This window comes from Blautia sp. MCC269 (assembly GCF_018785655.1).
Classification (GTDB): domain Bacteria; phylum Bacillota; class Clostridia; order Lachnospirales; family Lachnospiraceae; genus Blautia_A.
Genome location: NZ_WQQE01000022.1, coordinates 1 through 100,293, shown reverse-complemented (window position 1 = coordinate 100,293; position 100,293 = coordinate 1). Strand labels below are relative to the sequence as shown.

90 protein-coding genes and 6 pseudogenes are annotated in these 100,293 nt (G+C 41.1%); 2 read left to right on the top strand and 94 right to left on the bottom strand.

What is annotated here, in order from left to right:
- A partial coding sequence (locus tag GPK88_RS08290) for a hypothetical protein (protein WP_215707680.1) occupies positions 1 to 257 on the top strand: 257 nt, incomplete at its 5' end.
- Positions 258 to 264: 7 nt separating this feature from the next.
- Here GPK88_RS08290 and GPK88_RS08285 read toward each other — a convergent pair.
- From GPK88_RS08285 to GPK88_RS08255, 7 genes and pseudogenes are all read right to left on the bottom strand, one after another.
- A pseudogene (locus tag GPK88_RS08285) lies at positions 265 to 1,221 on the bottom strand (HD-GYP domain-containing protein); the annotation flags it as partial.
- A gap of 261 nt (positions 1,222 to 1,482) precedes the next feature.
- Positions 1,483 to 1,722 (bottom strand): FeoC-like transcriptional regulator, encoded by a 240-nt coding sequence (locus GPK88_RS08280; RefSeq protein WP_051592819.1) that lies wholly within the window; start codon positions 1,720 to 1,722, stop codon positions 1,483 to 1,485.
- Positions 1,723 to 1,737: 15 nt separating this feature from the next.
- A complete protein-coding gene (gene feoB / locus GPK88_RS08275; RefSeq protein ID WP_027090209.1) occupies positions 1,738 to 3,762 on the bottom strand; it encodes a ferrous iron transport protein B in 2,025 nt (674 codons plus the stop codon).
- Positions 3,763 to 3,764: 2 nt separating this feature from the next.
- Entirely contained in the window at positions 3,765 to 3,989 is a 225-nt protein-coding gene (locus GPK88_RS08270) for a FeoA family protein (RefSeq protein WP_027090208.1), read from the bottom strand.
- Between the two features lie 27 nt (positions 3,990 to 4,016).
- On the bottom strand, positions 4,017 to 4,346 hold the full coding sequence (locus tag GPK88_RS18855; RefSeq protein ID WP_240474551.1) for a manganese efflux pump: 330 nt from the start codon (positions 4,344 to 4,346) through the stop codon (positions 4,017 to 4,019).
- Positions 4,347 to 4,568: 222 nt separating this feature from the next.
- Positions 4,569 to 6,302: an ABC transporter ATP-binding protein gene (locus GPK88_RS08260; RefSeq protein ID WP_027090207.1), complete on the bottom strand. Its 1,734-nt coding sequence runs from the start codon at positions 6,300 to 6,302 to the stop codon at positions 4,569 to 4,571.
- Positions 6,303 to 8,054, bottom strand: a complete 1,752-nt coding sequence (locus GPK88_RS08255) for an ABC transporter ATP-binding protein (protein ID WP_027090206.1) — start codon at positions 8,052 to 8,054, stop codon at positions 6,303 to 6,305.
- Between the two features lie 245 nt (positions 8,055 to 8,299).
- On the opposite strand from GPK88_RS08255, the gene GPK88_RS08250 reads away from it, so the two are divergent.
- Positions 8,300 to 9,274: an AraC family transcriptional regulator gene (locus GPK88_RS08250; protein ID WP_027090205.1), complete on the top strand. Its 975-nt coding sequence runs from the start codon at positions 8,300 to 8,302 to the stop codon at positions 9,272 to 9,274.
- Between the two features lie 97 nt (positions 9,275 to 9,371).
- Here GPK88_RS08250 and GPK88_RS08245 read toward each other — a convergent pair whose 3' ends face one another.
- The 87 genes and pseudogenes from GPK88_RS08245 to GPK88_RS18830 form a co-directional block, all read right to left on the bottom strand.
- Positions 9,372 to 10,391, bottom strand: a complete 1,020-nt coding sequence (locus tag GPK88_RS08245) for a U32 family peptidase (protein WP_215707679.1) — start codon at positions 10,389 to 10,391, stop codon at positions 9,372 to 9,374.
- A gap of 37 nt (positions 10,392 to 10,428) precedes the next feature.
- The gene (locus GPK88_RS08240) at positions 10,429 to 10,668 is read right to left on the bottom strand and encodes a hypothetical protein (RefSeq protein ID WP_215707678.1); all 240 of its coding nucleotides are present in this window, start codon (positions 10,666 to 10,668) and stop codon (positions 10,429 to 10,431) included.
- Entirely contained in the window at positions 10,661 to 11,395 is a 735-nt protein-coding gene (locus GPK88_RS08235; protein WP_055156941.1) for a LytR/AlgR family response regulator transcription factor, read from the bottom strand. Before GPK88_RS08235 ends, GPK88_RS08240 begins: the two co-directional genes overlap by 8 nt.
- 86 nt (positions 11,396 to 11,481) lie before the next feature.
- Complete coding sequence (locus GPK88_RS08230) at positions 11,482 to 11,721, bottom strand: helix-turn-helix domain-containing protein (protein ID WP_055152358.1); 240 nt, start codon at positions 11,719 to 11,721, stop codon at positions 11,482 to 11,484.
- Between the two features lie 191 nt (positions 11,722 to 11,912).
- Entirely contained in the window at positions 11,913 to 14,672 is a 2,760-nt protein-coding gene (locus tag GPK88_RS08225) for a YodL domain-containing protein (protein WP_173698701.1), read from the bottom strand.
- Positions 14,673 to 14,752: 80 nt separating this feature from the next.
- Positions 14,753 to 15,628, bottom strand: a complete 876-nt coding sequence (locus GPK88_RS08220; RefSeq protein WP_252197717.1) for a helicase — start codon at positions 15,626 to 15,628, stop codon at positions 14,753 to 14,755.
- A gap of 120 nt (positions 15,629 to 15,748) precedes the next feature.
- The gene (gene ltrA, locus GPK88_RS08215) at positions 15,749 to 17,422 is read right to left on the bottom strand and encodes a group II intron reverse transcriptase/maturase (RefSeq protein WP_215707676.1); all 1,674 of its coding nucleotides are present in this window, start codon (positions 17,420 to 17,422) and stop codon (positions 15,749 to 15,751) included.
- Complete coding sequence (locus GPK88_RS08210; protein ID WP_215707682.1) at positions 17,394 to 17,648, bottom strand: hypothetical protein; 255 nt, start codon at positions 17,646 to 17,648, stop codon at positions 17,394 to 17,396. Before GPK88_RS08210 ends, ltrA (GPK88_RS08215) begins: the two co-directional genes overlap by 29 nt.
- 645 nt (positions 17,649 to 18,293) lie before the next feature.
- A complete protein-coding gene (gene ltrA / locus GPK88_RS08205) occupies positions 18,294 to 20,207 on the bottom strand; it encodes a group II intron reverse transcriptase/maturase (protein WP_017144707.1) in 1,914 nt (637 codons plus the stop codon).
- A gap of 722 nt (positions 20,208 to 20,929) precedes the next feature.
- Positions 20,930 to 21,310, bottom strand: a pseudogene (locus GPK88_RS08200) (hypothetical protein); the annotation flags it as partial.
- A 92-nt stretch (positions 21,311 to 21,402) separates the two neighbouring features.
- Positions 21,403 to 23,181 (bottom strand): reverse transcriptase/maturase family protein, encoded by a 1,779-nt coding sequence (locus GPK88_RS08195; protein ID WP_004841037.1) that lies wholly within the window; start codon positions 23,179 to 23,181, stop codon positions 21,403 to 21,405.
- 511 nt (positions 23,182 to 23,692) lie between these two features.
- Positions 23,693 to 23,959 (bottom strand): annotated as a pseudogene (locus GPK88_RS08190) (hypothetical protein); the annotation flags it as partial.
- Position 23,960: 1 nt separating this feature from the next.
- A complete protein-coding gene (locus GPK88_RS08185) occupies positions 23,961 to 24,149 on the bottom strand; it encodes a transposon-encoded TnpW family protein (protein WP_004452856.1) in 189 nt (62 codons plus the stop codon).
- A gap of 123 nt (positions 24,150 to 24,272) precedes the next feature.
- Positions 24,273 to 25,538: a plasmid recombination protein gene (locus GPK88_RS08180; protein ID WP_215707675.1), complete on the bottom strand. Its 1,266-nt coding sequence runs from the start codon at positions 25,536 to 25,538 to the stop codon at positions 24,273 to 24,275.
- Positions 25,539 to 25,718: 180 nt separating this feature from the next.
- Positions 25,719 to 26,738, bottom strand: coding sequence for an AAA family ATPase (locus tag GPK88_RS08175; RefSeq protein ID WP_215707674.1), 1,020 nt, complete (start codon positions 26,736 to 26,738; stop codon positions 25,719 to 25,721).
- Entirely contained in the window at positions 26,719 to 26,910 is a 192-nt protein-coding gene (locus GPK88_RS08170; RefSeq protein ID WP_161276680.1) for a hypothetical protein, read from the bottom strand. Before GPK88_RS08170 ends, GPK88_RS08175 begins: the two co-directional genes overlap by 20 nt.
- Before the next feature lie 277 nt (positions 26,911 to 27,187).
- Positions 27,188 to 27,598, bottom strand: a complete 411-nt coding sequence (locus tag GPK88_RS19365) for a helix-turn-helix domain-containing protein (RefSeq protein ID WP_161276679.1) — start codon at positions 27,596 to 27,598, stop codon at positions 27,188 to 27,190.
- Positions 27,599 to 27,752: 154 nt separating this feature from the next.
- Positions 27,753 to 28,055 carry a hypothetical protein gene (locus GPK88_RS08160; RefSeq protein ID WP_161276678.1) on the bottom strand — a complete coding sequence of 101 codons (303 nt, stop codon included), beginning with the start codon at positions 28,053 to 28,055 and terminating at the stop codon, positions 27,753 to 27,755.
- Positions 28,056 to 28,064: 9 nt separating this feature from the next.
- Entirely contained in the window at positions 28,065 to 28,271 is a 207-nt protein-coding gene (gene relB / locus GPK88_RS08155; protein ID WP_015533646.1) for a type II toxin-antitoxin system RelB family anti-toxin, read from the bottom strand.
- Entirely contained in the window at positions 28,268 to 28,597 is a 330-nt protein-coding gene (locus GPK88_RS08150; RefSeq protein ID WP_161276677.1) for a DUF6442 family protein, read from the bottom strand. Before GPK88_RS08150 ends, relB begins: the two co-directional genes overlap by 4 nt.
- 254 nt (positions 28,598 to 28,851) lie before the next feature.
- Positions 28,852 to 29,229: a TnpV protein gene (locus tag GPK88_RS08145; RefSeq protein WP_161276676.1), complete on the bottom strand. Its 378-nt coding sequence runs from the start codon at positions 29,227 to 29,229 to the stop codon at positions 28,852 to 28,854.
- Entirely contained in the window at positions 29,154 to 31,274 is a 2,121-nt protein-coding gene (locus GPK88_RS08140) for a recombinase family protein (RefSeq protein ID WP_215707673.1), read from the bottom strand. The genes GPK88_RS08145 and GPK88_RS08140 overlap by 76 nt, the downstream gene beginning before the upstream one ends.
- Positions 31,275 to 31,446: 172 nt before the next feature.
- On the bottom strand, positions 31,447 to 37,464 hold the full coding sequence (locus GPK88_RS08135) for a helicase-like domain-containing protein (protein WP_215707672.1): 6,018 nt from the start codon (positions 37,462 to 37,464) through the stop codon (positions 31,447 to 31,449).
- 68 nt (positions 37,465 to 37,532) lie between these two features.
- Positions 37,533 to 38,621: a DUF5688 family protein gene (locus GPK88_RS08130; RefSeq protein ID WP_144167203.1), complete on the bottom strand. Its 1,089-nt coding sequence runs from the start codon at positions 38,619 to 38,621 to the stop codon at positions 37,533 to 37,535.
- A gap of 6 nt (positions 38,622 to 38,627) precedes the next feature.
- The gene (locus tag GPK88_RS08125; RefSeq protein WP_215707671.1) at positions 38,628 to 38,768 is read right to left on the bottom strand and encodes a hypothetical protein; all 141 of its coding nucleotides are present in this window, start codon (positions 38,766 to 38,768) and stop codon (positions 38,628 to 38,630) included.
- Between the two features lie 81 nt (positions 38,769 to 38,849).
- The gene (locus tag GPK88_RS08120) at positions 38,850 to 45,143 is read right to left on the bottom strand and encodes a SpaA isopeptide-forming pilin-related protein (RefSeq protein WP_215707670.1); all 6,294 of its coding nucleotides are present in this window, start codon (positions 45,141 to 45,143) and stop codon (positions 38,850 to 38,852) included.
- Positions 45,144 to 45,212: 69 nt separating this feature from the next.
- Entirely contained in the window at positions 45,213 to 45,860 is a 648-nt protein-coding gene (locus GPK88_RS08115; RefSeq protein WP_252197713.1) for a DNA topoisomerase, read from the bottom strand.
- A 65-nt stretch (positions 45,861 to 45,925) separates the two neighbouring features.
- Positions 45,926 to 46,390 (bottom strand): TnpW family protein, encoded by a 465-nt coding sequence (locus GPK88_RS18845; protein ID WP_008394497.1) that lies wholly within the window; start codon positions 46,388 to 46,390, stop codon positions 45,926 to 45,928.
- Entirely contained in the window at positions 46,372 to 47,748 is a 1,377-nt protein-coding gene (locus GPK88_RS08100) for a virulence-associated E family protein (RefSeq protein ID WP_044930255.1), read from the bottom strand. The genes GPK88_RS18845 and GPK88_RS08100 overlap by 19 nt, the downstream gene beginning before the upstream one ends.
- Positions 47,660 to 48,298, bottom strand: a complete 639-nt coding sequence (locus tag GPK88_RS08095; protein ID WP_003864559.1) for a CHC2 zinc finger domain-containing protein — start codon at positions 48,296 to 48,298, stop codon at positions 47,660 to 47,662. Before GPK88_RS08095 ends, GPK88_RS08100 begins: the two co-directional genes overlap by 89 nt.
- A gap of 197 nt (positions 48,299 to 48,495) precedes the next feature.
- The gene (locus GPK88_RS08090; protein ID WP_008394496.1) at positions 48,496 to 48,966 is read right to left on the bottom strand and encodes a hypothetical protein; all 471 of its coding nucleotides are present in this window, start codon (positions 48,964 to 48,966) and stop codon (positions 48,496 to 48,498) included.
- A 273-nt stretch (positions 48,967 to 49,239) separates the two neighbouring features.
- A complete protein-coding gene (locus tag GPK88_RS08085; RefSeq protein ID WP_008394495.1) occupies positions 49,240 to 49,749 on the bottom strand; it encodes a DUF5104 domain-containing protein in 510 nt (169 codons plus the stop codon).
- Between the two features lie 167 nt (positions 49,750 to 49,916).
- Complete coding sequence (locus GPK88_RS08080) at positions 49,917 to 51,452, bottom strand: plasmid recombination protein (protein WP_215707669.1); 1,536 nt, start codon at positions 51,450 to 51,452, stop codon at positions 49,917 to 49,919.
- A gap of 84 nt (positions 51,453 to 51,536) precedes the next feature.
- On the bottom strand, positions 51,537 to 52,286 hold the full coding sequence (locus GPK88_RS08075) for a hypothetical protein (RefSeq protein ID WP_215707668.1): 750 nt from the start codon (positions 52,284 to 52,286) through the stop codon (positions 51,537 to 51,539).
- A gap of 440 nt (positions 52,287 to 52,726) precedes the next feature.
- Complete coding sequence (locus GPK88_RS08070; RefSeq protein WP_215707667.1) at positions 52,727 to 53,203, bottom strand: hypothetical protein; 477 nt, start codon at positions 53,201 to 53,203, stop codon at positions 52,727 to 52,729.
- Between the two features lie 302 nt (positions 53,204 to 53,505).
- Positions 53,506 to 54,075, bottom strand: a complete 570-nt coding sequence (locus tag GPK88_RS08065) for a DUF6560 family protein (RefSeq protein WP_035393633.1) — start codon at positions 54,073 to 54,075, stop codon at positions 53,506 to 53,508.
- 264 nt (positions 54,076 to 54,339) lie between these two features.
- On the bottom strand, positions 54,340 to 54,630 hold the full coding sequence (locus GPK88_RS08060; protein WP_005930793.1) for a hypothetical protein: 291 nt from the start codon (positions 54,628 to 54,630) through the stop codon (positions 54,340 to 54,342).
- A complete protein-coding gene (locus GPK88_RS08055) occupies positions 54,608 to 54,856 on the bottom strand; it encodes a hypothetical protein (protein ID WP_005930789.1) in 249 nt (82 codons plus the stop codon). Before GPK88_RS08055 ends, GPK88_RS08060 begins: the two co-directional genes overlap by 23 nt.
- A 109-nt stretch (positions 54,857 to 54,965) precedes the next feature.
- The gene (locus GPK88_RS08050; protein WP_005930786.1) at positions 54,966 to 55,349 is read right to left on the bottom strand and encodes a TnpV protein; all 384 of its coding nucleotides are present in this window, start codon (positions 55,347 to 55,349) and stop codon (positions 54,966 to 54,968) included.
- Positions 55,346 to 57,268, bottom strand: coding sequence for a recombinase family protein (locus GPK88_RS08045; RefSeq protein WP_005930780.1), 1,923 nt, complete (start codon positions 57,266 to 57,268; stop codon positions 55,346 to 55,348). Before GPK88_RS08045 ends, GPK88_RS08050 begins: the two co-directional genes overlap by 4 nt.
- Complete coding sequence (locus GPK88_RS08040) at positions 57,265 to 58,728, bottom strand: DNA topoisomerase (RefSeq protein ID WP_215707666.1); 1,464 nt, start codon at positions 58,726 to 58,728, stop codon at positions 57,265 to 57,267. Before GPK88_RS08040 ends, GPK88_RS08045 begins: the two co-directional genes overlap by 4 nt.
- Positions 58,729 to 58,734: 6 nt before the next feature.
- On the bottom strand, positions 58,735 to 60,141 hold the full coding sequence (locus GPK88_RS08035) for a CD1107 family mobile element protein (protein WP_252197712.1): 1,407 nt from the start codon (positions 60,139 to 60,141) through the stop codon (positions 58,735 to 58,737).
- The gene (locus GPK88_RS08030; RefSeq protein ID WP_005344193.1) at positions 60,113 to 60,415 is read right to left on the bottom strand and encodes a DUF4315 family protein; all 303 of its coding nucleotides are present in this window, start codon (positions 60,413 to 60,415) and stop codon (positions 60,113 to 60,115) included. The genes GPK88_RS08035 and GPK88_RS08030 overlap by 29 nt, the downstream gene beginning before the upstream one ends.
- Before the next feature lie 42 nt (positions 60,416 to 60,457).
- Positions 60,458 to 63,259 (bottom strand): CD1108 family mobile element protein, encoded by a 2,802-nt coding sequence (locus GPK88_RS19585; protein ID WP_215707681.1) that lies wholly within the window; start codon positions 63,257 to 63,259, stop codon positions 60,458 to 60,460.
- A gap of 18 nt (positions 63,260 to 63,277) precedes the next feature.
- Positions 63,278 to 63,388 (bottom strand): hypothetical protein, encoded by a 111-nt coding sequence (locus GPK88_RS08020; protein WP_008688066.1) that lies wholly within the window; start codon positions 63,386 to 63,388, stop codon positions 63,278 to 63,280.
- A gap of 16 nt (positions 63,389 to 63,404) precedes the next feature.
- Positions 63,405 to 65,861 carry a VirB4-like conjugal transfer ATPase, CD1110 family gene (locus tag GPK88_RS08015; RefSeq protein ID WP_215707665.1) on the bottom strand — a complete coding sequence of 819 codons (2,457 nt, stop codon included), beginning with the start codon at positions 65,859 to 65,861 and terminating at the stop codon, positions 63,405 to 63,407.
- Positions 65,743 to 66,207 (bottom strand): PrgI family protein, encoded by a 465-nt coding sequence (locus GPK88_RS08010; RefSeq protein ID WP_055268321.1) that lies wholly within the window; start codon positions 66,205 to 66,207, stop codon positions 65,743 to 65,745. Before GPK88_RS08010 ends, GPK88_RS08015 begins: the two co-directional genes overlap by 119 nt.
- 23 nt (positions 66,208 to 66,230) lie before the next feature.
- Complete coding sequence (locus tag GPK88_RS08005; RefSeq protein WP_195303090.1) at positions 66,231 to 67,100, bottom strand: VirB6/TrbL-like conjugal transfer protein, CD1112 family; 870 nt, start codon at positions 67,098 to 67,100, stop codon at positions 66,231 to 66,233.
- Positions 67,101 to 67,112: 12 nt separating this feature from the next.
- Entirely contained in the window at positions 67,113 to 67,184 is a 72-nt protein-coding gene (locus GPK88_RS18840) for a hypothetical protein (protein WP_255626455.1), read from the bottom strand.
- Between the two features lie 84 nt (positions 67,185 to 67,268).
- Positions 67,269 to 68,966 carry a recombinase family protein gene (locus GPK88_RS07995; protein WP_015521926.1) on the bottom strand — a complete coding sequence of 566 codons (1,698 nt, stop codon included), beginning with the start codon at positions 68,964 to 68,966 and terminating at the stop codon, positions 67,269 to 67,271.
- A 26-nt stretch (positions 68,967 to 68,992) separates the two neighbouring features.
- Complete coding sequence (locus tag GPK88_RS07990; RefSeq protein ID WP_015521925.1) at positions 68,993 to 69,175, bottom strand: hypothetical protein; 183 nt, start codon at positions 69,173 to 69,175, stop codon at positions 68,993 to 68,995.
- A 303-nt stretch (positions 69,176 to 69,478) separates the two neighbouring features.
- Positions 69,479 to 69,595, bottom strand: coding sequence for a putative holin-like toxin (locus GPK88_RS18835; RefSeq protein ID WP_015543458.1), 117 nt, complete (start codon positions 69,593 to 69,595; stop codon positions 69,479 to 69,481).
- Between the two features lie 264 nt (positions 69,596 to 69,859).
- Positions 69,860 to 71,767 carry an AAA family ATPase gene (locus GPK88_RS07985; RefSeq protein WP_173772485.1) on the bottom strand — a complete coding sequence of 636 codons (1,908 nt, stop codon included), beginning with the start codon at positions 71,765 to 71,767 and terminating at the stop codon, positions 69,860 to 69,862.
- A 38-nt stretch (positions 71,768 to 71,805) separates the two neighbouring features.
- Positions 71,806 to 73,533, bottom strand: a complete 1,728-nt coding sequence (mobQ, locus tag GPK88_RS07980) for a MobQ family relaxase (protein ID WP_003864580.1) — start codon at positions 73,531 to 73,533, stop codon at positions 71,806 to 71,808.
- Positions 73,533 to 73,898, bottom strand: a complete 366-nt coding sequence (locus tag GPK88_RS07975) for a DUF3847 domain-containing protein (protein WP_015543456.1) — start codon at positions 73,896 to 73,898, stop codon at positions 73,533 to 73,535. Before GPK88_RS07975 ends, mobQ begins: the two co-directional genes overlap by 1 nt.
- Before the next feature lie 200 nt (positions 73,899 to 74,098).
- The gene (locus GPK88_RS07970; RefSeq protein WP_003864582.1) at positions 74,099 to 74,329 is read right to left on the bottom strand and encodes a hypothetical protein; all 231 of its coding nucleotides are present in this window, start codon (positions 74,327 to 74,329) and stop codon (positions 74,099 to 74,101) included.
- Positions 74,317 to 74,883: a DUF3990 domain-containing protein gene (locus GPK88_RS07965; protein WP_020944841.1), complete on the bottom strand. Its 567-nt coding sequence runs from the start codon at positions 74,881 to 74,883 to the stop codon at positions 74,317 to 74,319. Before GPK88_RS07965 ends, GPK88_RS07970 begins: the two co-directional genes overlap by 13 nt.
- The gene (locus GPK88_RS07960; protein WP_003864584.1) at positions 74,876 to 75,100 is read right to left on the bottom strand and encodes a DUF3791 domain-containing protein; all 225 of its coding nucleotides are present in this window, start codon (positions 75,098 to 75,100) and stop codon (positions 74,876 to 74,878) included. Before GPK88_RS07960 ends, GPK88_RS07965 begins: the two co-directional genes overlap by 8 nt.
- A gap of 322 nt (positions 75,101 to 75,422) precedes the next feature.
- A complete protein-coding gene (locus GPK88_RS07955; RefSeq protein ID WP_003864585.1) occupies positions 75,423 to 76,934 on the bottom strand; it encodes a hypothetical protein in 1,512 nt (503 codons plus the stop codon).
- A gap of 112 nt (positions 76,935 to 77,046) precedes the next feature.
- Positions 77,047 to 77,229 carry a DUF6440 family protein gene (locus tag GPK88_RS07950; protein ID WP_003864586.1) on the bottom strand — a complete coding sequence of 61 codons (183 nt, stop codon included), beginning with the start codon at positions 77,227 to 77,229 and terminating at the stop codon, positions 77,047 to 77,049.
- Between the two features lie 33 nt (positions 77,230 to 77,262).
- A complete protein-coding gene (locus GPK88_RS07945; RefSeq protein ID WP_040466130.1) occupies positions 77,263 to 77,577 on the bottom strand; it encodes an L-2-amino-thiazoline-4-carboxylic acid hydrolase in 315 nt (104 codons plus the stop codon).
- Positions 77,578 to 77,671: 94 nt separating this feature from the next.
- Complete coding sequence (locus GPK88_RS07940; protein ID WP_003864588.1) at positions 77,672 to 78,097, bottom strand: N-acetyltransferase; 426 nt, start codon at positions 78,095 to 78,097, stop codon at positions 77,672 to 77,674.
- A 57-nt stretch (positions 78,098 to 78,154) separates the two neighbouring features.
- Positions 78,155 to 78,676: a GNAT family N-acetyltransferase gene (locus GPK88_RS07935; RefSeq protein ID WP_003864592.1), complete on the bottom strand. Its 522-nt coding sequence runs from the start codon at positions 78,674 to 78,676 to the stop codon at positions 78,155 to 78,157.
- 346 nt (positions 78,677 to 79,022) lie between these two features.
- Positions 79,023 to 79,199, bottom strand: coding sequence for a helix-turn-helix domain-containing protein (locus GPK88_RS07930; protein WP_330382896.1), 177 nt, complete (start codon positions 79,197 to 79,199; stop codon positions 79,023 to 79,025).
- 176 nt (positions 79,200 to 79,375) lie between these two features.
- A complete protein-coding gene (locus tag GPK88_RS07925) occupies positions 79,376 to 79,786 on the bottom strand; it encodes a single-stranded DNA-binding protein (RefSeq protein WP_003864594.1) in 411 nt (136 codons plus the stop codon).
- A 23-nt stretch (positions 79,787 to 79,809) separates the two neighbouring features.
- Positions 79,810 to 80,109, bottom strand: coding sequence for a hypothetical protein (locus GPK88_RS07920; protein WP_015543455.1), 300 nt, complete (start codon positions 80,107 to 80,109; stop codon positions 79,810 to 79,812).
- 696 nt (positions 80,110 to 80,805) lie between these two features.
- Positions 80,806 to 81,660: a substrate-binding domain-containing protein gene (locus tag GPK88_RS07915; protein WP_015543454.1), complete on the bottom strand. Its 855-nt coding sequence runs from the start codon at positions 81,658 to 81,660 to the stop codon at positions 80,806 to 80,808.
- A 1-nt stretch (position 81,661) separates the two neighbouring features.
- A pseudogene (locus tag GPK88_RS07910) lies at positions 81,662 to 83,380 on the bottom strand (Na/Pi cotransporter family protein).
- A gap of 172 nt (positions 83,381 to 83,552) precedes the next feature.
- Entirely contained in the window at positions 83,553 to 84,335 is a 783-nt protein-coding gene (locus tag GPK88_RS07905; RefSeq protein WP_003864600.1) for an EAL domain-containing protein, read from the bottom strand.
- A 258-nt stretch (positions 84,336 to 84,593) separates the two neighbouring features.
- On the bottom strand, positions 84,594 to 84,875 hold the full coding sequence (locus GPK88_RS07900; RefSeq protein ID WP_003864601.1) for a hypothetical protein: 282 nt from the start codon (positions 84,873 to 84,875) through the stop codon (positions 84,594 to 84,596).
- Between the two features lie 14 nt (positions 84,876 to 84,889).
- Positions 84,890 to 85,270: a TnpV protein gene (locus GPK88_RS07895; protein WP_003864602.1), complete on the bottom strand. Its 381-nt coding sequence runs from the start codon at positions 85,268 to 85,270 to the stop codon at positions 84,890 to 84,892.
- 40 nt (positions 85,271 to 85,310) lie between these two features.
- Positions 85,311 to 85,472 (bottom strand): Maff2 family mobile element protein, encoded by a 162-nt coding sequence (locus GPK88_RS07890; RefSeq protein ID WP_055298248.1) that lies wholly within the window; start codon positions 85,470 to 85,472, stop codon positions 85,311 to 85,313.
- Between the two features lie 240 nt (positions 85,473 to 85,712).
- Positions 85,713 to 86,403 (bottom strand): annotated as a pseudogene (locus GPK88_RS07885) (VirD4-like conjugal transfer protein, CD1115 family); the annotation flags it as partial.
- Between the two features lie 148 nt (positions 86,404 to 86,551).
- Positions 86,552 to 89,260, bottom strand: coding sequence for a DEAD/DEAH box helicase family protein (locus GPK88_RS07880; protein WP_044963264.1), 2,709 nt, complete (start codon positions 89,258 to 89,260; stop codon positions 86,552 to 86,554).
- A 258-nt stretch (positions 89,261 to 89,518) separates the two neighbouring features.
- Complete coding sequence (locus tag GPK88_RS07875) at positions 89,519 to 90,634, bottom strand: hypothetical protein (protein ID WP_021738879.1); 1,116 nt, start codon at positions 90,632 to 90,634, stop codon at positions 89,519 to 89,521.
- 264 nt (positions 90,635 to 90,898) lie between these two features.
- On the bottom strand, positions 90,899 to 91,426 hold the full coding sequence (locus tag GPK88_RS07870) for a DUF3592 domain-containing protein (RefSeq protein ID WP_021738880.1): 528 nt from the start codon (positions 91,424 to 91,426) through the stop codon (positions 90,899 to 90,901).
- A gap of 54 nt (positions 91,427 to 91,480) precedes the next feature.
- Positions 91,481 to 91,858, bottom strand: a complete 378-nt coding sequence (locus GPK88_RS07865) for a translation elongation factor Tu domain protein (RefSeq protein WP_021738881.1) — start codon at positions 91,856 to 91,858, stop codon at positions 91,481 to 91,483.
- A gap of 88 nt (positions 91,859 to 91,946) precedes the next feature.
- Entirely contained in the window at positions 91,947 to 92,114 is a 168-nt protein-coding gene (locus tag GPK88_RS07860; protein ID WP_081695227.1) for a transposon-encoded TnpW family protein, read from the bottom strand.
- A 288-nt stretch (positions 92,115 to 92,402) separates the two neighbouring features.
- Complete coding sequence (locus GPK88_RS07855) at positions 92,403 to 93,842, bottom strand: virulence-associated E family protein (RefSeq protein ID WP_227097757.1); 1,440 nt, start codon at positions 93,840 to 93,842, stop codon at positions 92,403 to 92,405.
- Positions 93,757 to 94,410: a CHC2 zinc finger domain-containing protein gene (locus GPK88_RS07850; protein WP_021738884.1), complete on the bottom strand. Its 654-nt coding sequence runs from the start codon at positions 94,408 to 94,410 to the stop codon at positions 93,757 to 93,759. Before GPK88_RS07850 ends, GPK88_RS07855 begins: the two co-directional genes overlap by 86 nt.
- A gap of 106 nt (positions 94,411 to 94,516) precedes the next feature.
- Positions 94,517 to 95,950 carry a hypothetical protein gene (locus GPK88_RS07845; protein ID WP_021738885.1) on the bottom strand — a complete coding sequence of 478 codons (1,434 nt, stop codon included), beginning with the start codon at positions 95,948 to 95,950 and terminating at the stop codon, positions 94,517 to 94,519.
- A gap of 412 nt (positions 95,951 to 96,362) precedes the next feature.
- Positions 96,363 to 96,665, bottom strand: coding sequence for a hypothetical protein (locus GPK88_RS07840; RefSeq protein WP_021738887.1), 303 nt, complete (start codon positions 96,663 to 96,665; stop codon positions 96,363 to 96,365).
- A gap of 37 nt (positions 96,666 to 96,702) precedes the next feature.
- Entirely contained in the window at positions 96,703 to 96,981 is a 279-nt protein-coding gene (locus GPK88_RS07835) for a hypothetical protein (RefSeq protein WP_044963260.1), read from the bottom strand.
- Positions 96,982 to 96,996: 15 nt separating this feature from the next.
- On the bottom strand, positions 96,997 to 97,176 hold the full coding sequence (locus GPK88_RS07830; RefSeq protein WP_021738889.1) for a hypothetical protein: 180 nt from the start codon (positions 97,174 to 97,176) through the stop codon (positions 96,997 to 96,999).
- Positions 97,177 to 97,185: 9 nt separating this feature from the next.
- Entirely contained in the window at positions 97,186 to 97,569 is a 384-nt protein-coding gene (locus tag GPK88_RS07825) for a TnpV protein (RefSeq protein WP_021738890.1), read from the bottom strand.
- Positions 97,566 to 99,449: a recombinase family protein gene (locus tag GPK88_RS07820; RefSeq protein WP_021738891.1), complete on the bottom strand. Its 1,884-nt coding sequence runs from the start codon at positions 99,447 to 99,449 to the stop codon at positions 97,566 to 97,568. Before GPK88_RS07820 ends, GPK88_RS07825 begins: the two co-directional genes overlap by 4 nt.
- A gap of 399 nt (positions 99,450 to 99,848) precedes the next feature.
- A pseudogene (locus GPK88_RS18830) lies at positions 99,849 to 100,215 on the bottom strand (type IV secretory system conjugative DNA transfer family protein); the annotation flags it as partial.
- Between the last annotated feature and the right edge of the window lie 78 nt (positions 100,216 to 100,293).

Sequence of the window (100,293 nt, the reverse complement as noted above, 5' to 3'; positions counted from 1 at the left end):
AAAGCCCTCCTAATGATATTTATTTTATCATAGAAGAACCTTCTAAACATTATTTTACAGAAAAAGTTTCATACTCTCGTGCCTCTTCCTTTCCATCTAATCTATTCTTGCGCTACCCTATCACACTCGCACCCAAAAGTAGTCCACGCATACTTATTTCAATCAAAAAAGAAAAAGAGCATATGAATTTGATTGATTCCATACACTCTATATTTATAATCTTCATACTTATTTTGCCATTTCAAAAAAACCGATAATTCCTATTCATACATCTTTCTTCATAGGCGACCACAGCGTATGTAATTTCAGTTTGTACATCTGACTGTCATTTTCCACTGTTGCTTTTATCTGCACAGAAATTTCTTTATTTTTCACAGATGTCTGACGCAACAAAACACGAATATATTGAACATCTTCTTCAATTACTCCAAATTCTTTAAACAGATCAAATTCCGGATTCTTTCTCTGACATAATATCTTCTGTTTTCCGTTTAGTATAGTTAACTGACCTGAAATCGTATTGTAATCAATCGAATTCAATCCACTGTTTGATTTGAAGAAATCTATCTTTTCCTGCATGACCTTGACAACACTCTGTGAATAGTTTTGATTCGGCAGGGATTTATCATTGAGTATTTCATTCGAAAGTCTCTGTATTTCATGAGAATATTTATTATCGTCCATCTCTTTATTAAGCATTTTTGAAAGCTGAATACTCAGTTCTTTCAGACACTTAAGAAGGATGGGATTAAATTGTCCACATTGTCCGTCCAGGATCATTTGAATCGCTGTATCATGATCAAAAGCTTTCTTATAGCATCTTTCACTTGTAAGTGCATCATAAACATTAACAATCGATACCACCTGTGCGGAGATTGGTATTTCTTCACCTTTCAATCCATCCGGATAGCCCTTTCCATCCCATCTTTCATGATGCCACCTGCAGATTTCCCATGCGGTATGTACCAGTGGATGATCTTGCGGAAAATCCATGTCCTTAATTATAGCCGCGCCAAGCTCACTATGGGTTTTCATAATCTTAAATTCTTCATCGGGAAGTCTGCCTGGTTTATTCAATATTTCTTCCGGAATACGAATCTTACCAATATCATGAAGGGAAGAAGCAGTTGTAATCAAAGCAATATCTGTCTCTGTCAAAGGATAAGCATCTGTTACTTTTACCAGTTGTCTCAGCATCATCTCCGTTGCTGTTTTAATATTTTTCTTGATATTTCTTTAGTTTAAGGAAAGATTCGTCACTGATACAGTATTCAATACGGAAGACCTCCGCCAGATGAAGATTATATCTTTTGTAAGACTCCCTCCTTCTTTCAGAACATTGATTGCTATACATACACTCGGCTTAGATACTTCTATATACCGAACCGCATCTATAAAGCAAATCATTCCCTTTATCTTTTGAGGGATTAAAATTGTTTCAAGATAACCCTCACCTGGCGCATAAAGTTCAATTCTTCCTCTTTATCCTCTCTTTACCACTTCCCAAGTGTCAACAGTTATCGCAGGCTGATCGCAGCCGTGACACCCTTTGCAATTTTGAGTACAGTTTGATTGACTGGTTACTTTGTGTATATAGCCTTGATTTTCCAGATATTCAAGCTCTACCCGCACACTGTCCATATCTTTATGCAAAAGATCAGCCAATTCCTGAATACTGTATGTTTTTCCGCTTTGCAGATAATCTAATAATTGAATCAGCACAATATCTCCTCTCCTTTAGAAAATGACACAGCCAACATGGTATGCGATTGTTGCCAAAATCAATGCAGAAAGGATATAGTAGAGGGCAATCCTTACTGTCCATTTCATAGAATGAGTTTCCTGTGCGGTCGCTGCCAATGCCATTAGACAAGGCATATTGAAGAAAAACGCAAACAGGAAAGCCAGAGCTTCCGGCTGAGATATTGTAGACAGCAGGTTTGTACTAAGCGCCGCTGTATCTACCGCGCTTGTTCCCTCAATCGCTCCCCAAATACCAGCCGTATTGAACAGGGAGGCCATAACACCGAGAGCTGATTCTTTTCCCATTGCAGAAGCAACAAAGGCCATAAACAACTGCCACGGCAAACCAAAGAACATTGTTACCGGCTCAATAAAAGTTCCAATGCGATAAATAATGCTGTTCGTCACATTTCCGTCCGGCGTATAAGAAAGAAGCCAGAATATTACGGAAATGCAAATGATGATACTAAGCGCCCGTTTGAGAACGCTTCCCATTTTGTTGAATACAGAGCCTAACAGGGTTTTCCAGTGCGGCTTATGATATGGTGGTAATTCCATAATCAAGCCGGTACGGTCATTTTCCTTGTTTAAAGAACGTCCAAAAATTTTGTAGGTAATGTAAATGTGCAAAAAGGCCACAGCAAACAAGGACAATATTACAAAAACGGCTTTTCCTCCAAAGAATGTACCGCTGATAAGACCAACTACACCCCAGGTAGAAGCACAGGGAACTACCCAAGAAAGGGCAATCGTTAAAATACGCTGTCCCCAAGAATCAATAACTCTTGTGCCGGTGACACCACCTATATTGCAGCCGAAGCTAACAAGAAAGGGCATAATCGCTTTCCCCTGCAAACCAAGTTTCGTCATGGTATTATCAAACACATAGGAGATACGGGCCATATACCCGATGTCCTCCATAAATCCGAAAACAAGGCTGATTCCAAATACATAGCAAGCCATTTGCAAGGCAAACGTAACAGCCGTTAATACAGCATTACACAAGAGCGATACAATGACAGAGGCAACTCCAACACTAAGGAGCCAATTTGCCAGCGGCGTTGAAATGCCGGAGATCAGCGCCCCTACCAGTTCCATAAGGGGCATACCAATCAGCATAGAGCAGATCAGCCCCAGCACAATCATACCAATGGCAATAGGCTTTCCCCACCGTTTGCTAGTGGCTGCTTTATCAAACCGGCTACGGCTGGTTTTCTTTTTGCTGCTTGTCACATTTTCTTGAATCAGTGTGTCAATCCACTTAAATTTGCAATCTGCCGTCCGCAAATTTCCATCTTTTACACAACTGATTAAACTCTTTATTTTTTCAAATATCCCCGGTTCTGTTTTCCCTTGAACAAAAGAGAGTGCGAGCTTATCTTGTTCCAACAGCTTTTCAGCCAGCCATGAGGCAGAGTATATTTCAATTCCCTGCTTTGGTAGCAATTCTAAAATTGCAGAATATTCATCGCCAATATTTTTCCGGCAAAGCTGCTCCAACTTTGCAGCATTTAGAAAAGAGGCTCTTTTTTCAAGATTTTCCAACAGGTTAAAGAACGGCTGGTATTGCTTTTTGTCTGCCGCAACCATAGGAACAACAGGAACCCCCAAGGATTTTTGCAAACCCGCTACATTGATTTTCTTTCCCTGTCCCTCGGCTATATCCATCATATTTAAAAGCAATACGACAGGAACATGGATTCCAGCATAATCAGCCAGCATAAATAGACTTCTGTTTAACTGTGAAGCGTCGGCCAGAATACATACAAGGTCGGCCTCTCCACTGGAAATATAGTTTCTCGTTACTACTTCTTCATCGGAGTTAGCAGAAAGGCTATATGTACCCGGCAAATCCACGATTTTGTAGGTTATGCCATTATGGGAAAAGAAGCCATCTTTACGCTCCACAGTTTTTCCGGGCCAATTTCCAACGTGTTGACGGGAACCGGTCAATCCGTTAAAAAGAGTTGATTTTCCAGAATTAGGCTGCCCCAGCAGGGCAATCGTTTTTTCAGCCATTATTACCTCACCTCCACCATGATTTTTTCTGCTTCATTTTTATTCAGCGCAACCATTGTATCTCTGTTATACAGAAGAACCGGCTGCTTTTTAGGATTCTGTATAACTTCAATCCTGCTTCCTATAGTAAGCCCGATAGAAGTTATCCGGCTTTGAAAATGGCTATCCCCGGTGATTGCGACAATCGTTCCGCAGGAGCCATCATCCAATTCATTTAATTTTTTCATTCGTTCCAATTCCTCCAATCTTTTTTGTCAGCCCATAATAAAAATCCGTACCCTGATTAAAACTAAAATTACACCGCCTAATATTCCGGCCCGGTTTCCTAACCGATCTCCGAAAAAATGTCCAATCCATACGCCGACAAACGCAATTAAGAATGTCGTGGTTCCTATCAGTGCGGCCGAGGGAAGAATTTTTACATTTAAGGCCGTCAGCGTTATGCCGACTGCGAAAGCGTCAATGCTTGTAGCAATCACAGCCGGAATCATAACGGTAAAGCCTAATTCTCTGCTTGTTCCTTTACATTCACCTTTTAGATTTTCACGAATCATGTTGATACCGATTATGCACAGAAGAAACAATGCGACATATTTAGAAACCGCTTCAATATACTGGCGAATTGTTCCGCCTCAGATATATCCGAGTGTAGGCATAAGCGCCTGGAATCCGCCAAAATATACTCCTGCTTTTTGGTATTCAAGCCTTTACAGACCGAAACAGCGAAAGCGTCCATTGATAACCCAACAGCAACCAGTAATAGGTCAAGCAGTCCCATCGGTATCCCCTCCTTTACCGGCCTTTCTTTATGCCCCATTTACAATCCATTTCTTTGCTTTTTCCTGCTCCTGAACCATTTCATAGTAATGGCCTTTTTTCGCAAGCAGTTCCGTATGGGTTCCCATTTCTTCAATGCGTCCCTGATTTAACAAAATAATCTGGTCTGCATTTTGAATGGTATTCAGCCGGTGGGCGATTACAAATACCGTTTTTCCTTTCATCAAGCGGTCTAACGCCTGATTGATTTTTGCCTCGTTATCCGCGTCAAGTGAAGCCGTCGATTCATCCAAAAGCAGAATAGGCGCATTTTTCAGAATGGCCCTTGCGATAGCAATTCTTTGTTTTTCGCCGCCAGAAAGCGTATTGCCACCCTCGGAAAGCCGGGTCTGATACCCCTCCGGCAACTTTTCGATAAATTCATGGCAACGTGCCGCCTTTGCTGCCTCTATGATTTCTTCCTCTGTTGCGTTCTCCCGGCCAGCCTTGATATTATTATAAATCGTGTCCGACAGAAGCGTATTTTCCTGAAACACCTCGCTGATATAGTGCAGAAGCCCGTCCGGGTTTAAATCTTTTATATCCTTGCCGCCAATGCGGATAGTTCCTTTTGACACATCCCAAAACCGGGCAATCAGATTTGCAACTGTGGATTTCCCGGAGCCAGACGGTCCGATCAGGGCGGTAACGCTATTTTCCTTTGCAAAAAAGCTAATATCCGTCAAAACATCAGCCTGCTTATTATAGGAAAAATCGACGTGTTCAAAGGCAATATCAAAATGCGACAGCTTTACATCTTCTTCCTTGTAAGAAAGCGGCTTCGTGTCATACGCCTGTTCCAGATTGTGTACCGCCAAGTTCAGGTCTTTCAACAGATTATAAGAGTGTTCAAAAGCAATCAGCAGAGCAGACAGCGCAAGGCTCATCAACATAAAAGCTACAAGCTGATTGGGGGCAATCGTACCTCCAAGAAACAGATAGCTGCCAACCAACAGAACAAGAGGAAGCAGGAAATTGGCTACAATCGAATACATACTGGTGGGAGCCGCCATTTTTACCTCTGCTTTTACATTTGTCTTGCGAATTGCGTCCAGCGTATCTGTCATTCTGGAAAAGTGGGAGCTTGTCATGTTATGGGATTTAAAAACTTTCATTCCTTTGACATACTCTAAGACAATCGAAATCATTTTTGCGGTGAGATTCCTTTTCTGTGTCCCGTATTTTTCCACAAGACGGTTGCCCCAAGAGAGAACCGGCATGGCAATTAGAAGCACAACACATTCGGCAAGTGCCAGTTTCCAGTTAATAAAGAATGTTCCGATCAGCACCAGAGCCGCCGTTACTACGGTCTTTACAATGGACGGGAGTGTATGTGTAATCACAAGTTCAAAATTGGTTAAATCCTTTGTCAGTGTTCCAAGAAGATAGCCGCTGCTGTTCTGGTTGAAATAGCCAAGACTTAATGAGCGATAATGATTGGCAAGGTCAAGCCGCATTTCCCCGCACATTTCTGCGCCTCTTGCGAAGCACAGATAATAGGCGCTCCGATAGATTACCAACCGGGCAATCACACTGATAAAGCAAATCGCCGTGTAGATAACAATTTTACCTGCCGTAAGCGTGTTGCCTAAAAGCTGAATGACTGTCATATAGAGAACAACATATAAAACGATACTAAGAACAGCGTCCGCGCCCATTAAGGCAATCGGAAACTTAATCTGGTTGCTTTTTTCTCCAAGCAGCTTCCTAATGGTACGCAGCATTTAAACCGCCTCCTTTCCGATAGTGGCCTGTGTATAAATTTCCCACATCCGGCCATATACGCCGCCTTTTTTTACCAACTCCTGATGGGTTCCCTGCTCGGCCACAGTACCGTCCTGAAAAACAACAATTTTATCTGCGTCCCGGATAGTATGGAGCCGGTGGGCGATCATAATTGTGGTTTTTCCTTTCAGAAGATTTTGCAGGGCAAGCTGGATTTTATGTTCATTCTCAATGTCAGAGTAGGAAGTCGCCTCGTCGAAAATGACGATAGGAGCATCTTTCAAAATTGCTCTTGCAATCGAAATCCGCTGCTGCTGGCCGCCAGAGAGTTTTACACCCTCGTCGCCAATCCGCGTCTGATAGCCTTTCGGCAGGCCCATAATGAAATCGTCAATCTGTGCTGACCTTGCTGCTTGCCGTACTTCTTCTTCGCTGGCATTGGTTCCCATACGGATATTTTCCAGTAATGTATCTTCCAGAAGAAAAACATCCTGAAAGACGAAAGCCGTCAAATCCATCAGATTTTCCGTTTTTAGGTCAGTAATTGGTACTCCACCTACTTTGATGGTTCCGCCTGTGGTGTCCCAATAGCGCCCAAGAAGCTGAACCGCCGTTGTCTTTCCAGCCCCGGACGGGCCGACAAAGGCGTTGACCGTTCCCGGCTCCAAGTGCAGGTTTACAGAAGTGAGCGCGTCTTTTCCTCCGCTGGTATAATTGAAAGTTACATCCTCAAAATCAATTCCATAGCAGCCGTCTTTTTTCAGGGTCTTGCTTCCGCTTTTCATTTCGTCCATATCCATAATCTTTTTGATATTGTCCAAACCACTGCCAAGCTCCATCGACTGCATAACAATCGTAACCAGATTTAGGAACGAAGTGAAAAAGCACATGGTAAGCAAAATAAACAACAGGTAAGAAGCTACTGACAGAGAGCCTTTTGAGTATAGCCAGCCGCCAAAGGGCAGCGTAAAGAGGATGGCGGAATCTAATACTACAAGGGCAATCGACAGAGGATTGCAGGAGGACACGCACATCTTTTTCCAACAGGTCGTATAAAGGTGAAGCGCGTTCCGATACTGCTCGAATTTTTCCGCTGTCAAGTGGTACATTTTGATGACTGGCATGGCCGTGATAAATTCATTGGCAGAAGCATTGAGTTTTTCCGTATCTTCTGCAAGTTCCGCCGACATATCCGGGTAATTCTTAACCATCATCATCGGAACAGCAATTCCCAAAATCATAGGAATCAGCATAACAAGGGCCATAACCCAGTGCAGGCGCAGCATGAAAATAAACATCATAAGCGGAACGACAATCGCCTGTGCCAGTTCCAATGTACTGTGCGCTAAAAATTGTTCTACTCTGTCCACATCGTCAAAAAGCGTTGTCTTGATCTGTCCGGGAGAGCGTTCCTGAAAAAAGCCCAGGTTGAATCTGGATATATGTTCCAGCACCTTTACTTTGATTTTGTGCATGGTATTGAACGCCGCCACATGGGAGCAGATACCCGCAAAAGACATGAGGATGGCTTGCCCGATGGCTGCCGCAATTCCAATGCAGGCCCACATAGCCATAGCGCCAAACGTCACTTCATTTTGGATAATCAGAAGCAATATCTGATACACCACCAGATAAGGAATCAGCGATAAGGCCGAGCAAAGAACAGCCAACAACATTCCCACGCCCAGCTTTCCACGTTCCCCTCTCGCAAGGGTAAAAACATAGGATAATCCGGTTCGTTTTTGTTCCATAAGAAACGAACCTCCTTTCTCTTTTTTTGAGGTTAGAAATTACTAACCTTGACACAATTCATTTTACAGGTTAGAATAAAAAAATCAACAGCTATACTATTTGGGAATTTAATTTTTAAAAGCAACTCAAAGTACTGTATTTTCGGTGCTTTATGGAGTTTTTTAATTTATTTTTTTATAAAATCGTGACTAATAAAAATTGGATTGTGACTTTTTTATTGAAGCTCTAAAGGAGGAATGAAAAAATGGCTCTTTCGATTGCAGACTACTTGTTACAGCTTCCAGAAAATATGAACTTTGCAAAAGTACAGGAATTATCAGGAGAGGATTCACTCTACTATCGTATGCTTTCCGACTACGGAAGCGGCTCATTTCAGTTGATACGCTTTGAGAATGACCTGCTTATGATTCTGATTGCAGACTACACGCCAAAGGAAACCTTTGAAAAAATCGCAACTATTTCTGAAGAATATATGGAAATCAGCCAGTTTGAAACAGACAGCAGTTCTTTCAAAATCGGGAGACGGAAAACACAGCCCGTCGGTAAAGGGATTTACTGCTATGTGAACACCCAAAAGACCACCTATGTCTATTGCGAAAAAGGAAAGCCGGTAAGATTTACAAAAATCATTTTGACAAGAAAGTATTTTGATACTTATTTCCGGGTGCATTATGGAAAAGATTATGAACAATCAAAAGTGGCAAAGGAATACCTTTTGAAAAATCCAAATCTGCCGGAGCTTAACTTTGTCTTTCAGCAGATCAGGGATTGTCAGGCGGTAGGACAAACGCTGCACTTATATCTGGAAAGCAAAGTTCTGGAATTACTCTCTCTTGTCATTAAGGGCATGGAGCAAAAGGAAAATCATATTTCTGTCAAGTTAGATTATAAGGACATCCGTGATCTGAAAAAAACAGTTACCTATATGAAAAAGGATTTGTCTGCTTATCCGTCCGGGGAAGAACTTGCGCAAATCGCAGGAATGAGCCCTGCCCGGTATCAGCTTGCTTTTCGGAAGTATTACGGCACTACTCCCTATGAGTATCTAAAAGAAATGCGACTGAATCAGGCGCTATTCCTGTTGAAAAACTCTGATTATGGGATTGCTACGATTGCCGCAAAGGTTGGCTATCACAATTCAGGCCATTTTGCAAAGCTATTTAAAAATGCCTATGGTATGGGGCCAAAGGAATACCGAACTAATCATAATATAAAATAAATTTATTTCTCTTATAAAAACAGCCATCTAAAAGAATGATGGCTGTTTTATACTTCCACTAAGTTTTCTAATCGCTTATTTAATTTTTCTGCAACTTTTATAATACACTTCTAAATACTTCACTTCTATCAAGTGCTTTTTCAAATTCTCTACAATTGTCTATCCATTTTTCTACCTGTTCACCGTTATAAATAATTGCACGCTGTACCCAAGAACTACAATAGGAACAATAATTGCTATCTGTTACATCTATATTTTGTTTTGAGACACATATTTTATGATTACATGCATAATCATCTACAAATTTTTTAAGGAATCCATCTAATTTAGTATTATCAATATAAATATTTGGAAGATCAAATATCTTACTATAATTAAACATTTGAGAAATATTATATAGCTCTGCCATAGTTTTCATTTCCTCAGCAGTAGGCTCTGTCTTTACGACCATATCATCCGACTTTGGCCATAACAATATATCCAAAAGATTCCCCTTATATTGTCTCCTCGCATATGCTTCGACAACTCTTGTTAGAAATTTTGTTGATTTAGTTCGCTCTACCAATTTTATCGACAAATTAAAATTATCGGTTTCCTCACATAATTTCTCGTAATAGCATAAATCTTCCGGTCTTATCCAATCTGAACTTATCAAATTTGACATATCTTCAATTTTAGTACTCAAACATTTCATCAAACAGTAGTCAATATCTCCCCGAGAGCAACTATCTGAACAACTAAAATGTCCCTGCACTGTCCCATGCATAATACTGTATGGACACATATGTAAGCATAAATTATTCGCAATCAAACGTAACGTCACATTTTTCCCTTTTGTATATAACAACATTTTTTTTAATAATTTAAAATCTCGATTTACATGATGTGCTAGGGTTATCTCATCTGCACCTAATTCAATCCATCTTTTAATATGGTTCAAATCGAATGCATACGCATATAAACCAACTGTAACTTTGAAACGTGGAAATTGTGTTTTTATCAGTTCGCATAAATAGGGCGATGTTATTGTGATAGCATCAACACCTATTTTATCCAATTCTTTTAATAACTCAATTATCTTGAAATGGCTATCAGCCTCAAGTTCCTTATTTTCCATGCACATCGCATTAATCAACTCCTTTAGGAACGGCCATTTATTGAAAAATAATAATAGCAGCAATCGTATAACTTGCGGGAATAATCGCAATATTAAATAGCGTCGTTCCCATATGATTTGCAATAAAAATACAAAGTGCCGCAGCAAAGTACACCCCAATTCTTTTCCATAAAGGTTCTACCCTATACGGAAACATATTTTTCCCAAAATCATTCAGCATCCATACCTGAAGGCTGCAAACTAAAACATCTCTTAGTAAACTCATCAGATCAACCATTCCTTTCCCTCAGATATTCAAACAGTGCCTCGGTAAACTCTTCTTTCTTTGCTCTTGAAACATTCAGTTCTATTCCGCATTTCAACCGTAGTACGCCTTTTTCTAACCCTTCTACTTTTCCCAACTTAACAATGTAACTATAATGCGCCTGTGCAAATCCCTGATCTTTTAGCTGTTCACATAATTCTCCAAACGCTTCTCTGCACCGAACTGTCTCTTTTTCTTGCTCTTTCACAATGGTTATCTCACATCCTCTTTTGGCTCTGGAAACATATAAGATATTTTCCACATGTATGCGTATTATCTTCCCCGCCGATGTCACCGTTACCGCATAGTCATTCAGAAAGCGTCTCTTTACCTCAGTCATAATAGCTGCAATTTCCCGGCGTAAGCTGGTATCGTGTAAGTCCTTCATAATATACCGAAAGGGCTGTCCGAAATTTATACTGTCCACTGTCGGCTCAAAATAACTGGAATAGAAGATTAAAACTGCATCTTTGTTATAATTTCTCAATTTTAATGCTGTTTGGTTTCCATCCAGCCCCGGCATACGGATATCTATAAAGACTAATTCGTGGAGAATATCCGTATGTTTCAAAAGTTCATTTCCTGATTCGTATTCATAAAATCTGATTTCATTTTCAGGCAAACTATTTTCATGCTCTATAATCTCTCTGATCGTTTTTCTATATCTTTTATCATCATCACAAATCGCTATCTTATACATAATCCTCCCTCATTGTTAGTTACAGCTAACCTTATTTCATAAAAAAACCATCCCGCAGAATTTTGCCATGAGATTATCTCTTACTTCTATAACTCCGGTTCCAACTCTGCAAAGATGGAATCTCCAAAAAATTCTGGTATTGTGATTTCTAATCCATCACACAATTTCTTGATTGTAACTACGCCTACATTCTTACTCTGCCCATACAAAATATTCTTCAGCGTTGATGGCGGAACACCAGAACGTATCGCCGCCTCATTCACGGTAATATCCTTTTGCCTTATCAATTCTTCAAGACGATATATAACTGCTGTTTTCATATCCATGATTTCTACCACCTTTTCTCTATTCTATATAAATTGCCCGTAAAAGGTCGCCCATATATAGTCTTTTTGAACAAAGATACATCTTTGTAAGCTTTGTATACTTTCGTGGTAGATAATTCAGCATTTTTACCAAGACAAAAAAAGCCGGAAGCCACGTTGTCATCCGTGACCTCCGACTCGTTTTGCTTATACTACACTGTCCTTACACTCAAATCAGCTCCTCTCGCCGGCTTATCTTTTCCCTGTTTTTCCTGGATGATTCTCTTATTGATTTCCAAGCGTTCATGAATCGATGGTTTTTTCTCTTTCCTTGCCATTGCCTTTTTCTGTTCCACTGTCTTTCTTTCTGCTTTCCCTGCATCCTTAACTGCTGTATTTGCTTCAACGCCAGTTCTTGGCACAGTTTCTCTGCTCTCATTTTTCTCTGCTATCTTCTGTTCTCGTCTCTCCTGCACACCTTTTTCTTCCAGGCTGCAAAAACTCTGCAAATACGGCAGTACATGATTCTGCATATCCGTCAGATCTTCCATATACTTCTGATACTCTTCATTGCCTTTTCCTTGCTGATAACTGATCCAGCTTTCATCCGTCAATTTCATTTCATTCTGCATCTTTAATTGACTGATGATACCTCCGTTTCCGGTACCAATCTCTATCTTACCTTGAAAATGATGCAGCATCTTGTCGCCCTTCTCAGCATAATATACTGTAAAAAACATCTGTGCTGTCGTTTTTGGTTCGTTGGTGTTTGGATCAAGGTCAGCATACCAGGCTTTGTCCTGTTCTACGGTTTTGGAATCCAAATCAGATAACTTCTGGCATCTTGGATTCCCCAAATCACTTTTCTCACAATAATTTACATACACCATCGGTTCTATATCTTTTGGAAGCTCCGGTTCATAGGCTTTCAGTCTTTCCAGCAATACGCCTGCACGAACAGACAGGTCGCATTTTTCGTCCACAATATCCTTCAAGTAAGAAACATAGTAATGAATATTTCCACTTCGCAAATCCAGCATTACTTCCTGTATCGTATTTTCTCCCATCTCCACATTATCTCGATACTCATACGGATCAAATGCTTCTGCAATCTCATCCAGTGCCTCTGCCAGCTGTTCTGTGGTCATCTTCTCTGGATACATTGCTTCTCGAACATCCCTCATCGGTACATACTTGTAGTCTGGCAATGCTTCATGAATTTTCTCAATCCCTTCCCGTACCAGTGCAAGCTCTCCATAAAACTGAACATCATCCATCAGATTTCCAAGTACTGTATTTCCTTTTACGATTGCAAATTCGGCTTCATCATAGTAACTGTCTTCCGGATCACGATAGATAATTCCCATCGAGCATCCCAGATACGCAGTTTCTGGATTCTCCTTATATTTTTCATAGACTGCAGCTATCTGATTAACATCGGTACTTTTTTCATAAGCTCCCATATCATGGAACTCATCACATTCTGTGGCAAAGTATTCCAGATAAGGTTCTTTCTTCAGTGGCATATTGTTAAGTACATTGTCAATCATGTTATAATTCGCCTCTTCCAGTTCTTCTACCTTAGCCAGTGGCTTATATTCGCCCTGGCTTTTCTGAATCTCTGCCATTACAACCTCATCCATTTCTTTCACTTTTTCCATCAACTGATCATAATCCCCACAGATGCGTTCTCCAGTCCAGCCTTCGTCTTCCAGAAGTTCCTCTGCCGCTTCTTCAATAGAAATTTCATCATTTTCATAGACGCCACCATCCATCAGACGGAAATCTTCATCGTAAAAGGAATAATCGTATCCTTCTTCTGTCCTCTGAATAGCAAAATACCGTTCTCCTACCTCATATGCCAGTTCACTAAGAATCTGTTCTTCCAGATTCAAGAAAGAATCCAGCTGTTCAAAACTGATACTGTCTACAAAATGAGCTGTTACTTTTTCCCCATCATTCAAAACAACGATATCACTGACAGACAGGGAATGCCCACGGAAGTCTTTCGGTCTATCAATGTTGAACCTTTCAAAAATATCATCCAGTGACGTATTTCCCAGTAATTCTCCAACATAGACCAGCTTATAATCTTCTTTTTTTATCTGCATACCATGACTTTCAATAAAACTCATATTCATAAATGCATAATTTTCGCCCGTTAAATCATCTTTGATCTGATAAATACCAAAGGTTCGCCTTGTTCCTAACAACAGGTTTGCCTCTTTCAAAGACTGAATCTGCGGATATTTCTGCATTTCCCATTCCAGGTTACGGAAACGCTCCCGTTCTGCCATGGACATCTGATAATGCTCCGGTCCTCGTTCGATTTCCTTGCGTTCCGTGACATAGATTGGTGATGAAAAATTAGTGATCAGATAGATATCTGCTCCGGCATCGTATAATTTCAGTGCTTCTTCCTGCTCAATGACACTCATAGGCTCCTGAAATGCTCCAAAATCTTCATCGGCATAATCCAGATCCTGATCCCTTATCCGTTCCCACATCTGTAATTCCATGCCAAACAGACCTTCATGCGCCTGTATCATTTCTTTACTTGCATACTCTTCTCCCTTGTCACCATCGCTGCCCAGGCAATAAATTTTAGAACCCATTCTGTGATAATCCAAAGCTGCTTCTTTTCTAAGCGGCACCATGTCTTCTGCTGTATATCCATAATCACGTAATTCCAGCTTGCCTATGGTTGGATCTGGTAGGTCCTGAATATCCATTTTTGCATCATCCAGAAGTTCCTCTACTTTATCTTCATCTGCCTGATTGATTGCATCTGTCAGATTTCTTACCAACGTCCTTACTTTCTCTTCCTCGCCAATCAGATTTGCATATTCAAAAATCTGTTCTTTTACATCTACTGGAAGCGCTATTCCCATGTGTTCTGCACGGTCTATCTGTTCCTGCGTAAATTCCTGCATTTTCTGCGTTTCTTTTCCTGTTATCATATTTCTCGCCATATAAATTCCTCCTGTGTTCTAAAAAAAGGCATAACCGGCAGAACCTTCTTCTACCAAATTATGCCATCTTTCCTGTTTATTTATTCCAGACCGAAGTCCCGTTTTCTGGTTTCCTTGCCAGTTTCACTTTCCCGCTGACTCTTTTCTTTATAAATCTGCAGTTTCTCATGAATAGAACCTCGTGCCGGTCTTTCTTCTTTCTCTTTTGATTCCGACTGCTCTGTTTCTGTATCTTCCCGCTCATCCATATTGAGAAGTGCATTTAATTCTGACAGCCGCTCCAGTTTTTGGCTCAGTTCCTCTTCTTTTGGAAATGGCTTCCCGACTTCCTCTTTGGCATTTGTCATCTGCTCCTGAACCGTTTCCAGCCGTTGTTCTGCTTCTGCCAGTTTCTCCGGATAGCTTTCCAAAAGGTTGTTGATACGAGTGATATTTCCTAGAGCATCGGCTCCCAACCGAACTTTAGCTACCGATTCATGCTTTACAGACAGGATAAACTCTTTTCTCCAGCTGTCGAATTGGATTCTCATGTTAAATCCCTGATAACTTCCAATGTCCATAGCTGCATCTACAGACTTAATGTCTTGGCAGACCGCCAGAAGTGCCATACCTGCCTCTTTCTTTTCTGTGAACACTTTGCCACTGATTTTCATAGAAAACTGCTCTGGATCTGTGATTTTATGCTCAGAAAAATGAGCGATGTCTGCCTTGTAGCTGTCAATGATCTCTATCAGTTTTGCAATCTGTTGCGGAAAATTCCTTGCAATATCATCTTCCAGTCGGTATTGGTTATTCATGTGGTTCGCTTTTAAAAGCTTTAATTTCGCCACATCCACATCCAATGCCATCTTCTCTTTTACTGCTGGATTTCCGGTTGCCAGTGCTTTGACCTCTGCATAGGACAGTGCCGCTTCGTCCACATCTTCGCAGCTTCTGACCGGTGCTTTGCTCGTCATAATCTGGGAGATGAATTTCTGCTTGTTCTCGATTAACTGGTCGGGTAGGTCAGCGGTATTACTACCGCCTTCCCCCCTAAGAACCGTACGTGAGAGTTTCCCCTCATACGGCTCAAGCACTTATAAACCCTGTTGTTCTAACAGAGCCAGCTCATCATTTTCAATCGAGTAGTGTATCTTTCTGTGACAATCGGCATGAAGTAAATAACATCTTTCCTTGTAGTCCTTGCCTAATGTCGTGTGTATTCGGAAACCTCTTTCAATCGTAATGCGTTCGTTACAGTGAGGGCATATTCCATTCTGCATTTTATACAGTGCGTTTATCTTCTTTCTTCCCTTTATCTCGCGCATCATTCGCATAGTGTCTCTTTCCTCAAAATATTCTTCCCATCTGCTGTCAAACGGTGTTGCTTCTGATTTTGTTTTCAGAAATCTCGTGATATGAGTATCTGTTGCATAAATCAGTTTTAGTGCAAAACCATCTTTTGTTGTGGCACAGAAAGTCCAGCTTCTTGTACCTATCCGTCTGAAATATCTCTTGGCAATCCACTTTTTACCCTTTTTCGGATGTCTGCGGCAGCACCATCTCCAAAGGCTTCGCCATACATCGAAGTCAAATCTTTCAAATGCTTCATGTGATACATTATATTTCTGATAATTAACCCAACCACGGATTACGGGATTTAACTGTCTGATTAAATCTTCCTGTCGGCATGTTGCATTACTTTTAATGATTGAACGGACTTTATCCACGATTGCTTTGTAATTCTTTTTAGACGGCTTGGTTAATAACTTATCCTTATACAATCTGATGTTACAGCCGAGAAAATCAAAGCCGTCTGTGATGTGTGTGATTACCGTCTTTTCCTTAGACAGCTCCAATCCTCTTTCTGCCATAAATTCCTCCACAATCGGTAGTACGCCATTTTCAAGAAGTTCCTTTGTTTCGCCTGTGATAATAAAATCATCTGCATATCTGATAAAATTTACTTTAGGAAAGTATGCTTTCCCTTTTATCTTCGTTTTATGGTATTTTGCTTTCAGTTTTGTTTCCAATCCGTCAAGCACCATGTTGCAGATAACTGGCGAGATGGCTGAACCTTGTGGACTTCCAAGTTCCGTAGGGAACAGTTTTCCAGTTTCGATATATCCGCATTTCAGCCATTTACGCAGGATTTCCTTATCTAATGGAATATTCTTTAAAATCCATTCGTGACTAGTGTTGTCAAAACATCCCTTGATGTCTCCCTCAAGCACCCATTTCGGCGATTTTGCCTTATTCAGACTTGTAAAGCACTGCTCTATTGCGTCCTGCGTACATCTGCCAATCCTAAAACCATAGGAATTAGGGTCTGCTGTGATTTCCGCAATCGGTTCTAATGCAAATTTATATAATGTCTGCATTGCCCTGTCTTTCATAGTAGGAATACTTAAAGGTCTCTTTTTCCCGTTCTTCTTAGGTATATATACCCTTTTTAATGGTTGTGGTTTGTAGTTTTTGCGTTTTAAGTCAAGAATTGCTTCATATTTGGACTTAGGTGTAGACCATAATACTCCGTCTACTCCTGCTGTCCTTTTTCCTCGATTTTCTGTTACCCTTTTTACTGCTAAAGCTCTTGCGTAAAAAGAGTGTGTGAGTAACCACTGCAAGGATTTTACCCTGCCATGTTTACCCTCTTGATGAGCCTTTACGATACGCATTTGTAGTTTTTTAACGTACGCATTGGCTTTGTTCCAATCAATCTTGTCCCATTCCTTTGCGACGTCAGAAGTCGCACACATTTTCATGTCCATTTGCTTTACTCCTTTCAAAAATTCTATAAATTCTCTCGTAATTAAGCACCATGCGGAAGTCTGCTCCCCTTTCGGGTGGGGCAAATTTTGAATCCCTATCCACTTCATTACAAAATGGCATTCGCTTTTTCCGCAATCCCATACCCGCATTTCCAACAGCTTTCCTTACGGTCTGCCTGCCCAATGGGCAAAAATACGGGCTTACCGTGTTCCACTTAATTAACATGATAGGTTAGGTTCCGCCTCTTCTCCGGCAGTCTTATGTCCGTGTACCCCCAAACATGGAGAGGGGTAACCAACTGCACACCTTTTGGTTCAAGCCTGTCAGCTACTTTGGCTTGTTTCGCCTTAACGAAGTTTATCAGCGGTTCACATATGTTAACCATACTATCAAAGCCTGCACCCTAACCACTTTGTAGCTAGCAGTTTCGATTTTAACCTCACGGTTTAAATCTCCAAGTAGGGTTACGTTTAATCACCAGCTTTTGAACAATGTCATTACTGACATAGCCAATGGTGACGACTTCAGCCAACGGAATGGCTGGTTTGGTCGGATAGTCCGCCAAACAATTAAATTAAGTGACTTCACGTCGCACCCACATATAACTGTCGAATGTGGATTCTGTTACATACCGGAAGATATGAACCTTTTTATTATGGTTTCCCTGACGGATAATACGTCCTTCCCTCTGTTCCAAGTCAGATGGTTTCCAGCCAATATCTAGATGATGCAGGGCAATCAGACGATCCTATAGTGATAGGTAATCCTTTGATGTTATCTCCAGATTTTCCCCCACTTCACACCGGACGTGAGAGTTTCCCCTCATCCGGCGTTCCATCATCAGTAACTTCTACTTTTTAACATCGTAACTTACAGTTCCTTATCAAGTGCTTTTACGTCTATTTCCTCTAATCCTGCATTTTTTCTTATGGTATTTACTTTCCGTCTTTGATTACTTTCCAGTTTGTATTTGTTTAGAATACGCTTGATTTCTTTGTTGTCCTGACTTTTTATCAGCCTTTCCATCTCTTTATGCACAATAATCAGATTATTATATTTATCATCACCGCCACAAGATTTTGGTATTTTACGGACACACCGCATATTTTCCAAAGTTAGAGGCAGCTTGCAAATTGCACATTTTCCTCTTTGTGCCACAAACAGCGAAACGCAGTTATCATTAAATTCTACAGTTTCATTACTGATAGGGTTTCTCATAAGTTCATGCACCCTCTCTATATCTACAGTTTCTAATTGTTTGTGTATTTCTTTTCTTCCCTCAGCTGTATATTTATTTACTACAGCCTTTTTGTGGAGCGGAACACGATGTTGCACATATCCTATTGGGACTAATGGCACACCGTTTATAAATCGCAGTTCTTTACTTTTTCCATATCTTTCTGAAAGATATGGTGTTAATGCTTCGTTAGTTCTGCGTTTCACTCTTGTATTTAATCTGATTTTTATGCTTGTCTTGATTTCATAGGCTAAAGTCTGTATATCTGGATTTACGCACGTTGCCATGCTGTAATAATTCTGCATTCCCATGACAAAGCTATTATAATCCCGAATTGCATACTCACCGGCTCTGCTTCCATTCGTTTTCTGTATTGCTATGATTCTCTCTTTTGCGTTGGTTTTTATTTTCTTCAAAGCCTTTTCTGAGATATGTGATTTTACTACATACTTATCGACTGGCGGTTTACATTTTGTGTCCTTGCCTTTCTTATGCACTTTTATCCTAAATCCTAAAAATTCCGAATAACTGTGTTTTAGATTGACAATTTTTGATTTTTCTGGACTAATATCCAGTCCTAGCCTTGTTTTGAGCCATTGTTTTGTGGCTTCAAACATTACAACCGCATCTTTGTGTTTCCTGCAAAAGATTTTAAAATCATCAGCGTACCTTACGATGAAGCACTCTTTTAATGTGCTGTTCCGCAAAGCCCTGTACTTCTTTGATTTCGATTGAGTTCCATTCGCCTTTATTGCTTCTTTATAGACGTGTCTTGTAGGCATAAATTCCCACTGGCTGGCAATCCACCAGTCAAGTTCATTCAACACCACATTCGATAACAATGGTGAGATAATCGACCCTTGAGCTGTGCCTTTCTCTGGAAAACCGATTTCTGCAATTTCTCCTTTTAACATGGCTGAAATAATACTAATGAGCTTTTTATCCTGTATTCCTATCGTCCACAACTGTTTTAATAGTTTTCCGTGGCTGACATTATCGAAAAATCCTTTAATGTCAATATCCACCACGATATACAGTTTGTTGCTCTGTATAAGTTTCTCTGCCTGTGCAAGTGCATTTTCCACACCTCTATTTGGGCGGAATCCATTGCTTCTATCGTGAAATTTTGCTTCACATATCGGCTCTAACACTTGCAGAATACATTGCTGTATCAGCCTGTCTTCAATCGAGGCAATCCCAAGTGGCCTTTTCTTTCCATTACCTTTGTCAATCTCCACTCGTCTGATGGCTTTCGGCGTGTACCATTCCAGTTTGTTACGGACAAGTTCGATGACCTCTTTTTCAGTCATTTTTGCTAAATGCTCTATCGTTTTTCCGTCAACCCCCGGCGTGGTACTTCCATCATTTTTTTTCATGTTTCGATAGGCGAGTTTGATATTTTCTTCCATCAAAATCAATTCCATCAGGTTTCTAAATTTCCTGTTTTCTAAACTTTTCTGGTATAGTTCGTCAAATATCTCCTGCAATCCATAATACTCAATGTTTCTTAGAGTCTGACGTTTCAGCACTTTCTTCGGCACTGCCAAAGTCGGCTGTCCGCCTTTCTTAGTCTTACTCGAACCTTTGATTCATTACGAATTAAATTTCGATTCTTACTGATTGACTGGAGCCTATCCCTCCACGGCTTATTATCACCGCTTCATTGGTACTGTGGCTCCACTTTCAGTCAGATAAAAGCAGGTTATACTAATGTCAATCGCTTTCCCTGCTAACACTTCATTGCGTGTAAACACTCCGTGTTCTGACCTTCCCTTGTTCCGATATTCCTATCTGTTCATGCCGCCCTTAGGTGTAGCCTATAAGCCTGTATGCTTGCCAGTGCCTGTAACACTGTAAGGTATTTCATAACGTCCATTTTTACTTTACCTCACATACCCCGTAGATTTACGGTTATGACATTTCTGCCATATCACGCTTTAGACTCGTACACTCGGCTGTTCGTCTGCTGTTTTACCAGCTATCCTCACCATAGGCAGTTTATAGACCTCCGGCATATAGGACACACCATCCACCTCTGGACAGCTTTCGACAACTTAATGTTTCGGTGCCTCTCTGCCGACTTCAACGAGCTTCGCACATACAGCGTTTTACACCGCCTTTGCACGTCGTAGTATCAAGGGGAGCGTTTCAGGGCGTTACCCCATCATTCCACTCCTCGGAATATCAGTTAGCTGAATAGATTCAGCCGTCGATTTTAGTTCTAATACAGGATTTATCCCACATTAGAGTTTGTACGACAACAAGTCGCACGCACATTAGTTCCCGCACCCATTTTTGCTGTTGAGCCAATCAAAAAACGAACCTGCCCGGATTTCACTTTTCCAAACAGCTCCGTCTTTTTTGCTTCTGTATTTGCATCATGAATAAACGCAATCTCTTTTTCCGGTACACCTTTCTCTATCAGTTTCTGCTTCAAGTCATCATAAACATTAAAACTGCCATCGCCTTTCGGTGTACTCAAATCACAGAAAATCAACTGTGCGGATTTCTGTGCTGCTGTATCTTTCCATATTTCATAGCTTTTCTCTGCACAAACTGATATTTTACTTTCTGGATTATCTGGCAATAATTCATTCACCAAACGCTGATCCAATGCTAACTTCCTTCCGTCATTGGTGTCGGGTAGGATACCGGCGAGGTAGCAATGGCTCCTTTTCCGTTATCCCCCCTCAGAACCGGACGTGATACTTTCGCATCATCCGGCTCCCCAGTAATTCCATTTCAAGAACTTTTGGTTATATTACCATTGTGGATTGCTACATGGCATTCCCGACATACCACAAGCGTTTTTCTTTTTCTGGCAGACATTATCTGTACCCATTTAGGTACTTCTGCCTGTCCTTTCTTCTTTAAATCTGCAAGTTTTCTTATATGATGTACCTCTATATTTTTAGTACTTCCACATAATTCACACTTCTCTGCCAACAGTCTTTTAACTAATTCTGTTCGCCCACCATATACCTTGTATGGTATATCCTCTATAACAGCTTTTCGTTTATGCACAAGAGAAATTCCTCCCCATGTCGCAACTAATGGCTTTTTATTAGGACGTTCTACTACAACTTGCAGACACGGAACTGTTTTTCCACTTGTACTTGTTATGGTTGTTCTATACTTAGCCTTTTGCTTATTGATAGATGACCTGTGTTTACACGCAAGAGTTTTCAATAATGAAGTTTCCATATACCAGTACAACTTCGAGAACCAAGACAAATTTTGTGCGAGAATATAATACTGCACCAGTCCTCTGTACTCTTGCTGATATGTCTGTACAATAGAAAAATCATCATCTTGCAGAAGATTATTCCTATGAGTTGCTTTTCCACGTTTCATATATTTCTTGCATTTTTCTTCAATTACTTTTGCAGGGACTAATAGTGCGATTGCTCCATTTGCTCCTCTGCGCCCCTTTGGGTCAATATAGTCATTGACCCTTTGTGCTTTGATTTCATATCCAAGAAACTTTGCCGCCTGACTGCCTGCATTTGTTATTAGAGTCTTTTCTTCTGACATTATCAGATTTAATTTCTCTTTTAGAAATCTTCCTATTTCTTCTTTTATTTCTTCTGCATCTGCTTTAGAGCCAGTGAATCCAAGTAGAAAATCATCCGCATATCTCACATAGCGCAATCTGCGATAATTCTCATCTTGCGTATTAACAGAAGGTATTTTTCTGCGTTCAACCACAAGCTGATGGGCTGTCTTTGCATCTCCCTCCTTTCTGAGTTTTTGGATTTCAGCGGTCAACTTGTTATATTCTGGATTAGATTTCTGCCTTTTCCCTTTTGTGTATTTTGGGATTAAGACTTCTTCAATCCAATTATCAAATTCGTTGAGATAAATATTAGCCAGTATCGGACTGATAACTCCGCCCTGAGGCACACCGCTGATTGTCTGCTTGAATTTCCATTCTTCCAAGTATCCAGCTTCTAACATATTCGATACCAGACGGATAAATCTTCCATCATGAATATTTCTTGCAAGTATTTCCAGTAAAATTTTATGGTCGATTGTATCAAAGTATTGAGAAATGTCTCCCTCAATAAACCAGCGAGTTCCTTTCCATACCTGTATTTCTTGTAGTGCTGTATGACATCCTCTGTTTGGACGAAAACCATGGGAATGTTCACTAAACTGTGGCTCATAATACGCTTCTAAAATCTGACGCATTACTTCCTGCAATACTTTATCTCCCCATACAGGAATCCCCAGCGGACGCTTCTTACCATTTTTCTTTTTGATATATTCCCGTCTTGCTGGTTTCCATTGATATTTCTCCTCACGGAGTATTTCAATCATTCTGTCTATTTTCTGAATGGACATTCCATCTACCGTTTCATTTGTAACACCCTTTGTCATTGCTCCGTTATTCGGGTATAACTTAGCATAGGCATTCAGATATAATTCACGGTTAAATAAGAGCTTGTAAACTCTTTCAATAGGTTTCTTTTGTTTTCCACGTTCTTGAATGACCGTTAAAACAGTTTTGGCTGTACGCATCTCACGCACCTACTCCTTTCTAACTAATCGAAATTACCTGTCACCCTTCGCCATGTACAAGGCTTTCCCTTGCTCGGACTACTATGGTGACTCCGTTACCATGGGGGTCTCCCCCTTTAGGCAATCCTGCTATTCGTCAAAAGTATACGTATCGAGTATCCCTTAGGTTCCTTGTTCGTCCCTTTATTCGCACTCACTGTGCGCTCTTTCATTGCAAAAAGTTACTCGTCCAAAATCAACAACAACGAGCATACAATGACATCGGTATCAATCGCTTTCCGATGGGCGATGCTTTGCACCAAGTCGGAACTAAGGTTCAGGCAGTATAGCTTTAACCATAGGATACGGAACTTGCGGAGCATCGAAGTATTGCGATTAACTCCTTATCCGCTTTACCAACATGCGATTGTCCCCTTTGAGTTTCCTCTCCAGGTAGGTTGGTTGTTCCCATTATTTACTTTTAATAATGTCCCCCTGCGGGGGAGATATACTTTTGCGCTTAGCAGCGCACGATTTTTAGCATATTATCGACCGAGGCATCTACCCCGCCGTTTCTGACAACTTCTGCACGTTCTCCCAGACTTTCTACGATTTCTTTCTGTTGTTCCGTTGGTTTCAGCACCACTGTTTCATATTCCGCTTCCGGCACAGGAAGCTTTAACTGATCGGAAGTCTTGATATCTGCAATCTCCTTGAACATATTCATCAGTTCCGGAATATTATAAAACCGTGCGAATCTGGACTTTGCACGATAACCTGTTCCTTCGGGAACGAGTTTGTCAAGATGATTTTTGTAAGTTTTCTAAATTCAAATATTTATCCGCTGAAAAATCTCCCAACATCTCGTGTCTGCATATTTCTTGAAACACCGTATTCAAAGGCTTCTTCGCACTTTCCGATTGCTTCACATTTACAATAAAAGTTGTTTTGCCTATTCGTGTTGTATAAGATAAAGTATTCTCTTTCATATAATCATTTTCTCCTTTTTATAAATTGACTGTGGGGCATTCCGTTTGGAACACCCCACAAATACAGCCTGTTTCATCGGAACATATCAAGAAGTCATTAAGTCGTGAGTATAATGGAAAAGGTTATCTTTCCATACCTCGCTTGCTCTTTCGTGCCTTGATACGCTCCTGTCTTTCTTTTTCCCTTGCTTCTTTTTCGGCTCGTTCCTGTGCTTCCTTAAAAGAAAAAAGTTGCTTCACTTTTTCGGTAAAAAGTTTGGCAACTTCGGGGAAATGTTCCAACGCTTCAAGAAAAGGTCTGCACTTTTCTTTCAGTTCGTTGTATTTGGTTTTCATTCGTTCCAATGCGTTTGCACTGTCCATATACTTCTGTCGGTAAAAATTTGCACTCTGCTCAAATTTTTTGATTTCCGCACGACTGGTAATACCCTCTTTGGCAAGGGCTGTCAGTTGAGAATAATCCTCTTTAGAGATTGCCATTTTACCTGTGATTGTTTTCTGCCCCATACTGTCAATCTCGTTTAATGTTTTGGAAACATTACGGGCAGGCTCATACTTGACTTGTTCCTTTTGAATACGCTTCTGCAACTTCTCCAATCGTTCTTTATCCTGCTTGATTTGATATTGCAGGGAAGTTAAATGCTCCGCTGTACTTCCGTATTCGCCACGCTGAAAGCCCTTGAACCCTTGTTCCGTCATATAGTGAAACAATTCATCTTGCAGTATGCTGTACGAAGCTCGAAACATCGGCTTGCCGTTCTTCCTAAGAAGCGGATTTCCTTTTTCATCGGTCAGCGGAATATCCGATTTCCATTTCTTTGAATGGCTAATCTGATTAACCACTTCCTTGACTGTTCCTCGCAGTTTTTCGTCTTTGCAACGCTTACTCCATAGGATTTCTTTCTCCACCACTGGCAGAACCATAGCGTGAAGATGATAGTGGTAAACCTCTTTTCCCAGTTCTTCGCTTGCGGCTACATTGATTTCATCAGCGTGCATTACCGCCGATATAACATTGTCCGCACCGAATTTTTCTTCGATGAAATGATAGGCTTCTTCATAAAACTGCTTTGCGTATTCATAACCACCGTTACGCTCGAAGTACATCGTGTTCACATCAATCACAATCTCATTGAAAAGGGTAGCGTCTTTCCTTAACCCACGAAGCGACACCTGCCCGTCTGTTTCCATCTGCTTTAACTGCTCCATATAGGTCGGGGCAGTCGGCTTTTTGAAATGCACATTAAAGGGTATTCGTTCCACAATTACATTCATATTTTCATAGGTTTCATTCTTGCGTTCGTTGTGCCTTTCCGCCTTGCTCACATCAGAAGCGGTGTACTTTTTTACCCTTGCACAACTCATATCCGCCTTATTGTTTTTTGCCATTTTGCTCTCCTTTCCAGACAGGGCGAAGCCATTACACAACATTCTCTGAATGTGTGTAACCCACTATGACACTTTCAGACTTCGTCTGCAAAGATGTCGTGGGCAAGGGAGTTCCCCCTTGACCTCCTTTTGATACCTCAATCATAAAAACAGACTGTCCTCCCATCAGACAGCCTGCTTTTATTCTCTCGGTATATCGCCCATCGGCAAAGACCAGTACCACAGAAAGCCTCGTTTTCGTGAGATAACGCCTGCTTTCTTCTTTGCCTTTTTGATGGTCGATTTCTTGAACCCTGCGGCTTCAAGTCTTTCTTCGCAATCCGAAGAAAGCATTTCTCCGTCTTTCAGCATTTCCAAAAGAAATTCTTTCGCCTTGATTTCCTTTTCGTTCGGTCTGCCCATTTTGGGTGCGAGGGATTGGAACGCTTCTTCTGCTGTCATTTCCATTTCAGAAATAAAGTCCACTCCTTTTTCTGCCACCTCAAAAAGAATTGCCGAGCCTGTCGGGGCAAGGTTTGATTTCACCTGCACCATATATCTTTCCGCAGGTACTTCCTTGTTCGGTGTGCGTGTGATTGCAAGAATACTTCTTGCAGCACCCGCAATATCAATCGAACCGTTGGTGCGATAAAGTGGGTTGGTATCTCTCATCTTGTTCATATGGGCGATAATCACAATGGCACAGCCTGTATTTTTTGCAACTGCAATCAAGTGATTAAACTCTGCCCTTGTTTCGTTGGCATTGTTCATTGAGCAGTTCTCTCCGATATAGGAACTCATCGGGTCAAGAATTAAAAGTCTTGCGTGGTACTTTTCGATTGCTTCAGCAATACGGTTATCCCCGAAAGATAAAGATTTTTCATCTTCTTTGATGAAGATAAGATTTTCTCCGTTCCCACCGGCAGAGTTAAAACGGGGGACTACCGTATCGTCTGCATCATCTTCCGTTGTCTGATAGATGACTGTCATAGGCTCTGTTTCTTCATCGGTAAAGGGTAAGGCTTCTCCCTTTGAAAGCAGGGCGGCAATGGAAAGCATTAACTTGCTTTTTCCATCGCCCGGATCGCCCTGCAACAGCGTAACCTTGCCGAATGGAATATACGGATACCACAACCATTTCACTTCTTTCGGTTCGATTTCACTTGCCTTGATAACTTCAAGAGGTACATTTACATTCATTTCATTTTCCATTTTCATCATTATTCTTTGTTCTCCTTTTTGATAAATATTTAGGGCAATGCACTACGATACAGCGGAAACTCTGCTTGCAGTCATTACTGCATTTTCTGCAAAGTTCGTTGTAGGTAATGCGATTTCTTTCATTCAGAAACAACGCCCACTCTTGTTTCCGTTTCCTACTCATTTTCGGCATATCAATCCTCCTTTCCGCCTGAAAACAAAAAACCACAGGGAAGATACTTACTGCCTTGTTTCTGTCATTTCTCGGGGGCGAAAATCGGGTAAAAAACCCTTGCTAAGCCTATCAAAAAATCACGCAAGGTATTTGTACTAACCTGTGGTTATGTATGAAATTGTGGGGTTTTGGGTAACAAAAAACACCGTATTTCTACGATGTTTTCTGTCAGATATATTTTTCTGTGTGCGAATAAATTGTTGATTTTCTGCGTAAAATTGGAATTTCACTTTTCTTATTGTTTCTTATTTGAAACTATACTGCCGATTACCTGAACAATTAGAGCCATTCCTAAACCAACTACACCGCCTGCTAAAATAATCATAAGAATTTCATCATAATTAAATCGGTTTGCAGCAAAAGACCATATTCCTGCTATGGTTGCAAATATTAAAACGGATCCTAAGTACAATGCCTTAACAGTCTTTCTATTCGTTGTTGATACTGGTTCTATTCCTTTAAGAATATAATCGGTTGTGACTTCAAAAAGTTCACTCATAACGATTACTTTTTCTAAATCGGGTGTGCTTTGTTCACTTTCCCATTTTGATACAGCCTGTCTTGATACACCAACCTTATCAGCAAGTTCCTCCTGCGAATATCCTTTTTGTTTTCGTAAATATTGTATTCTATCTGCTATATTCATTGTCAGTTCTCCTTTCCTTTTGACAAAATCATAGCATTTTTTATAGTTGCATTACCACCACCTATGCCTGGAAATGTGTCAACCAACGGTTTCAATCAAGTTTTTCAGTTCAAAAATGTATTAAGAAATTCGGATAATTCAAAGTTTCCTTTGCTTAAAAAATCCCTTTATTGTATTTAATTTGTCCATACAACATAAAGCCTAATCCGACAATAACTGCTGGAAGAATAATAAATCCCATAATCTCTTCACTCCAAAATGAAACTATAAAACCTAACACCAAAGATATTCCGATAATCAGTGTTCCTGTTCCAACGGCTTTTCCATACTTTGGTATATCTTCTTCTTTTACTTTTCGCCTATTGTAAGAATGAATTGTACTGATATTGCCTTTGATATTTACAATTCCCATAACAGATATGACCACTCCTAAAATCAACAACATAATGTTCTCCATAACTACCTCCTAAAAATAGAACAGTTCTTCAAATTTCTTGTCTAAAGCAATACATAAAATCAATGCCAACTTTGCTGTTGGGTTGAACTGTCCAGTTTCAATAGAACTAATGGTATTTCTTGAAACTCCTACCATTTCTGCAAGCTGGGTTTGAGAAAGATTTGCCGCTGTACGAACTTCCTTTAAGTGATTTTTCAAATGTAATTGCTCTTTCATATGCTCACCTCTAAAATTTGGCGAACAAATCCAACAAATGCCAAAACGGAAAGAATGAAAAACATAATGGTCAATAGCAAATCACTCCTTCGTTTCATTTTGATAAAGCGAACTAACCATTGTGTCGTAATAATACTAAAATATATAACCCACGGACTGTAAATCATTGTATGGGCAATCATAGAAGATAATAAAGAAAGTAGACAGCACACTAAAGCCCCCACTCTACTTGCGTGACTTCCTGCTCGATATATCATTTCCATTTCAGCCAAGTCTTTATTTTGATGTTCTTTTCTACTTGCGTTTAAGATTTCTTCCTTTTTCATAAGAATACCTCCGTTCCAAGTTTTCTTTGCACACCTTAATTATACTCATACCAAGTTTTCTTGTCAATAGCGTTCATACAAAAGTTACAACCAGATATAAGGGAATGGCATATCAGATACGAGGTTTATACCTGTTTGCGTTATACTTTTCCGCCACTTCCATTACACTCACAACTTAATGACTTCTTGAATACTTCCCGAAAAAGAGAACTGCCATCAATTAAGACAGCAGTTCTCTTTCGGCTGGTATCCTGTTAAGAATACACAATGTCATTCAGTACAATCTCATCAACACAGGCTCGGATATTGTTCATCAATCCTATCCATTTCATCATATCCTTTCCTTTCAGTTCTTCCGTCACACCCTGCTTTCTTGCCATTTCCTTTATCAGATACTCCGCCATATCACACGCCGAAGTATCAATTTCAGCAAGGTGTTCATATAACTTTCCGCTTGTAAGCAGATTGCAATATAAGACTTTTCTATGCTCCCTCAAATATCTTTCCCTCATTCTTCCGTATTTTGTGAGCGTAGGCGTTTCTCCGTTTTCTATCGTCAAGCAGGGATAGTAGTAATCTCCGATGAGTTCGTACTGGATACCAGTTCTTTCGTCTGTAATAAATCGTTGCATCCTGATTTCTCCTTTTGCTTCTTGTGGTAAAATTCCAAAGATTTCTCGTTGTGATTTTGTTTTTGACATTCTTCGGAACAGAATTTCTGCTGACTGTGTGTAGGCCAGTAGGTACTGCCACACACAGCACAGACACGCTGACGATAATAATGATTTCCTTTTTCTGCTTCTCTGTCGGCTTTTGTCTTATCCTGCCTTGCCTGATAGCAACAATCTTTTGAACAGAAAATCTGTCTGTTACTTGTAGGCTCAAACTCTTTTTGACAGTGAGGACATATCTTTGTTTTGACGATTTCTCCACCGTTTTCAGCGAGTTTTTTCGCCTTTCGCTTCTCTCGGTAGGCTTTTTCACGCTCACGCTGTTTTGCCAATCGTTCCGCTTCTATCTGTTCTTCCTGTGCCTTTATTTCAGCAAGTTCTTCTTCCGTATAGGCAATATCGACCTGCCCGACATAGTTGAAATAAATATCAACCTTTTGTGTCCTTGCTTTTCCCACTCCCTCTGCTTCATAAACCACAATCTTGTCAATGAGTTCGGCAAACATCAAATCGGATATTTCTGTCGGCTCTTTGCACTTGCGTATCAAGGAAATGAAATGCTTAATATCAACCGTATTTGTCTTTTCTTCGGTCAGTTCCTTTTCCATTTCCTCAATCTTCGTTTCCAGCTCAGCCTGTTCGTCATCGTACTGCTTCATCAGTTGCTTATACTGTCTTTCGGGCAGTAATCCCGAAACAAGATTTTCATACAAGCCACGAATAAGTTTAGACAATTCATCGTATCGCTTCTGAAAACGGTGCAATTCCGATTTATTGTGCTTTGGCTTTTCTGTCTGCTTTTCATTCCAAAGTGCTTGAAGTTCCTTTGCAAAGGCTTCTTCGTCATTCAGAACAAATCTTGATAATCGTTTGACAGCCGATAATATCAAGGCTTCAACATTATCAGCACTAATTGAATGGGCAGAGCAGGAGTTTACTTTGCTTGCATATCCGCCGCAACGGTAAGAATACTGCACCGAACGGTCTTTTTTACTGTAATGCGTTTGCAGGGTCATTCTTCTGCCACAATCCGCACAGTACAGATAACCGCTTAAACGGTTGCTATGCGTACCTTTGGCTGCTGTCCTGTTCGCTCGTTTCTTTCGCTTCTGAACGCTGTCCCAAAGTTCCTGCGTGATGAAAGGCTCGTGTGTATTATAAAATACATACTGCTCATCTTCATCGGTATTCTTCCTTTTGTGCAGTTTGAAATTGGTGCTGACCGACTTACGCAAAACGGTATGACCAAGATATTCCTGTCTGCTCAAAATTGCTCTTATGGTTGACATTCCCCAAAGATACGGGTCTGTAAACTTTATTCCATTATACTGTTCGGGGTGATATTCCTTTGCGTGTGCAGCCGGAATTAAAACCTTTTCTTCGGTAAGCAATTCAGCGATTGCTCTCGGACTTTTGCCCTCGTTGGCAAGCAAAAAGATACGCTTTACCACCTCAGAAGCCACAGGGTCAACGACAAGCGTTTGTTTGTCGGTTGCTAATCGGTTATACCCATAGGGAATAGAACCGCTGCAACGCTTTCCGTCTTTCATACGGGCATCAAACACAGCCTTGATTTTATTACTTGTGTCTTTGGCGTACCACTCGTTCATTATATTCAAAAACGGGGCAAAGTCATTATCAGAAGCATTATCGCTGTCAATACTGTTGTTTATTGCAAGAAAGCGGACATCTTTCTGTGGAAACAGAACTTCCGTATAAAAGCCGACTTGCAGATAATTTCGCCCCAATCGGCTCATATCCTTAACAATAATCGTTGCGACATTTCCTGCTTCTACTTCTTTAATCAACTCTTGAAAACTCGGACGATTGAAATTCACACCCGAAAAACCATCGTCAGTAAAATGGCGGATATTCGTAAAGCCATTTCTTCGGGCGTAATCTTCCAAGTATTGCTTTTGGTTGGTGATTGAATTTGACTCACCATTGAGGTCATCATCTCTTGATAAACGCTCATAAAGTGCTGTAATCTTTGAAGTCCTTGACATTCTCTTAACCTCCTTTCCTTATGTAATCTGTTTAGTATTAAAAGTATTACTCCCTCTACTAATAGGAGAAAATAGGGGTACAAAGCGGAACTGTTTTTCAAGAAAATCAAAAAAATTCTTGAAGTTCCAAAACCGATTTTGATATCCTATTTTCAATTTAGGAACGCATTATTTATCGTCTTACTAAAGTATAGCCCTCCGGTGCAAGTTCGATACTCGTGACAACTTCTCCAAAAGTGGAAGCCCAGGAATCAAACAATCCAAGTCCCATATTTTGTAATTTGCTGTTCTGCAGATACCGCTGCATAACATATAATTCCGTCATGCTGTTGCTGATTGGTGTGCCTGTAGCAAAGGTAATGCCTTTCCCTCCGGTAATCTCATCCAGATACTGACATTTATTGAACATATCTGCGGATTTCTGTGCTTCATTCTGTGCAATCCCGGCTACATTTCTCATTTTTGTATAGAGAAACGCATTTTTATAGCTGTGTGCTTCATCTACATACAAATGATCCACGCCCAGTTCTTCAAACGTAACTACCTGATCTTTTTTCTCCTTCTGATTCAGTTTTTCCAATCTTGTCTGCAATGTTTTTCTGGTCTTTTCAATCTGTTTGACGGTATAACGCCCGCCGTCCTGTTCATACCTTGCACTCTGGATTGCCATTTCCAGATCATCAATCTGCTTCCGTAACATAGCTTCCTGTCTCTCATCAGAGATTGGAATACGCTCAAACTGGGAATGACCGATGATAATGGCATCATAATTTCCCATAGCGATTCTGGCACAGAACTTTTTCCGGTTTGCCGGTTCAAAATCTTTCTTCGTTGCTACCAGGATATTGGCTCCCGGATATAACTGCAGGAACTCCGCTCCCCATTGCTCCGTCAAATGGTTTGGAACGACAAAGAGGTTTTTCTGAGATAATCCCAGACGTTTGCTCTCCATTGCAGCAGCTACCATCTCGTAGGTCTTCCCAGCTCCTACTACATGAGCCAGAAGCACATTCTCTCCGTAAAGCTGGTGTGCAACAGCATTTTTCTGATGCGGACGAAGCTCTATTTCCGGATTCATTCCTGGGAAAGTCAAATGACTACCATCGTATTCACGGGGACGGATGCTGTTAAATCGTTCATTGTACACCTTTACCAGTCGTTCACGCCTCTGCTGATCTTTAAAAATCCAGTCTTTAAATGCTGCTTTCATGGCATCCTGCTTCTGTGATGCCAGCATGGTTTCTTTCTTATTTAGGACACGGATTTCATCACCATTCTCATTGACACTCTTATCATAGATGCGTACATCTTTCAGGTTCAGGGTATCTTCCAGAATCTTATAGGCATTTGCTCTCTCAGTTCCATACGTTGCATAGGCAAACGCATTTTTGGGACTGTCGGCATTCTTTCCTGTAATCCTCCACTCACCATTTACCTCAGAGAATTTCACCTGTATTTCTTTCTGAAGCAGATACCATGGTGTATGCAATGTTTCTTGCATAAAATCCTGATAATCCGAAGGTTCAATCCAGGTAGCTCCAATACGCACTTCAATCTCCGATGCTTCCAGATCTCTCGGCTGAACTGCCTCTAGTGCACGCACATTCGATGTGAATTCCGGATGATTCTCTGCAAAAGTTCTCGCAGTATTTAATTTATCCCTAACATTTCCGGAGAGATATTCATCTCCGCTTTCCCACTGGTCTGTCAGTGGATTTTTGAAGATAACTCCAACCAGCTCTTCTGTAATTTTCTCTTCGGTCTTTCCGGTCAGCTGTGCCATATATGGGAGATCTACTTTAGCCCTTTCATTTAAAGACAGAGCAAGTGCTTCTGTGGCTGTCTCCACACTTGTCACAGCAACCGCCTTTTTGATGGTTCGTTTGGTGAACATGTCCGCTTTCCGCTTCAATGTTCCGTCTTCATTCAAGTCTTCCAGGGAACACAGCAGACAATAAGAAGAGTCATCAGAAAATGCCCGTTTATTAGCATTACTTCCAATAACTCCATACTTTGCTGTGTAGGTATCATACACCTGATTCAGTTTTTCCTGCTGTTTTTGGATTTCTTCGTCTGTGACAAATTCTTCCATCTGCATGGCGATCAGCTCACGAACGGTATCACGGATTGCAACCATGCCTTTTACACGTTCTGCAGTGGCTGCAGGCATTTTCACCTGATTCATCAAAGAGTTGACACGGTAATATACCTGATCATCTACCACCGTATAACTGTAATTTCGGACATTCGGATCAGCAGGAATACTCTCTGGCATCTCATCCAGTTCTGTCTCCACATCTACTGCTGGTACCATGCTTCCCTTAATGTGTTTTACAACTTCTTGCAATTGTAATTCCAAATCAGCACCTTCCATTGGAGCACAGGTTGTTTCCATACCATACGGACCTGACACTTCTTTCATCTCACCCAGAATCATTTCCGGATGCTGAACAAAATACTGATTGACTGTAATGCCATTGACATCACTATCGAGATTTATCCATTCCGGCATTTCTTTCGTAAGGCTCTCCCTCTTCTGAAAAAACAGAATATCAGCACTGACTTCTGTTCCTGCATTTGCCTTAAAAGCTGTGTTCGGCAGTCGAATTGCTCCTAGCAGATCTGCCCGCTCCGCCAGATATTTCCGAACTTCCGGTGATGCCTTATCCATGGTTCCCTTTGTTGTGATCAACGCAGCCACGCCACCTGGACGTAACTGATCTATCGTCTTGGCAAGAAAGTAATCATGGATCATGAAATTGTAGCGGTCATACTGATGGTCATTGACCTTGTATGCACCAAATGGCACATTTCCAATCGCCACATCAAAAAAGTCATTAGGATAATCTGTCTTCTCAAAACCTTTAATCTGAATATTGGCATCTGGATAAAGCAACTTTGCAATTCTACCACTGATGCTGTCCAGTTCCACACCATAGAGTTTGGACTGGTTTAAATTCTCCGGAAGCATTCCAAAGAAGTTACCAACTCCCATAGACGGCTCCAGAATATTTCCTTTTGTAAATCCCAGATTCTCCAACACCTGATACATACTTTCAATCACAATCGGCTGTGTATAATGAGCATTTAAGGTGGAAGCTCTGGCTGCAGCATATTCCTCTGGTGTAAGAACCGTCTTTAATTCCAAATATTCTGTCTCCCATGCAGCTTTTGTCTCATCAAATGCATCTGCAAGACCTCCCCAGCCAACGTACCTGGATAAGATTTCCTGTTCTTCCGGTGTTGCATTGCGATTCTCATCCTCACATTTCTTTAACAACTGGATAGCCATAATATTGGCACGGAACTTTTCTTTTGCTGTACCCTGCCCAAGCTCATCATCTGTGATGCGGAAGTTCGTTGCTGGAATCGTTTCTGATATTCCGTTAATCTCTTCCAAAGATTCTTTTTCTTCCGATACCTCAACTTCTCCAGATAATTCTTTTTCTTTTTTATCATAATCTGTCCACACACGTTGAGAAATAGCAGTAAAATACGAGGACTCTTCCTCCATAATTTCTTCCCTGATTTCCCGTAATTCATCTAAAGTATCCGCATTTACAGTTTTGTTGTGATAATGATAATAAAGTACTTCTTGTCCGAGTTTTACATCCAGACGTTCCAATTCTTGTGTTGACATTCGATTCCAAATATCATCTTTTTCCGTATGAATCGTGAAACCTTCTCCATCATCATGATATTCTAATGTGTATTGAAGTCGATTCGCTTCTCCCTTAACTTTGCAATCAAAATCGTGGATTTTTGTTCTGGTACCAGACATATATTCTGAATCAACTAATCGCAAATCAGTTATATCTTCCGCTGTCAAAGTATCCTGCTCCAGCTGTTCTCCTAACATCTGCTGTGCTTCTTCCAAATCTGCCAGTCTTTGTGCTTCCTGTCGTTCTTCGTACTTTTCCATTTCTTCCGGTGACAAATAATCATCTGTGCGGATTAACTGGCGAACACGTTCTGCAACCTTGTTCCACTTTAATAAAACTTCTACCTCTGGACTGCCAATTTTCCCTTTTGCAAGTTTTAATCCTTTTGCATCATGGGATGCGTCGGAAGCATCTGCTCCTGGTATTCCGGGTGAGGAACCATCTGTTCCATACTCATTTTTCAGGAACTCAGCTGCATCTTTCATATCATGATGTTCCATGAAATACTCATAGATTCGGTTACGTCCTCCTGCAGTAATGCCGCCTCTTCTTAACACTGCGTCAATTTCATCCTGTGTGATAAAGGATAGTGCCGGACGTTCGACCGTAAATTTCTGGTCTACCCAGGAACGCTCCCTCTGAAGATCCTGAAAGCGTTGGAAATATTCCGGATTATGCTGAATCTCCCAGCGGTGATAATCTCCCGGATTCTCATCCATATATTTCTGCAGCCATTCAAAACGATAGACAATCGCATCTGCCTCCTCTTGATCTGTCCATGCTCCACTCACTACATCCTGCCAGTCTGAATATGATTGTTTCTTTTCCCAGTTTCTGCAAGTATCCCGAAAATGAAGTGCAAGAAGATTGGTCATTTCTTCCTGCTCCTGTTCAATGGCATTATTGGAAATCAAATTATCCACGTAATTTCCATCCTCATACATATCCCGAATTCTGTTCGCTGCTTCTTCCCACGTAACCATGCGGTCAAAGTTTCTTCTTGCTGAGTCGCCTCGTCGGATACGGATACCATCGTTGTCATACCAGATACTGATTTTCTGCCCATCTATGGTAAATCCTTTTCCTCCAGTTCCATATTCATCTTTCAGAAAACTCCGCATTTCTTCATTATCCAGACCTTCAATCAGTCTTGCTGTAATATGAAACAGTGTATTTTTCTGTCCGCTTCCCGTGCGGAGAATATCATTTACCACTTCATCGGAAATAAGAAAAGCGGCTGGCTGTTCCAATGCAGCTGCCGCTTTCCTTATTTCTCCTAACTGTTCCTCTTCTGTTGGGAACAGACTTAACTGTAAATAATCTCCTGAATCACCAGCTCCTCTGCCTGTGCCTTGATCTGGTTCATGTGTCTGGTCCATGCCATCCCGTCTGCCATTTTGTCCGGTGCCGGATCTTTCTCCAGAAGTTCGTTCATCAGATTGTCTACTCTCTGTCTTGCCTGACTGTCGATCTCCATCAGATGACTGTCCAGACGGTTCTGCAGTGTCAGAATGTTGAACCTGGCTACCTTGTGATTTCTCAGATACTCTTTCCTCATCATTCCGTACTTCCCGATCGTCCCTCTCGTCTCCTCCAGGCTGATATCCGGAATCTGGTATTCTCCGTTCTGACTGTAACTGATCTCTCTCATAGTCTGCTTCCTCCTTATTTTCTTCTCTATCTGCTGTACTATTTGCTATGCTTTCACGAATTAACGTGTTAAACTCATTATAAACTACTTCTTTTTCTTTTGCAACCGTTTTCAGGTCATTTTCCAGATCCTTCAGAACATATCGTCCAATCTGCATCAGGACTGGTCTACTGATTTCGTTGACTACACTTCCCAGATGTCCTAATACTTTCAGCTGATTGAAGTCCGTAATATGCCGAAAATCCTCCGCATCCAGATATTCCTGTGCATCCAGTCCACACCGGTTTAGTAATACATACCAGACACTATTGGTCATCAGTTCCCGAAATTCGACTTCCTGATTCTGTTCGTCCAGTTCTTCCAGAAATGTCCCTGTTACGTCCAGTCTCAGTTCTTCCAATGCATCTGGAAGCCATTCCTGCATACTCTCCTTCGCTGCCTGATGCAGACTTTCAGCAAGTCCTCCTTCTGTCTCTTCCAATGATAACTGCTCCTGCAGATAATCTGCCACCAGATGTTCTCCTTCTACTGGAAGATTCCATAACTGGGGATCCTTTCCCAGATTCCGCACTTTATAAGTGTCCTGCACATCAAATACATACCGAAGTTTCGTTTTCGGTCCGGAAGTATTGTCAATCAAGGCAATCCCCTTGGATCCCTTTTTGATCCAGCGGTACATCTTCTGATTCCAGATTTCCATGGATGCTACGGCAGTTGCTTCCGGTCGCTGTGCATAAATTAAAAGCTGTTCTGGAAAAGTATACTTATACAGTCTGGATGCCGTGTTTAGGAACCGCATCCATTCCTGCGGACTGGCAGCCACATCTTTTGCCACCTCTTCCGTCAGCTGTTCCATTGCATATAGTTTATTTGCCATGTGCTACTCCTTTTCATAAAATCAGGGACTGCTTAGCACAGTCCCCTTAAAATCATCGTTGTTTCTCTTTATAATGCTGCGGCAAGATCTTTTGACTTATTCTTTGGCACTTTGTCTGCCTCTTTTGCCTTGATCTCTGCCTTGGCTTTTTCCAGTCTTCCATGGATTCCACCTTTTACTTCCACTTTTTCGGCTGCTTTTTCTTTCTCCAAACGAGCTTCTCTACGCTCAGCATTTTCCATTACTGCGGTCTTTTTATCACAGAACTGAACCTTATCCGAAAGCTGTTCCTGTCTTTCCACCTGTGTCTCATTGACTTCCTGTACCATCGCATTTAATTCCGGAACCTGAAAAATGCCGTTATCAGGAAGAATCAGCACTTCATGAATGGAAGATGGGATGACAAAGTAATCACTTCCCAGGCATTCCCCAATCTGTTTACGAATATCTTCCTGCAGTAACAGGGAAGCTCCATTCATCTTAGCTTTGTTTGTCAGACAGAACATTGGGTTTTCCATGGCTTCCATATCCATTTTTTCATTCAGCAGGTTTTCTGGTTCTTCACCAAAAATCATAGATTTGATAATCTCATTCATATCCATAAGTGTGACACCACGTTTTCGGTCTGCCACCATCGCATTCGCTTGAATCTGTTCGGCAGATACTCCCCACTCGTTCATCAGAGAAACAGTTACCGGAATACTGCTGATCCCTTCTCCATTTTCCTCCAGATTTACTGCATAATAAGCTGCAAAATCTCCGTGTTCTGTGACTACTTTATCTGCAAGAAGATCGGTATTCCATTCCTTATCACAAATTCTCATCTGTAATTTGTCCTTCATCTTTTCATAATCCAGAATATCTGGAACTCCCATATCAAAAAATTCTGCTTTTCCCTGTGCCTCAATACGCATATCAGCCACATCGCCAACACAAGAGTCTACATCTTTTCCATGGATATATTCCTGGTAGAGGGAATCCAGATAGACTGTCGGTACGATTCTCTGATCTCCGTTTGGAATCGTAATACCTGTCAACTTCAAACCGTTGTTTTTTTCTACTTCCTGAAGTTTAATTTCTGCGTCCTTATAAGACTCTGGCAGATACTCCTTTACATTGTCTTTGACATATTCATAAAATTCTTTTCTGTTCATCATACGCTTTTACCCCTTTCTGATCATGTGATGGTTCACTCTTTTTCTACTGACCATCTGCTCGGCTTTCTTCTGATAAGCCATCATTCTCTTTAAAGTTTTCTCCTGGCTTTTTCGTGCTTCCTGTCTTTTTCCCATTGCTTTCATCATAGTTTTCTGTTCCTTTCTGTGATTTTTTTTATGAAAAAGGGAGCCTCACATAGAAGCTCCCAATCATAACCGTTGGTTTCCTTATTTACTTTTCCTTTTTCTGCAGATATAAAGTCCTGCCATACCTCCTGTGGAGATTACCAGAAGAAGGATCGGCAACCAGATATTTGTGCTGTCACCTGTTTTTGGTGCATTTGATACCTTTGTCTCTTCATGGGACTGTGGTGTATCCGGTGTGTTCGGTGTTTCTGGAACTTCCGGTTTCTCATTTGTCAGATTGAAAGTAACTTCCACGACTGGTGTACTGTCATTCGCATAAGCAAATGTCACTTCATGCTTGGTCTGATCCAGTGTGTATCCATCCAGTGTTTTTGTTTCCACCAGATAATACTTGATTGCTGTATCATATTTGCCGTTCTTAAATGTGGCAATCTCATACAGCTTACTTTCTGCATGACCGGCAGCGTCTGTCTTTAAGGTTTCCAGAACCTTTCCTTTGCTGTCACGGAGTTCAAATTCTACCCCTTTCAATGGTTCTCCTGACGATTTATCTGTCTTATTGAGAATCACTTTTCCCTTGGTAGTATCATCTTTCATAGCCACTTTCTGGATTTCTCCGGTATCTTTCACCTCAAATGTCACATCGGCTGTCAGAAGATATCCTTTCGGTGCCTGCTCTTCACGTAAGGTATATTTACCGATTGGCAGTTTTTCGATATAGTGTGCTTCCTCTGTGGAAGTCCAGCTCTCTACTACCTGATCATCCTTATCGAGAATCGTCAGTTTCGCACCTGGAATCTCAGTTTCTCCTGTGATATCCGTCTTATTGATCTCTACTTTTGTCACATCATCTTTCATCTCTACTTTCTGAATTTCTGCTGTATTCTCTACTGTAAAGGTAATACTTTCTGCAGTGACATATCCATCTGCCGGTTTTGTCTCTGTCATGGTGTATTCCTTACCAACAACCAGTTCTTTGATCACATGGGATTCTTCCGTAGAAGTCCATTCATCTACTGTATTGCCATCTGAATCCGTTACTTTCAGGTGTGCACCTGGAAGTTCTTTACCTGTTGTCAGGTCTGTTTTGGACAGTTCCACTGTGGTTGGCTGATTTTCAAAAGTAAAGTCGTAGCTTACTTCTGCCTGGTCTTCTCCGGCATATTCAAAGGTAAATTCCTGTACTTCTTCTGTTGTAACAAATCCGTCCGGCGCAAAGATTTCTTTCACATAGTATTTTCCATCTACCGGAAGATCTGCCGTAAAAGTAATCTGTCCTTTTTCATCCGTTACTCGCTGCTCGATCAGACTGTCTTTCTCAAGAAGTACCTCGCCCTTTGCATTTTTAATATCTTCACTGGTATAAATACCGAAGACACCACCTGCAAGAACACGTTCTGTGTCTTTTTCTTTCTTCAGAACCGTAACCTTTACTTTCTGACGGGCATTCTGCCATTTTTCATCATAAGTGATGACTGGTGTATCCTGATCACGGTAGGAAAGGTCAACATATCTCGGCTCTTTATCCAGCACATAACCATGGGCAGTTTTTACTTCCTTCACATAGTACTTGCCAGCCGGTAGATTTCCCATCTGTGCAATACCATTGGAATCCGTGGTAATGGTTCCCACTTTTTCATCTGCTTTGAAATAATCTTCGCTGACACCATCTGCCGCTTTGATATCTTCCGCAGCAAATACATCGAAAGTTACATCTGTAAGACTTCCGGTTACATATTCAAAGAGATGCTCCACAGTACCTTTTACATGGTCCAGAAGTGTCACTTTATCCAAAAACTCTCCATTTTTGTTGATGATCAGAAGTCCTGTCGGAACTTCATCTTTCATCTCTACTTTCTGAATCTCGGCTGTATCTTTCAGCGTGAACTTCACATCCATTGCTTTCAGATATCCATAAGGTGCCATTTCCTCACGAAGGGTGTATTCCTTACCAACTGTCAGTCGTTTGATCACATGTGGCTGATCTTTTACAGAAGTCCACTGATCCATAACATTTCCTTCCTTATCAAGAACGGTGAGTTTTGCCCCATCCAGCTCCACACCTGTTGTTACATCAGATTTCGTGATTTCTACTGTTGTCGGCTGGTTCTTTTTCACTGTTTTCAGTTTTACTGTCTTCACATCCTGTCCCTGGTAAGAAGCATCCAGATTCAGAATTTCATCAGAGGATACAAATCCAGCCGGTGCTTTTAACTCTTTCACATAATACTGTCCAAGTGGCAGATCCAGCGTACATACTGCAAGACCATCATTATCAGAAGTCATTTCCTGTAAGAGTGTGTCTGCTTTCACGATTACTTTTCCATCCACCTTAATATCCGCTTTGTTATAGATACCAAAGACAGCTCCTGCTACGGTTGCACCATTTTCTGCATCCTGTTTTTCTACCTGGATTGCAACTTTCTGTCGGCCATTGCCAACAGTCACTTCCTGTTCGATCACAGGTGTATCCTGATCTGCATAGACAAATATGACATCAGATCTGTCCTTGTTCAGAACGAATCCTTCCGGTGCAGTCTTTTCTACCACATAGTAAGAACCAAGCGGCAGATTCTCAGCAACTGCTTTTCCGTCTTCTCCGGTCGTTACCGTTGTTACCAATGCATCTTTTGCATAGATCAGCTGTCTGTTTCCGTTTTCATCTTTCTGATAATCCGGCGTAAAGATATTTTCAGCTGCATAGACATGAAATGATGCACCCTTCAGGTATCTTTCTTCATAAACAAAATCCTTCTTGTATCCGGTCAGCATCTCACCTTTTTTATAGATCGTCAGCTTTCCTTTTACCGGATGGTTCTCGTAATCTACCGTAATAATGGCATCTCCACTCTCAGAATCCATCTGGTATGCTGTGTTTGCATCCACTGCAATCTCTACATAGTTCTTGTTGATTGTGTACCCTTCCGGTGCATTGACTTCCTCAATCCGGTAATGTCCGATCTTCAGATTCTTCGGCATGATCAGATATCCCTGGCTGTCCGTAAAATAGGACTTGTGAGTGGTTGTCACAGGGTAAGTTGTTACCTGTTCCACATACTTTTTGTTATCCAGGTCATATACCTTAAATTCTGTTCCGGCAATCAATACGGATTTCTTTGTTTCATCGTCTTTTTTCACGATTTTCAGTTTTGCCTTAAACTCTTCATCCAGAAGCACTCGCCAGATCTGTGGCTCATTCGGATGATGTTCTGTGATATTCACTTCAAAATCATCGACTGGCTTGTAGTTGTGCGGTGTTGTAGTTTCACGCACGATATAGCTTCCAAATGGTAATGGAATACTGCAGGCATATCCTTTTTCATCTGTGAAAATCTCAGTTGCTCCATTTTCGCCACTCACTACAGGTTTGGCAGAATCAAAATCATAACTTCCGTCTGCTTTTTTTGTGAGGGAAGATTTCAGATAAACAGTAAATCCTGCGCCGGACAACAGATCTGCATCGGTCTTTCCATTGTTGGCTGCTTTGATGACCTGGAATGGCTGCTTGATGACCTGCTCACTGGAAGTGCACTCTCTTTTTACTTCCGCTGTCATATCTCCTTCATAACTGCACGTAAGATCATGCTCTTCTGTATCTGCCAGGTATCCGGTCGGCGGTGTAATCTCTTTGACATAATATTTGCCAAGATATAAGCCATCTACAGAAGACTGTCCTTTGTCATCTGTTGTAAGAGAAGCTACCTGTTCTCCTGCTTTATAAATAGTTCCAGTTGCTCCATCCGGATGCACGATGTCTTCACGGGCATACAGACCATAAACTGCACCTTTCAGTGTGGCATCTCCCTGTGGTACTGCTTTTCCTGTTTCCTTATCTACTTTGAATAAATTGATCTTTGCTGTCACACGGTCATTGCTGAAGGTATGGGCAAATGATACGATTGCTTCTTTATCATTGGTGTAAGAAAACTTGAACGTATACACATCTTCTGTATTTCTTACATAGCCTTCCGGTGCCTGATCTTCTTTTACAGAATAGGAATATCCAATCGGAAGATCTGCTGTAAATTTTGCAGTTCCGTCTGCGCCAGTAGTTGCTTTCTCAATCAGCGTTCCTTTTTTCACAACAACGCTTCCGTCTGCATTTCTGATATCATCGGATGCATACAGAGCAAAAATACCGCCTTTCAGTGGTTTCTTGGTGTCTTTATCCTGTTTTACTACGGAAACATCTGCTTTTTGTCTCTCGTTGTTAAAAGTCACATCTGCAAATACAACTTCTTTGTTCTGACCAGCATAAGTTAGAGTCACTGACTTTTCTTCGCTGCCGTTATAGAAATTGTCTGGTGCTTTTGTTTCTTTTACCACGTAGGTTCCAAGATGCAGGTTTTTCAATGTGACAGAACCATTCTCTCCTGTAGTCAGATTTTCTTTTACAAGGTCACCTTTGCTGTACACTTTTGTGCCATAAGCTGTTACGATATCTGCCCCGGCATACACGTTATACACTGCATTTTTCTGTCTGCGGTTTTCATACTGAAATACCGTTCCATTTTCACTGACATCTGCTCCGGTAAGAACCTGTCCTTCTTTGTAAATGGTAAGCTCTGCCAGCTGTTCCTTATTTTCCACGGTTACCGATGAAGTCTTACTTGCTACCAGTTTTACATTTGTTGCCGTTGCATTTACTACATATCCCTGTGGTGCTGTGATCTCTTTCAGATAAACAGTATCCTGTGTCTTGATGATCGTAACAGAAGATTTTCCATTCTTATCTGTTGCCGGCATCTGAGTGATCAGCTTTGTACAAGCCTCATCGCTGTATACACCGAATACTGCACCTGCAAGATTAACATCCGCCGTGTCGTCTTTCTTTACGATTTCAATCGTAGCCTGTTCAATCCAGGACACCTTTAAGCTTACATATTTTTCATCAGCGACACCTTCTCCAAACACAAATGCCAGATCCTGAACACTTGCATTCGTAGTCAGTTTATATGCTGAATAATCTTTTGTAATACTTCCCTTCATTTTTGCAGAAAAAGTAGCGCTTACATCTTTTGTCTGTGTCAGAGGCGCTGAAAGATAAAACGTGGTTCCTCCTCCAATTGTTACGCTTGCACCTGCCGCACTTACGGTTCCAGTAGATACATTATGGAGCTTTACTCCTTTTGGTAAGTCCATTGTGATTTTCTGCTGGGAAGATGCGTTGAACTGAATGTTCTCCGTTCTCTGAACATTTCCATCTACATAAGCTTTTACATTCGGCTTTGAAAATGACATCGCTACATCTGGTATTTCCGGCTTATTCACACAATAATTATAGAGTTCTTTTGCCAAAGCCTCTCCTGTAGCATTTGTTCCGTAAAAGGCATCACTACTTCCGTTGGCATATGATGCAGCCATATGAATAATGATGAATCTTTTTCCTTCTGAAAAATCCGTGTATTTATTTGCAAAAAAGCTTTCACTTCCTGCGGCATCTGTACCGTAATAGCACACTTTTGCTAACGCCTGATTGTCTCCAATCTTTGTAATTGTATAATTTCCAGATCCAGGTCCTGGCTTTGCTGGCTGTACACAATACGCAATTGCTCTGACGCTTCCGTAGCTGATATAGTACGGCTCTGTCAGGTAGGTTCCAAGATTATAATCTGCATATCTATACAGTGGTCCTTTTTCAATTGTTACCTGCTGTGTACTTCTTGCTGAATAAGCTGAAACTGCTTCAAATGTTGCAATCTCTCCTTCTTCCATAGAATCAAGATCCACACCTTCGTCTCCTGCCTGTTCCAAAACATCATGAAGCTCTAACCCTGATTCTTCATCATAGGTATCCTGGTTCTGTGCCTGCTCTACCAAATCATCAAATTCATCAGCGTCAATATCGGTAACCTCCGAGTCTGCTTCGGAATCCTCCGCTTCCTCTGTCTGCTGTTCACTTACAGCTTTTTCGGATTCGGTCACTGCTTCACTCCCTGCCACCTCTGTCTGAGCTTCTGTTGCTTTCTCACGCACAATCAGTTTTCGGCTGATCTGGTACTTCGGATGCTCCTGATTTACCGGTTCCACATAATAGACCGCTTTGTAAGTGTCCGCATGATCTGTCGTAAAATCCTCATCCTTGTCGTTCTTTGCTTCCTCGAATGTGACTTTGACCTTGTTATCATCCTTGATTTCCAGTCCTGTGTAATCTGATTTCACATCAAATACACTGCCTGTTTCGATTTCATAATCTTTGGCAGTCACCACCTCATCTTCATCCAGAAGGTCTTTCACGTCCTCATAAAGTGGCGGTTTTTTCTCTGGCTGGATCTCCGCTGCATATGCTGTCATCGGAGATAACACTGTACTTAGCATTGTCATGCCTGCCAGCAAGCCAGATACTACTTTTCTAAAATTACCTTTTTTCTTCATGCTAAGGTCCTCTCTTTCATAATATTTGTATTAAAACAGACAGTCCTTAGACTGCCTGCAATACACTGCTTATCGTTGCGGGAAACTCAGATTGAACTGCACATTTCCCTCGCCGGGATCAACCATCTCCACGGTTGCTTCATACTGTCTCCCTGTTTTTCTGGATAACAGATCCTTATAATGGATTTTTCCTTTAGACAGAAATTTTTTTGCTGTCGTCTTATCCATCTTTTTCCCCTGGCTTGCAAGGAATTTATCATTCTTCCATAAGGCAAAAGCACAGTTCCGGTCAGAACAGTAAAAGTTTACTTTTCCTTCCCTGACATCAGCTCCACAGCGGGGACATTTGCCAATGACTTCTCCTTTTGCTTTTCCCTGAAACTGCTCTTTCTTTTCTTCTGAAATCCCCTGATATCTGGCAACCAGTTCCTGCATCAGCTCTGTAATCCCATTTAGGAATTCATCTGCTGTCTCTGTATTCTGGGCAATGTGATTCAATGCCATTTCCCACTCTGCTGTCATCTTCGGAGATTTAATCTCATCCGGCAGAACCGTAATCAGGACATTGCCATCATCTGTCGGCACCAGATTTTTCTTTTCCCTTTTCACAAAACCAGACTGAATCAGTTTTTCAATGATTGCTGCCCTTGTTGCCGGTGTGCCAAGTCCTTTCTTTTCTGTATCTTCGGTCAGTTCTTCATTCCCTGCACGTTCCATCGCAGAAAGCAGGGTATCTTCTGAAAGCTTTTGTCAAGGGGGTGCGTGGATATTTTTCATATTACTTACGCAGATTCTCTCTCTGCTTCTGCCTGAATAATGCGTTTCAACCTGTCCTCCGCAGTCAAACCGCTACTATGGTCAAAAAACACTTTGACTTTATAATTTGTTTTGCCTTGCTTAATCACAAAAACTCCATCCGGTTTGTTTTTCTCCGAATGGTTATTTTGGGTGGGTAGTGTACTGTTCACAATATTTGTCATACGATATTCCTCCTTAAATGAAAAAAGCCCGACAAGGAAAGGTCTGACAACGAAGTTCCGACAACGGACATCAGAAAACCTTTTTTCTTTATCGGGCGATACTATCTTTTTACTATTTCCTTTTTCTTTATAATATTGGTTGTCATGGTTGTCAGAGAGGGAAAAGTGCCGCAATATCAAGGCTTTCGGGATTTTTACCCGACAACCAGACCGACAACCGGCTCGACAACCGAAGCGACAACTGGCTTTTATTTTTGCTTCAACCATTCTTCCGGAAGCCCTAACTGTTCCATTTCCTCTGTCGGGATTTCTTGAAAACCATCCATGCTGTTGTCAGGCTCGTTGTCGTTCCTGATACGCTCCCAGCCTTTTTGTCTGCGGTAAGGCTCTGGAAAATACCTCGGATTGCTGAACGCCCTCCAGCCTGTGACAGCGTTATTCATAATGTCATTGATCTCTCGCAGTTCCCATTGTTTCGGTTCGTCATAATCATGCCCCAGTGCTTCTTTGTAAAGCTGTTTGGAGCAGACTATGCTGCCGGAATAGCGTTCCAGATAATCTAAAATCTGTCCTGCCTTTGTGTCCTCCGGCATAAAGTCCTTTTGGTGGGCTTTCAGATAAGCGTTCATAGCCGGACTGAATCTCAGACGGAAATTGCCGCTTCTGTAAATCTCCATAGCTTCTGCCCACATCTGATTGATATACTCTCTGGAAGCCTGTTCATCCGCCAAAATATGAACCTCAGCCCTTTCAGGATAGACCATAACCGGAACGAAGCGGCGGTTGCCTGTTCGGTCAAGGGGAAGAAAGTCAAGGGTATTAGAAGAACCTCCAAACACACATTGTCGTTTTCTGTCTGCCGGATGTGTTTCATAGGGTATCTTATAGGTTTCCTTTTGTCGGCTCAGAAAGGACTTGATTTCTTCAATGCTCTTAGCGTTGGCAGTTGCAATCATTTCCGACATTTCAATAATCCAATGCCCCTGCATTTTGCGGTACACATTTTCATCATCCAGCTTTTTCAAATCATCAGAGAACCAGTCATCATTGACCGCAAGCAAACGGAAGAAAGAGGACTTTCCGGCTCCCTGACCGCCTACAAGACAGAGCATTACCTCAAATTTACACCCCGGCTTAAAGGCTCGTGAGATAGCACCCAACAGAAACAACTTCAATGCTTCATAGGTGTAATCATCTGTATCAGAACCGAGAAAGCGGTGCAGACAGAAGCGTATGCGTTCCGTTCCGTCCCATTGCAAGGCATTGAGAAAATCACAGACAGGGTGGTAACGGTTTTCATTGGCAATAACCGCAACTGCGTCTATGATTTTCTTCTCTACGGTCAATCCATAGTTTTCTTCAAAATATAGGAGCAGATATTTCACATCCACATCCGTCAATGTCGGGCTGTCACGATACCAACCGAGGGGCTTCACAATGTCGATTCTTTCGGTCAGAAGATTTTTTCGGATAGCCCCTTTCAAAAGCGGGTCATATTGCAGAACACGCTTATAATTTGCGGCAGTATTATAAACCTTACCTTTCTCGCTCTGCTCTAAGCTGTTTCGGATTTCTTCTACTGTGCATGGTTCTGTCTGCTGACAGTTCTGCAATTCGCTGTTCAAGTTTTAACACCTCCTTTCTCTGTTCTGCCACAAGTGCTTTTCGTTCCTCCAATGAACCATACAGAAGAATATCAAGCAGATATTCGATATAGTTCTTCTTATGCAGTGCTTCTGCAAACAGGGGATTCCATTCCTCATCCGGCTGTTTAGGAGCGTATTTCTTTTCCCATTCTCTAAGAAGATGAAAATAATCCGTCAGCACCTTGTAGCAATGATTTTCTCCTTTTTGATACTTCTGTTCCGGTGTCGGCTCACGAATACGAGGGCGGACACTGGGCTTTTGTCGGCTGTCATAGTTAAGACCAAAATCTTCAGCAAGTTTGACAGCAGCTTCCCTCAGCCCGATACCGAATAGCTTCGCTGTGAGATCAACAGCGTCTCCGGTTGCTCCGCAGCCAAAACAGTAATAGCGTTCATCCAGCTTCATACTGGGGGACTTATCTGAGTGAAACGGACAGCACGCCATACCTGTGCGACCCACTTTCAAGCCATAGGCTTCTGCGGCTTGTCGGGCAGTAACATTTTCTTTTACAACTTCAAATACATTCATGTGACTCCTTTCCTGAAACGAAAAAAGCACCTGTCATTTTCAAAACGAAAACAGCAAGTGCCTTAGAGTTCCATATTTAATTTTAGGTGCAAAAAAGCAGGAGACCTTTTCAGATTTCCTGCTTAGCAAAGCTGTGAAGATTTAATTGTGGTTGGGTTGCCAGTTATACAAACTGGAAATTTTCTTTTTAGAATGAATTATTTAATTTCTACAATAGCACCATATTTCGTATGCGGAAGATATTGTACCTTTAAATAAGTATTTTTATCAATATACCTTGAAAATACTGTGATTTCGATTTCATCATCTTTAACTTTATCATATAGAAAAACACTTCTTCTTTCAGAAGATATATCTGCACCACCATGAGATTGTTCAGTTACATATCCTTCTGCATAACTATACTGTTTGTTTATGATGTAAGGCATATCTAAAACAAAATCTTTCAAATATAAGATTAAAAGAATAGCTACTATAACAAGAATGGTATTAGCCAATCGAAGAAATATTATATCATTTTTTCCAGTATATTCTTTTTTTATCGCTTCTTTATCAAAAAATATCGAATAGATAAGTTTTCTTTTTTTAATTAGATAGATAATGCAAGCAATTAACGCTATAACAAATAATGAAACTCTTATAAACAATCTAAATATAGCAAAATCCATAATATCATCCCCTTAAACTTCAAGTTTGTTGCTTACATTATACTTCATCAACCTAAAGAATGGAAGATTTTTTCTTGCCTCCCAAAGCAAAAGCACCTGTCATTTTCAAAACGAAGACAGCAAGTGTCTTAGAGTTCCACATTCTATTTTGAGTGCAAAAAAGCAGGAGAACTTTTCAGATTTCCTGCTTAGTAAAGCTGTGAAGATTTAATTGTAGTCAGTTTTTCTTATACCATCCGAAATTTATACTTTAATGTTCTCTCATAACAAAAATCAATTTTGTCCTCCAACAAAAATACCGTTTGGGGGATTATCCCATATAAAATTATCCTCAGCCACTTCGCTCTCCAATGCAATTTCAATTTTATATATCCCCACATTTTGGGCATTTTCATCATCCTGACTATACATATAAAAATTCATACAATACCTTTCCTTCTCTGTCAATATGAGATACATACCATCCAATTCCGTTTTCCTTTTACCATAGTTGCTTTCACTTGATGATGCACAATCGCCCTCAAACCTTTGGATACTGCCCTCAATATAATCGAAAAAAGCAGAGATTTCAGTGTCTAAATTCTCAATGTTCTTTTTGCTTTCTTCGGAAAATAGAGATTTTAGTTTCTCTGAATCCTGTTGCTTACATGCCTCGATAATTTGTTGACACATCTTATCCGTTTCATTTTGTTCAGAGCTAAACCAGTCATTGAAATATTTGTTAGAGCAGCCTGTTAAACCGAGTATAATAATCACACTGGAAAGCAACAATACTTTTTTCATATAATTACATCCTTTACTGAATAATTGCAAAATCACTTATTGGATTAAGGTCATTACAAAAAATTTCTTACTATCATTATACTTCATCAACCTAAAGAATGGAAGATATTTTCTTACTCCCTAAAGCAAAAGCACCTGTCATTTTCAAAGTGAAAACAGCAAGTGCTTTAGAGTTCCATATCCTGTTTTTTGCTTTTTGCCTGATCCGTCCGGCTGACTTCACGCTCTGCTATTTCTTTCTTTTTGCGGCTCAACTGCTCTATAATGGAACTTTTAGCTTTCTTCTTGATTTGCTCCGTTCCGGCTTTTTTGACCTCCGGTTTCATCAGCGTGGTTTGGATTTTCTGAATGGTTGATTTCATAGCGTTTGTGATTCTGGCAATCACGCCATCCAATCGTTTCACTGCATACTCAACTTCTTTCTTTGAAGCCTTACGCTCAGGGGAGAGAACCCACGCTTTAGACTGCTCCACCAGCTTAATATCCTCCTTGTGCGTTTCCAGTTTTACAGTATCAGCAACGACCTCAACCGCCTTGTCATAGGCAATATCGGCAACCTCGTCCACCAGAGCTTCCACATCTTCAATCTTCATCGTGAGTTCTTCCAACTTTTGCTCCTGTGCTGCCAGTTGCTCCTTTTGCTTGAAAAGAATATAGTCCTGTTTTTCCAGATAAGCACGACCACCATATTCGGGTTCTTCTTCCAGTTGTAAGCCATGCTTTTTCGCCACATCGAACAGCAACACTCGGCAGGCTGAATCGAAAGTCATCTTGCGGTTATTTTTTCTTCCGACAGGCTTCTCCGGTTCCGGCAGTTCAAATCCCAGTGCTTCCAAAGCCTTTTCCTGTTGTGGGGCAATCTCCCCATATTGATTTTCACAGTCGAACACATGACGCTCGTGAATATGAGGGGTGCTTTCATCCAAGTGCAGCGCCCAATTCAGGATATGGACATGAGAGCCGAAACGCTCATTTACGATTTCCATAAATTCTGTGACAATCTCAATGAGCAGTTCCGGTGGAACATGATTATCAAGTGTTCCAATCTGATAGACCGTTTCCTCTGGACAGGTCTTTTTGCTTTTGAGCAAATCACCGGTTTCCTTATTCCTTTCAGGGTGTCGGTTCTTCACATTTCTTTCGTTCTGTCCGGTTACAAAATCACGATACCGCTGACGATAAAAAAGCTGTTCCACATCTTCAAAAGTGGCAGACAGCTCATTTTCCTTATCGGGATTTTTGAAATTGCGGAAGCCATTGTAACAGTCCCAATAGAGATTTTGTTTGGCTCGTTCTTCGTCAATGTGTTCGCTGTTGGCAATGTCAAAACTGCGGTCATTGTGCTTCGGATTATAAACGCCATTCTTTCCGGCTCGTCCATTGTGTCTTGTTAATTTCACATGAGTTCCTCCTTTTCTTTTTGATTTCCCCGACAGGGGAGAAGGGCAGCGAAGCTGATTCCTTGCGGCTTTCTGCGTCAAGTAATACCCAGTACTAAGTGGCGAAACGCCACTTAACTGGGCAAGGCTGCCGCCCTTGACCTGCACAGGGATATTGCATTCCCTGTACCCATGCACAAAGGGTTGCACCCTCCGTACTCCCGCCCGAACAAACTGACTTCGCCCCGTCCCAAGCTCTGTCAGTTCCTTCGGTTTTACAAAACAGTCCACCGGACTATTTTGCAAAAAGAAAAACCGACGCATGATCGCTTTACGCTCAATACATCGGTTTCTTCATCTGACCTTGACGGTCATATTCAGTTGTGGCAGATTAGCCAATTTGAAAAATTACTCTGGCACATCTACTGAGTAGCTCAGACAATCGCCTCTTTTATTGCTTTTCAAATCGTTATAATACCACATATACATCGTTCTACCATATTCTTCATATTCTATAATCCCATCTGGCTTTTGACCTTCTACTTCTAATGAGTAAATTTCTTTATCATGTGCATAGCCAAAAACGAATCTGGTATCCGGATAATTTGGATTTAAGTCTTGTTGAATATCACTTATTGTTAAAGATAAATGGATAAATTTTTTGAAGTCTCCCCCATAAGTGGTATCTGGTGTAGTGGTAGATGGTGTGGCATTTACAAACGCATATTGTGTACTTTCATTTTCTATCTGTTTTTTGCAGCGTGCAATCACAAAACCTTGAACGGGATCGTTATCACTTCCTGCTCGATAGAAAATCGTATCATACTGTTTGCCATTCCATATATGCAATATTTCATCAACATGATTAAGAAAATCTTCTGGAGCTGATAAATCTTCATGTTCTGCTTTTAAGGGGGAATTCAAAATAGCTTCTTCGATAGAGTTATAATATGTAAGTTTAGAATCGTCTTTGCCATTATCTGTCAACTTAAACTCAATATACTCATTTCCTTTGTTTTCTTCTTCCGGAACATAAGTATAACGACCATTTTCAATATGGTCATCATAATCAACAAACAGTCCAATACATATTAGCGCTGCAAAAATTAGAAAAACTATTCCTATAATGATTAGCAATATTTTCAAAAATTTTTTCATACAAAAGTCCACCTTCTTGCTTCATTTCAGTAAATTATATCATACCGACATGAACAATTCAATTCACACTCTATCAAGTAGTTTTTTACTTACCCGTAACGCACATTTCTGCAAAATCCATAGTCCCCGATACTTTCCTCACAGGCGATAGGCAACGGTCAAAACATCAAGTCTGCACCTGACATTTTAACCGCATATCAGCCTTAATTATCACATTATCCCTGCTGACTGTTCAGCCCATGCTTTTTCGCATATTCACTGGCTTTCTGTCTGCGTTCCTCACTGTAAGGCGACAGGAAACGGATAGACAGACGGGACTTTGCCAGCTCATAAAATAAGAAAAACCGACGCATGATCGCTTTACGCTCAATACATCGGTTTCTTCATCTGACCTTGATGGTCATATCCAGTTGTGGCAGATTACAGGTAATCTACAAAAATTATTTTTTCCATATAACTTCCCCACAATGCGGACACTTTTTGGGAATGATTAAATTGCTATTTTCATATTGAATTAAAGATATTTTCCTATCCTTGCGGTCACAAATATCTTTAACTTCTTTATTTACAAGACTACCTCCTTCTTCTCCTAAATATCCCAAAGTAGTCTTATACCATGGAAATTTTCCTTTGCATACAGGGCATTTCCATAAAAACAGGAAAATGTATTCAAAAAAGAAAGACACCAACCACATCAAAAAGGTTAAGAAAAATATGACTAAGCAAACAAGCCTAATATAATCAGGCAACACTCCTTTTATAGGCAACATTTCTTTTAGAAAAACCGCAATTCCCCCTACAACAAGTGATGGCACACAAATATATGGCAAAATACGAAATATTTTTTTATTCACTATACTTATCTTGTTTAATGAAGAAATATTTTTATATACAAATTCTACCTTACTTTTTTCCATATATACTGCCTCCCGAAAAGCTCACTTCTAAAATTATCTTTTGTCTATTATACTTCATCAACTTAACGAATGGAAGAAAAAATTTGTGTGCAGAGTTCCTGTTCAAGCCTTGTAACGCGCATTTATGCAAAATCCATAGTCACCGATACTTTCCTCACGGGTGATATACAGTCGGAATTCTGTCAGCTCATGAAATAAGAAAAACCGACGCATGATCGCTTTACGCTCAATACATCGGTTTCTTCATCTGACCTTGACGGTCATATTCAGTTGTCTAACATCGTACTGTTATAAAATCTATGTCATTTACGATTTTTCTTATGCTGATTTGCCCAGTAAGATTTTACAGGGATTCTTCTTCTTTTTATGTCCTCCATAAATTCTTCTTTGTCAATATTACTATCAATGGTAAATAATTTTTCTCCATTTACATATACACGCATAGAACCTTTCTTTCTCTCGCAATAGGTAATATCTTCAAAGTGAAAAGTTCTCTTTCTTCCAAAAGTTGAACGCCATGTGATTTCATCTCCGTTCACTTCCAGTTTCCACATAATCATGTTCAATGAGCCGATTAAAGAAACAATAAAGAAAATACTAAAACCAATTGGTGGCAATAAATCATCTTGTTGAATAGCACTGGCTACCGTAGCTCCCCCAAAAAGAAACACCGCCAATACAAAAAACATAGTAAGTACTTTTTCGGTTTTTATTATATAATGCGTCCTAATTATTCCCTTTTTCTGTTCTTCCTCTCGTTCTTTAGCTCTCTTTTGTTGAAGATTTACAAGATATTTCAAAAGAAGAAGTACAACTAAATAGGGACCTATTTGTGTAATTATATTCAAACACATTCGTAAAAAATTATTCATTTTTGCCCTCCATAGTTCCAGCTATATAAAAATGATTGTTTGAAATCGAGTATTAAAAACCTCAATTTTTCATATCTCATTATACTTCATCAACTTAAAGAATGGAAGAAAAAATTTTGTGTACAGAGTTCCTGTTCAAGCCTTGTAACGCACATTTCCGCAAAATCCATAGTCCCCGATACTTTCCTCACAGGCGATAGGCAACGGTCAAAACATCAGGTCTGCACCTGACATTTTAACCGCATATCAGCCCTGATTATCACATTATCCCTGCTGGCTGTTCAGCCCATGCTTTTTCGCATATTCGCTGGCTTTCTGTCTGCGTTCCTCACTGTAAGGCGGCAGGAAACGGATAGACAGACGGGACTTTGCCAGCTCATAAGAAACACCGCCTTGAACATTGGATTTTTCCAGTCGGCAAAGGTCAGGGTACTTCTTAGCAAAAGCAGCCAACCTCTTTTTCAATCCGGCGTTGTGGGTGTAGATATTTGCCTTGTCCTCGCCCTCATTAAAGAGAACGATTGTTTCTTTCTCAATCTTCGTCAGTCTCGTCATAGCAGCCCTCCCTATGGTTTTTCAACACACGCAGCTTGCAGTAAAAGCAGCGATACCACCTTTCAACACCCTCAGCACTCAGCTTGACGGAAAGCATATAAAACAGCTTCTTCGCCACTGGATCGGGTGCAAGGGCAGCTACCATACGCAAACGCTCGACAGTTGCTTTCAGGTTCGGACAGCCAAAGGCATAAAGGGCTTCCATTTCATTCCGGTTCATCTTCATTGTGTTTTCCTCCTTAAAGTTTGATAAATGAAAAGCGACAGACACTTCATAAGGAAATACCTGTCGCTTCGTTTACGATACAAATTTGTTGGTTTTGGACTTGATAAAATCAGCAGTAAATCATTTCCTGTCTGATGATTTCTTCGGCTCGGTTACGGATAGAGTTCATGGACTGTACCCACAACATCTGATTGTCTGCTTTCATGGTTTCGGTCACGCCCTCGGCTTGTTTCATCTGCTCAATGATAAGGCTGCACCTTTCCGTTGCCTGTTCGTCCAGGTCAGCAAGGTAAGTATGCAGTTCGCCGGATAAACAGAGGGCAGAGAACCTTGTAGGGCGGTACTGCTCCAAATATGTCCTGTGCAGTCTGCCCCACATACCGATAGGGCGGTGTTCCTCCGGTAGCTTCAAGTCCGGCACATAGTAATCGCCCACAAGAACATAGTCCAGACCGTTGCTTTTGTCATGGATTCGTGATTTCAATTCTGTCATGCTATTTTTTCTCCTTTCACTTTTTGCCGATTTGATTTGCTTGTGACGTTCTGTTCAACACACACATTGCTATCAGAACTTTTTTCTTCTGCTATACGCTCATGCTCCGCAAATTCTTTTGATTTCTCACGAATCTTTTTCATATACTTACGATTGGATTCTCGTTTTCTGCGAAGTCGTTCCGCCTCTTTTTCAGCAGCAATCCTTTCTTCCTCTGTTGGTTCATGCTGCTCCACAGGTACTTGAAATTGCCCGACATAGTTAAGATATATCTCCACCTCTGTGGTGCGGTCTGCACCTTTTCCTTGTGGCTCGTGAACCAGAATTTTGTCGATAAATTCATTTATCATGGCAGGAGTAAGTTCTGTAATATTCTCATACTTTTTAACCAGCTTTAGAAAACGCTCCACATTATTTTGACCGCCTATAATCCGTTGCATATCAGCGGTGTCAGTCTCAATAATCTTGTTCAGCTCGTTCTGCTCATTTTCATAATCAGTAAGCATACTCTGAAAAAGTCTGTCCGGCAATCTTCCAATCACATTATCTTCATAGATTTTCCTGATAAGCATATCCAGTTCGTGAACTCGCTTCTGATTTCTTTCAATGCGGTTTTTTACAGTTTCAGAAACAGCAATATCTTTCATCGCCGATTCTTCTTGCAGAGAATAAACAAACTCCCGCTCATTCAAAGAAACATAATGGCAAGTCTCCTGTATGGTTTTCAGAATGATGCTTTTAAGTGCTTTTGTTGAAATATGGTGGCAAGTACAATGTCGGTCATACTTCTGATAAGCAAGATTATATGTGGAACATTCATAACAATCTGCCGGATTGGAATAACTTGTCCTTTTTTCGCCTTTGGCAGTATAGTATATTCTTTCTCGCCCTTTCCGCTGCCTGTGATTATACATCGGCGCACCACAATCAGCACAGTAAATCTTTCCGGTCAGAACATTAGGCTCGCCCATAGGATCTGCTTTTCTTACATTCTGTCTTAACTTTTGAGCAAGCAGCCATGTTTCTTCATCGACAATAGGCTCTTGTGTATCATCAAAAACCACCCAATCTTCCTTATCTGCCCTTTTCGTCTTTTTGTCCTTATAGGAATTTTTGAATGTCCTGAAGTTGACAGTCTTTCCGATATACTCTGGTCGGGCAATCAGAGTAGTAACCTGATTTCCTCGCCACATATACGGATTTTCTTTGTCATAGTTGCTTGCATGATTTCCAAGTCCCTTTTTGCCAAGATAATAAGATGGTCTTTCAATTTTTTCTTCTGAAAGTTCTCTTGCTATCTGATAAGGTCCTTTTCCCTCAATAGTCATGCGATAAATTCTGCGGACTACTTCAGCAGCTTCTTCATCAATAATCCAATGGTCGGGGTTTTCGGGGTCTTTCAAATAGCCGTATGGTGGGATATTACTTGTATGAGCGTTGCCGGAAGAACCTCTGGATTTCAGTACAGCTTTAATTTTCTTACTTGTGTCCCTGACAAACCACTCATTCATGATATTCAGAAAAGGGGCAAACTCACTGGTTTCTTGACGGTCACTGTCAATACCATTATTGATTGCTATAAATCGAACTTCCTTTTCTCTAAACAGAATGTCAGTGAAAAAACCTACTTGCAAATGGTCTCTGCCGATTCTGGACATATCTTTGCAGATACAGGCAGTGATTTCTCCGTTTTTAACACCTTCAACAAGTCTGTTCCATGAAGGTCTGTCAAAGGTCGCTCCACTCCAACCATCATCGGTAAAATGAACAAGATTCGTAAAACCATGTTTCATAGCATAATCTTCAAGCATTTGCTTTTGATGAACTATACTGTTACTCTCTCCAGCATTATCATCATCACGAGACAGTCTTTCATACAAAGCAGTAATGCCATTGCTTTTATCTTTTTTTCTTCTCATGCTGAACTCCTTTCTTCAATTCCTATCCACTCCTTACGCTCACAAAATATCACATCTGTGTACTGTTTCGGTGGCTGTGTAAAATGCTCCGATACAAAAGAATCACAAGGACCGTAATGCTTGCCATCCCAGATATCCAGCTCCGGCTCTTCTTTTTCACTCTTTACGCCAAAGAACTGTTTCAATTTATTTTCGATCGACTTGAATCCTTCCTGCTTTGTTTTCTTTGCCGTGAGATAAAACGTATGATAATTACAGGTAATCTGGCATTTATGGCTTTCATAAATATAAGGATCTGCGGTTGCTGTCAGTACCCTGGCACTGATCAGATACAAAATCTTGCAGTTTCGTTCTTTCAGTTTACCTATATCTGCCTTTGCTACTTCCATGGTTGGGATAATGGCATGGTGATCGGATACTTTCTTTGAATTTAATACCTTACTCACATCCGACTGATATTCCAGACCTCCGACATAAGGCATTTTTCCAAGTAACATCTGGATCAGTGTTTCAGTGCTTTCTCCCATCTCATCTGTCAAATACTGGCTGTCTGTTCTCGGATAAGTGACAAGCTTCTGCTCATACATCTCCTGCACGGCATCCAATGTCTGCTGAGCGGTATAGCCAAACATTCTGTTTGCTTCCCTCTGCAGAGTGGTCAGATCATAGAGTTTTGGAGGGCGAACCGTTTTCTCTTTCACATCATCCTTCTCCACTTCGCACATACGCTCCATACAGTCCGCAGCCACTCTATCTGCATCTTCTTTTTTCTGAAAATGCTCTGTGACCGCATCCATATCGTCAAACTTGATATGAGCCATATAATATTTTTCTTTGGTAAATTCCTTGATCTTCTGATTTCGATCCACGATCATGGCAAGTGTTGGTGTCTGTACTCTTCCAACTTTCAGATTCTGGTTATACAGAACGGAAAAAAGACGGCTCGCATTGATTCCCACCAGCCAGTCTGCCTTTGCCCTGCAAAGTGCTGACTGATAGAGACTGTCATAACACGAACCGTCTTTTAATGACGCAAATCCATCTTTAATTGCCTGTTCTTCCATAGAAGAGATCCAGAGCCGCTTCATCGGCTTTTTGCATCCTGCCTGCTCATACACCAAACGAAAGATTAACTCTCCTTCACGTCCTGCATCAGTAGCACAGATCACTTCATCTACTTTGGAATCTCTCATCAGTTTTTTCAAGATTCCGAACTGCTTCTTTGTGCCCTCCAAAATCTTGTGTCTCCAGCATTCCGGCACAATCGGCAGATCTTCATATCTCCATTTTTTATATTTTTCATCGTATTCCGATGCATCGCATAATCCAACCAGATGTCCTACGCACCAGGAAACGATATAACCGTTTCCCTCCACGTAGCCATCTTTTCTTGTTCTGGCTCCAAGCACGGAAGCCAGTGCCATCGCAACCGATGGCTTTTCTGCAATCACTAATTTCATTTACTCCTACTCCTCTTCTTCATCTTCCAGTACATCATCATTGAAATCTTCATCTCTCAGGATTTCCGGTTCTGCACTTTCTTCCTGCTCATCTGCATCGTCTACTTCCCGTTTTTCTGACTCTGAATCTTCGGATTCATCTTCATCCTCTTCCATCTCATCCTCGTCATCATATTCATGCTTTGGTTTATAGACTTTGAAGTAATATCCTCCTGCCGCAGCTCCGACTGCTACCAGCGCAATCAGAAGATACGTTCCAAATGGGCTTTTATCTTCTGGCATCTGGATTTCATCCTCCACCTTATCTTTCTCATCTGTCTCTGTCGTTTCCGGTTTTTCTTCCTCTGCTTTTTTCTCTGGTTCTGCATAAACCGTATCCACTTCCGGAAGTGTCACTGAATCAGAAAGTGTGAAGTTCATCAGATCTTTCTCACTGACTTCTGTAAGGAAATACACATTATCCTGAGATTTTGAATTGTCAATAATCAAATAGAAAATCTTACCACTCTTCGTTGAAATGGTATAAAACTCTTTTGTGCCTTCCGTAGCTGTTTTGGTAACGGCTTCTGCCGTCTCGCCTTCTTTATTAAGCTGTTCCTCAATACCTGTTACTGTCCGATCATCCACGGTTCCTTTTGCATCTGTCGGCTCAGAAGCCTGTGCATCCTGCGGAAGCGGAGAAGTCGTTGTTTTCTCAGTCCCCGTTGCATCTGCACTGGTCGTAGTTGCCATTGCACCATTGCTGTCCCTGGAAGATTTCTGTTTTTCTGCCTGCTTCTTTGCCCATTCATAGTAAGGATTCTGCAACACATACTTTTCAGAAGTATTTCCAGCACCATCTGTTACCGTAATCTCAATCTGTTTTGTAGTAAAATCTTTCTGTGTCAGTTGCACTCTCAGCATTCCATCCTTCAAGTCTGTATAAGTGGTGCCATTGACGGTTACCGCAGTAATCCCGGATACTGTATCATTCCCCTGAATCGTCAGCACACCATCTGTCAGGGAAGCAGAGAGTGTCGGCTTTTCCGTGTCATAACACTTAATAGAGCGATTCTGCTCATAGACCTTCCCCTCACCATCTGTCACACGCACATACACTGTCTGGTTTCCAGTGATCGTGATACTTCCGCTTCCGGTTACATCCTGCCAGCTTCCATCTTTTCCTGCTTTTGCTTCAATCTTTGCTATTGAGAAACCTTCCGGCATATGGCTGGCATCTACCGTAACAGCAATGGTTGTTTCACCCTGTTTCCAGCCATCCGGTTTCTCAATCGTAATCGCAGGTGTGGTATTCTCAGCTGCATAAGCAGTCTGTGTCTGGAGCAAAGGTGTTGTCAGGCAAAGAAATGTCGTTGCTGCAAGCAAGCTCTTTTTTACCCTGCTTTTAGTAATTGTTCTCTTCTTCTGTTTCATTTTTTCCAGATTCATCATCGGCTTTTGTTTCCTCCTTCTGTATTTCTACCCTGCCGGGCAATTCATTTTTCATTCTCTTTTTGAAAGCTTCCAATTCCGGAATACTCATATCCATTGCACGGATAATTTTTACAATTTCCAGATTTTCTGCTTCTGTTTTTGCAATCTCCGCAGCCTTGAAACGCTTTAAGTCTGCTTCATATCTGGCTTTGGATGCTTCCATTTTTTCCTTGGCTTTCTCATAATCTGCCGTTGCTTTTTCAAGACTTTTCATCGCTTCTCCTTTCCGGACGGCTGATGCAGCCGCCCTTTTTTCTTACCATCGTCCAAATCCATAGAAATGGCTCTGCCAGTATGGAGAATTGATGGACGTATACTGCACCGGATGTCCACAATGGATCATCTGACCATTGCCTACATAGATTCCGATATGCGTTACCGGCTCCCCTGCGTCGTAAGTTCCAGTAAAGAAAATCAAATCTCCCGGCTGTGCCTCCGACTGGGATACTGGTGTACAAATGTTGTACAGTCCCTGTGCAGTCAATCTTCCTGTATTTCTTACACCAGAGTTTGTCAGGCAGTAACTTACAAATCCAGAACAATCAAATCCACTTGGAGAATATCCACCCCACACATACGGTGTTCCCAGATATCTCGCTGCTTCGTTCAACAAACGCTGTGCCGCTTCACTGGTGTATTCATTGCCGCCAAAGCCTGTCCCTTCTCCAGTTTCCAGATAAAAGATCGGGTTTAAGCGCTCTCCATTTTTCAGAAGTTCAATATGAAGATGGCTTCCTGTAGAATTTCCAGTATTTCCTACAAGACCAATCTCATCACCTTTCGTGACGGATGCACCTGCAGATACACTCCGGCTGCTTAAATGTGCATACCGCAGTTCATAGCCTTTACTGTCCTTAATCACAACATAATTGCCATAGCTATCGTTATAAGCAGAAGTTGTAACCGTTCCGGTCAGCCCTGCCATTACTTTCGTTCCCTCCGGTGCTCCGATATCCATACCATTATGAAGCTGATTTGCTCCTGAAATTGGATGAATCCGATATCCATAATAACTTGTCACACTGGAATACCAGTTAAAATCAACCGGTGTCGCAAACATCTGTAAATTGCCTTTCGTATCGTTATAGGCACTGAACAGTTCTTTCTGAAAAAATCTCAGCCTGTCCTGACAGATCAACATCAGATTTCCACTGTTTAAGGTGACATTCAGCACATCTACATCTCTTGTCCTGGTCACTTCCACTTCCTGGCTTCCATTATCATCTGCCAGATAACATTCCCAGGTCTTATGCCCATGTGCGGATGCCGCCGCATGATTATCATAGTAAACGTCAAACTGTACACCGTATCTTGCGAAAGCTCCGGTATCTTCTACCGTATATTCGACACCATTCATGACCACCTTTGTTCCCATTGGAACAAACGGATTGGAAGCATCTACCGCTAAGGTATGATTAGCAGTTGGGTATACTCCACTGGCAGTCGGGCCTCCGCTCCAAATACCACAACAGATTGGACAGTTACAATATCCGCTTGTTACAACCTGTCCCAACGATTCTCCAACTCTTACTGTTGCTGTCTCTGTCACAGTCTCATTGACTGCTTCAGTAGTCAGATGATATTGCTCTGCAAACAATGCATCCAGTTCAGGCTTGACCTGTTCAAAAGTAAACTCCTCATACTTTGCTGACAGATAACTGATCAGGATAAACGGATCATGCTCAATAGGCCCGATGTTATATCGGTATTCCTCATGTCCCGGTTCTTCAGACTCCATGTTGTTAATCCGCTCCTGCAGATTAGCTTCCAACTGTGTATAATACAGTTCCGCTTCCCGGATTGCCTGATCCGATGACAGATAACTGGTTCCCGTGTAAGTGATCACATTTTGTAAAAATACTGCAGAGCATGACGTGACATTCGTTATAATCAGAAACATCAATCCGATCAGAACTGCCACACTGATATACACCTTCCGGTTTTCTTTAAAGAAGTTGGTGACTTTGCCGCCAATCTTCTTGATATAATCAATCGTACCTTTTGTAGCTGTTCCTACTGTCTGTTCACTTCGTTTTGCTTTGGCATAATCCCGTTTGATCTGTTGCTTCTGAATCTGTTTTTTTAGCTTCTTCTGCTCCTGACGGGCTGCCGCCTGTGTCTGTTTCTCTGCCTGTCTCTCCAGTCTGCTTCTCTTTCTGGAAGCCCTCTGTTTCCTTTGTTTGGCACTTCTCTGTTCCAGCCGGTAAATACCTTCGCAGCCTTCTTCCAACTTATGGGCACCTTCTACTGCCGCATTATCGTCTTCATTTTTACTGATCTCACGGTGCAATGCTGCGGAAGTTGCACTTCCTGCTTTCTTAACAACAAAAGCTTTTTCTGTTTTCACAGATTCCCCTTCGCCAAACTTCAGGCGGGATTTCTTCTTTCCAGAACCCTCTCCTTCATTTGCCTGATAAACCTGTGCCTTCTTGGAATGCTGCTTTGCTTCCTTTTTCTTTCTTGGTTCCTCATAAGAAAACTTTTTGGCTTTTTCCTTCTGTTTCTGATGACGGAAATTGACTCCATCCGTATCCATCTGGTTCAATTTCTCCATATCTTTGTCATTTTTCACAGAAGCACCAGTCTCTTCATAAGCAAATTTCAGACGCTGTTTCTGCTTTGGTTTCTTACTTCCACCATTCTTCTTACTCCGGCTGTCTCCTCTGTTTTCTGAAAGATCCGCACGTTTTTCTTTCAGTCTCCCTGACTGGCTGGCTTCGGATTTTTCCGCAAATCTTGATTCTTTTCTGTTCACAGCACGGATTCTTTTCCGGTTTTGTTGCTTTCTATTTTGTCCAAAATCCTCACTTTGGTTCTCCGTTCGCATCAGTTCCGGTGCATCCCTGGATTTTTGCACAGAGGGACGGATATTTTTCCCGCTTCGCTTAGACTGGCGGGGAGACTTATCCACAAGGTTTTCTGCTTTTTCCCCCTGTTTTATTCCCATCTGCACATCACTGACACGGTTACTGACACGAACAGAAGATTTATCCGTCAGGTTTTCTTCCACCAGACCATCTTTGGTCATCTTCTGGACTTTCTTATCCCTGACTTTCATTCTCTGTTCTGCCACTACTTACTCCTCCTTTTTCGGATACCCTTTCCCTGCCTGTAATAAACAGAGAAAAGCGATGCCAAATACAGCACCGCCACTAAAAGTTAATACATATGAAATTGCTCGTAACATTGTCTTCTCCTTTGATTTAACCTGCTTCGGAAGTTTCCTCTAAGCGGGTTGTCATGATTTTATAGAGGGAATTCTTCGGGAATCTGTCTACGAACGGGATAATGACATTTCCATAGAACAGAAGTCCTTCCCCCTCATTACTGTTGGTTACATAGGACAGCTGGGTTGGTGAGATATTCAGCTGTTTTGCAAGAATCTGCCTGTCTCCGGAAGCCTGGTTCAGCATATAAATAAAATCTGAATTTTCAAATATATTCTCTATTTCCCTGGAAGACAATAAATCCTTAATATTCTGGGTGATGCCCGTTGGGATACCACCCCATTTACGGAATCGCTTCCAAATCTCCACGCTGTAGGCTGCAGTCTGCTCTTCCTTCAAAAGAAGATGGAACTCATCCACATAGTATCTGGTGGACTTATGGGCAGAACGGTTCATCGTTACCCTGTTCCAGACCTGATCCTGGATTACGAGCATCCCAATCTTTTTCAGCTGTTTTCCCAATTCTTTGATGTCAAAGCAGACAATGCGGTTATTGATATCCACGTTTGTCTGATGGTTAAATACATTCAAAGAGCCTGTAACATAGATCTCTAATGAAGTAGCCAGCCGCTGTGCTTCCGGCTCTTCCTGTTTTCTCAGAAGGTTGTATAAGTCCTCCAGGATTGGCATCTTCTCCGGTATTGGATCGGCAAGGTATTCCTGATATACTAACCGCACACAACGGTCAATAATCGTTTTTTCTACCGGTTCCAATCCATTCTTTCCTCCAACAATCAGCTCACACAAAGACAGGATAAAATCTGCTTTCAATGACAGCGGATTATCTTCCTCAGAATAATTCAGGTTCAGATCCATTGGATTGATATACTGGTCAGATACCGGCGAAACTCTTACCACCTGCCCATGCAGCGCCTGCACAAGTGCCGAATATTCGGCTTCTGGATCACAGACAATGATATCGTCCTCCGTAATCAAAAAGCAGTTTGTAATTTCCCTCTTTGCTGAGAATGACTTACCGGAACCTGGTGTACCAAGAATCAGTCCATTCGGGTTCTTCAGACGTTTCCGATCAACCATGATCATGTTGTTGGATAATGCATTCAATCCATAATAAAGAGCTTCCCCTTCCTGAAACAGTTCCTGTGTCGTAAATGGCACGAAGATCGCTGTTGAAGATGTGGTAAGCCCTCTCTGAATTTCAATTCGATTGACTCCAAGCGGAATACAGGACATGAGTGCTGCTTCCTGCTGATAATCCAGCTGTTTTAAGGAACAGTTATATTTCTGTGCGATCCCCTGCACCTGGAAAATATTATTATCCAGCTTCTGACGCTTCTTTGCGGTATTCATTACCAGAACTGTCACAAGGAACATTCTCTCATTTCTGGACTGCAGATCTTCCAGCAGATTCTTTGCCTCTTCGCCATAAGTCACAAGGTCCGATGGAAGCACGTCCATATCATAACCGGAACGTACCGCACGCTTCTGCTCTTCGATCTTCATCTTATCAAGATCAGAAATCTTACTCTTGATCATCTTGATTGCTGAACTCTGATCAATGGACTGGATATGAATGTTGACATTGATGCTGTCATCCACATCCAGAAAATCTGCAAGCATCCGGTCTGTCAGCTCCGGTGCAAGAATCTGAAGGTAACTCACACTTCCCATCGTTCTTCCCATCAAAAATGTCTGATTCTTGGAAAAGTTAAAGGAAGTCGGTGCAATAAAATCTTTGGTCTTTAATCCGGTTTCCGGAAGCATCTTGTACTGGAACTTAAATGGTTCAATCCGATCCTGGTTGAACACATGATACAGAATCTCCAGCCTTTCCAGTCCATTCAAAGAATGTGCCTGTGCTCCCAGAACCTTAAAGTTATTTAAGATATCTGTTTCGATTCTTTCAAGCCTTGGTCTTGCTACCTTCAGACTTTCTGCTTCAATTCCAAAAGTGATATACTTCGTCTTTACCAGACCATTATTTCCTTTGGAAAGCTGATTTTTCAGCATAGTACGGTATTCTTCACGAATGGAATTGAAGTCATCGTTCTGATCCGGAATATCAATACTTTTCTCAAATTCTGCCACATCCACCTGCTGATTGATAAAGGACAGCTGCACACTGATGGAAGAATCAAAGTAATTTAAGAAATCACAGTAATTCTCAAATATCGTGGTCTTATCCTCATTTAAAGCTAGCTGATAATTGATGTCATAAAACTGAATCGTCTTAGAGAAAAAGGTCTTTGTCACCTGGCAGATACCATCCTGCAGCATCCGAATATACGGAATGCTCTGCTGTGCAGTTGTAGGAATGCCTTTCTGTTTCCTGCGATCCCGTTCCTGTTTCTTCTTACGCTTTTCCTGTTCTCTTTCTTTTCTGCTTTTTTTGTTTCTTCTTTCCTGACGGTTTCTTTTTTCCGCCAGAGACAGACGCTCCTGCTGAGCCTCCTGCTTTGTCTTTTTTGCCATCCGGCACACCCTCCTTTTTTACAAGGGTGGAAATCTCCTGATAAAAATTTTCTGTCTTATATGGTCTTACCGCTGGACAGATAAACTTCTGTCGAATGATATTTGCCACCACTTTTTCAAAGGGAAGCCCGTCTTTTTCATACATTGCCATGAAGAAAAATGGAAGCATGATCGTTACCATCAGAATGGCAGCAATACTGGAACCGATTGGTTTTCTCATGAACAGATAAAACGGAATCCCCACAACTGCGGCAAGTGAAAAGAAAATCAGCTGCCGCTTTGTCAGATTTAACGCTACTTTTGTTTTGACCTTGGTAAGGTCTTTTGGTACTGGTACATACGCCATGGTATGCGCTCCTTTCCTGCCCGTTAATGGGCATTGAATATTGATTTGCTAAGGCTTCCGGTCTTGAATAATGAAAATGCAAGAATCACGGTATAAGCCGCTACTGAAAACATTGCTGCATGAAGGTCACTGGATATGGTCATTGCATTTACTAAAACTGCATAAATTCCCACACAGACCATCATGAAGAATCCCTGAAATGCCAGTGCGAACAAGCCTTTTAAATAGTTGTTTCCGATATTGCCCCATTCCTTATTGGTCATGGTGGCAAACGGAATTGGTGCTATGGAAGTATAAAGGTAAATTTCTATCATTCTTCCGAACAAGATTACCGTAATGATAATTGACAGAATGTGCATGGTAACACTGATCAACATCGTTTCCATGGATAGCAGGAACAAATCCCCTAACTCCATATCCTCCAGGGCATCCACAATCCGTGAAATTGCTTCTGTTGCATCCACCGCAGTGTTTCCTGATATCACCCCGGCGGCATTGTTGACCACATGCTGGCCAACATCAAAGACCGCCATCGTGATATTGAACGTATTTGTCACCAGATAAACGGCTACATACGCTTTGAAGATCCAGAGGAAAATGTTATAAGTCTCAAATTCATGGAAATTGTTTTTCTGTGTTACCATCGTGATCAATTCATAGCACAGGACAAAGGTGATGATCAGTCCCGCAATGGGGACAATCACCGTTTGGGATATATTCTGAATCAGATTAAAAATCCCTGCATTCCATCCCTGCGGTGTCTGTCCCACCTGCCCGGCTATGGTTCCCACCTGCTCATTGACAGACGTGAACATGTTATCCAAACTTGACTTAATAAGCCCGATCAGGATATCCTTTATCGCTTCCGTAATTCTCTCAATGATGGTGTTCATCTACCACTCCTCTTAAGAGAACAATGTTGCCAGCTGTGGAATCAGGGTAGTTCCCAGCAGCATGATTCCGGCACCAGCCATCAGCTGTTTTATGTCTTTTATGAGAAAATATTTGCTCGAAATGAGCCTTGAAAAGATTAAAATAGATTAAATTTTGATAGATTTTTCTTATTTATGGGAGCCGGAACCTCTTTCGATGGTTCCAAGCTCCGGTATTGGTTTTAAGTTGAAATGAATTTCCATTGTGACCGTTTCAGGAGTACGGCAGTAATTTTCTGTTCCGTCTTTCTCCTGCGGTTCTGAGATAACGATTTTACTGATCAGCCGGTTCAGAAGATTGGCATCCAGTTCTTTGATGTCCGCATACTCGCTAATATCGTCAATCCACTGCTGGGACTGTGCATCCAGTTTTTCTTCCGTATTCAGCACACTCTCATTCTGGAAAAGTTCCTTTTTGATATCTGTCTGCTCCTTCTGTGTCTTCTCCAGCATCTTATCAAAAACAGATTCTGTAATCTTGTCATTGATAAGGTCATCATACAGTTTTGCAATCAGCCGGTCTAACGTTTCCAGGCGGTCTTTCTGCTTTGATACCAGCTTCTCCAGACTTTCCCTGTGTCCCTGTGTATCTTCCTCGCATAACTCCTTTACCCGGTTTTCCAGTTCTGTTCCGTCTCCGGTAACTGCTTTTGCACATTCCTGGATTCTGGTAAGGACTGCATCATACAGGTCATCAGCGTCCACCCGGTGCTGGGTACAATGTGCTTTCCCCTTATGGATATAAGTGGAACAGGTATAAACTTCATGCTGGTCTTTGGTGTGCGTCTTCTTCAACGTCAACGCACCGCCACACTCTGCACAGCGGAGTAATCCGGCAAACATGCTGTATTCTCCCTGTTCTGTCTGGCGTTTCCTGCCTTTCATCTTTGCCTGTACCAGATCAAATACATCCTGCGGAATGATTGCTTCGTGGGTATCCCTGACTGTGATCCAGTCCTCCGGAGCTTTATCTCCCTGATTGCCAATCTTGAAACGGTAGTACCTTTTCTGGGAAGCCATGTCACCACAGTAAACGGGATTCATCAGCAGGGATTTCAGATAGGATTCATCCCATACATATTTCCCATTTTCCGGGTCTTTCTTTTCCCATTTTGTGTAATAGGTGCGGAGTCCCCGTTTCCGGTGCCACCATGACGGGCAGGGAATCTGCTGGCGTTCCAGTTCTCTGGATATAAAGTTAATCCCATGACCGTCCACCGCCCACTGGAAAATTTTCCGGACAATCGGTGCTGTCTCGTCGTCAATCAGGAGATGTCCCTTTTCCTCCGGGTCTTTCTGATATCCCAGTGGTGGAACAACACCTGTAAACTTTCCCTTGGTTGCCTGCAGGTGATAGGACGCATGGACTTTCTTGGAAATATCTCTGGAATACATCTCGTTCAGCACGTTCTTAAATGGGGCAATCTCATTGTCTCCGGCAAAGGTATCCACATTATCATATAATGCGATATACCTTACTCCATGCTTTGGGAAAAACTCCTCCATCAGAAATCCTGTCTGTACATGGTTTCGTCCCAGTCGGCTCTGGTCTTTGGTAATTACAAGATTCACCAGTCCTTTTTCACAGGCTTTGAGAAGTCTCTGCAAATCAGGTCGGTCTGTGTTCAATCCTGTATAACCATCGTCCTGAAACACATCCACCACCTGCCAGCCCTGTGACTGACAGTAATTCACCAGTATGTCTCTCTGGTTGGAGATGCTGGCACTCTCTCCGGTCAATTCGTCATCTTTGGAAAGTCGGCAGTATACACCAACTCTCCAGGTTGCATTTCTTTCTATATTGTTACTCATATATCTGTTGTTCATCTGATACCTCCGTTACTTTGCACATCCTACGCAGATTTCAGATTACTGAACTCATAATCATTATACTGCTTATCTTTCATTATTGCAAGTTTATCTTTTGTTTTCGTGTCACGTATTTTCTGTGCGATCACCTCTGCAAACACTTCTTTTGCGTCCTGATCACCGTCAAAATATACTCTGATGTTGATAATTTTCTTCTTCACTGCCATTGTAAAACCTCCATTTTTTGCAAAAAAAGAGCAGCTAATCCATTTTTACAGATTAACTGCCCAGACTGTTGGTTACATATATTAAAATTTTTGTATTAACATTTCAGAAATTGGGGATATAATAAAGACAGGGATAAATCCCTGTCAGATGAACTGCATATTTTAATTTTCCCATTGAAAACAAGAGGAATGTGTGGTACATTTGTTATAGGAAAAGCACCCACTCCAAAGTGGATGCCGCCTGAGTTGACTAAATGGTCTTACGACCACCGCCTATCCTGTTGGCAGACAGGATAGGCATTTTTATTTCCTCTTGTTCTTCCGATCAAGAAAGGCAATAATCGCAATTAACAGGCTACCAAAAGCGATCAGTAAACTGAGTACGCCTAAGAATATTGAGATAATCTCATAAGCTGTCATATCACGCACCTCCTTTCTTTCATCTCAGAACCCCGAAAGGCTCCGGTCTGTAAATATCAGGAGGCAGCCACACCCTGTCACAGGTGCTTCCCCGTAACATTGCTGTTACCGGATAATCATACCATTATATCCGCCATATTACAATTCATTTTTGTTCCAGATTCACAGCAATCCTTATTCTGTATGGATACCTGCTATTTCCGTTTGATTGCCTTGCACCGGCAGACGGCAGACGGCAGATAGGGTATCTATAAAGCCTGCCGTTCACTCCAAAATTCTGCCGTCACCCATTCTCCCTTGTTTTTTTAATCGAATGGTATTTTCCTGCTTTTCATTCATCCGATAATCCAGTTCTTCTTTCATCCGGCTTCTGGCTTCTCGCATGGTTCTCTGGGAGATTCCCTGTGCTTTTGCCTTTTCATCCAGTTCCCGGATTGTGACTGCATTTCCGTCTGCAAGCAGTTCATAGATCAGTTTCGTTCCCCGTTGCAGTTTTGTTTCTGTCGGCTTTCCTTCCTTTCCGTCCAGAAGATCATCTGCGGAAATCTCATAAGCTCCCACCCAGCGGAATCCTTCTTCATCTCCAAGTTTAAATGCCATCGTCTCACCTGGAGGTGCAAGAGAACTTTTCTCATGGATCAGTACTCTTGTTGTCGGGTCTTTCTTTACTTTCCCGATAAAAAGCAGGCTTCTCACCGCCGCCATGATATCAATAGAACCAAGTCCCCGGTAAGTACTCTGTGTCCCTGAAGATTTATTCAGATGTCCGATCAGCACAATCGCACAACCGGTCTTTTCAGCGATCATTCCCAGTTTCCGGAATACCGGACGGACTTCATTTGCCCGGTTCATATCCACATCGGCACCGATAAAAGCCTGTACCGGATCAATGATTAAAAGTCTGACCTGATTCTGACGGATTGCTTTTTCAATACGGTCATCGGATAACGTCAATGCTTCCTCTGTATCATCAATGACCATCACCCGACTCAGGTCTGCTCCTGCTTCCACCAGCCTCGGCTTAATCGTATCTCCCATACCGTCTTCTGCAGTCTGATAGATCACATTAAAAGGTTCAATCTCTTCCATGTTCGGGAAAGTCTTACGGTTCGTGCAGGCTGCGGTCAGCATCATGGCAAAATAAGTTTTTCCCTCTCCTGGATTGCCCTGAATAATCGTCAGTTTTCCAAATGGCAGATAGGGAAACCACAGCCATTCTACACTGGTCTGTTCAATGTCTTCATAACACAACATCGGCACCAGTTCTTCCTTCTCCGGTACTTTCATTGTAACTGTTTCAATGATTGATTTCTTCCTGTCTGCATTTTTATCACAGAGGATTTCATTCCAGTCCTTTCGGGACGGTTTCAGACGGATGACACTGTATCCGTCCGGGATTTCTATTGCCAATTTCTCACTGGCTTCATTCCCTGCATGGTCATTATCCAGGCACAGGAAAACCGAAGTAATCTGAGGGCGTTCAGAAAGAAAAGCCATCAGTGCCGCACTGGAAATGCCACCCAGACTCAGGTAGCTCCGCTTTTTCCAGTCTTTGGGAAATAATTGGATAAAAGAAAGCAGATCAATGGCTGCTTCAAACACAAACAACTGATTATCCGTCCCTCTGTGACAGAATCCGTAAGATTTATCAGATTCAGCCACATCTCCCCGGTATTTTGTTTCACCAGTTCCCCTGCAATGGGCATATCTTGGAATACCGTCTGCATCTCTGCCAACAAACACCACATTATGGTGCTTCTTTTCTTCATAAATATCCCCACTGCCGATCCATTCCTCCACCATATTCTTTTCAATCCCTCTGTTTTCTGTCAGATATCTGATGATTCTATCATTATTTTCCTCTTTCTCTGGTAATCGGAAGTCAGGGGACGGGGCGGGGCAGGTACTGTTCCTGCCTTCGCCTTCCTCCCCGGTTAGCATCTTGACAGCTTCCGGAAATGTGGCATTGTAAAATTCCATCACAAAATCCACCGGATAGCCACCCCTCCCCTGACTGTGCCTGTACCACCGGTTTCCGGATACCGTTACACTGTCATGCTTTTTCCAACGGTATTCCTTTCCGCTTTTCCCTAGTTGTTCTCCCTGTGCGCTCAGAAAAGAAACAATATCTGTCTGATTTGCTCTTATAATTTGTTCTTCTGTATACTGCATTTTGCTCATCCTTTCCCGTCTGTCCTGCTGACAGACTGTTATAAACTCATGTCATAGTTTCGCTTTTTCTTCACTGCCTGTTGTTTTGCATCACGCTCTGCACACTCTTTCTTTTTTTCATCCAGTTTTCTCAGAAGAGAGGTCTTCTTTTCTGGATTCTGCTCCGACTGGTTCAACGGCTGTTGCTCTGCTTTCCCGTTTTCTTCAAGAATCTCTTTCGCCTGAACTGTGTAAAATGTCGGGAACTTCACCTGCTTCTCCCTTTTTTCTTCTGAACGCCCGGAAGTATCTGCTTCTGCCATTTCCCGGTCACGTCTGGCAATATCCGCACAGCTCTGTACCTTTTTCACAAAAGTTAGTTCCTCCTGGTACGGCTGATTATCTGCTTTCAGCTCTTCGATCCCCGCCTGAAGTTCTTCTTTCTCCCGTTTCCATCTGGCAGTTGGCACTTTTCCATTTTTATCCAGATGTTGTTTCAGTTCCCGTTCACATTTGCGGTAATAATTGATTTCTTTTTTATGCTGCTGATAATATCTCTCCCGTCTTTTCTGAAAATAGAAATGGTTATACTCATCAATCAATGGCTGATTTGTTTTTATTACCTCTGCCATCTTTTCCAGATTCTCAAGTTCCTTTAACTGTTTCCGCTTTTCAGAAATTTCTTTTTTACTGACAGAAACAACACCGTTCAGTTCCTCAATCCGTTCCTGCAAGTCATCCATCGTTTCTATCTGATGTGTCTGAAGATAACTGATGGATTTTGCAAACTCCTGTAAATTGGAGAGATTCTTACCTCTCTGTTTCATCTCCGCATAAAAATTGGGAAGTGGTGGTCTGCCCTGTGTCTTTTTATCATAATAATCCTGCAGGCTTTCCAGCAGTGTCGGGTTCTGCCTGCGATCCAGCTCTGCTTTCATTTCCTCATAAGCTGTCTTCATCCACTGAATGGATTCTTTCAGAGAAATAAACATCTGGTTAAACTGCCGGATTGCCCGGTTCAATTCTCCGATCACCGTTTTGATTCCCTTTTTCTCCATTGCCCGGACTTCATATCCCTCATGGATGGTCGGGATCAGGTCAATCCCCTGTTCTTTGTAGGAACGGTGGTCGATTCTGGATGCCATGTGGCACTCCCTGAATTTCCCATTTACTTTCTCTGTCCATGCCCGCCGCCATTCTTTTAAAAGCTCCGGATCATTCCATCCGGTAGTAGAAACAGCATTGAACATATCTTTTCCTTTGGCATCCTTCACCCGGTTTCCATCCTCATCAAGAATATATTCCCTTCTCTGCTTATTGCCCCAGATTCCTTCCTCTGTAAAAGGACGGATTGGGACAAGCACATGGAAATGGGGATTATCCGGTTCTTCTTCATTTTCCGCTTTTCCCTCATGGACTGCCAGATCCACGATCATGCCACGTGCCACAAACTGCTCCTGGCAGAACTCTTTTGCCAGTCTGATATTTTCCTCAAGTGTCAATTCATTCTGCAGTGCAATGTCAAACGAATAGGCAAGCTGTGCCTTGTTGTTCCGTTCCACATGCTCCACCTCGTTCCAGAGTGTTTCCCTGTCAGTCAGACGCTCTGGCACATACTCCGGTGTCAGGATTTCTGTAAATATCACACCTGACTTGCTCGTATAATCGTGTATCTTGTTGTAATAACTGTCAAAAATCCTCTGCCCGGAAATATAGGCTGCGGAAGCGACCACCATCTGCCCTTTCCCTCTGGATACATTCCTTACTGAAAAATGATACAGTGCCATTAACTGTCATCTCCCTTCTCTGTCTTTTTTACTGCTTCTGCAATCTGCTGTTGATCTTTGTGTAAGGCGGCTATATGAGCCTGCCGCACAATACTCTTGTTGTAACTGCTGTTCTGCAGTTGATTCATCATGTCCTGGACGTCTTCCTGTTCCAGATCTCTGGACAGCGGAAATACTTTCTCAAACTCTGCCCCTTTGACAATCAGCCGGTGGGAACGTTCCCTGCGTTCTACCAGCTTCTTCCGCTGCTCCAGAATGTTTTTGTGGTGAATTGCTGCCTCCAGTTCCTGTCTGCTCTTTTCCATGTTGGCCTTCAGTTCCTCCAATGACATGGATTCATACTTTGGATTTTTTGCTCTGCTCATTTTCTTGTACTCCTTCTTTTTTCTGTAAACAAAAAGAACCGGCTTATTCATGAATGCCGATTCCTGGGTATAAAAAACTGAGGTCGTTGTCCTGTGATTAGGAAATGCTGACCTCAGCGTTTTTGAAATATTTAATTGTTGCTCCTTGGAATGAAAGTCTTTGTCACCATTGTCGTATAAATTTAAACTCACATCCCATATCAGGATTTCTTTAATTCTTCCATATACAGTTCAGCTATATATGCCGGACCAGTGCACCACAGCTTTGTCTTCTCATCATACAGTGCTTTTCCTGTCTTTGAACACAAAAAATCTGTCAATACCTCGTTTCTGTCCTTGCCTGTCTCTTCTGCGATTTCATCTGTCACCATAGTGATCAGAAGGTCGATTGTATAATTCATTTTTTCCTTTGGAATTGTTACTTCAGCCATATCTTCTCACCTTTCACAAATTTCAGACACTCAATAGCTGCCTCAGTTTTAAAGCAGTATTGATCTTTCAATTTATTCGGCAGCAACTGTCTGATACAGAAATCGTCTGCTACTTTATCACCTGCAGTCCCAAAAGCACCCGCAAGATAAGCGGTAAGAGTAGCGTTTGTTGCATCATCCGCAATCTTTCCTGCAATGATATCATATTTTGCCATTTCACGTTCAACCTCAATAAACATTTTTTTCTTTCGGTGAGCGGCGATACAATGTAACCAGTCCACATCTGCATTTTCAAAAATATGCGTTTCAAGATTTTCTGAAAGTTTGAATTCAAAAGTTGAAATATATCCAAACTTCTGCCCCTCTTCAATTGTTCCGGTTGCGATGGCTTTGGCTATTGAGGTTCTCAGAAAACTTTCTGCCTGTTCCTTTGATGTGGTTAAATAAAATCCCTGTCCAAAATCTTTTCTCTTTGCACATTTGGCAAGATCTGGCTCTTTTACTTCACAATAACTTCCATGATAGAGAACAAATCCATCTTTTAACTCAAGCACTAATCTCTATCCCCTTTCTTTGCAAAAATTCAGTAATATCTTCAAGCACAGCTTCATCGCCTTCACAATGAAAAATCCCATAGCATTTTTCTATATATCCAAGAACATCGGCTTCTTTAAACAAGTGGATAATCTGTTCAACAGGTAAATGCCACTCTTCTGAAGCAAGCCGGATTAGTCTTGTTTGCATAAAAGTAATCTCTGTTTTCTCACTCATTATGAATCCTCCTCATTTTCTTAGTCAGTAAAACCGGAATTGTTGATTACCAAGGCATATTTCCAAATCGACTAATAAAAGTTACTGTTAGTCCGGTTTTATCAATCATTGCAAGTTTTACGATTGCGCCTGTACTGTTTGCTTTCCTCCGTCGACATTCAAATCTGTTGCCGTGGCACCTGGATCAGCGCAGTTCACCTCTTATGTCTTGGAGTCCTTTTGCATACTTCCAAAAGAACCCAGTCCGCTTGAAACATTTACGATAATAGTTTTATTTTTTCTCTCATTGTCATACAATGCACCTACTTCCCCAGAATTTATTTTACCACGTATTCTTCTGTTCGTCTGTCACCTGCATCGTATCTGCATTTACCAGATAAAAATCTACCAATTCGGTCTCGTAATTGCCATCCGGATATACTTTTTCTAACACCAGTTCTTCGCAGGAATTACCATCTGCATCTGTCTTGGAACCATTATCGTACAGACAGTATCTCACATTTACCGTATTACCGTTCTTTGTTTCCTGCGTTTCGCTGACGACAGCATAGACTTCTCCCTTTGCATTCGCCGTGTAACTGAACGCCATATTTTGAAGTGTATTCTGCTCCTGAAGGTAATTATAAACTGCCAGCATTGCATTTTGAATTGTCAGACCATCATGCTGCCCTTCTGTCTCGTAATCTTCTATGGTATTTCCACTCTGAATATCCTCTGAATCTGTTGAATTCTCTGTATCCAAATCCGGTAATTCTGTAGTATCCTCTTCTTGATTATCTTCTTCATCTATTGTATCCGAAGACCACCACAGACCATCCATACTCTGCATAACAAATGGATTATTGGTTCTGTATCTCCGTTCACCACCATAATCTTCCTGCACAGTTATATACGTATATTTGCTGTCACAACCAGTCACCGTTTCTGTTCCATCCATTCCGAACACTACACTCAGACCACTCATTCCAATAATCAAAAGTGCAAATATCGCAGCAGCTCCATAGACAATTATCAATGCCACTTTGTTTTTACCGAATTGTATGGATAATGCCTGGCAATTGTGTCTGTATAAACTCACGATCCCCCAGATCAAAAGAACCGCCAGACTGATTGTAATAACAGTAATCGATATTTCTGCGAAACGATATCTCACTTCATATCCCATATCACGTTTTATACCATACCACAATCCATAGAAGAAGGTACTATACGCAAGAACCAAAGTAATGATACTGATCCGTATCGGATGCTCTTTTTTATCCGGCACTGCCTTCTTCAGTGCCTCTGCCATCTGCGCTGCCGCTCTCTGCTCTATCCACATAGCAAGCTCTGCTTTTGACGGATATGTGCATTTAGTATCCGGAATCCCTGCGTAACACATCTGGCTCTCTTGAATCCCTGTCGCATCTCCTGCTGCCATTGCTGTAACCACTTTCAGGTAATAATACAACTTCAACTGTGCTGGATTGAATTTATCTATACGAATATCTGCCAGCTCCTGTGCAGCCCGTTCATAATTGTTAAGGAGTACACTCATCCGTGCCATAACCAAAAGCATCTGATTCGCTACAGCAGGGTAACGGTGATATTGCTTCTCATATAAATACCGTGCATACTCATGTCGTTCTTCCGGTGTTAACCGATAGGACTTCTTTCTATTCTGTGCCAGCATCGCAATTCGCAGACCATAAGCCAATTCCAAAATTGCAATCAGCTGGCAGATAAATGCACCAAATCCCCAGATATCCGTTGTATACCGCACATAGGTCACCAACACAATGCCTAGCATTGCCGGAATCACGATCAACCATTTTGTCCAACCTGATCTTCTCATAAAAATCTCCTGAATTGTTTTTCTGAATATAGTATATTACCGCACACACCAATCGACCATATACATATTGTGACGATGCTGTTACTTACCATAACAGTTGCTGTTTCTAAGGTCATCTATTTATAGCCTGAGAAATAACTGGTTTCCCATCTCTGTCCAACAATGGAGTCAGTCCACCTGAATACCCACATGCATGATATAAATAATTCACACCAGTTTCCTTATCCACCCATATCTCAGTAGTAGTTAATGCTCCCTGAGAATATATTTTTTCAAATCTCTCTTCTTTCGCCATTTTCAATTTCCTCCCATAATCAATTTTTCGGTTTTATAAAAAATGTTTCTCTGTTACTTTCTCGATTGTATCATGACATACAGTTCCATCTTCGGCAATCGTCGATTTTCTGATAAATCTCGAATGATGCTTTAATACTCCATAAGCATACCAGTCATGGTTGCAAAATACTTTGCAGAACTCTGCATAGCCATGTTCCTTACAGGTATCGAAATACAGACACCTGCTGATTTCATAAGTAAATCCACTATCATCATCCTGCAAAATTTCTGTCTCCCAACATACCTTTTTTTCGCCCTCCAGATCATCTACCAGAGACTGTCTCACAATCTTATAGCCATTCGGCAATAAATCGACATGCTTTTTTCTCTTTTTCCGTTACCATATTTTCTCCCAACTTGCACACTAAGTCATAATTTTCCAAACACTAAAACTTGAATTTCTATTTCTGCTGCCATGCCATTACATAGTCTTTTTCTCCAGTAGCTTCATCCAAACCGCTATACTGAATCTCAAATCCTTCTCTTTGATAAAAGGATATTGCCCGTGTATTTTTTTGATATACATTTAAGATTAATTTGTTTCTTTTTCCCTTTACATAGTTTAGCAAAATTTTACCTATACCTTGAGATTGCATTTCGGCAGAAACAAAAATACCTTCAATGTATTCGTTACTTAACCCTATAAAACCCTGTATTTCCTGTTTATCCTCGTAAACATAGACAGTTGCCTGTAATAGAAGTTCTTTTACTAACTCAAAATTACTTTTCCAATATTGAGCAGAGATAAAATAATGTGTCTTTATATTTGTATCTAACCATATTTCTGCAACTTTATTTATATCCACTTTCCGTAATTCTCTAATCATAACGGTGATGCTCCTCAAACTCCGATTTTCTCAATTTTTCAAACTGGAATTTACGAACTACAATATCTTTTCGAGAAAAAGATGGTTTTTGTGTGCAATTACATCTCCAACTTTTTTAGAAGCACTAGCAATTATTTCAAATCCATTTTTTTGATACAAAGATAGCGCAGGAATATTTTGACTTCCTGTATCCAAACGTAGTGCCCTGCAACTATTTTTTTGTGCTAATTCTGTAGCGAATTTTATTAGTGATGATGCAATTCCTTTACCAGACATACTCGGACGTACCATTAAAAGGTGAATTACCATTACCTCATCTTCAGATAATTTTTCTTTCCAAGGAATAGTTGCATATTCTATTGGTTGAACTTTATCAATAATGATACTTCCAACAATTGTTCCGTTTTCTTCATATACAAACAAAGCACCAGCATAAATAGCCCGTTCTGCATCATCTTTCGTTGGATAAACCCCTTTCTTAAATACAGTAAAGGCTGTATGATTCAGTTCATACTGGAAATGCTCATTGTAAGTATCTTCAATCGAATTAACATCTTTTAGTATTGCTTTTCTAATCATAAAATCTCTCCACAAATTTTGATTTCACACTTTCTTTCCCCTTATATGTCTATATCTGAAATATTCAGTCACAAACTTTATCAGGGATAGGCATCTGTGCCGCAAGGGGATCTTCCCCTTGTACGAAATCTCTGATTTCGCTGTATTTCCCGGTTTGAGATTTCTTGAAATCGGGAACAGCACCGCAGGTCGCACGATACAGGCAGATGGAATTGCCTGTATAGAAGTGCGCTCTTAGCGTTGCTAAGAGATTTATGCCGTATCCGGCGTGTTATCTTTTTTCAATTTCTTTTTTCGACTTCTGAAGCATTCTTCCAGTTTTAATAATTTGACATGTCTGCTCTTGTTACTCATCATCTGTAAATTCCAGCATCTCATCAACGGTGCAGTCCAGCTTCTTGCAGATCTTCTCAATCGTCTCCATTGATACATACTGGTTTTTTCCCATCCTGGCAAGAATATTTCCACTGATCCCGGTGAGGTACTGCATCTCTATCCGCTTCATATTTTTATCTATGAGCATTTTCCATAATCTGTTATAACTTACGCCCATAAGCAACCTCCATATTTTTCATCTGAACATATTTTGATTATATCACGATTTCGTTAGGTTGAATACCTGTAATTTTTGATGTCTTCTGTAAAATGGAAAAGAGGATGCCCCGACAAAGGGCAACCTCTCCAACCATTTACTTCGGTTTAGTCGAATGGAACCTCACCTTCCGGTGCTTCCATAAATCCGTCCTTATCTGTTTTCGGTGTTTCCGATGAATCAGCTCCAACACCATTATCCTTGTTCTGGGCAAATTCATGTTCTTCCACGATCACATCTGTAGTATAAATTGTTTTCCCGTCCTTGTCCTTATAATTGCCAGTGCTGATACGACCGCCAATCACAATCCTCATTCCCTTGTGAAGATATTTCTGTGCAAACTCTGCACTCTTTCCGAATGTGACACAGGAAATAAAATCCGCTTCCTGTTCACCGTCACGTTTATATCTTCTGTTTACCGCCAGTGTATATCTTGCTACTGCCATATCATTATCTTTTCCGGCATATTTGATCTCCGGATTCTTTGTCAGTCTTCCCATTAAAACCACTTTATTCATAATCGTTACTGTCCTTTCCGCAGCTACGCTGCCATTGCATATTCTTCATCATCTGTTTCATCGTCCGGCATAAACATTGCACATGCTTCCGGTGGATTGGTATCATCCGGTGAAAATATTTTCCGGATCATTTCATACATGATCGGATACCGATATGCGATTTCTTCTCTTGCAAGGAATCTGCATACCCTGTAAAGATTCTTTTTCATTTCTTCATCTGTTGTAAGCATGGCAACCAGATGGATTCTCTCCCTTGTATAAATCAGATTCGGGCATCCAAACCAGTTAATCAACTGCATTTCTTTCATTTTCAGTTCTGTCATAAACTGCTCCTTTCCGGGCATTTTGCCCTGTAAACATTGTCATCAGTTTCATTCGTCCGGCGGTCTGGCGTGCGTTTCCCTGTCACCTGCAGCCGTCTCAGACTGCCTCTGCCTGCATCAGCAGGTCACTGACCATAAGGCTTCGGTCAGCCGCCCATCATCGGGAGTGTCATTATAATTTCGCTCGCTCTCAGAAAAAGAAAGGTCATGGCATAACTCCTGTTAGGCTTCCAGGGTGCACTTATCGGTTGTCAAGGTTCATCGAAGGAACATTCCAAAACGTCCTCTGATTACTAGAGTCAAATGACTTCGCAAGATGCAAAAGATTCGTGATATTTTTTTGCATTTTTATCATTTTTTCTTTTACTTTTGTTAGTCCCTTCACATACTCTGTACTGAGACAGGCAAAAGCGGACATCTTTGGGGTAAAATTTTTAAAATAATTGTTCCTCTACCTATAAAGCCTGGGAAGCGGTATTTACCAACCCCCTTTTGCAAGTTTTTTTCGCATAAATGAAATATTCCCTCACTAATAGCAAGTTTCAGAGGGCATTTGGACGGTACTTTTGCAGAAAAAATTATTTTTCCACTAATCACACGTGGGAATTTGAAGAATGTCAGATAATTTTGAAAAAATCCAAAAAAGAAGCACCGACCGTTATAGTCAGTGCTTGTAAGATATTATATTCGTTTTTCTCAGGAAAGATCATCCCAGTTTTTATATGTTCCATTGTACAGACCTGTAAGTTGTTTTATTGTAAGATTTTCCAGTGGATTTTCTTCATTTATCACAATAGCTATAGCATCTTTTCCAATGACTTTTGTTTCCAGAAGCTCTGCTTCATAATCCTTTAATTCTCTGGATGACATTGCGAAATCACACTCTCCACTTATCACCGCCGTAATCCCTCTTGAAGAATCTGTTGCTTTTACTTCTATTTCAGCATTTGGATTTTGTTTCTGATAGTCATCTGCCAGTGCTTTTACCATTGGTTCCATTGAAGTGGATCCTTCAATCAGAATCTTTCCTTCTGACTTGTCAGAAAGGAATGTTGTTGTACTGTCAGCCTGAATACAATATTGTTTCACAATATCCTGTCCTTTACTCTTTACATAAGTCAGGAAATCCTGTTCCACATCTGTCAGTTCTCCATTATAAGCCAGATAATAATCCCTGCAAAGAGGATAACTGTTATTGTCTATTGTTTTCTCAGAAGGAAGAACTCCGTTGATTTGAAGTATTTTTCCATTCGTATCTGTTGCGGAACTATATGCGACATAACCAACTGCGTTTTTATCTTCTTCCACCTTTTTCAGAACTTTCTCTGTAGAATCAACAACTATTCCTGTATCACTCTCAGGCAGTTTCAAAAGATTCTCAAATTCTGCTCTGGTTCCTGACCCTTCTTCTCGTGATACAGCTGTGACAGCTCCCATAGCAGACAGATCCGGCAATGGCTCTTCCTCGGTTCCACATGCTGTTATTCCCGTTGCCAGCATTATCATTATCAGCAGAAGTGCAGATTTTCGGATGTTTTTTTTCTTTACCATTTTATACTGCACCTCTTTCCATCATTGATTTTCCCGTCTCTTCATCAAGGTTTATAAAAGCCACATTATCACAGGCTTCTTCTGCAATGCTGACACAATTATCTGCCATACGGTCAAAATTATACATGATCCCAGAAAAATATCTTGTCATAGACGCATCACAAACCTCATTTTTTACACGGTTTAAATGTGCCTTACTGTATTTTTTCTCTGCTTTATGCATTTTTTTCTTATTTTTAAAAACTGTTTCAGCCACTACAGCATCACCCTTACGGATTGCCTCCATTGCTTTCTTTAAAAGCTGCTGGATAATATCAATGCAGTCTTCCATTTCTGAGGAGGCTTCACTGGTCAGTCTTTTTCCATTGTTATTTACTTTTTCACATATCTGGTCAATATCTTCACATCTGTCTGCAATCCTCTGAATACTATTGTTTACATACAGTAACCCTGCCGTCTGCTCAGACTGTTGTTCTGTAAGGTTTCCGCTTGCGAATAATCTGGTAATATATTCTGTCACACTGTCCTGTAACTGATGTACAATCTCCAGATTTTCTATAAACGAACCATGAGTTTTTGAGTCTCCATCTGCTACAATCGCCGTTTTTAAATCACTTAACAGAGATTCTGCCAGTTCTCCAAGTCGGTTCAGTTCCTTAGATACCAGAACCATAGCAGCCGCCGGCTGTTCAATCACTTTCATATCCAGATATTTGGGTTCAAAAGCTGCTTTCTCTGTTTTGTCATTTCCACGGATGATTGTTGTAACAATTTTTACCATCAGCGGAATCAGTGGCAGCCAGACCAGTGTACAGACGATATTAAACGTTGTATGTGCATTTGCAATCTGTCTTGAAATCACATCAATCTCATTTCCCTTTGGTGAAATAAACTGGACAAATTTTGCAAACCACGGAACCAGGAAAATAAAAACGCAGCTTCCACTGATATTAAAAATACTATGCGCAATTGCTGTACGTTTTGCATTTTTAGATTGTCCAATTGATGCAAGAAGTGCTGTGATCGTTGTACCTATATTATCTCCAAGAAGAATCGGAATCGCACCGGTAAGCCCTATTACACTGCTTACTCCGTCCGGTCCTGCCTGTGATGCAAAATTCTGCAGAACTGCAATCGTAGCTGAACTACTCTGCACAACCAATGTCATGACCGCTCCCAGTACAACACCAAGAACCGGAATGGATGAAACTTTTCCCATCAGATCAACAAAGACCGGACTTCCCGCCAAAGGTTTCATGACTTCACCCATGATTTCAATTCCTTCAAATAAAAGTCCGAATGAAAAAATTACCATACCGATATTTTTAACCTTTTCTTTTTTGCTAACAAAGTTCAGAATAAATCCAACAAAGATAATTGGTTAAATATAATTGCTGATTTTAAATGCCATCAGCTGTGCCGTCATAGTGGTTCCTATGTTGGCACCAAAGATAACAGAAATTGCCTGCGGAAGACTCATAAGTCCCGCACTGACAAAACCGATAACCATAACTGTCGTCGCTGAACTGCTCTGCAATACAGCTGTTACAAGTGCTCCGGCAAGTGCTCCCATAATTGGATTTCTTGTAAGAAATCCAAGGATTTTTTTCATTCGTTCTCCTGCGGCTTTCTGAAGTGCATCACTCATGCTGTTCATTCCATAAAGGAACAAGGCAAGGCCACCGATCAGACCAAAAACCACTTTCACATTCTCGTTCATTTCTCTTTCCTCTCCTGTTATTATATAAGATCTACATTTTCCTATACAATTATAGAAGACAGAAATCAAATCTATGTGAGTGCTTGTGTAAAATAGGTGTAAAAATCAATGGAAATCTTTATAATGTTATAATTGACTTATTCATTTTTCACCTGCTGACATATAGTTTTCATTACGATTTATTATTCAGTCTACGTAATACCAACATCGCCTCATTCCTTACATTTTTGAACGTTCTGTCCGGTCTTCCAAGAAAATATCCTTGTCCGTAATGAACACCTAATCTACACAGACACTCCAACTCTGCTTCTGTTTCTATCCCTTCTGCAATCAGAATTGCTCCTGTCTCATTACAGTAATGCAACAGAAATTCCATCATAATTTCCTTTTTCTTATGTTTTTGAATATCTCTGACCAGTTCTATATCAACTTTTAAGTAGTTTGGCGATGTATTTACTACACGGTTCAGACCAGAATATCCAGCTCCAACATCATCCAAAGCTATTTCATATCCCTGATCTGCATAATGCTTCATAATCTGTTGCAGAATCTGATAGTTTTCTATATCCGACCGTTCCGTTATTTCAAATACAATGTCACAGGACGGTACTCCGGCTTTCGCAGCCTTACGGTTTGTAAATCCCTGTATGAACGATTTATCCTGAATGATATTACCATCTACATTAAGAAATAATTTTGCATGTTCTGGTTTATTCGCCGCTGCCTTCAATGCTTTATTTCTGCACAATTTTTCCAATTTCCAAACACAGCCTACCTGTTCAGCAATCACAAACAAATCTGAAATCATAAGAGTCGTATCATGCCTGTCGATACGACTAAGAGCTTCATATCCTGCCACATCTCCAGTCTGTAAATTTACAATCGGCTGAAATACCGGATATATAGCCTTTCTTTCTAATATTTTATAAAATTCATCTGCATTTTTTACTTTCATTATTTCTTCTCTGCCTCTGTGAATACATTTTCTGTAACCCTATCAACCCACTATATGATATCATCACTTTTTCATCCTTCAATCAGATTTAAGTAAAATCATAGTAAATTTTCACCATTGTTCAGCCAGACCAATTCTTATATAACACAAAGCAAATACGTACTACCACCTGTTTTTTATTATGAAAACTATATTAAATGAGGCTCTTACTGTCTATACAATAAAAGCCTCGTTATATATAGTCTATGTTCTGATTATTCAGATCTTACTGTCTTTTTCACACACCAGTCTTTCATAATCCAAAAATCCCCGGATATACATTTCTTTTGCCACAATTCCCTCCATTGCATTTTTCGCTGAAATAATCCTGTCCAGTGTCTGCCACATCTCCTGTCCGCCATCTCTGAGGACCGGTTCCAGTATTTCTATGTAATGATGAATTTCTGCTTCCAGAGTGAACATCTCCGGGTCAGATTCAAGAAATCTTTCCAGCTCCCGCTGGTATTCTTCATAATAACTTTCAATCAGTTCTCTTCTCATATCTAGAATCCCCCTTATACATAAATCAGTTCCTGCTTGATGATCTCAGCAGCCCGGTTGCGGATATTGTTACAGTGGCATAGCCATTCCATAGGATTCTGTCTCTTCAGTTCCTCGGAAACTCCCTCCGCACTTCGCATCTGAGTTTCGATCAATTCAAAGCGTTCCTGTGCCTGTTCATTCAGATCTGCCAAATAACTGTCCAGCCTGGCGGTCAGAAGAAGATATGTATAAGTTCCAGATTTATGTTCTTTCAGATATTCCTTCCGAAGCATTCCCCATAAGCCAATCGGTCTGGTTTCCTCCGGGTAGTAAAGATTCGGTAAATAATAGTCTCCCACTTTTGTGTATTCGATTTTCATGGTGTCTCCTTTCGCTTTGCATGAAATTGTCATGTTATCTGCGTAGGATGTGCATTTTCTCTTTAAAATCTTTTCACATAGAAGACATTAAGTGTTTGATGCCCTGGCTCTTAGCGCCGGGATTGTCATTTCCATATCCTTCCAGAAGGTTTACGACACCCCACACGCCAAGACCTGCGCCGATTGCGACTACAAGAGTTTTTAAAGTTGTAATTGCACTGCTAAAAAATGCCATATACAGTCACCAAAACTGACTTCTTTCAGGTGTTTACGGGAATGAAAAAACACCGACTAAAAAGCCGGCGCACCTAATGTCAGTTATTCCTTTCCTCATTATTTTTCGTTCATTCCCAAGGTTACTCCGACAGCTCCACCTGAATTACCTCCACCTCTTCTTCGGGTTTCGGTGTGTACTGCGGATTTAACTCTTTTTCTACTTTGTACCGGTTCTTCTCGTTTTCATCTGCAAGAAGCCGATAGTTTTTGTGTTTCGTGATATCATATTTATCCGAGAAAAATGGTCTGGCACCACGGATCTGCAGGATACATTTTCCTCCATCCATGACTGCAATCTCATCTTCCGTCATCAGCTGTTTGCCTGTTTTCTGGTAATTCAATCCAAAGGACTTCTGATTACTCCTCGTCTCCGAAGTGTTATACAGGTCAATGGTTTCCTTCCCCAGAAGCTCACTCATTTCCTTTAAGGTAGTTTTCTCTTTGCCACCAAGAAAAAGTGTAGTATCACAGTTGCCCAGAATGGTATCTGCACTATCCTTATACATTGCCTTTAGCTGACTCTGGGACTGCAAAATAATAGAAGCAGAGATTTCCCTGCTTCGGATAGTTGCGATCAGCTTATCGAACTGAGGAATCTGACCAATGTTTGCGAACTCATCAGCGATGACACGCACATGCACCGGAAGTCTTCCACCATATTCATCATCTGCCTTATCGCAAAGCAGATTGAAAAGCTGTGACTGTAACATGGCAATCACAAAGTTAAAGGTTGTATCTGTGTCGGACATAATCAAGAACAAGGCTGTTTTCCTATCCCCGATCTTATCCAGTTCCATTTCATCGTAAGACATGATCTCACGAAGTTCTGCGATATCAAATGGGGCAAGTCTGGCTCCACAGGATATCAAAATCGACTTCGCCGTTTTACCAGTAACAAAATGTCAATAGTTTTTTAATCATTTTTCTCAAAAAGGCAAAAAAATAGAACGTATAGTTTATTTCCATACGCTCTATCTCACATTTCATATTAAATTTTGAATTCTACAAATTTTTTATATTTCGTTGTCAATATGTTTTCTACTCTAACGCCCCTTTTACTTTTTTGTGGGAAATGCACCGCTCCTCCCGATTGGCAAGTGCCTTCACCCTGCCTTCTAACAGAAGTTCCCTTCCTTTTTCATTTCTTGTATACACACAGTCATAATTTCCGATATACGGATGCATGCATTTTGCAAAACGTTCCGCATCCTCCTTCTTTTTCGAAAAACAATTTGGAATGGCATAGAAACCATTCAGTCCTTTGTGTCCCTTCTTTTTCACAAGTATGTAACGCTGGTTGTCGATCACATCAAAAAATTCATTGACACACTGTGCGAACAACGCTTTATCCCTGCCGCTTCCACCGGACAGATAAATAATATGGTTATCCGGTCCGTTTGATTCTGTCTCAACTTTACAGTGTGTTTCTTCCAGAAGCTGTTGCTCCTCTAATGCTTTGCGGATTCCATTTCCAAATGCCTTTAATCTTTTTAGCGGACTTCCCAACATGAAAATTTTCGGGAAACGTATCATAATTCCAGCCAGTCCGGCAGCAATGAAGAAGTAACAGGTTCCGGCCAGGATACCATTTTGGGACGCTGCAGCAACAATACCTGCCCCAATTGCCCCGATCAGACACAGAATTCCTGACAGGATCATTGTAAGAATCGCATCCCAGAAAACAACACTTGTGACAAATTTGTCTTTTACTTCTGTCTCATCCACAATATCCATTTTGTCATAGACTGCAAGTGCACTGTTCCAACGTTCTTTTAACGTATCGCGCTGCCCCGACATTTTCAGCATTTGTCTGTTAATCCTGTCAATATTCGTTTTATTAAATGGCGTTTTAATAACTGACAACCGTTTCATTCCATTTTCAATCGTATTTTCTGTATAATGCAGACCGAGAAAATGTTCCATCCTTCGCTCCAGCATACTGTAATCTTCACTGATCTGATTGTCATCTGCCTTTAGCACTTCGTTCCACGGTCTTAAACAGACTAAATGCCAGATGTTACTTGTTTTTTCCGGATGTTCTTTCATCACACGGATGGCACGCCCTCTCATCTGGTTGCTTAACATAAATGAGCCTACAAAGCTTGCAAGGATCAGGGAATTGATACAAGGAGAATCCCATCCTTCCCCTAACAGCGATTTTGTACCGATCAGCACCTGCATATAGCCTTTTGAGAAAATATCTGTTACCGCCCCTGTGAGAAAATGTGCATTTCCAACCGCTGTCACTTTAAGATAATCTGTTTCAGAAAGATTTCCGATCCTGCTGAATGTAACTTTTCCGCTCATTCCGATCGCCTGCTCTAATGCTTCTCTTGCCTCTGCCGGAATGATCACAATCGTTCCACAAAGCACCCCAAAACGGATTTGTTCGTTTTTCTTTTCATTGTCACGACGGAGCATCTCAAAAAACGGAAGCACTCCAAGTGAGTTAACATCATATTCTGTATTTCCAATTGCTTTTTCATATTCTTTCCGGATGTAATCTGTCAAAACAAGCAGCCTCAAATCCTGACCGGATGCCTCATATTCATGGAACACAATATCACGGATGCTGTTACATTTTCCAAGGGAATTTGTGAGCATTTTTTCCACTGCCGCACTTTTCGTCATGACGACTTTTTTCTTTTCTATCAGACCGTCGGATTTTAAATCAGCAATTAGCAATTCACGATATGTCTTGTCACACAGGTATGAATCCACATCATCATACAAGAATCCCTGTAACAGACGCTCCATCCATTGCACATTCATGTCCGGTAATTTTTTTGCCCCCAAAAGCCTCTGTAATCTGGACGGAATTGCAATATTTTTGCTCTGTAAATAAATCAACAGTGATGCCAGATATGCCGGATTATCCAGAAGCAGATCATCTGAGAGCTGTCCACTGAACCCCTTATGGCTTCTTACGTACGTAAGGAACTGAGTATCCCGCATGATTTTTTCTGTCATTGCTTTACTGCGTTCTTCAAAACGTCTGACTTCCTTCTCTTCTTCTTTTGTTGGATAGTTGAAGTAAACATAATCCTGATGCGGACAGAGGCTTCCCTCTTTTACGAGCTCCGGTATCGTAATCTCTTCATCGATCTCTCCACACATATTCATGTACCGCGTCCACATAGCCGGTGTGGAATCATATGGTGGTGTTGCTGTCAAAGCGATGATTTTAAGGTTATTCACCTGTTTTTTGAATTCTTCTAATGCTTTCCACCATTCACTTCGCAAGTGGTGGCATTCATCCAGACAGAGTACTTCGATCCCAGCCTCTTTCATCGTCCCAACCAGATCAAAACCGCTGTAATCTACTTCCTTTGTCTCTGTTTTCGCCGGGCACTCGTCTGTGCCTGTGCCACTATCCTCACCTGCATCTTCCTGTATTCCCTGAAATCTTGTCATGGCACTGTGTAATGCCTGATAGGTTGCAACCGTGATCGCCTTTGGCTGTTTTAAATTCTGTGAAAGATAATCTTCCCCCTGTATGCCCTCACATAAAAAAGCTTCCTCAATCCTTGCGATCCACTGCTCCCGGATCGTAATGGATGGTGCCAAAATCAGTGCTTTTCCGTTCATCCTGCGGATCAGTTCAATTCCCAATGTCGTTTTCCCGGATCCGGGTGCCGCTACAATATGTATTTTTCCATCTGCCATGTACCTGTCTGCGTGTTCCAAAACCCTTGCCTGATACCTTCTCCATGTTCCTTTAAACTCTAAAATACCTTCGTAATTCATAATCATCCATTTTCCTCTGCTTATTCCACTTTTTCTGTGGTCTGTAACTATTATATACAACTGCCAATTTTCTTACAAGAAAGATTCCGTGTCCAATAAGAAGTATGCCTATGTTGGGATATTTAAATCATTCTGCATCCTCAAAGCAAATGAATTTAAATAGAATTTCAGGTGTGCCTGTGATAAAATATTAATAAGTTTAACAACTGAAATTTGACTGTATCATTTTGTTCATCAAATTTATTATTCATAAGGTGTCTATTTTGATCCTAAGAAGAAATGAATTTTAGGTCTTGTATATTCATCAAACTGATCTTCTGTCTCTGTATCAAATGAACAAGACAAACTGATAGGCGCATCCTGATCATAGAAACGGAAACTCTTATAAAATGTCCCATTTAGAAATTCATCTTTAAATTGTTGTGGAATAGCCTGATAAGATAATATCTCAGGATTAGATACGGATACATTTAAATTCTCAAAAGACTTTTGTAATGTCGCAAAATCTTTTTCTGTCTGCATTAAATTCTCTTCTAAACTCTTATTAATATCCACACCTTCTACATATGAGATATTGATGATAGTACCACTATTATTGACTTGAACATGAACATAACAATCAGTAGCACCTGAATCTCTTAAATATCCCATAACAGTATAACTTGATCTACTACGTGATTCATTTGGATTGTCTGCATGTACTCTTACACATACAGGTTCTAATGCCTTTTTTACTATTTCTACTTGTTTTGCAGAAGCTGCAATTCTTTGATCCATTGCCTGCTTTCCTTTTATATATTGAGGTATATAAGTACCGACTACAATAAGTATTGGGATAACTGCAAAGGCAATGAGTTGTTTTTTTATATCAGGAATAGGGATTCTATAAGCATGTGCCATGTTCTCGGCATTACTTCCTGCTTCAGATAACATATCTATAGATGTAGAGACTGTACTTACTGCACCAGCCACCTGCATAGCACTTCCTATATTCTTTGCAGTATCATTATCACTTTCTTTAAGGAATCGACCAACAGCTTGTGACGCCAAAGCAGCAGATACCTCTTTAGAATAATCTGTTTCTGACTGTTTCACATTTAATCTACCTATAAGAGATTTCCATTTCTTACCGTTCATTCCAAACTTAGGGGCAAGTGCACAGAAACAGAATATAATAACATATATAATGACAAATCCTAATGCAGTAAACATCCCTGTAGGCTGAAAACCTTTGTTTTGGAATACTAAATCATCTATCATCTCTAATGGTACTATTAATGCACATTGTACAAATGAAAAGATGAGTGCAACCACTGCAATCTTTGGATATATACAATATCTTTGAATCATTTTTTTCTCTTTATTGTTAATCATGGATATCACCTCTGTTTCTAGTATAACTTATTTTTGAATGAAAAAAGAGCGATATTTTGCTCTTACTATATTTGTTTCTTAACTAAAAGGAAATTACGAATATTTTGATGTTTAATACCATACTCAAGTTTGATTGTATCATGGTTCATCCTTGACCCGTTAGAGGGCAACGCATTTAATCCGAACAGCTCATTTAAAATAATATTATTCCTTTATAATTCTACAAACTTGAATTTTGTCTGATTACCAATTATCTTTTGTAATTTATAGCTGCATCAAAAAGAATACCAATACACTCAAGAGTATCGTTACTATTCCCATTATGATAAACATCATGGAAGTAAAACTTTTTGAAATTGGTCTATCAACATAGCACTTTTTAGGATTGTTTGGATTATAATAAACTGTCATCTTACTGTTGATAGGCCACAACTGCTCTGCAAGTTGACGCAAATTTGCAATGGATCCAGTTTTTACATGTAGCCAGCCTTTTTCATCTTCATAGACTTCTGATTTCACCGGTACGGGTACTCCAGATATTTGCGTTGTTTTAATTCCACAAAATATTTTCTTTGTTTTATAACAAGTTCCATTCACAAAGTACTCCACGATTGGATACACCCTTCCATTTCCCGGAAACCCATATTGTTTAACAATACCGTCTGTCTGCTTTGTACACAATTGATTCTGTCTTTTTACAATGATATTGAAAGTAACTCCTAGTAAAACCAATATTACACCAAGACCTCCAACTGTCATCAATTCTAACCATGCAATTTGTATTTCTGTCATAGTTTCATCACCTCAAATTCCAGTTTTCTTGATTCTGCAAACTTGAATTTGTAATTACATTCCATACATATTGGCATTCTTTACAATCACTCTATCTCCTTTTTCTAATTGTTCCTTAGAAACTCCTCTTAACCCAAGTCCAACATGTTCTGTTTTATATCCACAACCATTTGATTTTCGTTCTTTTGTATGTATATCGATGTTAGTAATTATAGTCTCTAATACACCTCCATTTGTTTTATAAACACACGCATTTTCTCCTTCTCTACACATTCCTGTTGATATGTTTCCTGTGACAACTGTTCCACCCCCCATAATTGTAAATACATCATCAATAATCAATTCAAAGTCTTCTTTTAAACATAATGGAACATCTAATCTGTTCATATACTCTTTTTCTCGCTCTTTTTTGCTTTTACCAAATAATCCCATAGTGTTTCTCCTTTATAACTTCTAATTTGTTGCTCAAATCATATCACATTTTCAAACATATCTCAATTCCAATTGTCTCTGCCCCCATCTATTGCATTGCCTTTCGGCTTGCTTCTGTAACCAGCATCCGGTTAATCTTTTCTTGCATGGTTTCCTTTGCATCTTCATTGAAATGATAGCGGACAACATATACTGTCTGCCCGATTTTCTTTGTAAATGTGTTTCCCTCTGTTTTTTTATTCATCATTTTTTCCATAATCATCTATTTCCTTTCTTTCCTGTGCCCGACAGAGAGAGGTTTGCTTCTGTCCCTGCCGGGAGTTTATCGGCACGCTGACAACGCAAGTGTCAACATAGGGTTTGAAACTTTTTTCGGGTAGTTATTTCTGTTTTCCAAAATACTATTGAAAAGTTTTTTGAATGTTCTTGTTGACACCTGTTAAAAAGTAGCTGAAACACCGGTAAATACAAAGGATTTTGGTGTCAACAAAAATGTCAACAAGCAGTAAATTTCCGGGTAATCAGTAGCCTTTCGGCATCAAAATCAGCCTTTCTCTCTGTCGGGCAGATCAAATGGCAGCTCCAACTGTTCTGCTTTCGTCAGCTTTGTAAATCCATCTTTATCCGGTTCGTTGCCACCCTCTTCTTCTGCTCCTTCCCTGATCCAGCTTCTCTGTCTGCCATATCCTTCCTTTGAAAATCTGTGGACTCCGGCTCTCTTCCAGCCAGTGATCTGCGTATCCATAATGGAACAGATCTCATTTGTCTCGAATTTTTTCGGCTCCCGGTCAAAATGGTCAAAGGCTTCTTTCCAGATCTGGACGGAACATACATGACTACCTTTATAAGCGTCCAGCCAGCCTTGTATCATTCCTGCCATCGTATCTTCCTGTGTGAACTGTTTTCGGTATTCACTGATCTCCTGCTCCATTTCCTTTGAGAACTTCAACAGGCTGCTCTTATTCTCCGTTGACCAGTAGATTTCCATTACTTCTGCCCACAACTGGTCAAAATAGGATCTGGCTTCTTTTTCATCATCGAGGATATGCTTCTCTGCCTTACTGCTGTCTATAGCAATCGGCAGGAACCGTCTTGCCCCGGTACGGTCAAAAGGAATGAACTGCCTTGTGTTCGTTGAACCTGCAAAGATACACTGACGCTTCCGGTCTTCCTCATATTTATCATAAGGGTTCCGGTAAGTGTCTTTCTGTCTGGTCAGGAATGACTTGATTTCCTCATTGCTCTTTGCACTGATTGCAGCAATCATCTCCGACATTTCCATAATCCAGTGTCCCCGGAGATGCTCGTATATCTTACTGTCATTCAACTGCTTCAGATCATCAGAAAACCAGTCATCGTTCAATGCAAGAAAACGGAAAAATGTGGATTTTCCGGCTCCCTGCTGACCTACCAGACAAAGCATTTCATCTGCTTTACAACCGGGGCGGTAGATTCTGCTTAATGCTTCCATCAGGAAGTGCTTCACAACCTCATAGACAAAATCCGAAGCATCTGCCCCCATATACCGTTGCAGAACATAACGGATTCTCTCCTGCCCGTCCCACTCCAGTTGTTCCAGATACTCACAGATCGGGTGGTATGCCCGGCTGTTGGCTTCTATGCGAAGTGCCTTATCCATACATTTTTCACTTGTGAGTTTGTAATAGCGTTCAAAGAAATAGTAGAAATAAGTCCTGCCATCATCATCCAGCTTGCAGACTTCCTCATTCCACCAGAGTTTTTTTACAATATCAATCCTGCCTGTCAGCTTGTTGTATTTCATACTCTCACGCACAAGCGGATCATTTCTCAGCACAACCATATAATTTCCAACCGTTGCTTTCGCAGTTCCTTTCTGTGTATATTCCAGCATCTGTTTCACTTCATCGACTTTGCTTTTATCTACCATCCGGAACATTTCTTTCATGGCATCTTTCTGTTCTTTTGTGGCGATCTCCTTTATCTTCTCTTTCGCATTGCTCAATCCGCTCCACCTCCTTCCATTTTTCTTTTACAAGTGCTTCCTTATCTGCCCTGTCCCCAAAGAGCAGGATATCCAGATAATACTCAACAACTGACAACTCCCTGAGAGCAGTCATAAACTTTTCATGCCATTCTTCTGTCCGTGTTTTTGGTGCATACTGTTCTTTCCATTCCAGAAGCAGGCTCAGATAATCCAGATAGGCTCTCAGGCATCTCAGATGTTTTTTCTGCCAAAGTTCTTCTGGTGTCGGCTCTGGCTTTTTTGCTGAAACGCTTCTCCTGTTCTGCGGTGATCCCCTGTCCCTGCCGGAATAAGGAATCCCAAAATCATCTGCCAGCTTCATGGCTGCATCTTTCAATCCAATGTCAAACAGTTGTGCCGTAAAATCAATGGCATCTCCTGTACAGCCACACCCGAAACAATAATATCTCCGGTCAACTTTCATGCTGGGTGATTTGTCATTATGGAAAATGCAGCGGATCAGTCCGCTCCTGTTGGGCTTTAACCCATACCTCTCCGCAGCCTGCCGGACGGTCACATTCTGTTTTACTTCATCAAATAATCCCAATTCGTTTCCTCTCTTTCTTAAATCTGCTTCCCAAATCTGGGAAGCAAGTTTTCACAAAAAACAAAAAAGCACTTTGTCCTGTCCTTACGGAATCAACAAAATGCCCTTATAGTTCCAGATCACTGGAATGTGATCTTCCTTTATTCAGTTGTTTTCTCTCTGCCTCTTCTCTTTGAATCTTTGCTACGTTCAATGCAAGTTTTTCTCTGATTGACGGCTTCACTTCTTTTTTGATTTCTTCTACAACGGCTTTTTTCTTCTCTGGCTGTTTTAACTGACGGACAACCCTCACAACAGCTTTTTCCATCGCATATTCGATTTTTTTAATCAGACCGTCCAGCCTGTTTATCGCATATTCCTTTTCTTTTCGTGATGCCTTACGTTCCGGACTCTGAATCCATCTCTTAGAATCTTCCGCAAGACGAATGTCATCTTTTCTGGTAGCCCGCATTGTTTCCTCTGCGACTTTATCCACAGCCTTGTCATAGGCTTCACTGGATACTTCGTCAAGCAAGGTTTCCACATCTTCAATACGGAGGGTAAGCTGTTGCAGTTCCTCTCTCTGTTCTTCAATCAGCTCGCCCTGACTTAGAATCCGGTCAGAATTGGAAATGAAATTTTCTTTAAATTCTTTTTCCTGCTGTTCTATTTTTTCTTTCTGTGACTGGATAACCTTTTCATTTGCCCTGACATGGTTTGACTGCCTTGCAAGTTCCAGATGATTCGCATTGACCTTATCCCTCTGCTGATTGAGCATTTCCTGCTGAACCGCAATCTCTTCTTTCTGCTTCATTCGGATATAGTCCTGTTTCTCCAGATACTGCCTTCCTCCATAGGACGGTTCTTCGTCAATTTCCAGTCCATGACGTTTACAGATATCCAGGAACATTGTCCGGCAGGCAGAATCAAAAACAACCTTACGGTTATTTGTCTTTGATCTTTTCTTTTCCGGATTCGGAAGTTCAAAGCCAAGTTCTTCCAGTGCCGCTTCCTGTTTCGGTTCAATCTCCCCATACCGGTTCGTAGCATCGAATACATGACGCTCATGAATATGCGGAGTCGCTTCGTCCATGTGCAGTGACCAGTCAATGATATGCACATTAGAACCAAACCGCTCATCGAACTCTTTCTTGAATTCATCAAAAACCAAAACCAGCGTTTCCACAGAAGCGTGTTCATCTATCGTCCCAAGCTGATAGATACTTTCTTCCGGACAGGTCTTTTTATTTTTCAGAACATCTTCCACCCCTTTACATCTGTCGGGGTGTCTTGCTTTCTCATGACGTTTATTCTGGTTAATCACATAATCGCTGTAATGATCCACATAGTATGCCATCTCAATCTGGTTAAAAGAAAAATTATCCTCTTTTCCCCGGTCTGCCATTGTGGTATATCCCTGATAGCAGTCCCAGTAAATATTCTGACGGACACGTTCATTGTCAATATGCTCACTGTGTTCCGGGTCAAATCTCCGGTCATTGTGAAGCGGATTGTAAACACCGTCTTTCCCAGATCTGCCGTTATGCCTTGTGCCTTTCAATTCACATCTCTCCTTTTTTCAAGTTGTTTCCCCGGAGGGGATTGCAGCGAAGCTTCCAAAAGTCTCTGTCCCCGTTACAGACAGTACCCAGTACCATATGGCGAAACGCCATATCACTGGGCAATGGCTGCCGCCCTTAACCTGCTAAGGGCTTTGCCCCTTAACCCCAGCAAGATGCTGCCGCTCTTTGCAATCTGGGCACAAAGGACTTCCAGCCCTCTGTACTCCCAGCAGACAAAACGTAACTCCTGCCGCTGTCCCTTCAGCAGGATCTCCGTTCCGTCTGTTTTTCAAAAATCCTCTGCATCGGATTTTGTGAAAATATAAAAATGGGTAAAACAAAGGGCACTAACTTTTTACGGTTAATGCCCTTTCCTTTACTCATTCACTTTTCAGATAATTCCTGTATGTATCATTCTGATAATTGCTTCAGAACCATTTTAACATTCTTCCTAAGTTTCATTCCGTCCCTCAGTCCCAACCGGTAGAAAAATTCTTCTGTCTCTGCTCCACTGTTAAATATCTGGTCGCAATATTTTGTAATGGCCTCTTCCTGTTTCTGTGGAAGTGTGGCAATCACTTTTTTATATTCTTCCTCAACTTCATCTGGTTCTGTCACAGACGGCTGGCTCAGTTTCCAGTCTGCATACTCTTTTCCCATATGCTCCGTTATGGTCAGGTTGATAAATTCTTCAATCTCTTTTGTAATCTTCATTTAAGAATCCTATTCCTTTTTCCAGTGGTCTACTTCATCAATCTGATTTTGATTGTTTCCAGCCACACCACTGCCCAGCCAGAAAGCACAGCAGGATATAAAGTATAAAACCTGCCACAAGCATCCTGACCGCTTCTGTGCCTGTCTCCTGTCCGAATCCATACCCTAAAACTGCTGTAATGCAGATGATCCCCGACAGGATATGAAATACCGTTGCCGACAGCCATGTGAAGAACATAACCACCAGTTGTATCATTGTCAGGCATATACGCACTGGCAGTAATACGATTTTCACAATAATTCTTACAACAACCATGACTGTCCACCCCTTTCACTGTTTCAGATAACTACGATAGCTGTCTATCACAGAATCTGTCACACCGCTTTTGTAAATCTTTCGGATATCAACGATTTTTTCATCTTTCAAAAGTTTCAGCCAGTCCAGTAAATCTTTTCTGCTGTTTGCAAAATTACAACATCTTCCGTCTGCATATTCAATCCAGTATCTCATAAGTCCCTCCTACACATACACCAGTTCATTTAAAATAATTTCATCTACCCGGCTTCTTGCATTGTTTGCCCGGCGAACCCATTCCATCTGATCTCTGCTTTTCAATTCTTCCGTAATGCCTTCCTGCTCCATAATCTGTTCCATGAGGAAATCCCTGCGTTCCAAACACTGCTCATTCAGATCTGCGAGATACGTCCAGAGCTTACCACTCAATGTCAGATAGGAATACAAGCCACTCTTGTAATCTTTCAGATAGTTTCTGTGAAGACTTCCATAAAAACCAATCTCTCTTTTCTCTTCGGGTACTGCGATCAGTGGCAGATAGATTTCCCCGACAAGGATATAATCCAGACCATTACTGTTATCGTGAATGATTCTTTCTAATTTGCTCATGCTGATGCAACTCCTTTCTTCGGTTCTGCTGGGGGAAGCAGTGATAGCGGAATGAACACACCTTTTGCAATATCTTCCTGCCGGATCTCTTCTTTTTTTGCATCCAGTTCGGCTTTCTTTTTTGCCTTTGTCCGTTCATAGTATTCCTGCTGCTTTCCATTTGCTTTTCTTCTCAGGTAATTCTGGTGAAGCCTGTCTTTTCTGGCTTCCCGTTTTTCCATTTCTTCAATTTCTTCCGGTGTCATTTTCACCTCACCGAAATGTGGCGGTAAATATCTGCCGATGAAGTTAAAATAGATTTCCACTTCCTGTGTCGTCTCAACGCTTCCTTTCCGGTCACGCTCATGCACCACAATCTTTTCTACAAATTCATTCAGCATGTAAGTGGTCAATTCCTCAAAATTTTGGTATTTATCAACCAGAGCAATAAACTTCTCCGCTGATCTGCGACCTTCTTCATAGCCTGATAATTCAGCTTCCATATCTGCAATTTCTGCCGACAAATCTTTCTGTTCTTTAGAATACTGTCCATCAAGAATCGCATAGCGTTCATCTGGCAGCTTGCCAAGAATATTGTCCTCATAAATTCTGCAGATCAGTTTTTCCAGTTCCTGCACACGCTTTTTTGCCTCTGCCAATCTGCTTTTCAATCTTGTGATCTCACTGGACTGCTGTGAAGTCTGTGCCTTTTTTACTGTCTCCAAAAATTCTTCACGATTCAACTGTGAATACTCCGCAACAGCCTTTAAAAGTTCCTTAATCAGCTCCATAACCACATCAGCATTAATTCTGTGCTGTGTCTGGCAGAGTGTTCCAACCGGAACTTTAGAATATGCAGAACAAGTATATTGTGGTACTCGCTTGCCATTATTTACTCGATGGACATACATTTTGGAACCACAGTCTGCACAATACATCAGACCTGTCAAGGGGTGGGCTTCTCCCCATCCATCTGGATATCTTCTCACATTGCTTCGGATTCTCTGTACATTGTCAAAAGTTTCCTGATCTATAATGGCTTCCTGCGTGTTCTCAAACACCGTCCAATTATCTTCAGATACGTAATGGCTTTTCTTATCCTTGAAATGTTTTCTGGTCTTGAAGTTCACTGTATGACCAAGATACTCTCTTTTCTTCAGAATGCCTGCAACAGTAGAAGAGCCCCAGCCATAAGGATCTTTGATTTCTTCTACTCTGCCTTTCCATAATCCGGCATCTTTCTTTGCCATATGAACCGCTGGTATCTCAACCTTATCCTCTTTCAGTGCCTTGGCAATCTGATATGGTCCGTACCCATCCATTGTCATGTGAAAGATTCTCCGTACAACTACAGCTGCTTCTTCATCAACAATCCATACATTCGGGTCATCCTTGTCTTTCAGATACCCATATGGTGTTGTACTTGCCACATGCTTGCCGGATTTTCCTTTCGCCTTGAAAGTGGATTTTATCTTTTTACTGGTATCCCTTGCATACCATTCATTCATGATATTTCGGAATGGAGTAAAATCATCGTCCTCCCGGAAGCTGTCTACATTCTCGTTGACTGCAATCAGGCGGACATTCTTCTGTCGCAGCAATTCCATATATTGTCCGACTTTCAGATAATCTCTTCCCATTCGGCTCATATCTTTAATCAGAATCGTTCCGACTTTCCCCGACTCTACTTCTTTCATCATGGCAAGAAAGCCTGGGCGATCAAATCTTGTACCGGAGATACCATCATCAGTAAAATGAACAAGATTGGTAAATCCATGTTCTTTTGCATATTGTTCCAGCAGTTTCTTCTGGTTTGAAATACTGTTGGATTCCCCGTTTAATTCATCATCACGACTAAGACGTTCATACAACGCTGTCATGAATCCCTGTTTCTCTGTCATAGTCAGATGTCCTCCTTCCTTTGTTTATTAATTGCCTGTTCTCATCCCATATCCGTTCCTGTACCGGGTTCTGATGTTTCCGGGACGTATTAACCAAAAAAGACACGCTGAATGCCTATTCAGTTCTGGTATCACTACGGGCAGGCTGTTTCGTTTTCAAGGTTCGTGTAAGAAGTAAAAAAGATTCTTACACTAAACGAAATGCTCAGAGGTCTTTTTACAGCCCCCTTACTGCATCTTTTTTGATTTCGTGTCATCTTTTTAAAGTTCCTTACACAATCTCTGTACTGACGAAACAAAATACGGACATGTTTTGAAATTGTTTTTTACAAAATACAATTTTGTTCTTTAAGGTAAAAAAATAAGCCTCAAGAGACTTTTTAATCATTTTGGAGCTCCAACTCTTTAAATTTGATTGATTAAGAAGTCTCTTCAAACTTACTACACCAGCCGCCATTTTATATTTTTTATACTGTCTGACCGCAAAGTGCTGCGGATCTCTTTCTTCCAGCTCCTGGAACATCATATCCACAGGATTCTGGTAAGTTTCATCCTCTTCACGGGTTTCGCTTTCGTTCAAAAGATCCAGAAGGGTATTCAGATTCTTTTCCTCTTCATCCCCTTCATACCAGATAAAAGCAATCAGTGCTGTGTACAGCAATTTCTCTGCTTTCACCCAAAAATCTTCGGAAGCTTTTTCCCCTTCGCCTTTGGTATTCACAATGATTGTTGTCACCAGCTTCAAGATATCTTTTTCAGACCGTATGTCGGGTAAGAGACTGGCATTGCTGCCAGCCCCTCCCCTAAGAACCGTACGTGACAGTTTCCCGTCATACGGCTCAAG

What these genes read in the sequence shown, in the direction of transcription:
- feoB (WP_027090209.1), bottom strand. Translation starts at nt 3,762, where the DNA reads ATGGCTGAAAAAACGATTGCCCTGCTGGGGCAGCCTAATTCTGGAAAA.
- GPK88_RS08270 (WP_027090208.1), bottom strand. Translation starts at nt 3,989, where the DNA reads ATGAAAAAATTAAATGAATTGGATGATGGCTCCTGCGGAACGATTGTC.
- GPK88_RS08260 (WP_027090207.1), bottom strand. Translation starts at nt 6,302, where the DNA reads ATGCTGCGTACCATTAGGAAGCTGCTTGGAGAAAAAAGCAACCAGATT.
- GPK88_RS08255 (WP_027090206.1), bottom strand. Translation starts at nt 8,054, where the DNA reads ATGGAACAAAAACGAACCGGATTATCCTATGTTTTTACCCTTGCGAGA.
- GPK88_RS08250 (WP_027090205.1), top strand. Translation starts at nt 8,300, where the DNA reads ATGGCTCTTTCGATTGCAGACTACTTGTTACAGCTTCCAGAAAATATG.
- GPK88_RS08245 (WP_215707679.1), bottom strand. Translation starts at nt 10,391, where the DNA reads ATGGAAAATAAGGAACTTGAGGCTGATAGCCATTTCAAGATAATTGAG.
- GPK88_RS08240 (WP_215707678.1), bottom strand. Translation starts at nt 10,668, where the DNA reads ATGGTTGATCTGATGAGTTTACTAAGAGATGTTTTAGTTTGCAGCCTT.
- GPK88_RS08235 (WP_055156941.1), bottom strand. Translation starts at nt 11,395, where the DNA reads ATGTATAAGATAGCGATTTGTGATGATGATAAAAGATATAGAAAAACG.
- GPK88_RS08230 (WP_055152358.1), bottom strand. Translation starts at nt 11,721, where the DNA reads ATGGATATGAAAACAGCAGTTATATATCGTCTTGAAGAATTGATAAGG.
- GPK88_RS08225 (WP_173698701.1), bottom strand. Translation starts at nt 14,672, where the DNA reads ATGGCGAGAAATATGATAACAGGAAAAGAAACGCAGAAAATGCAGGAA.
- GPK88_RS08220 (WP_252197717.1), bottom strand. Translation starts at nt 15,628, where the DNA reads ATGACGAGCAAAGCACCGGTCAGAAGCTGCGAAGATGTGGACGAAGCG.
- ltrA (WP_215707676.1), bottom strand. Translation starts at nt 17,422, where the DNA reads ATGGACATGAAAATGTGTGCGACTTCTGACGTCGCAAAGGAATGGGAC.
- GPK88_RS08210 (WP_215707682.1), bottom strand. Translation starts at nt 17,648, where the DNA reads ATGTTAATTAAGTGGAACACGGTAAGCCCGTATTTTTGCCCATTGGGC.
- GPK88_RS08195 (WP_004841037.1), bottom strand. Translation starts at nt 23,181, where the DNA reads ATGCGTACAGCCAAAACTGTTTTAACGGTCATTCAAGAACGTGGAAAA.
- GPK88_RS08185 (WP_004452856.1), bottom strand. Translation starts at nt 24,149, where the DNA reads ATGAAAGAGAATACTTTATCTTATACAACACGAATAGGCAAAACAACT.
- GPK88_RS08180 (WP_215707675.1), bottom strand. Translation starts at nt 25,538, where the DNA reads ATGGCAAAAAACAATAAGGCGGATATGAGTTGTGCAAGGGTAAAAAAG.
- GPK88_RS08175 (WP_215707674.1), bottom strand. Translation starts at nt 26,738, where the DNA reads ATGATGAAAATGGAAAATGAAATGAATGTAAATGTACCTCTTGAAGTT.
- GPK88_RS08170 (WP_161276680.1), bottom strand. Translation starts at nt 26,910, where the DNA reads ATGCCGAAAATGAGTAGGAAACGGAAACAAGAGTGGGCGTTGTTTCTG.
- GPK88_RS19365 (WP_161276679.1), bottom strand. Translation starts at nt 27,598, where the DNA reads ATGAATATAGCAGATAGAATACAATATTTACGAAAACAAAAAGGATAT.
- GPK88_RS08160 (WP_161276678.1), bottom strand. Translation starts at nt 28,055, where the DNA reads ATGGAGAACATTATGTTGTTGATTTTAGGAGTGGTCATATCTGTTATG.
- relB (WP_015533646.1), bottom strand. Translation starts at nt 28,271, where the DNA reads ATGAAAGAGCAATTACATTTGAAAAATCACTTAAAGGAAGTTCGTACA.
- GPK88_RS08150 (WP_161276677.1), bottom strand. Translation starts at nt 28,597, where the DNA reads ATGAAAAAGGAAGAAATCTTAAACGCAAGTAGAAAAGAACATCAAAAT.
- GPK88_RS08145 (WP_161276676.1), bottom strand. Translation starts at nt 29,229, where the DNA reads ATGCAACGATTTATTACAGACGAAAGAACTGGTATCCAGTACGAACTC.
- GPK88_RS08140 (WP_215707673.1), bottom strand. Translation starts at nt 31,274, where the DNA reads ATGTCAAGGACTTCAAAGATTACAGCACTTTATGAGCGTTTATCAAGA.
- GPK88_RS08135 (WP_215707672.1), bottom strand. Translation starts at nt 37,464, where the DNA reads ATGGCAAATAAACTATATGCAATGGAACAGCTGACGGAAGAGGTGGCA.
- GPK88_RS08130 (WP_144167203.1), bottom strand. Translation starts at nt 38,621, where the DNA reads ATGATGAACAGAAAAGAATTTTATGAATATGTCAAAGACAATGTAAAG.
- GPK88_RS08125 (WP_215707671.1), bottom strand. Translation starts at nt 38,768, where the DNA reads ATGATGAAAGCAATGGGAAAAAGACAGGAAGCACGAAAAAGCCAGGAG.
- GPK88_RS08120 (WP_215707670.1), bottom strand. Translation starts at nt 45,143, where the DNA reads ATGAAGAAAAAAGGTAATTTTAGAAAAGTAGTATCTGGCTTGCTGGCA.
- GPK88_RS08115 (WP_252197713.1), bottom strand. Translation starts at nt 45,860, where the DNA reads ATGGAACGTGCAGGGAATGAAGAACTGACCGAAGATACAGAAAAGAAA.
- GPK88_RS18845 (WP_008394497.1), bottom strand. Translation starts at nt 46,390, where the DNA reads ATGGTTGAAGCAAAAATAAAAGCCAGTTGTCGCTTCGGTTGTCGAGCC.
- GPK88_RS08095 (WP_003864559.1), bottom strand. Translation starts at nt 48,298, where the DNA reads ATGAATGTATTTGAAGTTGTAAAAGAAAATGTTACTGCCCGACAAGCC.
- GPK88_RS08090 (WP_008394496.1), bottom strand. Translation starts at nt 48,966, where the DNA reads ATGGATTTTGCTATATTTAGATTGTTTATAAGAGTTTCATTATTTGTT.
- GPK88_RS08085 (WP_008394495.1), bottom strand. Translation starts at nt 49,749, where the DNA reads ATGAAAAAAGTATTGTTGCTTTCCAGTGTGATTATTATACTCGGTTTA.
- GPK88_RS08080 (WP_215707669.1), bottom strand. Translation starts at nt 51,452, where the DNA reads ATGCGTCGGTTTTTCTTTTTGCAAAATAGTCCGGTGGACTGTTTTGTA.
- GPK88_RS08075 (WP_215707668.1), bottom strand. Translation starts at nt 52,286, where the DNA reads ATGAAAAAATTTTTGAAAATATTGCTAATCATTATAGGAATAGTTTTT.
- GPK88_RS08070 (WP_215707667.1), bottom strand. Translation starts at nt 53,203, where the DNA reads ATGGAAAAAAGTAAGGTAGAATTTGTATATAAAAATATTTCTTCATTA.
- GPK88_RS08065 (WP_035393633.1), bottom strand. Translation starts at nt 54,075, where the DNA reads ATGAATAATTTTTTACGAATGTGTTTGAATATAATTACACAAATAGGT.
- GPK88_RS08060 (WP_005930793.1), bottom strand. Translation starts at nt 54,630, where the DNA reads ATGACGAGACTGACGAAGATTGAGAAAGAAACAATCGTTCTCTTTAAT.
- GPK88_RS08055 (WP_005930789.1), bottom strand. Translation starts at nt 54,856, where the DNA reads ATGAAGATGAACCGGAATGAAATGGAAGCCCTTTATGCCTTTGGCTGT.
- GPK88_RS08050 (WP_005930786.1), bottom strand. Translation starts at nt 55,349, where the DNA reads ATGACAGAATTGAAATCACGAATCCATGACAAAAGCAACGGTCTGGAC.
- GPK88_RS08045 (WP_005930780.1), bottom strand. Translation starts at nt 57,268, where the DNA reads ATGAGAAGAAAAAAAGATAAAAGCAATGGCATTACTGCTTTGTATGAA.
- GPK88_RS08040 (WP_215707666.1), bottom strand. Translation starts at nt 58,728, where the DNA reads ATGAAATTAGTGATTGCAGAAAAGCCATCGGTTGCGATGGCACTGGCT.
- GPK88_RS08035 (WP_252197712.1), bottom strand. Translation starts at nt 60,141, where the DNA reads ATGAAACAGAAGAAGAGAACAATTACTAAAAGCAGGGTAAAAAAGAGC.
- GPK88_RS08030 (WP_005344193.1), bottom strand. Translation starts at nt 60,415, where the DNA reads ATGAAAAGTCTTGAAAAAGCAACGGCAGATTATGAGAAAGCCAAGGAA.
- GPK88_RS19585 (WP_215707681.1), bottom strand. Translation starts at nt 63,259, where the DNA reads ATGAAAGTCAGGGATAAGAAAGTCCAGAAGATGACCAAAGATGGTCTG.
- GPK88_RS08020 (WP_008688066.1), bottom strand. Translation starts at nt 63,388, where the DNA reads ATGTTACGAGCAATTTCATATGTATTAACTTTTAGTGGCGGTGCTGTA.
- GPK88_RS08015 (WP_215707665.1), bottom strand. Translation starts at nt 65,861, where the DNA reads ATGGCAAAAAAGACAAAGCAGGAGGCTCAGCAGGAGCGTCTGTCTCTG.
- GPK88_RS08010 (WP_055268321.1), bottom strand. Translation starts at nt 66,207, where the DNA reads ATGGCGTATGTACCAGTACCAAAAGACCTTACCAAGGTCAAAACAAAA.
- GPK88_RS08005 (WP_195303090.1), bottom strand. Translation starts at nt 67,100, where the DNA reads ATGAACACCATCATTGAGAGAATTACGGAAGCGATAAAGGATATCCTG.
- GPK88_RS07995 (WP_015521926.1), bottom strand. Translation starts at nt 68,966, where the DNA reads ATGAACAACAGATATATGAGTAACAATATAGAAAGAAATGCAACCTGG.
- GPK88_RS07990 (WP_015521925.1), bottom strand. Translation starts at nt 69,175, where the DNA reads ATGGCAGTGAAGAAGAAAATTATCAACATCAGAGTATATTTTGACGGT.
- GPK88_RS18835 (WP_015543458.1), bottom strand. Translation starts at nt 69,595, where the DNA reads ATGACAGCTTATGAGATTATCTCAATATTCTTAGGCGTACTCAGTTTA.
- GPK88_RS07985 (WP_173772485.1), bottom strand. Translation starts at nt 71,767, where the DNA reads ATGCAGTATACAGAAGAACAAATTATAAGAGCAAATCAGACAGATATT.
- mobQ (WP_003864580.1), bottom strand. Translation starts at nt 73,533, where the DNA reads ATGGCACTGTATCATTTTTCAGTAAGGAATGTATCCAGAGGGAAAGGG.
- GPK88_RS07975 (WP_015543456.1), bottom strand. Translation starts at nt 73,898, where the DNA reads ATGAGCAGAGCAAAAAATCCAAAGTATGAATCCATGTCATTGGAGGAA.
- GPK88_RS07970 (WP_003864582.1), bottom strand. Translation starts at nt 74,329, where the DNA reads ATGGCTGAAGTAACAATTCCAAAGGAAAAAATGAATTATACAATCGAC.
- GPK88_RS07960 (WP_003864584.1), bottom strand. Translation starts at nt 75,100, where the DNA reads ATGAGTGAGAAAACAGAGATTACTTTTATGCAAACAAGACTAATCCGG.
- GPK88_RS07955 (WP_003864585.1), bottom strand. Translation starts at nt 76,934, where the DNA reads ATGAGAAGATCAGGTTGGACAAAATGGTTGATCGTGATTCCGGCAATG.
- GPK88_RS07950 (WP_003864586.1), bottom strand. Translation starts at nt 77,229, where the DNA reads ATGGCGAAAGAAGAGAGATTTGAAAAAATATATTCTCAGGGAGCATTA.
- GPK88_RS07940 (WP_003864588.1), bottom strand. Translation starts at nt 78,097, where the DNA reads ATGATTAGAGAATTACGGAAAGTGGATATAAATAAAGTTGCAGAAATA.
- GPK88_RS07935 (WP_003864592.1), bottom strand. Translation starts at nt 78,676, where the DNA reads ATGATTAGAAAAGCAATACTAAAAGATGTTAATTCGATTGAAGATACT.
- GPK88_RS07930 (WP_330382896.1), bottom strand. Translation starts at nt 79,199, where the DNA reads ATGCTCATAGATAAAAATATGAAGCGGATAGAGATGCAGTACCTCACC.
- GPK88_RS07925 (WP_003864594.1), bottom strand. Translation starts at nt 79,786, where the DNA reads ATGAATAAAGTGGTTTTAATGGGAAGACTGACAAAGAATCCGGAGATC.
- GPK88_RS07920 (WP_015543455.1), bottom strand. Translation starts at nt 80,109, where the DNA reads ATGACAGAACTGAAAATGAAAGAAATGCAGTTGATTAACTGGTTTGGA.
- GPK88_RS07915 (WP_015543454.1), bottom strand. Translation starts at nt 81,660, where the DNA reads ATGGTAAAGAAAAAAAACATCCGAAAATCTGCACTTCTGCTGATAATG.
- GPK88_RS07905 (WP_003864600.1), bottom strand. Translation starts at nt 84,335, where the DNA reads ATGAAAGTAAAAAATGCAGATGAATTTTATAAAATATTAGAAAGAAAG.
- GPK88_RS07900 (WP_003864601.1), bottom strand. Translation starts at nt 84,875, where the DNA reads ATGAGAAGAGAACTGATTGAAAGTTATTATGAAGAATACCAGCGGGAG.
- GPK88_RS07895 (WP_003864602.1), bottom strand. Translation starts at nt 85,270, where the DNA reads ATGACAATTTCATGCAAAGCGAAAGGAGACACCATGAAAATCGAATAC.
- GPK88_RS07890 (WP_055298248.1), bottom strand. Translation starts at nt 85,472, where the DNA reads ATGGCATTTTTTAGCAGTGCAATTACAACTTTAAAAACTCTTGTAGTC.
- GPK88_RS07880 (WP_044963264.1), bottom strand. Translation starts at nt 89,260, where the DNA reads ATGAATTACGAAGGTATTTTAGAGTTTAAAGGAACATGGAGAAGGTAT.
- GPK88_RS07875 (WP_021738879.1), bottom strand. Translation starts at nt 90,634, where the DNA reads ATGATTAACAATAAAGAGAAAAAAATGATTCAAAGATATTGTATATAT.
- GPK88_RS07870 (WP_021738880.1), bottom strand. Translation starts at nt 91,426, where the DNA reads ATGACAGAAATACAAATTGCATGGTTAGAATTGATGACAGTTGGAGGT.
- GPK88_RS07865 (WP_021738881.1), bottom strand. Translation starts at nt 91,858, where the DNA reads ATGGGATTATTTGGTAAAAGCAAAAAAGAGCGAGAAAAAGAGTATATG.
- GPK88_RS07860 (WP_081695227.1), bottom strand. Translation starts at nt 92,114, where the DNA reads ATGGAAAAAATGATGAATAAAAAAACAGAGGGAAACACATTTACAAAG.
- GPK88_RS07840 (WP_021738887.1), bottom strand. Translation starts at nt 96,665, where the DNA reads ATGAAGATTACAAAAGAGATTGAAGAATTTATCAACCTGACCATAACG.
- GPK88_RS07835 (WP_044963260.1), bottom strand. Translation starts at nt 96,981, where the DNA reads ATGGTTGTTGTAAGAATTATTGTGAAAATCGTATTACTGCCAGTGCGT.
- GPK88_RS07830 (WP_021738889.1), bottom strand. Translation starts at nt 97,176, where the DNA reads ATGAGATACTGGATTGAATATGCAGACGGAAGATGTTGTAATTTTGCA.
- GPK88_RS07825 (WP_021738890.1), bottom strand. Translation starts at nt 97,569, where the DNA reads ATGAGCAAATTAGAAAGAATCATTCACGATAACAGTAATGGTCTGGAT.
- GPK88_RS07820 (WP_021738891.1), bottom strand. Translation starts at nt 99,449, where the DNA reads ATGACAGAGAAACAGGGATTCATGACAGCGTTGTATGAACGTCTTAGT.